We start from the raw sequence: 113,892 nt of genomic DNA, 5'->3' as shown, positions 1-113,892 counted from the left end.
AGCCGCTCGCGCTCTGCCGGCGGAATGGTCTGGATTGTCGCGAGGTGGCGATTGACCTGCTTTTTTAACTCGAAGTCGAGCACGACTCGTTTCGGTGTGCCGCCCCCCTTTGAGATTTTGTTGGCCTCTTTTTGATACACGTCATAGATAGCAGCATCGTGGCGGAGTTCCCGTTTCTTCACAATTCCCGAGTAGACGGCTTGGTCTCGTTTGGAGAGGGCCGACTGCGTAAGTTCCTTCCCGGCTCTTGTCAAAGAGATGTATTCGCCATTTGCCCTCGAACCGGAGTGGACGGTAAGAAGGCGTTGCTCACGAAGACTTCGTAGGTCTTTGCGGAAGCGTTCATCCTTGTTGTCGTAAAGATGTTTCCGCAGAGAGTTCGCGGTGATTGTTCTGAAGCCTCCCAGGTCCTGAAGCATTCTTGACTGGTCGGAGTTCAACCGATACCTTTGGCCGCGACTTTGGTAGATGCTTTTGGAGTCGTGCTCTCGGTTCTCGTGAGAAATCTGGCGTGGGGACTGGTCGGTAGATGTGGCCCGGTCTTGACTGGGTCTTAGGGAATCGTCATTCAGGGAGCGGCCCATCTCTACTCCTCGGACCGCTCGCGAATCTCAGTTGAGAGGTCGTCCTCTCCGATCCTGAGCTGCTTGTCCACGTACACGAGCTTCTGGCCGGTGTGCTTGAGAAAGAACCGTCTGGCGAGCAGGAAGAACGCGGCGAACAAATTGGCAAAAAGCAAGACGGCATAAAGGCCAATCGCCCATCCGTAGTCACGAAAGATAACCTGACGGTAAGGAATCAGGAATTTCAGCCGATCCATCAGCAGGAATGCAAACGCCATGAAAAGCGTCAGGGCCAAAAGGAGTGCGTTGCCGATCATTGAGTACCTCTGCGCACTCAGACGCAGGAACTTAGTGTTTCGACTCGGGCTTGTTGAAAGGAGACAACACTATTGAAATTGTTTGATTGTTTCCGAATTGCGGTTATCCGACAACAATCGGGAGAAGCTGCTGTAGGAGGTTGGACGCACGAGCTGAGCCTTAGTGTCCTTCACCAGGTGATCTCCACTGCAGTGTGCGCCAATGTTAACGTGCTTTGCATGCACAATGGCGCGTTTTGCATAGCGCGGGGCCCCCTGGGGCGTCTAAAATTCAAGTGCATGTTCGAAGCAAGGGCTTATTCAACTGCGAGTGCTGTTTCGCCGTTGGTCTTTACCAAGGTCCCACGACGCGAAAGCATCGTTGATTTCTGCGGCAAGCACAACATCCCCGCTGACGTCGAGATTATCCCCATTCAGAAGGTCAATGAGGCTTGCGAGCGGTTGTTGAAGTCGGATGTGAAGTACCGCTTCTCGATCGACATGGCGTCGTTGAACAATTGGGTAAGAAGATGAGCAAGCACCTTCGTTTCTCTGGAAGCAACTTCACGAAGATGGAAGAGCTTGGGCTTTCTGCGTCAACTGTGCTGCGCAGAGCGGGACTTCCACAGGCCCTTCGCGATCAGCCACTCTCTCTTCTGAAGACTGACGAGTATTTCGCACTATGGCGAGCCATTGGGGAAGTCACCCCAAATCCGGCGATCGGTCTCCAGCTCGGAACTGAGAATAGGACTGAACGGTTCCACCCGATCGGTCTTGCTTCCCTCTCTTCAGAGAACTTCGGTGATGGCATCGACCGGATGGCCCGCTATAAGCAACTCACTTGCCCGGAGGAGATCCTGCAAAAGAAGGGTGATGTGGAGTGGAGCATCCAATTCCACTGGCTTCTTGCAAAAGAGGTCGAACCACCAGTACTGATCGAATGTGCCTTTGCCTGGGTGCTCTCAATCGCCCGGCACGGCACGGGTAGTCGCCTCTCCCCCCTTCGTGTCGAGTTCATTCAACCACGCAAGCATGTGAAGACCATCGAGCGCCACTTCGGATGTCCCGTGGTCTTCGGTGCTCCCCGGAACGCAATCATCTTCCGTGCGTCGGATGCGATGAAGCCCTTCGTTACGCGCAATGCCGAACTTCTCGGTATGCTCGCGCCGCAGTTCGAACAAGAACTGAAGCAAGCCGATCTGAACGAGAGCTTCCTGGATCGCGTCCGAATAGCGATTCAAGAAAAGCTCACAGGCAAGCGACCCACCATCGACGATATTGCCGATGCTCTGCATATGAGCCCACGCACACTGCAGCGGCGATTGCAGGACGAAGGCTGTAGCTTCCAGCGCGTCCTGGAAGATGCCCGGCATCATTTAGCACGCAACTATCTGGTTAATCCAATCCTCGAACTGAATGAAGCTGCATACTTACTCGGGTACGAAGACGCTAATTCGTTCGTGCGAGCCTTCCGGATGTGGGAAGGCATTCCGCCAGCCCGTTGGCGCGAACAGCGGTTGAAGGTAGCCTCATGAGCGGAACGAGACCTTACATCATTTGCCACATGGCTTCGACAATCGATGGGAAGATCGACGGCTCTGCGCTGCGGGACATCATGCGTCACGGCGAATACGAGGCGCTGCATGCAAAGCTAGGCGGGACTGCATGGATCTGCGGGCGCACGACCATGCAGCAGCACTTCGCAGAAGCCGAGCCATTCGTTTCCAGAACCAACACGCCTGCCGGCCCTCAGCCGGTGCATATCGCCCGCCGCGCAGACTCGTACGCGATCTCTGTCGATACCGTTGGTAAGCTTCGGTGGTCTCGCATGGAAATTGACGGCGATCACCTCATTTGTGTACTGAGCGAGCAAGCTCCGACTGATTACCTGGCAATACTTCGCGAGATGAACATTTCCTACGTGGTTGCAGGCAACTCTTCTGTCGATCTCTTAAGAGCAGTTCAGTTGCTGCGAGAACATTTCGGCATAGGCACGCTGTTACTGGAAGGCGGAGGTCACATCAACGGCGCTTTTCTCCAAGCTGAGCTGGTGGATGAAGTCAGCTTGCTGCTGCTCCCTGGTTTAGACGGTCGTCACGAAATTCCTGCAGTGTTCGACGGCGTCACCGACTCGAACCACAAAGCGGTGCCTCTCAATCTCAAATCCGTCGAACAACGCGAAGCTGGTGCTCTGTGGGTCCGTTACGACGTTCCTAGAAGCTAAGCTACGCCAGGTTGCGCCACCCAAATAAAAGCGATCTCGATTGGCGTCTTCTGCATGCACTTTGGCGGCCTGTGCATATCACAGGAGCCGTCAGAAGCTTAAGGTAATCATCAGGGCGAACCGAAAAACGAACACGTTTTTCTAAATGGGCAGAGCGCGCAAGTTGTGGTTCTGAAATTCTCGGATCCCCATGATTGCCCTCATCTTTCAACCGGCATCGAAGTAGCGAAGCAAGTGGGTACCAGAAGGCTTCACCGGATACAGAAGGAGTTCTTATGAAGAAGCACAAACTTGGAAAAGGTAACTTGGAGGTCGCGGCTCTCGGCTTCGGCTGCATGGGAATGAGCTTCGGCTACGGTCCCGAGACCGACAAGCAGCAATCGATCTCTGTGATCCGTGCGGCATTCGAACGCGGCGTCAGGCTCTTCGACACCGCCGAAGCCTAGGGGTAAACAAACCATGCAAAAGGAGAATCTATGAAATATACCAAATTAGGAAATACGGGCATCGACGTTTCAAAGATCTGTCTTGGCATGATGAGCTTTGGCAAGCCAGGAAAGGAACACGGACTTTTCCCCTGGGCTCGTGATTTCGAAGAAGCAAAACCCATCTTTAAAAAAGCGATTGATTTCGGCATTAACTATTTTGACACGGCAAACGTCTATCAACTCGGCACCAGCGAAGAGGTGACGGGCAAGCTGATTCGAGAGTTCAGTCTAAATCGAGATGAGATTGTTGTTGCGACGAAAGTTCGAATGGAGATGCGCCCCGGAAAGCCAAATGGCGGCGGTCTTTCGCGTAAAGAAATTCTCAGCGAGATCGACAAAAGCCTGAAACGGTTGGGCGTGGACTACGTCGATCTCTACACCATCCATCGACTTGACCCCTTGACTCCCAAGGAAGAAATCATGGAAGCACTTCACGACGTCGTGAAGGCCGGAAAGGTGCGATACCTGGGTGCCTCGACCATGTATGCGTGGGAGTTTGAACGTTTGCAGAATATCGCGGAAACAAATGGCTGGACGAAATTCGTATCGATGCAAAATCACTACAACCTGATCTATCGCGAAGAGGAACGGGAGATGATTCCACTATGCCGGGAACGAAAAATAGCCCTGACTCCGTGGAGTCCGCTTGCCGGTGGTCGCTTGGCTCATCCGTGGGGAACAGTTACCCCGCGTGTAAAGATCGACGAAGTTTCTAAGTGGGTTTGGGATGGCACCAATGACCTTGATAAAGTCGTCATTAACAATGTAGAAAAAATGGCACTGGCGCGCGGCATTTCGATGGCTCAGATGTCACTTGCGTGGATGCTAAGTAAGCCGTACGTGACTTCTCCCATTGTGGGAACTACGGCAGTCTCGCATGTTGAAGAAGCGGTCACGGCATTAGAGATTCGTCTTTCTGATGAAGAAGTGCAGGCTCTTGAGAAGCCGTACGTCACCCATCCGGTCTTGGGGATGATGTAAGCGTCCACGACAAGAAGGAATCTGGTCCAGTGGAAAGGCCGCCCGGAACTATGGTTGGTAGAGGTATCGAATGCAATGTAACAGTTCTAATCGGAATTCAACTCACAACATAAAGAGTGATCTATGCAAAAACGTAAATTAGGAAGAGCCGGTCCTGAAGTTTCTGCTTTGGGGTTTGGTTGCATGGGCATGAGCACGAACTATGGCCCGACCGACGACAAACAGAAGATGATCGGCGTTCTTCGAGCTGCAGTCGATCGCGGAGTCACGTTCTTCGACACGGCCGAAGTGTATGGCCCTTTCACTAACGAGGAGCTCGTCGGCGAAGCACTGCAGCCGGTTCGCGACCGCGTGATAATCGCGACGAAATTCGGCTTCGACATCGATCCGAAGACAGGGGAGCGCTCCGGGAGGTTCGACAGCCGACCGGAGCATATCCGGAAAGTGACCGAGGCTTCGCTCAAGCGCCTGCGAACCGATCACATCGACCTGCTCTACCAGCACCGCGTTGATCCGAACGTGCCGATCGAGGACGTGGCCGGGACCGTTAAGGATCTGATCTCCCAAGGCAAGGTCAGATACTTTGGTCTCTCCGAAGCCTCGGCGCAGACGTTGCGGCGGGCGCACGCCGTTCTGCCGGTGGCCGCCATGCAGAGCGAATATTCGTTGTGGACGCGGGACCCGGAGGCCGAGGTGCTGCCTACGTGCGAAGAGCTTGGCGTTGGCTTCGTCCCCTGGAGTCCGCTCGGGCAAGGGTTTCTGACCGGAACCGTGAAGAGCGAAACTACGTTCGACAAGTCTGACGTCCGCAGTTGGTTCCCCCGCTTCACAGCGGAGGCAATGAAGGCCAACCAGCCGCTGATCGATCTGCTCGGAGTCATTGCGCGTCGCAAGAAGGCGACCCCTGCACAGATCGCCATCGCGTGGCTGCTGGCCCAGAACCCCTTCATCGTGCCAATCCCTGGCACGCGAAAGCTGGCGCGCTTGCTGGAAAATATTGGCGCAGTTGATATCGAGCTTACGCCCGAGGATCTTCACGAGATCGATGCGGCCGCCGCGAATTTCGTCGTGCAAGGAGCGCGGGGAACCGGCCGCGAAGTCTATGGTTGAGCCACTTCGACCCGCAGCACCATTAAGAGGAGGCATTGCAGAGATGAACAGGAACATGGAGGGAAAAGTCGCTCTCGTCACCGGGGCAAGCGGCGGAATCTGGTTGGCGACCGCGCGAAAGTTCGCGAAGGCGGGTGCGAGCATTGCACTCTGCGCACGGCGCACGGAAGTGATCAACAAAGAGGTGACGCAGTTGATCGCTGAAGGTTTCAAAGCGCTCGCGGTTTCCGCTGACGTGACCCATGCGAGCCAGGCGAGCGCGATGGTTGCGCGCACGGTCGAGCACTTCGGTCGACTCGACTACGCCGTTAATAACGCCGGTGTGATCAACGAGCGTGTCGCGACTCACGAGCATTCCGAGCAGGAATGGGATCGGGTGATCTCGATTAACTTGACCGCCGTCTGGCTCTGCATGAAGTACGAACTCGCTCAGATGGTGCGGCAGGGTTTCGGAGCGATAGTGAACATATCCTCTGTTGCCGGCTTGCGCGCGACACCTCGTCTTGCGGCCTACACCGCGAGCAAGCATGGTGTCGTGGGTCTCAGCAAGGGCGCCGGCGTCGAATACGCATCCCAAGGCATCCGCGTCAATGCTATCTGCCCCGGCTGGGTCGAAACACCCATGACCGCTGACTATGGCAGCAACCCCGAACACCGCCAGCAGATGGTCGCATCCGCGCCGATCGGTCGTACTGCACAACCCGACGAAATCGCCGAGGCTGTGGTGTGGCTCTGCTCCGATGCTGCTAGTTTCATCACGGCCGACGCCATCGCAGTTGATGGCGGCACGACCGCCTGACAAAGACTGCCAACGCAAACATCGCAGGACGGCGCTGTTTTTTCGCGGCTGCTCCTAGCAGGAGATTTGACATGCAAAAGCGCACACTAGGACGAAGTGATTTAGAAGTTTCTGCTCTTGGATATGGCTGTATGGGCCTCACCGGAATGTACGGCCTGCCGCTTCCCCGTGAGGAGGGCATTCGCATAATTCGCTCGGCGCACGAACGAGGCGTCACTTTTTTCGACACCGCCGAAGCGTATGGGCCGTTTGCAAACGAAGAGCTTGTCGGAGAGGCTCTCGCGCCAGTCCGCGATCAGGTGGTAGTCGCAACGAAGTTCGGGTGGGACATTGACCAGAAAACCGGGGAACGCAGAGGCGGTCTTAACAGTCGGCCCGAGCACATCCGACTGGTAGTGGAAGCAATGCTTCGGCGCTTAAAGGTCGAAACCATCGACCTGTTGTACCAGCACCGTGTCGATCCGGATGTCCCGATCGAAGATGTCGCGGGCACGGTGAAGGAACTGATCGCGCAGGGGAAGGTGAAGCACTACGGCCTCTCGGAGGCGAGCGCGACCACGATTCGACGCGCACATTCAGTTCAGCCGGTAACGGCCGTTCAGAGCGAGTACTCGTTATGGACGCGCGATGTCGAGCACAACGGGGTGCTCGCTATCTGCGAGGAGTTGGGCATCGGCTTCGTTCCATGGAGTCCGCTTGGTGCCGGGTTCCTGACCGGAAAGATCGATGCGTCAACGACGTTCGATCCGGCGGACTCGCGGAACGCCTCTCCACGCTTTGCAGCAGATGCTCGCTCCGCTAACGTGGCCGTCGTTGACCTGCTGAAGAGAGTCGGCGAGCGGAAGCGCGCGACACCGGCGCAGATCGCACTCGCTTGGCTGCTCGCGCAAAAGCCGTGGATCGTCCCGATTCCGGGCACTACGAAATTGCACCGCCTGGAAGAAAACATCGGCGCGGCGGAGGTCGAACTGACCTCAGACGATCTTCGCGAAATTGATGAAGCGGCGTCGAGAATTGAAGTCAAGGGCGCACGACTTCCTGAGGCAGTGCTGAAGTTTTCGAATCGTTGAATCGGGACGAATGCGCGGTTAACCAAAAGATCTTCACGTTATAGGAGTTTCGAATGCAAAAACGCAAACTTGGAAAGAGCAGCTTGGAAGTCTCGGCCATTGGCCTCGGCTGTATGGGCATGAGCTTCGGCTATGGACCGGCAGTAAATAAGCAGGAGGGCATTTCGTTGATTCGTGCCGCGGTAGAACGCGGCGTAACATTCTTCGACACTGCCGAGGTTTATGGACCTTTCGCAAACGAGGAACTGGTGGGTGAGGCGCTATTACCGTTTCGCGACCAGGTGGTGATCGCCACGAAGTTCGGCTTCAACATCGTCGAGGGTAAACAGTCTGGGCTTAATAGTCGGCCAGAACACATCAAAGAAGTCGCCGAAGCATCTCTGCGACGTCTCAACACTGATCGGATCGATCTCTTCTACCAGCACCGGGTAGACCCCGACGTTCCAATGGAAGATGTCGCGGGTGCGGTGAAGGAACTGATTCACCAAGGTAAGGTTAAACACTTCGGCCTGTCTGAAGCAGGCGTCGAATCGATTCGTCGCGCGCACGCGGTGCAGCCCGTCACCGCCCTGCAGAGCGAATATTCCTTGTTCTGGAGAGAACCTGAGCAGGAAGTAATTCCCGCGCTCGAAGAGCTCGGCATCGGTTTCGTGCCCTTCAGTCCGCTTGGAAAGGGCTTCCTCACCGGCGCGATCAGCAAGGATACCCAGTTCGACAAGAACGACTTTCGTAACGTCGTTCCTCGTTTCTCGCCAGAGAATCGGGAAGCGAATCAAGCGTTAGTAGATCTCATTGGGGAGTTTGCAAACCAAAAGAAAGCATCGCCAGCCCAGATCGCGCTCGCTTGGCTGCTTGCCCAGAAGCCTTGGATTGTCCCGATCCCCGGCACGACGAAGTTGCACCGGCTTGAGGAAAATATCGGTGCGGCGATCGTCACCCTGACGGATGCTGATGTTCGGCAGTTGGATGAGGCGACGTCGAAGCTCGAATTACGAGGCGCTCGGTACCCTGAACATCTTCAGAAACTGGTGGGCCGCTAATCGACTACAGGGAGAATCAGAGCAGAAAGGAAAGACAATGAAAGGAACTGTTCTTTACGGTGCGCGGGACGTTCGCTTCGAAGAGCGTCCCGAACCAAAGATCCTCAAGCGTACAGACGCCGTTATTCGCCTCGCTGTTAGCTGCGTGTGCGGCTCTGACTTGTGGCCCTATCGAGGCATTCAGCCCGTCGCTGGGCCCCAGGCGATGGGACATGAGTATTGCGGCTACGTCGAGGAAGTAGGCAGCGCGGTGAAGACGGTGAAGCCCGGCCAATTTGTCATCGGATCGTTCTGTATCTCCGACAATACCTGTCCAAACTGTCGCGCCGGATACCAGTCCGGATGCCAGCAGCTCGAATTCATGACGGGAGCGCAAGCGCCGTATGCTCGAGTACCGCTCGCCGACGGCACGCTCATCGCCACGCGTGAAAAACCAACGGATGATCTCCTTCCGAGCCTTCTTGCCGTGTCTGATGTGCTCGGAACAGGCTGGTTTGCGGCAGATGCAGCGAATGTAAAGTCCGGCTCGACCGTCGTGGTCGTTGGAGATGGTGCCGTCGGTCTGCTCGGCGTCCTTTCGGCAAAGCAGATGGGAGCCGAGCGCATCATCGCCATGAGCCGCCACGCGTCGCGGCAGAAGCTGGCGAAGGAGTTCGGAGCCACCGATATCGTCACGGAACGCGGAGATGACGGCGTAGCTCGCATCAAGGAAATGTCCAAAGGCATCGGCGCGGACTGTGTACTCGAATGCGTTGGCACCTTGGAATCGATGATGCAGGCGATCCGGTCCACCCGGCCGGGTGGTTCCATCGGCTACGTCGGCGTTCCCCATGACGCGCACCTCGACCTCCAACAGGTGTTCTTCACACTCGTCCGTTTCCACGGCGGCCCTGCTCCCGTGCGGCGTTACTTGCCAGACTTGATCAAACTCGTTCTCGAAGGAAAGATCAACCCCGGAAAAGTATTCGACCTCACGCTGCCTCTCGACCAGGTAGCAGAGGGATACCGAGCCATGGACGAGCGGCGCGCGATCAAGGCGCTGCTGCGCCCGTAGGCAGGGAAAAGGAAAACGATGATGGCTCCAAGCGAACGAGCGGTTAAGAACCACGAACAGCTATTTCCGAATCATGTTTCGACGCTGGCCGTTACGGACCCCGAGCTAATCGAGACGTTCGACAACTTTGCGTTTGATGAGGTACTTCGCGAGAGCAAGCTGGACATCAAAACGCGACTGATGGTCCAGCTTGCGGCAATCATCGCATGCCAAGCATTGACGGAGTACAAAGCAATGGCTGGAGCCGCGCTGAACATCGGCGTCACTCCAGTTGAAATCAAGGAGATCGTGTATCAGGCGGTTCCGTACGTAGGTATCGCTAAAGTGATCGACTTTCTGCACGCAACCAATGACCTGCTGCGGGAGCGAGGTGTCGAGCTACCGCTGCCGCCTCAGTCCACGACCACGCCCGAGAATCGTATGGAGAAAGGCCTCGCGGTCCAGAAGCAGATCATCGGCAGCGACGTTGTCGAGAAGTTGTACGCGAAGTCGGCTCAGGATCAGATGCACATCCAGCGCTTCCTCTCGGCCAACTGCTTCGGCGACAACTACACACGCGTTGGGCTCGACATCCGCACTCGCGAATTGCTCACCCTCAGCATGCTGGTTGCCCTAGGTGGATGTGACCCACAGGTTAAGGGACATGTCGGCGCGAACCTGCGTGTCGGCAATGACCGAGCTCGACAGATCGATGTTGTGACGCAGTTACTACCGTTCATCGGGTATCCGCGGACGTTGAACGGTCTCAGTGCGATTAACGAAGTGGCTCCCGCGGCCGAGCAAAAGGAGACGCGATGAACGTACTGGTAATCGGCGCAACCGGCAGTATCGGAAACCTCGTCGTTGAAGAAGCCCTTCGGCAGAAACACAGAGTCCGCGCGCTTGTCCGCAACTCATCCAAAGCGCGACAGTTCCCTCGTGAAGCCGACACTGTGATCGGCGATCTCACGCGCCCGGAGACGCTTGCAGCCGCAGTGGACGGTGTTGATGCGATTGTCTTCACGCATGGTTCGAATGGCGGAAGCAAGGCAGCTTCTGAATCGGTAGACTACGGCGGTGTTCGCAATGTTCTCGCCGCACTCGGGACACGGAAGGTGCGAATTGCGCTCATGACTTCGATTGGAGTCACGAATCGTGAAAGCTCCTACAACCGCTCCGCGGAGGTGCATGACTGGAAGCGACGGTCGGAACGGCTGGTGCGCGCCAGCGGCATGTCGTACACGATCGTACGACCGGGGTGGTTCGACTACAACGCCGCCGCCGAGCATAGACTCGTGCTCCTACAAGGCGATAAACGGCATTCGGGCACGCCAAAAGATGGAGCCATTGCCCGCCGGCAGCTTGCCGAAGTGCTGGTGCGTAGCCTGAGCTCGGATGCGGCGGTGCGCAAGACCTTCGAACTCGTCTCGACAAAAGGTGCGTCGCAAGAGGATTTCGACGCCCTGTTCGGCAGTTTAGAACCTGATCCCCCGGGCGCGCTCAACGGCGTGCATGACATGGCAAACATGCCGCTGGAGGAAGAACCCAAGCGAGTACGGGACGATTTGGAAGCGATGCAGACGCAGTCATCCGACGCAGCTTAAGGCAGCGCAGAGCCCAGTCTCACCATCAACGCAAGACGAAAGGGAAGAAAGTTATGGAAGTGATCATTGTCATTGGAGCCGGCCAGATCGGTCAGGCCATCGCGCGTCGCGTTGCTGTCGGTAAGCACGTCATCTTGGCAGACATGCGCCCGGAAAACGCGAAGGCAGCAGCCGATGTAATGTCAAATGCCGGCTACGACGTGAGCGTTGCGACCGTGGACGTGTCGTCTCGCGATGCAGTGCGAGCGCTCGTTGCAAACGCCACCGGTCGCGGTGACATCACTGGGCTGATCCATGCTGCTGGGGTATCGCCGAGCCAGGCTTCCGTCGCAACCATCCTCAAAGTGGATCTGTACGGCACTGCGCTCATGCTGGAAGAGATTGGCAATGTCATTGCTCGCGGTGGATCTGGCGTCGTGATCGCATCGCAGTCTGGGCATCGACTTCCGCCGCTCACCGTCGAACAGAATAAAGCGCTGGCTACAACACCCGTAGAGGAGTTGCTCAAGCTACCTTTCCTTCAGCTCGACAAAGTGACGGACTCTCTTCACGCCTACCAACTCTCGAAGCGCGGCAACTCGCTGCGCGTAATGGCCGAGGCGGTTCGTTGGGGAAAGCGCGGTGCGCGGATCAACACAATCAGTCCCGGAATTATAATTACCCCGCTCGCAAAGGACGAACTTACTGGGCCGCGCGGCGCTGGCTATCGGCGAATGATCGAGCTGGCTCCTGCCAAACGTGCCGGCACTCCAGACGAGGTCGGAACGGTAGGTGCGCTTCTCATGGGCCCTGATGGCGGGTTCATCACAGGCAGCGACTTTCTGATGGATGGCGGGGTGACAGCTTCCTATTGGTTTGGCGAACTCGCACCACAGCAGTAGATAGGAGAACGAAATGGAGATTACGCGAGTAGGTTCTCAGCCATCGGGGAAAGGCCCCTCCGATTGGTTCACCGGCACCGTCCGAATTGACTCGATGTTTCAACGAAAAGAACCAGCACGAATAGGAGGAGCGGAGGTGACTTTTGAGCCTGGTGCTCGCACTGCCTGGCACACGCATCCACTCGGTCAGACGTTGATCGTCACGTCAGGTTGCGGATGGGTGCAGCGCGAAGGTGGACCGGTTGAGGAGATTCGTCCAGGAGATGTCGTCTGGTTCGAGCCGGGGGAAAGACATTGGCACGGTGCAACCCCGTCAACTGCAATGACGCACATCGCCATTGCTGAGGCGCTCAATGGTAAATCCGTGGAGTGGATGGAGAAAGTCAGCGATCAGCAGTATCAGCGCGCTAATACATGACTCAACTCGAGACCATCATTGTCCTGGTCGTGGCCGCTGTGATCCTGTCGGCATTAGCTCGTCGGATTGGCGCTCCATATCCTGTATTTTTGGCTGTGGGCGGGGCACTCCTCGCGTTTGTGCCTGGCACTCCCTCGTTCGCAATACCCCCTGACCTGGCACTCGCACTATTCCTGGCACCCGTGCTTCTCGATGCTGCGTACGATTCATCGCTTCGAGATCTAAGGGACAACTGGATCCCCGTCACGAGCTTAGTCGTCTTTGCCGTCGGAATAACGACCGCCGTCGTCGCAATCGCCGTGCGCCTCTTGTTGCCTGAGATTTCGTGGTCGGCTGCAGTTACGCTCGGGGCAGTAGTCGCTCCCCCCGACGCTGCTGCGGCAACAGCCGTCCTCAGACCGCTCCGTGTGCCCCATCGGATCTTGACGGTTCTCGAGGGCGAAAGCTTGCTGAACGACGCGAGCTCACTGCTGATTTATAGAGTTGCTGTTGCAGCTGTCGCGGTGCACAGCTTCTCAATTCACACCCTTGCGCCGACCTTCTTCGTCGCAGTAGTAGCCAGTGTTGTCGTTGGGCCAGCCTTGGGATGGATTTTCGTCCGGCTATTTCACAGAGTGAAACACATTCCGAGCGCAATCGTTCTCCAATTTGTCACTGTCTTCGGGGTTTGGATTCTTGCCGATCGTGTAGGGCTCTCAGGCGTGTTGACGATGGTGTGTTTCGCCATCACGATTGCCCAATCCGCGCCTCAGCGAATTCCCGCCAGAATTCGCATACCAACCAACGCAGTATGGGAAACAGCTGTGTTCGTGCTGAACATCCTGGCATTCATCTTTATCGGGCTTCAGATTCGCCCCATTCTCGAACACTTGGATGCGAGCAATCGAGATCGATATTTTGTCATTGCGACTGTAGTCCTCGCGGTCGTCATCGCCGTGCGTTTGGTTTGGACGATGTTTTTCAACGCCGTGGTCAGGTGGCGAGATAGAACGCGTGGATTCCATCCTCCACGGCCAATGTTGCAAGCGTCCGTTGGCAGCGGATTAGTGGTCTCATGGGCAGGCATGCGCGGCATCGTTACTCTCGCTGCAGCCCTGGCCCTTCCTCCCGCCTTTCCGTATCGCGGTCTGATCATTCTAACGGCGTTTTGGGTTGTGCTTGGCACTTTGGCGATCCAAGGTCTGACTCTCAAGCCCCTGTTGCGGGCACTTGATCTACACGATGATGATCCCGTTGGCCGGGAAGTGCTTGCAGCTCGCGACTGCGCATTGCGCGCAGCGCTTGCAACCTTGGACGGTGTTTCATCGCCTGTTGCGGAAGCGCTTCGGGAAGAGTTCAAAGTCCGCGTAGCGACAAAAGAAGATGAAGAAGGCAGTGATCGCCGTTCTGAACACTCTTTACGGCAACGCGCGGCGCTTGATGCAGCACGTCAGGCGATTTTCGCGATGCGGGCAAATGACGAAATCGGCGATAGCGCTTTTCATCAGATCGAAGAAGAACTTGACTGGCACCAAATGACCTTGGATAACCAGTCGGAGTAAGTCGCGCTATGCACGACTACTCACGCTCAATTCTCAAAGAGCTTCTACTACAATCAAGATTCGGCAACCGCATCCAACATGGGTGCAAATACTCTCCATGTCGACTCCTTTAAATCCCGATCAGGTTCTATCTGTCCGCTCCCTGAGAAAGACATATGGCGACAAGATCGCCGTGGAAGATATTTCGTTCGGCGTGGCGCCGACAGAGATCGTCGGGCTTCTGGGCCCAAACGGTGCAGGTAAGACAACCACCATCAGCATGATCCTCGGAGTGCTCGAGCCGAGTGCAGGCGAGATAGCCATCGCCGGCGTGGACCTGGCGCGGCAACGATCGAAGGCCCTTGCTTGCACAAACTTCGCCGCGGTCTACGCTCAGCTTCCCGGCAATCTCACGGTCTATCAGAATCTGCGGGTATTCGGACTCATGTATGAAGTGAAGCATCTTACCGCACGCATCGACGAGGTGATTCAGGAATTCGATCTCACAGATTTTCGAAACACGAAATGCGGCGTGCTGTCCTCAGGAGAGCAGACGAGTGTTTCACTAGCGAAAGCGATGTTGAATAGACCGCGCCTTCTGCTGCTCGACGAACCCACCGCTTCTCTCGATCCTTCCAGCGCATTAGGCATTCGTGCTCGCATTCGCGACTTCGCCGCCCGCGGCTCGGGAGCCGTTCTCTGGACGACACACAACATGTATGAAGTGGAGGAAGTCTGCGATCGAGTGCTCTTTCTCTCTCGGGGCAAGATCCTGTTAGAGGGAGATCCTAAGCGGCTCCCGGCTGAACACGGCAAAGATTCTCTCGAGGAGCTATTTATCGCAGTGGCGCGGGAACCGTTAAGCTTGGAGGTCGGCTAGTCATGAACCTCAAGCGGTCCGCAGCAATAGCGCTTCGCCAGTTCTACCTGATGCGTGGGAGTCTTGCACGGGTGCTACCGCTGTTCGCCTGGGTCGGCATTGACATGGTGCTATGGGGCTTCATGAGCCGCTATCTCAACGCGGTGACGGCGAGCAAGTTGAACTTTGTCCCCACCTTGCTCGGAGCGGTGCTGCTCTGGGATTTCTTTACGCGCGTCATGCAGGGCGTCACGATGACATTCTTTGAAGACGTTTGGTCACGAAACTTTCTGAACCTCTTCGCTTCACCTCTGCGCATTTCCGAGTACCTGATGGGACTCGTGATTTCGAGCATCGTAACGAGCTTCTTCGGACTCGTATTTATGTTGGTAGTCGCGAGCGGCGCCTTCGGCCTGTCATTTTTCAGCTACGGGGTTGTGCTTATTCCCGCTCTCCTGGTGCTCTTCTTATTCGGTATCGCTCTCGGAATTGCCGCTACTGGAATGGTGCTGCGACTCGGTCCAGCATCGGAATGGTTCGTCTGGCCGATTCCGGCGCTGATCGCCCCGTTCGCCTCCGTGTATTACCCACTCAGCACCCTTCCTCGATGGATGCAGTACGTGGGGCGCATCATACCTCCGTCATACGTCTTCCAGAACATTCGCACCGTGGTTGCTGGTGGAACGATCGCATGGGGCGCGCTCGCGTTCGGGGCTTTTCTGTGTTTCTTCTACCTGCTCCTTGCGACGTGGTTTTTCTCGCGCATGTATCGCCACGGTGTGCGGACTGGCCTTATCGCGCGGTACAGTTCAGAGACACTCAGTTAGAGAATATATGAGGTCCAATGTATCGCGTTGACGAAAAGAGCAGCACCATGGAATTCGGCGGCTATGACGAACCGATTTCGTCGAGTTTCGAGTACGCTGCCGCAAAAGCTCCAAGAATTGGGCCTTTTGCCGGAAAACAGAACGGTCTGGCAAGCTGCCAGCCCGTTGTATCCAAGCTAAATTGTTGTGCGATTTCATGTCCCGTACTGCATACCGTTGCCCCCACTCGACCCGTTGCGTTTCCGGTTCGCCTGTTCGATTTCCTGTTTGATCCATTCTGCAAGCTCTGCGGGGCAAAAGCGGACTGCACCCTTGACGTGGAAGCAAGGGATAAGTCCGGCCTTGGCCATTTTGTAAATGTGCTGGGGAGTAACTCCCAGCATTTTCGCCACCTCAGCAACTTTCAGCGCCTCTTTGCGGTTTTCGAGTATTTCGATGAGTCTCATCGCCGTTGAACTTTTGAGTAACCCGTACGGTCATCAAAAGCACCTCCCATTTAATCCCCAGATTTTCCTTGCCTGAAAGAGACACGAACACAATAACTGCCAACCCGTTTGCGAGACGAGAGTTGCTGAATGTTTGTGGGATTTGCCAGGACAGACGCAGTGCGGGCAATGGACAAACCAATAATAACCCAGCAGCACGCGAAGAGTTGCAGTGGCGCACGTCATAACTTCTAGGCTGACGCGATTTGTGCTCGATAGCGCCTCAACAAGGCGCTATTCACTTAGACACTTGGTAAGTACGATGCGTTCCTGGCACTTCAAGTAAGACTTTAATGTCTCCGAATTGTCAAAACATCGATTATTCGGAGACGGGTTGCCCTGAATGCCGCACCCCGCGCGGTGTTCAACGGAATCAATTTTCTTAAACTGCGTGCACCAAAGCCGCATTTGCCCCGTGCTATCAGAACTTTCGGCATCATTCCCGCGTCTGAGTGTTTATACGTGCAGCAAGAATGCACGTTTCAGGATGTGACTTATGAACCTGACGCTTACGCTGATCCTTCTGCAATCCGGTAACAGTCCATGGGAAAACGCTGTGCAGCAGCTTCAAACGGCCTTCACTGGCCCGATTGCGAAGGGCCTGAGCCTTGTCGCAATCGTGGTTGGCGGTTTGATGTTTGCTTTCGGCGAAGGCGGAAACAAGCGGATGTTTGCTGGGATTGTCTTCGGCATTGGAATGGCAATCGCAGCGGTGAACTTTCTGTCCTGGCTCTTTCCGGGATCGTAGGAGATAGCAATGCCAACGGAACGCCGTATCAACGCTACTCACAAGGCGATCAACAAACCGCTCACGATTCTGGGCGCGGAACGAAAGCTGTTCTTCGTTGCGCTCATCATGGGGGCGGCGGCTTTCAACCTTTTCGGCAGTTTGTTCGGCGGCATATTGCTCTTCGGCTGCCTTTTCCTTCTGGCGCAGTGGGCGACGCGGACGGACCCGCAAATCCTGCGAATCCTGCTCAACTCGGGTAAGTTCCGCCCTGAGTATGACCCCGCGAAGTTCTTCGAGCCGAATCTTCGGGTGATTGAACATGCTTAGGCTTTCAAAGATCGTCAAGAGCTACAAGGAGACCGGCGCTCTCAATGAGCATGTGGCGATCTTTGGCTTTCTGGATGAGCAGGTCTTTTTGACCAAAGGCGGTGACGTTGGCGTTGTACTCAGAGTCGAGGGCGTCGATTACGAGTGTTTGGATCACAAGCAGACTGACAGTTTGACCAAGCGCCTGGAATCGGCTCTCCGGCTCCTGGGGCCACAGTACCGCGTCTATCAGATCCTCTTCAAGTCCAGTGGCGAGACGATCCCGCATGGCGAATACGACAACCCGGTCGTGAGACAAGCGGTTGATGACCGGACAGCCTACTTTGAGAGGAAAGCCGGCGAACTGTACTCCCTCCAGATTTACTACGTCATCCTCTACGAAGGCATGGCGCATCATCGCAGCGTCACGGGTGCGATTGCGAGGCTCGTGTCGGAGCCGAAGGAAGGGCTCGAAGAGCTGAGGGGCTTGCTCAGCAGTAAGAAGCAAACCCTATTGATCGGCAGTGCGATTGACAGGCAACACCGCACGTTGCGGCATCAAGTTCGCAGCCTCATTCTTCAGCTCGGCGATTTTGTCGCGATTGAAACGTGCGGCAAGCAGGAAGCCTTCAAGGCTCTGAAAAGACTCCTGAACTTTTCCCCGGCCAAGATTGCACATGCGCGGCTGAAATATGACACGCATGTGGATTACTTCCTGGCCGATTCGGCGCTTGAGTGTTATCCGGGTCATCTCCTGATCGACGACTGCTATGTGAAAGCCCTCTCCATAAAAGAGCCCCCAGCGCAGAGCTGGCCCCTGATTCTCCGGCAATTGCTGGAAGTCGGGGCCAGCTACCACATCGTTACGGAGTGGAAGGCCCAGGACAATACGGCCGCCCGCAAGCGGATTCAGTCCATGCGGCGTCACTTCCACAACAGCAAGACCTCGCTCTTTAGCCAGCTCAAGGCCGACGGCTCAACGAATCCGGGCGAACTGCTGGTGGACGACTCCAAGGAATCGCTCGTCCGCAGCCTGGGTGAATGCCTGAAGGAAATTGAGCTTAATGGGAACTACTTCGGGGAGTTCTCGCTCACGGTCGTTGTTTACGACAAGGACTTATCTGCCGTCGAAAAGGCGTGCGCCGAGTTCTACAAAGTGTTTTCCATGCACGACGGCTTGCTGTTCGAGGAACGCTACAACCTGCTGAATGCGTTTTTCGCGACAGTTCCGGGAAACCGCCATTTCAATCTTCGGTATCTCTGGTTGCTGAACGCAAACTACGCGGATTATTCGTTCCTGTTCACGTTGCACACCGGGGAGCGACAGAACAAGCACCTAAAAGCCGAATACTTGGCGGTGCTTGAGACGAATCACGGAACGCCTTACTTCCTGAACTTGCACTATCAGGACACGGCTCACACCGTTGTCCTGGGCCGAACCGGATCAGGCAAGTCGTTTTTCCTAAATTTCCTCATCACGAATCTACAGAAGTATGATCCCTACACTTTCATCTTCGACTTGGGCGGAAGTTTCCGCAGTATCACGCAGCTCTTCGGCGGCGCTTATCTAAAGGTCAGCGCGGAGCATTCGGAATTCACGATCAATCCGTTTTCACTGGAGCCAACGCCTGAGAACCTAAACTTCCTTTTCTCATTCGTTAAGGTGCTCGCCGAAGGCCGTGGCGTGATTCCTCTGACACAGGCGGAAGAAAAAGATCTCTTCGGACAGATCCAGAACCTATACATCCTGCCCGCGAACTTGCGGACCCTGAGCGTCTTGGCAAACACGTTACAGAAATCGTTGGCCAATCGGCTGGAGAAGTGGGTGCGGGGCGGGCAATACGAGCACGTCTTCGACAACGAGAAAGATACGCTGACGCTTTCGCACTTTCAGTGTTTCGATTTCGAGGGGATGGACCGCTACCCCGGACTGATTGAGCCTCTGCTCTTCTACATCCTGCATCGGGCGAATGCATTCATCTACAGCTCGGAGGCTGTCACGAAGTTCAAGGCGTTCTTCATTGATGAGGCTTGGCGGTTCTTCGGGCATCCCGCAATTCGCAACTACATCGTGGAAGCCCTGAAGACCTGGCGCAAGAAAAATGCCGCCATGATCCTGTCCACGCAATCGCTCGATGAGTTAGACAAGTCGGAGATTGTGAACGTCGTGATTGAAAGCTGCGCAACAAAGATTTTTCTGGCGAACCCGGACATGGATCGCGAACTGTACCGGAACACCTTTCACTTGAATGACAACGAGATTGAAATGATTTCGACCCTGATTCCCAAGCGGCAGGCTTTGGTAAAGCGGCCCGATCTGGCGAAGGTCGTCAACCTTGAGGTTGATGAAAAGAGCTACTGGCTGTACACGAGCGACCCAAATGAGAGTTTCAGGCGCGAGCAGGCTTTTCGCGAACATGGCTTTGAGAAAGGTTTGGAGGTTTTGGCAAGGAGTTCCCTATGAAACGAGTAATCACAATCACTTTCCTAGCGGTCCTCGCTCTTTCGGCTGCGGCCCAGGATCGCGAGGCACGAACAGTCAAGTACGCAGCCAAGGACATCGTTCTGATCAAGGCCAAGCTCCGCTATACGACGCTGATTGTCCTCCCCCAGAACGAGAAAATCCTCGACTTCGTTACCGGAGACAAGGACTTCTGGGTGGTCGAAGGGACGCAGAATTTCTGCTACATCAAACCGGCGAAGCAAGGAACGAGCACGGACGTGACGCTGATTACGGCGTCGGGCAACGTGTATTCGTTCCTCGTGAAGGAAGTCGGGGAAAGCGACGATCCCGACATGAAGGTCTTCATTGAACCCAAAGACCAATCCATTGTCCAGGCTATGAATGCTCCTCCTAAGTTCGTGCCATCGAGTGACGTGGAAGCGACGCGTGTGCAGGCTGCAATTGCTGCCACTCGGGCGGAACGGGATAAGGAAACCTTCCGAGCCGACTATCCAGTCAACAAACTGAAGTTTGACTACTCGTTCGACAAAGACAAGAAACCGTTCCTCGTGTCTGCGATCTATCACGATGACAGGTTCACCTACATCCGCTCTGCAGCACAGGAAAAACCCACGCTGTATGAGGTGAAGGACGGCTCACCGAATCTCATCAACTTTGATCTGCGGAACGGCGTTTATGTCGTACCGAAGATCCTTGACTCCGGTTATCTCGTGATCGGCAAGCACCGCATGGATTTCAAGAGGCAGGAGTAGTGCCATGTCTCAGGTCAACGAAACTCAGAATCTGGCGCCCAATGTCCAGGACAAGCGAAAGCCTGCTCCGGGCGTCCTGCCCAAGAATGCTCAGACCTGGGTCGTGATGGGTCTGACCGCAGTCATCATGATCATGCTTTGGGTCTCGGGGCCGGCGAAAGGCGCGAAATCATCGCAAAAACCGGAGACAGCAAAAGCCGAAACGGTCGTTGGACTGAGCCCTACAGAAATCGCGTCCCGGCTTGAGCAGGTAAGGCGTGACCAGCAGACGCCCCTTACCCCGGCACAGCGTCTCTTCGGCCAACAGCCTGGACGTGTGGATGACCCGAGCACGGCTTTGGCGAATCAAGGCTCCGCTCCGCCCACGGAGCAAGATCCGATCAAACAAGATTTGCGTCGTCGGGAGTACATGGCGCGTTTCGCGTCCAGTGTGTCGCTGAGCTATCGCGGGCCACAGGCTAGCGACCCAACCAAAACGGCTGCGGACCCGACAGCGCAATTGGCGATGGATTTGTCAGCCCTTGAGATGCCGAGCCCTCCCCCTGCCAATGGCGTGCCGCAGGCATCGCAACTGTCCGCCAATTCTGAAGAGCCGTCGAAGAAGAGGAGCAATCCGAATTTCAATCAGTCGAGCGGCAAAGACTACTTGGTCTTTGAAGGGACGGTCCTTGAAACCACGCTGGTCACGAGATTGAACGGTGACTTCAGCGGTCCTGTCATTTGCATGATGACCAATAGCATCTACTCCCACGACGGACAGCGCCTGCTCATCCCTGCCGGCTCAAAAGTCATGGGACAAACGAAGCGGGTCGAGGGCTTCGGACAGACGCGCCTGGCTGTGGTCTTTCATCGGCTCATCATGCCGGACGGCTACTCCGTTGACCTCGATCAATTCCAGGGCTTGAACCAGATTGGCGAAACTGGTCTCAGGGACAAAGTTAATCATCACTACCTGCAAATATTTGGCGCATCCATCGCAGTTGGCGCGATCGGGGGGCTGGCCCAAGTCGGCACCAACACAACGAGTCTCGGACTAGCCGAGACTCCGGCAGATGCCTACCGACAGGGCGTCGCCACAAGCCTTTCGCAATCGTCAATGCACATTCTGGACAGGTTCCTGAACCTGCTCCCAACGATCACCATTCGAGAAGGGCACCGCGTGAAGGTGTACCTCATGCAAGACCTTCTCGTTCCCGACTACGCACAACACGAAATGCCCTCGGACATTTAAGGAGTACATATGAAATACAAAATCGCGTTGATATCGCTCGTGCTGGCTTTCGGAGTCAGCCCCGTCTTCGCTCAACTTGGCAGCGGAATTGTGTACGACCCAACGAACTACCACAACGCCGTGCTGCGCTATCTGCAATTGCAGAAACAATTGCAGCAGCTTCAGCAGTCGTACAACGTGCACATGCAGCAATTCATGTTTATCCAGTCTCAGGCTCGCCAACTCCAGAACATGGTGGCCCGTTATCGCGCCATTCCTACGCTCTGGACGAACCTGAGCGCGGCCAACACGCTCGGCAACACGTCCCGCTGGGTCAATGGCATCAACTCGGGAACTTACAGCATTGCGCAGCAGGGGTACGGGCAGATCAATAGGTCTCTGAGCGATCCAACCGGAGTGAACACCTTCGACGGCCTCAAGCGTTCGTATGGGCTGGAAGAGTTATCAGATGGCTCCACGGTTAACAGCATGGCCACAATAGGCGAGATGCGGAACCATGCTCAGCAACTTGAGACGCACATCAAGCAACTCGAAGACGACTCGCTGTCGTCCGACTCTGATCTCAACACACAGGTCGCGGTTCTGAACAAGATCAATTCCGCCAGCATGTTGCTTGTTCGCACCATGCAGGACACAAACAAACTCTTGGCATCGCTCCTGGAACAGCAACTTGTGACGACCGAACGCAACCGCACGACGGGCGTTGGCACCATCAACACAGAACTGTATCGGCAACAGCACTTCTCGGACACCATGAGTTTCACCGGCTCCATCCCGACACAGCTTCAAACGCCTACGGGCCGGTAACGCGGGAGTATGAAATGTTTGCTCCCGTTCAAGATCCGCTCACCTCCCTCGAAGACATCATTCGAGGCCTGATGACCTCGAAGCTCGACCTGTTCGTTGGAATGGGCCAGAACCTCTTCCGCGGCTTTGCGACGATCCTTATTGCGTGGTTTGGAGTGCAGTCGGCTTTCTCAAGCGCTGAAGGTGGCGAAGGTTTCAACTTCGCCCGCTTCAGCCGCTTGTTGCTTGTGATCGCGTTTGGGTTTGCGATGGTCAAGTATTACAGCACGCCAATTCCCGGCTTTGGCATGAGCTTCCCGGACTTGGTGATGCAAGAGGCCTCCTCTCTCTCCAACAGCATTGGCATGGACCAGGCGCGTCTGATCGAAACCAAAGTGACTGAGGTTGAGCAAGGAATGGAACAGCCGAGCGCCATCAATTTTCACGAGACTCTGACATTCGTTGTGCTGTACGTGATTCTGGCTACCGTGCAGGCCGTCGTGCTCATGATCATAGGATTCGGCTTAATTGCCCAAGCCGTGTTGTTGCTGGTCGGGCCTGTATTCATACCGTTCTTCGTTGTCCCCAAGATGGACTGGCTCTTCTGGGGATGGTTCAAGGCTTTTCTTCAGTACTCGTTCTATCAGGTCGTTGCCAGTGCCTTCGTTTACATCTTCGGGAAGCTTCTGTTGGCGTTTTTTGCCATTGATACGGGCGGAATGACAGTGGAGCAATGGATGACGGCGTTTCCAGCGATGTTTATCTTCTTGCTGATTGCGATTTACGGACTCCTGAAGATTCCGGCTTTGACGAATCACCTGTTCAGCGGAGCGGCGGGAGCGGATTCGGGACTGGCAGCGGCAATGGTCGCGTACATCAGTCGAGGGTGATCATGAGTACAGAAACCAAACCGGACGCCACTTTCAACGCTGCCAAGCAGTTGTATGCAGAGCAATTTGGTGACGCCATTGTCACAAATACGTATTTAAAGATCGCGCTGCTCGCGATGGCCCTGGTGTCGGCTGGCTTGATCTATGCGAACGTCCGAACCGTTCGCATGGTCGAGAATTTCAAGCCTCTGGTGATCCGCATCAACGACATTGGCCGTGCGGAAGCCGTCAAGTACGACACGCTCGGTTACAAGCCTCAAGACGCGGAGATCAAATATTTCCTGAGCGATTTCTGCCGGCTCTACTACAGCCGCAATCGTTACACGATGCGCGACAACTTTAAGAAGTCGTTGCTCTTCATGGAAGCACAGCTTGCGAACAGCGTAGCTGAGGCATATCGCAAGAATCACACAGTCGAGGGCTATCTCCAAGACTCCAGTGCCCCAGACATCGACATTGACGTGGGGAAGGTGTCGATTGAAGACCTTCGCTCGGCTCCGTACAAGGCCACGGTCGATTTTTACGAGATCGCTTACTCTCCGGGCGAGCATGTTGAGATCAAACGAACGCTCTACACAGCACACTTCGTTTTTCTCTTCCGTGACTCGGTGCCGAACGATTTGATTCAGGCAAACCCTCTTGGGCTAGCGATCACATATTTTCGAGAGGACCAGGCGTTTCAGTAAAGGACCAGACTATGCACGGAAAGGACACTCACAAACACTCAGGCTCGTTTCCATCGGAGCCGGAATCTGCGGCTCTCCAGGCAAACGGCAACGGCGTCGCGGACGACCAAATCCTCCTTACGGTCGATGAGTTGGCTGAGATTCTTCGCGTCCCTAAGAGTTGGATTTACAGCCATCAGGATCAGCTCCCAACCGTGCGGCTGGGGCGGTACGTGCGCTTTAAACGCTCTGAAATTGAGTCGTTTTTAGATCAGCAAAAGGCTTGCTAATGAAACCGTTTGATGTTACTGATAAGCCACGGTTGAAGCACCACGGAAGGAGAATCGTGGTGCGAGAAAGACATCAGAGGCCCCGAGTATCGGACTTGGGGACCAAGTGGAAAATATTCTACTGGGACTACAGTTCCGGCAACCGTCGCGGTCGTACAAAGAGCTGGGGAAAAGACCTGGTTCCTACCAAAACCGAAGCGCAGCGTGAGGCGGATCGGTTTATGGACACCGTAAACGGTCGGAACAACGAACCTCAACTTTTTCCCTCCGGGGAAGAAACAATGGCAGGACTCGTGGCAATTTGTCGTGAAAAAATGTGGCCGCTGCTGAAAAACTCAACGAGGATCAGCTACGACTTCTATCTGGACACGCACCTGTTGCCTAAATGGGGTTCAATGAGACTCACGAAAATGAGGACCATTGAACTTCAGGATTTCTTTAACTCATTTTCTCCTCGTCTGGCTCCAAAGACGATTCGCAACATGCACGGATGTATGAGGACTGTTTTCAGTCAGGGCAAAGCGTGGGGCTTAGTAATGGAAAATCCAACGCAAGGCGTCCGGCTACCTCGCAAGAAGGCCCGGAAGCCTCCTGTCGTGCTTGCAAAGCAGGACATTCGACGTGTAGTCGAAGCCTTGCCGGAACCAACAAAATCCATCGTCACGCTGGTGGTTGTCGGTTCATTGCGGATCGGAGAGGTTACCGCGCTGCGGTGGGGAAGAATTCATTCCGACCGTATCGAAGTCGTAGAACGCTTTTACGAAGGCGAATTCGACGACACCAAGACTGACGCTGGGCGTCGGAGCATTCCGCTCGATTCTTTCGGAATCCTGCGGGCGGTTCTCGATGCGGCATGGCAGAGGTCGAAATATCGCAAACCGGAAGACCTGGTTTTTGCGAATAAGCGCGGGGGAGCTGTGGATCGTCGTAATCTGCTGCGGCGGCATCTCAAGCCAGCTATCAAGAAGCTTGGGTTGCCGGCTACGGTGGACTTCAGGAGTTTCCGAACCATGCACTCAAGCCTGATGAGCAGTGTGGGAGTTCGGCCTGAAGTGACGCGAGACAACATGGGACACGCCAACATTGACGTGACCCAGAATGTCTACAACAAGACGTGGTGGGAAGAACGAGTTGAAGCCGTGAGCATGGCTGCCGCGACTGTTTGGCGGGAGTTTATGCCCACGACGCAAGCGTCTGGGCCAATGTAAACCTTTTTGTAAACCCTCTGCCTCTCGGCAAATCCAAGAATGCTTGTAAGTTCTTGAAAAAGATTGGTCGGGGAGAGAGGATTTGAACCTCCGACCCCCTGGTCCCGAACCAGGTGCTCTACCAGGCTGAGCCACTCCCCGACATGGACCATCCAAGCGGACGGTCATGGTAGGCCTCGATTATAGCAGAGTATCTCGGCCCAAAACTGGGAAACCGCAGTCCTCTTGCAGCAGAACCACGCCGATTCCGACACCTGATTTCCAACACCTGATCTCCTGAGAGCTGATTTCCTAACAACCGATTAGCGACACCGATTTGCGGTTCTAGACTACTGAATTTTTGAATACCGTCATCTGATTACGGGCCGCAGATTTCCGATTATCACAGTTGCTTTGCGAGCGACTTGGTTGCCATAGATAATCTCCAAACCCCTGACAGGCGTGCACTCCTGTTCAGGCATCAGCCTGGGTTCCAACTCTGATTTCCATTTCTGGTGCCCAACTCCTTATCTCCACTCTGATCCCACTTTGGTTCCAATTTCTGATTCCCACCTCCTGGTCTCAAGTCCTGAGCTCCAACCCTGATTACCAACTGAAATTCCCGAAGCTAATTTTTTGATCCTGCTTGCCGACACCTGAAAATCAATACCTGATTTGACCAAGAGCTTGCCCAGAAAAGGGATGTTGCAGACTTCGTTCCGGGAAAACTCCACAAGTCCATGGCCAATTGTTCGCCAACCGCAGGTGTTCACCTGATTGTGGCTCAGTAATTTACAGCCAAGAATAAAGATTCCCCCTTTGCGTGCCTATGCTTTCACTTGAACTCTGCGATCGAGCTGCCGCGCCGGAAACTCCGGCCACAATAGGACATGAACTGGCCACCCCGGCGATCGGCTGTCTTGCCAATGGCTCACACGTCGCGACCGATGGTTCGCGCGTCTCGACCGGCGGTTCACACATCGCGGCGCCCCCCGATGCCTCACGCGCTGAGTCAAATTCAGGCCGCACCAGCGGCATTCGCCAGCGACTGCGTCTTTCCACACGGCGTTTGATTGTTCTGGCGGCGATCGTTCTGGGAATGCGCATCTTTGTGGGTGAAGCTTCAGTGGTGCCAACGGCGTCCATGGAAGGCACCATCCTGGTGGGCGATCATCTTTTTATGGACAAGCTGCTTTATGGGCCAGAGATTCCACTTCTCCATTGGCGCCTGCCTGTCCTCAAGACCATCCATCGTGGTGACATTATCGTTTTCCGCTACCCTAAAGATGTTACGGAAACCTTTCTCAAGCGTGTTACGGCTCTCGGCGGCGATCGGTTGGAAATTAAGAATGGCGTGCTGTACGTGAACTCTCAGCCGGTAAAGGAGCCATACGCGGTGCATCACGCGCCAGTACACAATCCCCTGGAAAGCTGGGGGCCAACCGTGGTGCCGCAAGGCAAGCTGTTTGTAATGGGTGACAATCGCGACAACTCGAGTGACAGCCGCGATTGGGGCTTTGTGCCGATGGGCAATGTCATCGGTGAGCCACTGTTTGTCTACTGGTCGTATGACGCGCCGACTGCGCGCTGGCTGGATGAAAATCCCGGACACAGAATTTCTTTCTATGCTTCCATCGCGGAGAACTTCTTTTCTAATACCCGCTGGAACCGGACCGGAATGTTGCTTTAAGTAGGCCGGTTGATTACGTGGGGACCTGGCGCGTTAGGAGCGAAGCGGTTAAAGAAGTACGCTGCTGACTTCAATCACGCGCTTTTGAGTTGATCAAATCCATAGCGTGCTTCTGCGCTGCCGGTGCGGATCCAAACTCTACAATCCAGTGGACCTCCGGCTCACGGCGAAACCATGTCATCTGTCGCTTGGCATAGTTTCTGTGTCCCTGCTGCGCCGCAGCAATCGCCTGCTCCAGTAAAATTTCTCCGCGCAGGTGCTGCATGGCCTGCTTATAACCCAGAGAGTTCAGCGGCCACACCGATGAACCGTATCGATCTACCAATTCGCGGGTTTCTTCCAGCAATCCGGCAGAAAACATATCACGTGCCCGCTGATTAATGCGCGCGTATAGAGCCTCGCGGTCAGGGTTAAGGCCGATTCGGAGAATTCTGTAGCCCTGCAACGCATCGCGCCCCTGTTGCCATAGGCCGGTCATGGGCGCTCGCGCGCTGATGCTTACTTCCAGCGCACGCACCACCTTGGGAACATCGTTGGCGTGGATTGTTTGCGCCGCCGCTGGATCAATGCGGTGCAGCAGCTTATGCAGATAATCACTTCCCCGCTCCGCCGCGCGCTCTCGCAGCCGCGTGCGGAGTTCTTCTGAACGTGGCGGCCCGGAAAACAATCCTTCCAGGAGCGCACGTAGATATAGTCCGGAACCGCCTACGACAATGGGCAAGTGCCCGCGCGCGGCGATCTCGCCGATGGCCTGCCTGGCCAGCCGCGAGTAATCGCCTGCGGTGACCAGCTCTTCCGGACCAGCGACGTCGATCAGATGATGCGGAACGCGGCGGCGCTCTTCCATTGAAGGTTTTGCCGTGCCGATCTCAAGCTCGCGATAGACCGCCACGGAGTCGCAACTAACAATCTCGCCGTGCATCCGCTCCGCCACATGGAGTGAAAGCGCGGTCTTGCCGCTGGCCGTGGGGCCAAGGATTACGAGGAGCAAAGGCAGGCTCATGCGCCGCTCCACATGCGTCGCAGGAATACAAACAGGAGTATGAGCAGCGCTAACAAGGCCAGGCCCAGCGCCTGCTGTCGTCGGGAATCCATCGCAATCACATTGTAGCTAGACTGACCACCAATGGCGGTTTGCCATCAATAATCAGCAAATGGAAAATGCTAAACTCTAGCGCGGAGTCTCACTCCCGCAGCTATCAAGTGCTTATGGCAACGGTGATCAAGTATAAATTTGACGAATTTGAAGCCGACCTTCGCGCGGCGGAGTTGCGCAAAAATGGCAACCGGCTGAAGCTGCAAATGCAGCCATTCCAGGTATTGGTGGCGCTTCTTGAGCGTCCCAAGGAAGTTGTTACCCGTGAGGAGTTGCGGCAGCGCTTGTGGCAGCAGGATACATTCGTCGACTTTGATCACGGTCTCAACACGGCCATGGTCAAACTGCGCGACGTGCTGGGTGATTCCGCCAGCAAGCCAAAATTCATTGAGACCATTGCCAAGCGCGGCTATCGCTTTCTGGACGATGCTGAAGTTATTTCAGAGCAGCCTGCACTAGCCGAGACGAAAGCTTCCGCGCCTGCCGAAATCGGCGCAACAACTATCGGCAATCCAAACCTACCCCCTGCAAGTCTTCCAATAACAGATTCAGCGCTTCCCCGCACCAGCAGAAACACCGCGCGCCTTTTGTTCATCCTGATTCAGATCATGTACCTGATCTTTTATCTCTCGGCGCTTTTCAGCTGGGAAAACACGTACAAGGCTTCCTTCAATACGTGGGGACGCGCCGGCGCAACTGCATTCGCAATTTATATGGCAACATCCATGGTCGGCATTGTTGTGCGTTTGTACCTGATCTCTGCCACCGCAATGGATTACCATCTGCTCGGCAGCAAATATCGCCTGCTTACGCCTGCGCTTTTTGTCCTGGATATGATCTGGGCTTTGTCTCCGCTCCTCATCGCTGACCGGATTGGTCTGGGCTTTGCCCTCGGAGCATGCGCCGCGCTGGTCTACATGCCGTTTGCGCAACGCACATTAATAAAGATGATACAGAGCGGGCGGTAGGATGGTGTTCGCTATTCCAGATCGTTCTTGTCTGGGTTGTAGTAGAAGCGTGCCCGGATCAAAAGATAATCTCCGGCAAACTGGGTAGGAAGATTGGGCAGCGGAATCGCGTCAGTGATGGCGCCCCATGCGGCACGGTCCAACGCAACGTCGCCCGACGAGCCAACCAGTTTCATGCCCATGACTTTGCCTTCTTTCGTAATGGCAAATTCAATGATCACCACGCCTTTTTTCATCACCGGCGGCATGGCAGATTCAGGGATCAGCGGGTCCCAATGGGTCTGCACGGTGTAGCGCAGGCGCTTCATGTATGGGCCAAAATCCACGCCCATAGTGTCACTCAGGATTTCCAACCCGCCTTTTGTCGCGACATTGGGTTTTACGCCGCTGCCATATTCTCCGCCGCCAAAGTTTACAGGTGCATTGCCGTGTCCCGCGGCCGCGGAACGAATCGCATCATTCACTGAAGCGCCGGGTGAGGAAATGGCGAACGGCGATTTCTTTGGGGCAGCAGGGGCAGGTGATTCAAGCTGGGCTGTGGCCGGGGGCGTGGGCTGCACCGCAGGAACTGGGGCCATTGATTGTGCCGTTGTTGGATTTTGCTGCTGTGCCTGCTGGCCTGAAGGCGGTGGCGGAGAAGCTTTCGGCGGACCCGCCTTCCGCGCATCAAGCAGCTTACGCAACGTCTCTTTATCTACCGTCGGAGTTTTCGTTTGCGCGATGCGGTTCTTGTCAGAAGTTATGTTGGTCTTGGGAGGCTTTACTTTGAGCGCATCATCCGGCAGCGAGATAAAAGTCGTTTCCTGCTTTTGCTGGGACGGAACAATAACGGGCCGGTTGAAATTCCACTTCGGTATAAAGATCAGCAACGCAATGATAATGGCGTGCGTGATCAGGGAGATCCAGGCTGCTTCGCGCCGTCGATACGTAGAGACGACGTCATCTTCTTCCGGCAGATCAGCCGTGAGAAGATGCAAACGCATCTCCGCTTCCGTGATCTTCAGCGGCACTTCCGCTCGCGACTGTTCCTCAGCCGGACGCCCTTTTTCTTCCATTACAGGAATAAACCACCACCAGCCTGCTTGCAGGCGCTATTGCGTTGTTAGTAACTATTCTCTCATTAGAACGGCAGTTGTGAGATGCTCTTGCGGGCACTAACGATGAAAAAACACGATTTCTAGTGGAAACCACTCATTACCAAGGGACGAACTGCTGCACCTTAATATATGTTTACAAACAATTTACAGAGAATGTAGCCGCGCCCGCTTTGTGTGTTCGTCTATGGCGGAAAGCATGCTCAGCGCAACCGCCAGCGCGCGGCGTCCGTCTTCCAACGTGACCACCGGTTTTTCGCGGTGGCGCACGGCATGCAGAAATGATTTCAGCTCCGCACGCAGCGGTTCTTCCGATTCTACTTTGGGCTTGTTTAGGGTTACGCCCGGAATCGGAAGGGTGGAGGGTGTTTCCGCAAATGACATTAAATTGTGCAGAGAAAATTTCTCTTCCTGCGTCACGCGAATCTGGAAAACATCCTGCCGTCCGTAATCGATGGAGACATATTCCTTGGGCTGAAAGAAGCGCAGCTTGCGCACGCGCTCCGTGCTGATGCGGCTGGCCGTCAGGTTGGCCACGCAGCCGGACTCAAACTCCATGCGCACGTTGGCGATGTCCACTTTTTCCGTGACCACGGGCAGCCCCACCGCTCGTATTTCCTTTATCGGCGATTTCACAAAAGAGAGCACGACATCAATGTCATGGATCATCAAATCCAGCACAACGTCCACATCGAGGCTGCGCGGGCTGAAAACACTGAGGCGATGCACCTCAAAAAACATCGGCTGGGTAATCAGCGGGATCGTAGCTCTCACCGCGGGATTGAAACGTTCCAGATGTCCCACCTGGACCACGCGCTGGTTAGCATTTGCCAGGCTGATCAGTTCGTCGGCTTCAGCCAGAGTTGAGGCCAGCGGCTTTTCGATCAGCACATCGATCCCCGCAGCCATTAGGGCCGCTGCCACTTCTCGATGATAGACAGTTGGCACGGCCACGGAAGCGGCTTCCACGCGTCCGAAAAGCTCTTCTACCGTGGCCAGCGCGGAACATCCAAACTGGCTGGCTACAGCCTGGGCCTGGGCAGCATCGCTATCCACTACAGCAACCAGTTCCACGCCGCCGCCCTGCTTTTGCAGATCATGGTAAACGCGTGCATGATTGCGGCCAAAAGAGCCTACACCAACGACCGCCACTCGAATTGGACTTTCGTGAGCCAACCGTTGATTTTCTCAGACGTTGGCAAAAGCGGCAAAGGTTATCATGTGGACGTTCGGAGGAATATTGCATGGGACGCGCTTTTGGGTTTATAAGCTTGATCATTGTGGTTGGTATTGGGGCTTATATCTATATGCGGCAGACACAGGGAGTAACGTCCGCCGGCAGCAGCAATCCCACCGCAACGGTGGACCTGATTGGCGTAAGAAATGACTTACTGGCGATTGCCCAGGCGGAACGCAGCCACCAGGCAACCCAGGGTAGTTATGTTTCGATTGAAGCGCTGAGATCGCAGGGCGACCTCACCATGACGCGCGATAACCGCGGGCCGTACAACTATTCTGCCGAGGTCAGCGATTCTTCCTTCCGCATTGTGGCCACCTATTCCGGTCCTGAAAGCTCTGGAATGCCCAAAACTCTGAGCGTTGACCAGACCATGCAGGTCAACCAGCAATAGGCTATGACGCTTTGGCAAGCGCTTTCTTTGCGGTTGACTGCTCATAAATCTCAACAGTCTTCTCCGCAATCACATCCCAGCTTAGCGACTCTTTAGCGCGCTTCAGCAACTTCGCTCCGACCTGCTGCCGCAACTCATCATTCGTTAGCAATTCAATGATTCGTTCCGCCAATTGCTCCGGGTTATTCTCTTCCACCCAGACTCCGCTATCACCCAGATGGTCAGGCAAGCCCGCTTTGCGGGTGCACACTACAGGCAACTTGCAGGCAGCAGCCAGTGAAGCGGGCAGTCCGGCAAAACTCCCGGTGTAAGGAAGCAGGCAGACCCTGGACGTCTGGTACAGACGTACCATGTCTTCCTCTGAAATCTGATTCAGCCACACAACTTTGTCGTCAACTCCATTGTCGAGCGCCAGTTGAGCGCCTTCTTTTGGCGTGACCGGGCCGTAGTGTCCATGAATTTTTAGCGTTGGCGTGGCCTCGCCCATGCGGGCCTTGATGATGGCCATTGCCTTGAAAACCGTTTCAACGCCTTTGCCGGACATCAACTTGTGCCCGCCATAAAAAACTATTCCTGACCGTTCACTGTCCGGCAGCACTTCAGGCAGTCCGGTCCCGTGCAGAACAACGTGGACTTTGTTTTCCTGCACCTTCAACCGCACAAGCTGCTGCTTCATGTCTTCGCAATGGACGATAATGGCGTCTGCCAGGTTGTAAGTGGTGTTGGTTTCGGGAAATTCCTGTTGATCGCCATCAAGTTCATGGACCGTGATTACCCTGACTGCACTGGAAGGCTGATGCAGCCAGTGGAAAACGGCCTTGGACCCGTAAGCATTCAGGATCTGCTGGAAATGCACCACCTCGGCATTTTTCGATAAGGCGGCATACTTTTTAGCGCGCGCATAAGTAATTACACTGCGGGCGACTCCCCGCAAGCGGCGCTTCCATGCTTTTTTCGACCGGAACTCGACCGGCATCGGCATATCAAAGTAATCGCACTGCTTCGCCTGGAATTGCCTGCCGACTTCAATGGGATCTCCGCAGCCGCAGTTTGAAGCCACCCACTGCATGGTTGTGCCGGTCCTTCTTTCAATTTCAGCCTTCAGAGAGCTGGCATAAAAACCAAATGACGTCTTAAATGGACAGCAAATCATGCTCATTTGCATGGGTATTCTCCTTCTTACGGTCTAAGGATCCGGGCTTTGATAATGATATCCCGCCTGGCGGTGGGTGGTTCTTGTCCGTCGACTCTGCCGCACTTCGGTCAAAGCCCTGGCTCTTCACTGTTCGCCACTTTTCAAGTATCCCCCGCCGATACTTTCCCAGAGGCGAGAGTAACTTCGTTCGCACTTGAAATGCCATCTGTGCGCGAAGAGTCGTGTTAAACACAAATCCATTGAAATGGGGCAGCGTTTCAGGCGTCCATGAAGTTTTGTAAGAGTCCTTACCGCCGCCAAAAAAGAGTTGCCCTACGCCATTTTCCGCGCATTCCTGCATGATCCCGTTTAGCAGTAGCAGTCCGGGAGCGCCGCGCCGCAAGGACTCATCATAGGTAATCTTCATGGGAAAGAAGCAATCATCGGTGACTACGCTGAAAGCGCCTGCTGTCATTCTTCCGTTGACTTCCAGTGCGTGCAGCCGAAAGTAACCGCCGCTGGTCGCCTCGCGCGCAATGGAATCATAAAATGACCGCGTCGCCTTGTCACAGTTGATCGCGGAGCCCTCAGCGCCTTTCCAACCTGCCGCTTCCATCTCATAAAACTTGTGCAGCGTCTCCGCATGAGGCTCATCATGGCAAATCAGTTTAGTCTTGTCGCCTGTTTCTTTCTCCAGCAGCCGCTCCAGTCGCCGCAGTTCATGGCGAAAATGACGGCTCGTGTCAGCCAGCCACGTCAGGTGGCCATTCCCATCACGTTGCATGTGCAAGATCGGGCTGTCCTGCGCCAGAAACGTGACCGTGTTAAAACCATCAAGACCGGCAAGCGCCATGAGTTTTTCGCAGGCGCCGTGTTGCGGAAACACCGGCAACTCAAGAACGTCCCAACCTGACATGGACTTCAACAGCTGCCAGATCAACGGCACAGCAGCTTCACCCGCAATGCCTTTCTTGTGTACGATCTCAAATCGAACTGAATGTACGTTGGCTGCCCCCGCCATTTTGACCACCGGGATACCGGCGTACCAGCTTCGTTTGCGTAACAGAGGCAAAACCGCGACCAATCCCTTAGCTGAATGAACCGTGAACAGGACCAGTTGGTTACCTGGCTCAAAAATGCGAAGGTACGTCTGGACCCATTCCGGACGGTGAAACGGAGCGCTTGCAGTCTCGTCGCACAGTCTCCGCCATTGATCTGCAATGTGATGAATTACTTCTTCCCCGCCGACCCGAATACTTGCGGTCAACTGGGGGACACGTTTTTGTATCGGAAACTTTAACCCTTGGGTCGCCATGGTGTAACAGCCACTTTTCTTTCATCGGGGGTGATATTAGGCCGATACTGGCCCTCCTTTGCCGGTTAGCAGAAGACAGGCCAGTATCAGCTCTGCAAGATGTTCTACGATACTTCTGTCGCAGAGCGGCTGCCGTGACCGCGGTCACAGATGAAGGATGTGTCCTTAACTCCGATCCAGAACTTCTTCATGTCTGCTCCGGTGAGACTAGCGGGGGTCGGCTGGAGAGTACCTTCGGCGGCGCTGGCGCATAGACGCCCTACGGAGACTAGGCCTCAGTGTTCAGGTGCGGAGTTGATGATCGACGACAGGTGTTCTGAGACGGTGCCCAAGACGTCCGCCGTCGTCAAACTCGCCTCTTTCTAAGAACGGGCGACAGGGGAAGCCGTAATGCTCAGGCCCTGTCATCTTGAGCACCCCACCCGCGTGCCGCGGGATAAAGCGGGAATAACAAAGAAAAAATTGTATTGATTCCACTGTACTTACAACTTTGTCACTGGGAGCGCAGGCCGAACACCGAAAGAAGTGAGGGCGAAGTTCGGAAGATCCCGGCAAACTGCGCCTTGCCATGCAGATTCAGCGAATTCTCACCAAAACGGTGGCTCGAAATCTCAAGTCAGCCAAAACTTCTCAAGCAAGAATTACTCCTTCACCGCTATCCCCAGCGTCTTCATCTTGCGATACAGATGGCTCCGCTCAAGCCCCAGCACTTCTGCGGCGCGGGTCACGTTGCCGTGGTTCTCGTCCAGCTTTTTCAGGATGTAATCGCGCTCGTATGCAGCACGGGCCTGGTGCAGCGTGGAAAAGCCCGCCGTAGAAGAGCGACCGCCTTCCCGATGGATCAGCGGCGGCAGATGCTTGCGTTCAATCTTGTGCGCCGTGGGATTCATAATCACCAGTCGCTCAATTACATTACGCAGTTCGCGCACGTTTCCCGGCCAGGAATAGCGTGTGAGGGTCTCAATCGCCTCATCGGTGATTTCGCGCGACCGCCGGCTGTAAGCGGCGGAGAACTCTTTGAGAAAATGCTTTGACAGCAGCGGAATATCTTCTTTCCGCTCGCGTAGCGGCGGAACGTAAAACGGAATTACATTCAGCCGATAAAACAGGTCTTCACGAAAATTGCCGCGAGAAATTTCCTCGTCCAGGTCTTTGTTCGTCGCGGCGATCACGCGCACGTCCACCTTTACCGGATCGTCGTCGCCTACAGGCGTAAATTTCTGTTCATCGAGCGTGCGCAGCACCTTGGATTGCGTCTTCAGGCTCATGTCGCCCACTTCGTCCAGAAACAGCGTGCCTTCATTCGCTTTTTCAAACTTGCCTTCTTTATCGCTGGCTGCGCCGGGCAGCGCGCCCTTGCGATGGCCAAAGAGCTCGCTTTCAATCCAGTCTTCCGGGATGGCCGCGCAGTTTACCTCGACAAACAGTTTGTCCTTGCGCAGGCTGTGCGCGTGGATGGCGTGCGCCACCAGTTCTTTGCCTGTCCCTGACTCGCCATAAATCAGCACACGCCCGTTCGTCGGGGCCATTACTTCAATTTCATGCCGCAGCGCCTTGATGGGAATGCTCTCGCCTACGATGACGCTTTTCGCCTGGAACTGTTTTTTGAACTCCGCATTCTCCAGCCGCAGGCGGTGCGCTTCCACGGCGTTCTTCAAAACAATGAGTGTCTTATCCAGTGAAAGCGGCTTTTCCAGAAAGTCGAACGCGCCCAGCTTGGTGGCGCGGACCGCGGTCTCAATCGTCCCGTGGCCGGAGATGATGACTACCTCCGGCGGATCTTCCAGTTGCCTGATTTTTTCCAGAGTCTCCAACCCGTCAATGCCGGGCAGCCATATATCCAGCAGCACCACTTCGCAGGAGCGTTTCTTCAATTGCTCTAAGCAGGCTTCGCCGCTTTCCGCCAGCAGCACCTTGTACCCTTCATCCTCAAGGACGCCACGCAGCGACTCGCGGATATCGCGTTCATCATCCACCACCAGGACGCTATGCACTCTGCGACTCCCCTGCTGCCATCTCACCCGCCAGCGGCAGCTCTACCAGGAACTTTGCGCCCGCCGGCTTGTTTTCTTCCACGCGAATGGAGCCATGATGATCGTCAATGATGCGACGCACGATTGCCAGCCCCAGTCCGGTGCCGCGCTTCTTGGTGGAAAAATATGGCAGAAACAATTTTTCTTTTACCTCGCGATCGATGCCATGGCCGGTATCCGCAATCACGATCTCCAGCCCGTCGCGCCCATCAAGCAAGGACGTGGTGATATGGATTTCGCGCACGCGCGAATCCTGCATGGCTTCAGCGGCGTTATCGATCAGGTTGGCCAGCGCGCGCTTGATGGCCTCAGGATCGGCCATAGCCAGCGGCAGGTTGGCATCGAGCTGTTTTTCCACGCGTATCCCGTCCAGCCTGCCGTTGAACATTGCCAGCGTGCCTTCCACAATTTCATTGATGTCCGCCGGACGCGGCTGGGCTGCGGGAAACCGCGCCAGCGATGAGAACTCATCCACCAGCGAACGGACTGTCTGCACAGCCTCCGTGATCGTCTCCGCGCAGCCATGGATCACGTTCAACGAAGCCTGGTCTGGAACCAGCCCGCGCTCCAGATGGCGCCGAATGCGCTCGGCGGAAAGCGCGATCGGCGTGAGCGGGTTCTTGATTTCATGGGCCACGCGCCGCGCTACCTCGCGCCATGCAGCTTCACGCTGCGCCTTCAGTAGTTCGCTATAGTCCTCAAAGACGATCACGTATCCCAGCCGCTGTTTGCCATGCTGCACGGAAGAAACGGTCACGCTCACATTGAGCTTGTCTTTGTCCAGGGGAATCTCAAATTGCGCAGCCGTCACTGACATGCGGTCAGCGCGGCGCAATAGATGCTCCAGGTCGGAAGCCGTTTCATCATCGAAGACCTGGCGCAGTGTCGATCCGATCACCGGCGCACCGCCGTTCGGCCAGAACATCCGCCCGAAAGCCACGTTGCTGTGCGTGACACGCCTTTGAGGGTCCAAGGAAAGCACGCCGGTGGGGATGCTTTCCAGAATTGTTTCGATGTGCCGGCGGCGCTGCTCCAGCTCAGTGTTTGTCTCCGTTAGCGCGCGGGCAGACTCGTCAATCTTGGTGCGGCTGGATTCCAGCTCTCCAGCCATGTTGTTGAATGAAGAAACCAGTTCGCCCAGTTCGTCCGCGGCGGAAACCTCAACGCGGTGTCCCAGGTGCCCCAGGGATATCTCGCGCGTTGCCACAGCCAGCGCTTCCACCGGACGCGTGACCAGCTTGGCGACGAACAATGAAGACCATGTAGCCACAAACAGAACCAGTACGGTCAACATGGTCAACAGCAGCATGTACAAACCACGAATGCGCTTGGCCTCGTGTCCCAGCGTTTCATAGTCATGCTGGTCCTGGTTGATCTGCTCCAGCGTTGGAGAAAAATCCTTGGGAAGCGGCAGCCCAATCAAGATCGTCCCGGACTTTCCCGCCGGCGCCATGGCTACAAGATATTCCGCGTTCTGATAGACCCACTTCTCCGGAGACTGTTGAAGGCTCTTTAAGTCAGGAAGGGATTGGCGAAGCGCAGGCCACGGACGCGGCAGGTTCCAGCTTGCCACGGCCGTGTCATCTCGAATGGCCATGGCAAAGCCGTTTTGCAGCGTGTTCTGGTGACGCCGAAATTCGTGCAGCACGCCAGAGTAATTGGCAGTCTCAAACGCACGTTGAATTTCCGGAGACTCCGCAATGTCCATGGCAGTGTGGCGTGCACTGTCTCCAGTTGAGGCGGTCAACAGCGCCGCCACGCGTCCCGAGCCCTGGTGCAACGCGTTTACCGGACTCGAAAACCATTTGTCGATCGACCGGTTCATCAGTCCGTAAGAGAACATAAACATCACAATCGCAGGCGCAAACGACAGGACCAAAGCGCCGACCATCATGCGCGTGCGGAAGCGTGAACCCAGCACGCCAAGCCGCCGCTCGGCATAAAGCTTGAGCAGGTTGCGAAACAGGACGAAGGTGAGCACCACCAGCAGCAGAAAAACCAGGGCTGAAAGCGCCACCAAACCCAACGTCTGTCCGGCGGAATCTGGCCGGAGCTGCTTCAGGTTAAAAGCTTGTTGAGAAAAAACGACGCCGAAAAGTAAGACAATGCCCAGCGCCAGCGGAATCAGCAGGGCGCGCCGCTGCGTCAGGGGGAGTGAACGATTGCTTTTATCCGGTTTCTGATCGGGCACAAAACAGCTCTCGCGCCAATTGGCAAGAAGCCGCGGGAGTCCTGCGAGTCATTATAAGCTGGATGCCATCACGGTGCGGAGTAGACACTTCTCGACACGAGAGGCTGGCTCTAACGCACGATTTTTAGAACTTTCGATTTAACGGCGATCTAATCCACCTGCAGTTGTGTCAACGGCACCGGCAGTCATGTTTGTCAAAAAGTGCTTCTCAAGCAGAGCTTTGAGTTGCTGGATTGCCGCGGGCGCGAAGCGAATTGTCTGGCTCACCGTGGCGGACTCTCTCGCGTCGAGGAGCCGTATGTGTCGATCTGAAGATATTCGTTATTCACAATGGAATATGTGCACTCCACTCGGTATGAGTCCCGCTCTTCTCAAGTTTCTTGGGTGTCAATCGCCGCACGAGTGCCATCTCCGGTCCTTCCTGCAAGAATTTATTTGTGCCCAGTTTGGGTACAGGATATTATTAATAATATACGATAGTGACGTGAGAGTGATTGCGCGTCGAACTTTGAATGATTTTTCTGAATCTTTGCGCGCCTCCAAAGACTACAAGGCTGTAAAAACAGCTCTGGATGCGTGGTTTCACGAAACGCAAGCAGCAAATTGGAACTCACCGGCCGAGGTCAAAAAGAGTTATGGGAATGCAAGCATCGCTGGCAAAGACCGCGTTGTCTTCAACATTAAAGGAAATGACTATCGACTTGTAACCGCCATTGATTATCAGAGAAAGGTTGTTTTTATCAAATGGCTCGGAACGCACAAGGAATACGACCGGATTGATGTTAGGACGGTGCAATATGCGCATAAGACCGATCAGAAGTGAAGCAGATTATGACGCGGCGCTCCATCGAGTAGAAGCGCTGTGGGGCTCGGCTTCCGCGACTCCGGAAGGCGATGAACTCGATGTCCTTGTCCCCTTGATTGAGGCATACGAGCGGGAGCATCATCCGATCGATTTGCCGACCCCCATTGACGCCATTAAGTTTCGATTGGAGCAGCAAGGCAAGGACTATCGGTCTTTAATCGGAGTCATTGGGCAGCGGACTCGAGTCTATGAAGTAATGAGAGGTGCTCGGCCGCTTTCGCTGAATATGATCCGTAAGCTGCACCGCGAACTGGGAATTCCCGCGGACATATTGATACAGTCCCCTCTGCCACCTAGAATGCGCGCGAAGAGAGTATCTGGTGGGCGCAATAAAAGCCCGCGAGCGACCCGACGAGCAATCTGAACTACTCGTGGTGTTGATGGAGATCGTTGCGAACGGTTTCCGTTGCGAGCGGGACGGATCGGCAGCCGAAACCATTCGCCTATTCTCCTGTATCGATCTGTGCCCTCTGCAGTCGGTCAGAAAAATCGATATAGCACGACTTCCATTGGGTATAGAAATCGATTGCTCCCAGGCCGCCTTCGCGATGTCCATTACCGGTTGCCTTGGTCCCGCCGAAGGGCAGATGCACTTCAGCTCCAATCGTCGGAGCATTCACGTATGTAATGCCGGCGTAAATATCGCGCATGGCGCGGAAAGCCTTGTTGACGTCTCGCGTGTATACCGATGAAGACAGGCCATAAGGCACGCCATTGGCGATCTCGATTGCTTTGTCAAAGTTATCTACCGGGATCAGGCTGAGCACTGGCCCAAAGATCTCTTCCTGGGCCACGCGCATTTTTTCATTCACGTCAGTGAAGATAGTCGGCTCAAAGAACCATCCATAAGCATGGTCAGTGGTGTTCAGGGCCTTGCCCCCCGCTTCCAGCTTTGCGCCTTCATTTTTGCCAATCTGAACGTATTTTTCCGTGGTGGCCACTTGCTGCTCGTTGATTTGCGGGCCCATCTCCACGCTTTCATCCTGGCCGTTGCCCACTTTGAGCCGTTGCGCGCGATAAATCAAGCGGTCCGCGAACTGGCGATACACGCCTTTCTGTACGATCACGCGGCTGGCAGCGGTGCAACGCTGTCCAGTCGTGCCGAACGCGCCCCAGAGAACCCCCTCAAGCGCCAGATCGAGATTTGCGTCGTCCAGAATGATGATGGCGTTCTTGCCGCCCATTTCCAGCGAGCATGGCTTGAAACTCCGTGCAGCGGTTTCGCCCACAATGCGCCCCACCTCGCTCGATCCAGTAAATGAAATTGCCTGAACGCTGGCGTGCTCGGCAATCGGCGCGCCGACTTCAGGCCCAAATCCTGTCACAACATTGACCACGCCTTTAGGCAAGCCTGCGTCCGTGAGTGCCTTCAGCAGGTTGAGCGTTGAAAGCGGAGTGTCTTCCGCCGGCTTGATGACGCATGTATTGCCACAGACCAGAGCAGGCAGCAGCTTCCATGACGGAATCGCCATGGGAAAATTCCAGGGCGCAATCATGCCGCAAACGCCAAGAGGCATGCGTACGGCCATGGCAAACTTGTTGGGCAATTCTGACGGCACGGTTACGCCGAACTGCCGCCGTCCTTCGCCGGCCATGTAGTAGGCCGTATCCACGGCTTCCTGCACGTCACCGCGTGTTTCTTTCAAAACTTTGCCCATTTCACGCGTCATCAGGCGGGCGTACTCTTCCTTGCGTTCCAGCAGGATTTCCCCGGCACGGTAGATGATCTCAGCGCGCTTGGGCGCGGGAACCAGCCGCCAGCGCTCAAAAGCCTGTTTGGCTGCGGAAACCGCATCGTCCACGTCACGCTTGTCTGAGCGTTGGAATACACCAATCACGTCACGCGTGTCCGCCGGGTTCAGGTTTTCATAGGTCTGGCCGCTGCGCGATTCGACCCACTCGCCGCCGATAAAATTCTTGAAGATTTTGGCTGCCATTGATACAGAAGTTGCCTTTCGCTGGAATCAAACCCTCTATCGTACCAAGATTTCGCTCATTCGCGCACCAGTGGGCAGTTAGTGTGCCAGAACAGATATCATGAAAAATCGCAAGCAACGATTGGCCTAGCATGCTTGTGGACAAAGGGAAATCGGGAAAACGCCGGGAAACCAAGACATTCCTGGGAGGAATCCCACGTCAGATTCAGCCAAGGCAAAGTAGAATTTAGCGTGTGGAAAACAATCACTAGCCGTATTCGCTTAGGACCCTGCTGGCCGACGGGGGTTTGCGACCTCACATCCATCGAGCAGAGAAGCCAATCCCTTTGGCTTTCGCTCCGAAATCTCTTTTAGCCCTCAGCGACATTGAGCTCAGTGGGGGTGGCATCCCCCCGGAGGAGAGATGCGCCATCCCGTGATTACCCAGATTCAGGCCAAGTCCCAAAAATCCAATCAGTCATGAATGCCGACGCATTCCAATATGGGGAAGTTGCCCGAATTTAATATACCGCCAACACTTTGCAGCCTGACATTGATGCCACTTGTAGACTTGGCAGTGATCCCTACAATCAGCCCGAGGGTATCGCTTGTGCAAACAGCAGTGTAGTTCGTGTCTACGAAAGAAGATCCTGACCAAGGAACCGAGCAAGTGGCAATAGATGTATTGTTGAAAGTACAGAAACCTCCATTGGCTGTAATTCTGTTATGCAGAATGACAGACGTAGACTGCATGAAGCCGGCGGGAGGGGTCGGGCTATTTGCATTCGCGAGCACGACCTGTCCTAAAAAAATGGCGATAATCGTCAGCGCAAGCTTCAGACCGCGTCCGGTAGATTGAATCATTTCACGTCTCCTTTTCTGTTCGTACGCTTCTTCTCAAAAGCAGAAATCAATCTGTCACTTGGAGCAGAAAACGGAACGCCAGTTCCGGAGCAGTTCGAGTTTTCGAAAACCCAAGAACGGCAACTTAGAGCGTTCTTATGTTTGGGGACGAAAGGCAGAATACGACGGGTGGCAATTTTTTCATTGCGACGAACACATCGAGGAGTCGAGAAGCAGCCGCAATATACGCGCGAAATGCATGATAACAAGCGGGTTGATCTCATTTTACCCCGTCGACAACGCTCTAAATAGAAAATGCAGGCGATGCAATAATGTTGGGGAATTCATAAAATTACATTTTCATAAAATTGCATTAATGTCGCGCCGAGAGTTTTTTAATGTTCTAGAATCGTGCCGTCTAACTCTTATGTGTATAGTTTGTAAGCACCTTAAGAGCTATTAGAATCCGGATTCTATATTCTTCAAGATATAGCCACCCACGCGGACATGGTGAAAGGTAGATTGTTATGTCCATACTTCTCGCTGATGACGATCTTCACCTGGCAACTTTCCTCTCAAAATCGCTTGAATCAGAAGGTTATTCCGTCCATACCGCGCTGGATGAAGATAGTGTCATTTCCGAGCTACAGCGCCAGAACTACAAACTCATTATTCTTGATTTGAACTTCGGCCAGACGGACGGGCTGAAGCTGCTGGAAAGGCTGCGCGGCGAGGGATTGGAAACTCCTGTCATGGTGTTGAGCGCGCGCAACCGCGTCTCTGACAGAATCCAGTCGCTGAACCTGGGCGCGGACGATTACATCACCAAGCCATTTTCCTTCCAGGAACTGGCCGCGCGGACAAATGCGTTGCTGCGCCGCAAGGCCGATCCAGCGCTGAACGTGCTGCGCGTGGAAGATCTGGAACTTGATCCGGGATCGCGCAAAGTCCATCGTGGGAAACACGAAATCAAGCTTAGTCCCAAGGAATTCGATCTTCTGCTTCTGTTGATGCGCCATGCCGGCGAAACCGTGACGCGGCATGACTTATTGCATGAGTCCTGGGGACTGGAGCCGGAAACCGACAGCAATCTTGTGGACGTTTATGTGAACTACTTGCGCAAGAAGGTCGATTTTACTGATGAACCTAAGCTGATTCACACAGTCAGAGGTGAAGGTTATAGGATTGGAAGGCCCGCCCCATCACAGACTGTGGATCCGGCTTCAGAACCCAGTTCGGACGCCGCCCATGCAGAACTGCATCATAATCATCAGCCCAGTGCTTTTATCGGCATGGATGATGCTGTGGGCGTGCAGCAAACTCCTATGCGGGCATTGATTCACTCAGTCGCACATGATTTGGCGCAGCCGCTTACCAGCATACGTTGCTTTCTGGAAGTCATGGGCATGCATGCGGATGGTCCTCGAACGTTTCCGGCGGACCTGAAAATTATTGAGCAGCAGGCGGACCGCGCTATCTCTCTGGCCAAGGGAGTATCAGCGCTGGTGCGGGACGTCCCAGTGCCCAGCGGGCCATGGATATCACTGGATGCGCTGTTCAATGAGCTGTTTAACGATTTTATTGTGTTGCTTCACTCTGGTTTGTTAACGCTGGAGCGCGAGTGGGACTCTTCCATCCAGGTCACCAGCAGTCCGGTGCTGCGCCATCTGATGGTGTTGTTCCTGAGCAAGCTGGTGGGCAGGAATACCAGGCCGCTGGTGCTTACAATTTCAGCGCAGGCCAATGAGGGCCGTTGCCTGCTTAAAATGAAGTGGGAGGCGGCAGATGATTCTCTGCCACCGCTGGTGGACGCGAAGGGAATTATGGCCAAGGAACTCGCCTACATCCAGGAGCTGGTTTATTCCATTGGCGGTGAAATGTCGCTTATAGACGGGCGTACTAAAATTCTGCTGAAACTGCCCGCCGCAACGCAGGGTAGCAGGCAGAATATGGTGCACTAAATCGCCGGCAAATTTTGCGGATTGATTATTCTCCCATCACGACGACCACCACTCGTTTAGAGCGCTGGCCGTCGAATTCCGCGTAGAAAACCCGCTGCCACGTCCCTAACAGCAATCTGCCGTTGGTCACCGGAAGAATTACCTGGTGGTGTATGAGCAGCGCCTTCAGGTGTGAGTCGCCATTGTCCTCCCCGGTTTCATGGTGCAGGTACGCTTCATTGAATGGCGCAAGCTGCTCCAGCCATTTGTCGATGTCATGGATCAATCCTCGTTCGTCGTCATTCACATAAACGCCGGCTGTAATATGCATGGCGGAAACCAAAGCCATGCCGTTCGTCACGCCGCTGGCATGCACAATTTTTTCTACCTGCGGCGTAATGTGGATGTATTCGCGATGCTTCTTGGTGTTAAAGGTGAGATATTCTGTATGAAATTTCATGCCGCCTGCCTTGGCTCGAGTCTCGCTGATCAGTTTATATGACGGCTAAGAAACGAACGAAGCCGCCCAGCGTTGCCGTGAACGCATCAAAATTAACATGACCAAACGTTCAAATCGCGTCTCTGCCGCACCCATCCCGGAGAAGCACACTCTGCCTGCTCTGCGCATCGCTGCAGCGGGCTGCAAAGCGTGCGACCTGTGGAAGATGGGCACGCAGACTGTCTTTGGCGAAGGACGCGCAAACGCCCGGGTGATGATGGTGGGAGAACAGCCCGGCGACAAAGAAGATTTGCAGGGTAAGCCATTTGTGGGGCCAGCGGGCATTGTTCTGGACAAGGCGTTGGCCGCCTCCGGAATCGAACGCAAGGACGTTTACGTAACCAACATCGTAAAGCATTTCAAATGGGAACCGCGCGGCAAACGCCGCTTGCACAAGAAGCCCAATGCTCTGGAGATAAGCGCATGCCGTCCCTGGCTGCAAGCCGAAATCAATGTGGTTAAGCCTGAAGTGGTGGTGCTGCTGGGCGCCACTGCCGCACAAGGCGTGCTGGGAAACCAGTTTCGCGTAACCAGGCAGCGTGGGCAGTGGGTGCAATCGAACATTGCGCCGCTGGTGATGGCGACCGTTCATCCTTCATCAATTCTGCGTGCTCCCGACGACGACTCCCGGCATGAAGAAATGCGTAAGTTTGTGGCCGATCTGAAGACAGTCGCAAATCAAATTCAAAAAAGACGCGCCGCATAGGCTTGGCAATAGACCTCACCTGGGCGTGAGACTCCACTCTTGATAGGCGCGCTGATCTCAGCCGCTCAGGCGGATTTCAGGTTCCAAGGTTCTTTGGCAAAAAGAGCTGTTGAAAGCAAGGCCAATACCCCCGAACTGAAGCGGCAGAGCTGTTAATCAAAGAGTAAAATCGGCAATCGGGACGATGAAAAAAGTTGATACGGGTTTGGGGCCGATTGAACGCGAAAAAACGACTTCAACAGCCTTTTGACAGTCCTTTCGAATTGCACTTTTATCTTTTGTTTGCAACAAAAGTGCCTTAGGGGGTGGGGGCATGAAAAAAATTTACTAAAGCGTAAAATCTATAGCACTCGATTTGAACGTACGTTGGGTACGGCTGGAAACGAAAAAGAAAGTGGTGCATCTTGATAAGCATGGGACGAACTTTGGCAGTGGCAATTCTGGTGACTGCAGCAGTCTGTGTCTCAATTGTCGTCGCTAAGACGACGGAGCCCGGCGTGCCACGCAGGGCTGTGGTGGTGGAGCTATTCACTTCAGAAGGATGTTCCAGTTGTCCGCCGGCGGATGAGTTGCTGGGGCGTTTGCGCCAGGACCTTTCCGCCAAAAACATCCAGGTGATCCCACTGGGGTTCCATGTGGATTACTGGAATTCACTGGGATGGAAAGACCGGTTCTCCTCGGCGGAGTTTACGCAGCGGCAGGAGCAGTACACCCGATCGCTGAAAGTGGACGGCCCATACACGCCTGAGATGGTGGTGGATGGCGGAGTGGAATTTGTGGGCAATGATGCCGGACAGGCGCAACGCACGATCCGGCAGCAGGCCAGCCAACTGGAAACTGCACAGGTAAAAATCGCTCCAGCCGGAGCGGACCAATTGACCATTCAGGTCAAAGGTCCTGCATCATCGGGCAACGCTTTGGTTATGCTGGCGATCACTGAGGACAACCTTACGACTCGAGTAGGCGCGGGCGAGAACGGTGGACGCACACTGCATCATGCGGCTGTCGTCCGCGAGTTGAAAGAGGTGGGCATGCTGCACAACGGCACGATGGAAACCACGGTGCCGCTCAAGCTGGAAAAAGACTGGAAGCGAAACGACCTGCATGCGGTGGTGTTTGTGCAGCAAGGGCCCAGCGGAAAGATTGAAGGAGCGGCTTCAGTTGCCTTGGCGGACCAGTTGCGCTGACGTGCGGCCCAGTTTCTCAAGCTCATCCTGAAAAAGATGATTGTTGGGGAACTGCTGATGCAGCGCTTCCAGCTTGCGGCGCGCGTCATCAGTGTTCTTGAAGCGCACGTCCTCAAACACCACCAGCAGGCGGGCAAACGGAGCAAGATAGTGGGCGTGGTCTGCGGCCAGCGTTAGTTCCTTTACGCCTTCGCCTTCATCGCCCTTGAGTCCTCCCAGACGAAGCACCCAGCGCACCGGAGCGGATTTACGCGCCACAATCACTTTGCCCATTCCAGTGGCGACATAAGCGTCATAGGAATCCGGGGACTGGGCCAGCAGTTTCTCAGCATACGTTGTGGCGGTCTTTATATAGGAGATAGCCTTGAGGTCTTTCTTGGTAAAGATCCCAAAATCATCGCCATGAAGGCCGTTGATGAGTGAAAGCGCCAGCAGCGCGCGGGCATCATTCTGGTTGCGGTTCAACCTGTCCTGGGCCAGCTTTTCCGCCTGGTCAAGGCTGCTATCGAAAATTTTCTTGTTGCCGGCGTCCCATGAGTAGGCATCGCGGGAGTTGTAGCTATCGTCGGTGGCAAAGAGCTCACTGCGGAGAATGTGCAGCCGGTCGAGCTCGCGGAAGAACGCTACCCAGGCCTGCGCCACATAAGGCAAGGGATCGTCCTGAGCAACGGCTTTGGCTTCATCGGCAGCCTTGAAGGCGTCCTGAAATTTCAGATCATACATGGCGTGGTAAGACTGGGCCAGCTTTTCTTCAACGGTCGGTGATTTAGAGGCCACTTGCTGAAGTTGCGCCGATGCACCGGCCACAAGGGCCAGCATGACAAGGATCAGGAAAGCAGCAGTTTGCAAGGGTTTTCTGGGTTCCAAAGATACTCTCCAAAGGTCCTTCAGCCTATCGGCATGCTAACAGGTCGCGTGGGCTTTGCCGATGTACGAAAGGATATGTCCCCGCAGATGCACCAACAAATGCACCTTTCAGGGGGCAATGTTCGGGGCAGGTTGTTCAATCTGGGATGTTTTTATTGTAAATGAGAATTGCCGATTAGTTCTGGCCGGGGCCGGCGGCAGGATGGTCCAATTTGGCAATTTCCTGCAAAAAGAGCGGGTTATTGGGAAAGTGTTCGCGGAGCCACTCAAGCTTTTTGCGGGCGGCAGCGGTGTTCTTATGGCGAAGATCGTCGAATGCAAGCAGGATGCGGGCAAAAGGCATGAGAAAACGGCCATGATCTGCCACGAGCGTCAGTTCCTTTACGCCCTCTTCCTGATCACCTTTGAGCCCGCCCAGGCGCAGCATCCACCGGACCGGAGCGGCCTTGCCTCCGATGATGTATTTGCCCATGCCAGTGGCGATGTAAGCGTCGTAATAGTCAGGCGAGATAGCCAGCAGTCGCTCAGCATAGCCGTTTGCGGATTTGGTGTAAGAAAGCGCGCTGAATTTTTTCTTGGCGATGAGAGCGGCATCGTCGGCGCGCAATCCTGTGGCGAGCGTTAAAGCGAACAAAGCTCTCGGATCGTCTTTGCTCTCCTTCAGGCGCTCCTGGGCCAGCTTTTCTGCTCCGGCCAGCGCAGTGTCAAAGTCCTTGCGGCGTTGCGGGTCCCAGGTGAATGGCGGCCCGTCGGCGAATTTGTCATCGGCGGCAAAGAGTTCGCTGCGCAGAATATGCAGATGATCGAATTCACGGAAGAGCGCAGCGCAAGCCTGCGCCACCCATGGAACAGGATCGTCATTGGCCATGCGTTTTGCGGATTCAGCCAGGCGCATCGCTTCATCGAAACGCAAGTTGTACATGGCGTTATAACTTTGATCCAGAAGCGCATCTAGATTTTGCGTTTGCGCGCTGATGGTCGGCTTCACGGCGGTTTGGGCAACGGCGCTGGCTTGCCAGGACAATGCGATGATCGCAATTGCCACCAATCTATTCCTGGCTTGGCTGCCGACTGACAATAGGTCCCTCCCTGCGGCATTCCGCAGCATAACAGGTTGGATGCATTTCACTGCAGACGATCACTGCTTAGAAGCGATTTGCCTTTAATTAGATAAAACACATAAATGGAAGCGCAAAGGGTTAAGAATTGTTTTCTTGCTTGCCGGGAATATTTCCTTCCCTACTCAGTTTGAATGAGTGAGATAAGCGCGACAGCCAAGAGCGGCGCGAAACTCCAACAGGAGGAAGCAATGGCGGACAAAACGAAAGACGAAATTCTGCATGACCACAACCATGACGGCATTGATCGCCGCGGCTTTTTAAAGTGCATGGCATGGGCCGGCACTGGGGCCTTTTGCGTGATGCAAGGCGGCGTGCTCAAGTCTTACAGCCTGAGCGGGCTCGCCGGGCGCAGCGCCAAGGAGATGAAAGGCGAACTGAGCTTTGTCCAGATCAGTGACAGCCACATGGGGTTCAACAAGCCTGCCAACACTGATGTTGCAGGAACTTTGAAAGCGGCGATCGACAAGATCAACGCATTGCCGACGCAACCGAGCTTCATTCTTCACACCGGCGACATCACGCATCTTTCCAAGCCGGAAGAATTTGATGGCGTTGACCAACTGCTGAAAAGCGCCAGCGCCAAAGATGTCTTTTATGTGCCCGGCGAGCACGACGTCATCGGCGACGATGGCAAACAATATCTTGAGCGCTACGGCAAGAACGCCAAGGGAGCGGGCTGGTACAGCTTTGACCAGAAGGGCGTTCATTTCATCGGGCTGGTGAACGTGATGAACCTGAAAGCCGGAGGACTGGGCAGCCTGGGCACTGAGCAACTGGAATGGATGGAAAGCGAAGTAAAACATCTTTCCAAGAGCACGCCGATTGTTGTGTTCGCGCACATCCCGCTGTGGAGCGTTTATCCGGAGTGGGGCTGGGGAACCGACGACAGCGCGCAGGCGCTGGGCTATCTCAAGAAATTTGGATCGGTCACGGTGCTGAACGGCCACATCCACCAGACCATGCAAAAGGTGGAAGGCAACGTGACATTTCATACCGCGGCGTCCACGGCGTTTCCTCAACCCAAACCGGGAGAAGCGCCTTCACCAGGGCCAATGAAAGTTCCGGCGGAACAACTGCGCAGTTTGCTGGGCATCCGCGATGTGAACTATGTCCAGGGCAAGCACGCGCTGGGCGTGACCGATTCGACCTTGGAATAAATTTCCCGACACACAAAAACGGAGAGTAGCAAGTCATGAAAAGAACAGTTTTAACATTGGGTTTTGCGACGCTCGCCATCTTGATCATCATGATGGCGGGCCGGTCCACGACTTTTGGCGCGACGATGGAAGACAAGGCCGCGACACAGGTTAAAATCGACAACTTTGTTTTTTCACCAAATCCTGTGACGGTGCCGGTGGGCAGCACGATCCGCTGGACCAATCAGGATGACATTCCTCACAACGTTGTGAGCGATGACAAAAGCTTCAAATCCAAGGCGCTGGATACGGATGAGACTTTTACCTACACATTTACCCAGCCAGGCACTTATACATACTTTTGCTCGATCCATCCCAAGATGACCGGCAAGATTGTGGTGCAGTAAATGAACCCCTTTGACCTGAAATCGGCCCTGCTGGCCCGCCACGCTCAGCACGTTGTGCTGATTCACTTCCCTATCGCGTTGTTCCTGGTGAGCGTCGCTTTTGATATCGCGGCGCAGTGGTGTAGCAAGGCTGCATTCGCGGCAGTGGCTTATTACAACCTGACGGTGGCCGCCGTTTCGTCCGTTCTGGCGGTTGCCACGGGTTTAATGGCGTGGCACTGGCAGCTTGAGGGTCAAAAACTGAAAGGCACTCTGCTGCTGCACTTGCTGCTGGGATTGGGATCGACTCTATTCATCTGGCTGGTATGGTGGGTACATTTTCGCGGCCGCAAACCGGAACGCACGCTGCCCATGTATCGGTTCCCTTTGGAGATGGCGGCGGCTGGCGTAGTGGCCCTCACTGCTCATCTCGGCGGATTCCTGAGCGGCGTTAATGCTGGGGTGTGAAGGAACTCGAATGACGCAGCAAGGGGCTTGCCGTCTCGATAAGCACAGAAGCATTTCAGACAGGAAACGTTCACGAAGGAGAGTAAAATCATGGCCGCCACCGTTGTTGCGCGAGGGAATGTGAGCGGCCTGGAAAATAAGGACTTCGAAAAACTGGCGATTCCGCTGCTGGACGGGCTGTATAACTTTGCCCGATGGCTATGCGGTGACCCCGACGAAGCCCGCGACCTGGTGCAGGAAACGTTCTTGAAGTCCTTGAAAGGCTTCTCGTCGTTCCGCGAAGGCACAAATTTTCGGGCATGGATGTTTCGGATCCTGCGCAATACGTTCCTGACCAGCAGGACAGGGCTGGAGCGGCGCAACACGCAGCAGGAAGATGAAGAAGGCGTGGCCGAGATTTCCATCAGCCAGGAAACTCCGGAGATCGCGCTGATACGGCGCGCGAATACCGAGCTGGTACAGTCCGCAATTGCACAGCTGGCTCCCGCATTTCAGGAAGTGATTCTGCTGGCCGATCTGGAAGAAATGAAGTATCAGGAAATCGCGGAAGCGCTGGACATACCGATTGGCACGGTGATGTCTCGGTTGGCGCGGGCAAGAAAACAGGTGCGCGAGCACATTGTGCTGACGTTGGGCGGCAGCAGGACTGTAGGTGTAAAGTGACAAACTGCGAATGGCGGGAAAAAATCGGGCTATATGTGGATGGCGAGCTGGAGCCACGCGAAGAGCAGGCCATCGGCGACCATCTGCAAAGCTGTGCCGATTGCTCCGCGGCAGTGGTGGAACAGCAGGCGCTGAAGAAAGCTGTCCGCCTGGCCGGCAAACGCTTCACAGCGCCGCCGGAACTTTATGCCAGCATACATCGGCAAATGCGGCCGAAGAAAAGTACAGGCTTGTGGCTGAAAGCCAGCGCACTAGCAGCGTCTGCGGTCTTGTTGGCCATTGTTGCATTCGCCTGGATCTCGCGTCCCTCGGCATCCAACGCCACACTTGCGCAATTAATTGATCAGCATGTGATCATGCTGGCCAGCGTTAATCCGGTGGATGTGGTTTCCAGCGACAAGCACATGGTGAAGCCATGGTTTCAGGGAAAGCTTCCGTTCACGTTCAATCCGCCAGAGCTTGCCAAAGACTCGCCGTTCACTTTAATCGGCGGCAAATTGATCTACGCGCAACACGCTCCCGGCGCGGAGCTGGTGTATCAGGTGCGGCAACACAAAATGTCCGTCTTTATCTTCCAGGCACGCGATGTACACGGCGATCCCTCTCCCGCCAATCAGACCTTTGTAGTAAATGGCTGGCAACAGGGCGGACTGCAATATTACATTGTGACGGATGCACCGCGCGAAGACGCCGACCGGCTGCGCGAATTGCTGCAAGACGCGAACCGGTAGAGGAGCTACCCTACTGCCGGTTCGATGTCTGTTGTCTTACTTCTTCCCTGTTGGCTTCACGTCGGCTTTGGGCATGTACGGGACAGAGCTTACTTTGGAAACATAGCGACTGGCCAGCTTCCAATTTTCTCCATCTTTCTTCCATACATCTACCACAAAAAATTCGCCGCTATCGGCCTTGCCCTTTGACACCGCCTGCTGGAGACGGTCAAATTTCACCACGACGGCATTGCCCAGATCAATGGCGGACATCTGGCGGACCACGAATGACTTGAGCGTGTAGTCCTTCGCCATCACTGAATCCAGCCAATCATCGCCGGGCATGGGGTCCGCGTCCGGCATCTCGATGTACAGATCGTCGGTCAACATGGCTTGCGCGGCAGCTTTATCTTTTTTCTGTACGGCCTGAAGCAGTTGATTTTCCAGCTTGGTGAATATTGAGACTTGTCTAGTTGCAGTGATGATGCGGGGACTAAGCGCAGGCTTCACCGGCTCCTGCGTGGCGGAAAAGATACTTGTGGCAATCAGCACTGACAACAAACTCACAAAAAAACGAGGCCGCATCTTGAGCAATCTCCCTTGTGTTGGCAATCAAGATCATTCTAATAAAGAAATGCTGCTTGCAAACCCGCGTTTGTATTCCATTCCTGTCCCCGGAACAGTGCCCATGGTCGGCGGAAGAAGGCCTGGAACATAGCAGTTGCGGTTCTGTTCCATTGGCGTCGATCCTGGTTATCCTAATTTTGTAGAAGGTGTTGAATCGCTATGTCCGTAAAAAAAGCCGTCCGGCGAACCGGACGGCTTCTGGTGGAATACAACAAAAGTTTTACTGGAACGTTCCACCCAGGGTCTGGTCGCAACCACCTCCCCGGCTATTCTCCCAGTTCATCTGAATCATCCAGTTCTTTCCCCCAAGGGTTTGATTGAACTTGGCTCCGTTTGAAGCGGTTTGAGTTGTGCCAAAGCGGAAGTTGCACTTGTCGGCGTTTTCATTTCCGGCCGAGTCAAACCAGGCATTCAGGTCGGGATCGGAAATGGCTTCTTCCGTCTCATGGCCAATCACGTTGGCCATACCATCAGCGCCTCCGCCACTTCCGGTGGTGCTGTTCGGCCCGGTGGACTGAATTTCGCAGCCTGATGGGCATTGGTCAACATTGCCGATGAAAGCCCATTTTATATCGGCGCCGTTAAGAGTCTGGTGAGTGTGGAATCCGCAGAACTGGGTGCAGAATCCGCTCTCTTTGACGTTCGACGAACTCAGGAAGAGGTACACGCCGTTAGGATCTGTAGGCAAACCGCCGCTGGTGAGCTGGGCGGAAATAGCCGCTGAGATTCTGCTGTTTCGCAGCCTTGTACCTTGTGATCCGGTATCAAAGACCTGCTTGACCAGGGTCATGGCGCCGCTGACATTGCCCGCATTGTCGCCATATGTGGAATTGATTTTCTCGTAGCCACTGTTGCTCAACCCTCCGATGAAGGTGTCAATCAGGCTCACGGTGGTCTGAGTGTTCGAGCCGGTACCGTTCCAGTTTCCGTACCAGATGATGTAAATAGGAACGGTGTTGTGCAGGACCGGTCCGCCGTTATAGTTCATGCCGTTGCCAGTAACCACGGCCTGTCCAGTTGGACCGGCAGGGACGGTAATGGCATGACCGTCACCTGTAGGGGCCATTTTCTCGCCCGGGCCAGCTTGCTGTTCTCGTACTTTTTGCGCCATCAGGAAACTGGCGGACAAGATCACACAAAGAAAAACCAGAAATCTTACCTTTCCAAGGGGAGCTACCATGCTGACCTCACTAGTAAGGGATTTGCGATCTGTTGGACGAACGAACAGAAGAAGCCGGAAATTATATGAATGGGCATTGGAAACCGCACTCCACGAGCCCATCAGCCGGTTGGCTGGTGTTTCAGAAGTGTACTCCCTTGGTTATGGAGCGGCAACTCAGCCAGGAATCATGGCGATCTCTGGCTCCGGAATAAAAAAGCCGTCCGGCGAACCGGACGGCCCTTCCGTAAAGATAGAACTAGCTGGTAAAGAATGCTCCGCCAAGAACCTGATCGCAACCGCCGCCGCGGCTGTTTTCCCATTCCATCTGGATCATCCAATTGTGGCCGCCAAAGGTCTGGTTGAACTTAGAGCCGTTGGGCGCAATTTGCGTAGGACCGAACTTGAAGTTGCACTTGTCCGCATCTTCATTACCGCTGGAATCAAACCAGGCATTGAGATCGGGATCAGTGATGGCTTCTTCTGTTTCGTGTGTCATCACATTGGCCATTCCGTCCGCGCCGCCTACGCCAGTTGCCGGGCTGTTGGGGCCGGTGGCCTGGATTTCGCAGCCGCTGGGGCACTGGTCAGTGTTGCCGATGAACGCCCACTTGATATCGGCGCCGTTGATCGTCTGATGGGTGTGGAAACCGCAGAACTGGGTGCAGAATCCGCTTTCCTTGACGTTCGAGGAGGTTGCAAAGATATAGATGCCGTTAGGATCGGTCGGCAGATGGCCAGCAGTTAACTGGGCGGAAATGGCCGCGGTGATGTTGCTGTTCCTGAGCCGTGTTCCCTGCGAGCCAGTGTCAGAGACCGCCTGGACGAAATTCAGATGGCCGCTCACGTTTCCAGTGGTATCGCCGTACGTGGTATTGATCGCCTCATAGTTGGAGCCGCCCAGAGACGTGCTCGAGAGGAACCCCTGGAGAAGGGTTTGAGTGGCTGCAGTGTTCGATCCTGTGCCGCTCCAGTTTCCGTACCAGATGATGTAGATCGGGACCGGACTGCCCTTCAGTACCGGGCCGCCGTTGTAGTTGATGCCGTTGCCTGTGACTACAGCCTGGCCAATAGGACCAGCCGCAACTGCGGCAGCAGTACCGTCACCATTTGGAACCATCCTGTCGCCGGAAGGAACTGATGGGTGAAGTACCGACTGCGCCATCACGAAGTTCGCGGCCAACAGGATGAAGAGAAGAGCTAACGCGTATCTAAATTTTCCAAGAGGAGCTTTCATTTGTGAATGACCTCGATGTCAAAGAGTTGCTGCGTCTGTTGAATATGAAATGAACAGAAGAAGCCGGAATAAATTATTCGGACGATTCTCATGAAATAAATTGAATTGACTGATACTGATTTCTGATTCGCGGCCCCCCGGAATCGAGCAGAACAGAATGTCCGGAATCGTACCACGAGATTCAGCTGAGCACAATCACAATTAAGCCGCTTTTATGCGCCAAATATGCGGCTTTCAAAGCATCGGCAGGCCGGCAATCCAGCCATGTTTTGTTTTCCCATTACAAGCAACTTCCCGCATAATTCGCCAGCAGTGGCGCTTTCTAAAGTGGAATAAGGGGCCGCCAGGAGCGGGCGGCCCACAAATTTAAGTTTGTTTTACAGGTGCTGCGCGCAAGCGCCGCCACCGGAATTTCTCCAGTTTTGTTGCAGCAGCCAGTCGTTGTTGCCAAAGGTCTGGTTGAACCTTGAGCCGGCAGCTTTTGCGGCAGCGCTGCAAATGCTGGTGGATGTACAGGTGGAAAGAGCGCCGAAATTGAAATTGCATTTGTCGGCGTTTTCCTGTCCGCTCGAATCAAACCAGGCGTTCAAGTCAGGATCGGAAATTGCCTCTTCCAATTCATGCGACATCACGTTTGCCATGCCGTCCGCGCCGCCAACGCCCGTTGCAGGGCTGTTGGGGCCGGTCGTCTGGGCTTCGCAGCCGCTGGGGCAACGATCAGGATTGCCGACGAACGAATATTTAATATCGACGCCGCCCAAGGAGGCGCGGGTATGAAAACCGCAGTATTGCGTGCAGAAGCCTGAGGTCTCATTAATGTTTGAAGAGGTTAGTACAAAATATACGCCATTGGAGTCGCGGGGCAAGGCTCCGCTGTTCAGCGCATTGCTGACTGTAGTCTGCAAGCTCGAATCGGTTAAATTCGTTGAACTGCTGACGATTGTGCTGCCGGCAAAGGAAACATTGCCGCTCACGTTGCCGGTGGTATCGCCATAGGTGGTGTTGACTTTTTCTATATTCGATCCGCCGATGCTGCCGAGAAAATGCTCGATCAGACTTCTGGTCGCAGCCGTATTCGATCCCGTGCCGCTCCAGTTGCCATACCAGATAATGTAAGCATGGACAGGATTGCCTTTCATGACCGGACCGTTGTGATAATTGATGCCATTGCCGGTCACCACGGCCTGACCAATGGGGCCGGGTTTAGCAGGCTCTATGGTTGTTGGAAGAACGTTGGGAACGTGGCCGGTGGGAGCCTTGTCGGCTGTCTGTCCCGGATTGTCAACATGCTGGTTGAGCTGCTGCGCGGCCATAAAGCTCACAGCCAAAATCAAAAAGAAAAAAATAGATACAACTTTAATTTTTCCCTGGGGAAACGTCATTTCTGTGACCTCATCTTTGTTGGGTTGTGCTGCGTCTGTCGAATCCAGATGAACAGAGGAAGCCGGTATGAAAAGGAGCAATTTTCGCCACACTGAAAGTCCAGCGTTATGATGATCGTTCGTCTTTCTGGCGGAGAGAACAAGCCAGGAAGTCGGCTAAGCGTGCTGGAGCTTAGCATCCGTAACATGAGGGCGGAGAATAAATCCCAAAAAATCCGGAATGCGGAAATGGGAAAGCGGCGCAAAAGAAAGATAGGATTTCTGTAACTTTTTCGGTTTTCAGTGAAAGTCACTCGGATTCAAGCCATGTGAAGGACTGCGGTAAACGGCACTTTGTCCTGGCGATAAAAGATCTCGCGCAATGGCTTGTCAGGCGGGGAAAATCATGCCTGCTGTTACGAAATCACGATTTTCTGTTCCCATGGGTCCTCACCATCAGGAACAGAAGCGGCAGCCTGAGGGATGGAAGCAGCGGCGGCTTGCGGCGACGCGGGTGTTGGCAAACCTGGTTCCACCATCGGCTGGTCGAGTGGCGGAGCGATAGGGCGAGGATCGACCGGCAACAAGCTTGAGTTCTGCGCGGCCCATTTTGCCGCCAGCCCATTTAATGGGCTCTTGGTGTTGTACTCCTGATACGAAATCATTCGGCCAATGCGAATAATAAGATCGTCCAGAGACTCTGAAGCGGCCCAGAAATCGCCGATGCAGACCGAACTGTCATCAAAATTTGGATGGAAGACCGGCGTGAGCATGCGGCATTGTGGCGCACGCCGCGGATATCCCAGAGAAAGATTTACTTCCAGCAAATGATCGTTGCGCTCCAGGATGGCGCCATCAGGGGCCACATATAAACCGCGCACCAGATACTGAAAGCGATACAGTTCCGGCGGCATTCCGGCGGTGCCCACAATGCGGATCAACGGCCATCCGGAGAAGCGCTTGAACAAAGAATCGTGATCGAGTTTTAGCCGGCGGATTCTGGGTGACAACATGAAGATCAACTCAAGAAAGAAAATGCGCCATTTCTGGCAACGGCGAAAAACAAAACAATGAGATACAAACAAACGGCTATCGGACGTGAAATTCGGAGATCAGGTGCATGGCCGCGAAATATCACCGAGGTATACCAGAAAATAAACCAAGTCAAAACCATCGGTATAAGTACGGTCACCAACGCGTTATATCGTATGGCCCCACTGAAGTCGAAATGGAGCAGATGATAGAGCGCCCTCGTGCCTCCGCATCCGGGGCACTGCAAACCAGTAAGAGCATAAAACAAACATCGAGGATAAAAAGAATGTTCAGTGGGAGGGAAGGTGTATAGCACACCGAACCCGGCCAACAGTCCTACGGCGGAAATATGCGCCCGAAATTTGGCATTCATTTTCATTGTGTCGGTAAATACCCCGTTTTCTTCCAGTTGGCGATACGTGTGAAATGGTACTGAAAGTAATACACCGCGAAAAAGAATGTCATCACTCCGCTCAGCCGCAGATTGATTGGTTCCGTAGTGTTGTAATAATTTTCAATCGAACTACGCATCTGAAAAATTCCGATCAGGTGCAACACGGCTCCTGCGAGAGCGATAAGAAGAAACGAGACGAGGGCCAATGTCGGGGGTTCCTGGCGATTGGCGCTCGCAGCCGTGAAGAAAACGATAAAAGCTACTATTGAAGTAACTATGCCGCCAATCAGGAAGGCCAGCGACTTGCCTTCCCGATCAAGCTTTTTCACAAAGCCGGCTTCGACGAATAGCCACACGATTTGAAAGAAACCACAAAAGAAAGAGATCAGCAGGACCAGCGCCCAATGAAAATCTGGCGGTACGGGACCTGTGGTCACCGCAGGCATAGCGCCTTGCGCACCGTAAGCATTGCCGCCACCCGCGTAAACGGTCCCTTCACCGTAAGCCGGTGTGCCAGCCGCGTACCCAGGCTGGATGGGTGCAGGAATGGGAATGTTGCCGATGACTTGCGATACGGGCGTCCACTCCGTCATGCCCTCGCTGCGCGTCAGGTCAGTTGGCAAAATGCTTCCCTGCGCGACGTAGCGCTGGAGATCGGCCAGAGTATAAGGGCCATACTCATTGAGTTCGCGCTGAATGTAATATTTCATTCTTCACCCAGTCACTCAGCTAAAACGCAGGCCGGTGCTGTCCTTTTCCACGATGCAGATTTCAATGATGGCCCATATCCACGAAACAATACCGAGATAACCAAGCGTCAAAACCGTAAGGCAGAGTTGTCCGACCGCGCGGCCGGTGTATCCGGCATAAAAATTGTGAACTCCAAGTCCGCCGAGAAAAATGCCAAGAACAATGTAGCTTGTCCGGCTCTTGTGTGTGGGGCCATAGGCCGGCGCAGCAGAAGAATTTACCGGCGCAGCATACGAGTATGCCGCAGGACTTGGCGTGGCGACTGGAGCCTGTGCGGGCGCTGTAGCGGACGCCTGCGATAAGCCGAGCGGCCCGCTGTAGCGCGATGGTTGATAGCCTTGTACCGGAGCCGGCTGCTGCATCACAGGGGCATATTGCTGCGCAACAGGAGCATACTGCTGGGTCGGTACCGAGACGGCGCTTAAATCGCTGAGCGCAACCTGCACCTTAGGTTCGTCGGCGGGGGCGCGCTTGCAGCCGAAGACGGTGCAGCCGCCATTTTCCTGGTAGCAATCTTCATGATGCGGCATACCGCAGGCGGTGCAGAAAATCCGCGGCGGAGAAGCCTCGTCAAACGGCATGCGGCAATAGGGGCAGACAGGCTCGGCCATTAATTCCTCTGCCTTTCGCGAAAGTGAAACGCATACCGCCCGATCTGGATAAGATCTCCGCTTTGCAATGCGCGATTGCGCGCTGGCGCTCCGGAAACAAATACCGGCGCATCAGAACGGATGAACGTCTGCGCGCCACGCAATTCGATGATGCCATGCTGAGGAAGAATGCTGGTGTCCTTGAAGAGATAAATGTCGGACGACTGGCTGCTGCCGATGGTGGTGATCGGCTTATAAAGGATGAATTGCTTACCCGCCAGCGGTCCCGAAGCCACATAAAGCCAGCGGTCTTTAAGGGCGCTTTCAACAATGCCGATGGCAACGCCCGTGGCAAGCCCGAGCAGCGCAAAGCCAACGCCGCGGCTCACTCCGCCGGTTTTAGTGGCAAAGCTGATGGGGTCGAAGACCATGCCGCCCAACGCAGCGCCAATCAGTCCGCCGAAAATTCCGTACTTCGTCTTGGTCATGGAGCGGTCCACCAAGCCGTAGATAATTCCTCCGGCAACGCCGAAAACGGCCCATGCGAGGCCGCGGACGATCCAGAAAGCGGGATTCTTTGCCGTCTGGACGCCTAGCGAAAAGAGAATCGCCGTACCGACGGCAAAAAATATGTTCGCAATCCAGTCAAAGATGAAACCGCCCACCAGTCCAAGCGCCAGGCCAAGCAAACCACGAACCATGGCTTTTTTTGCAGAGCGTTCAACGATGCTTTCCGCCACTCCAAGGCCCAGACAAGTAAACATGACGACTAAGGGGAGAATGACGATGTTTCCCCAGCGGATCCCGGCACGTGAATCAATGAAAAAAGGCTCACAGATGCCCCAGCCGGCAAGTGCGCCAAGCATCCCAGCAATGCCAAGATAGAACCACCCCTGTAAAAAGATGCTGCCTTTCTCTTCCGTTACCATTGCAGGACCATCGGCAGGGGCCGCGATGTTGCCATACTGTTTGGTTCCGGCTGCAACAGGCGCCATGTTTCCGGCGGGGGTGGCTGCCGGCATTTCTACGCTGGCCAGGTCTTCCAGCGTAATCTTTAGCGTCGGTTTGTCGTCAGTGCTTGCCATTGTTTCCTTTTGCCTCAGGAGCTTTCTGCCGCGGAGCTTGCTGTTGTGGCGATTGCTGAGGCTGGGTTTGCTGAGGTGAATCCTGCTGCGGAACTTGTGGGGCCGCCACTATTCCATTTCGCTCCGGATCCATTGTGAGCAGGATGCGGCACGCTTCAAGTGGGTGATTCATGATCTGCTGGTAAGAATCCAGCACGGGCGATACCTGCCAGTTCCGCAGCATGTACCCGGACACCAGTCCCAAAAGCATGATTGCCAGATAGCCCAGAACCCGCGTCGTCCACTTCATCCATGCCGGTTCCGCGGATCTTTGATCTTGATCGGTACGAACCATGGAGTCCAAAGACCCGCCATTATCGTCTTCTTCATATTCCCGGGCCGCTGTGCCGGTAATCTCAACATCCTGAGAGTAGCCCACGCGAATGGCGGAAAGCTTTTCAATGTTGCCGCCGATCCAGCCGAAGCAGCCTTCTTCGTCCGTGTGCGGATCGTAAACCCATGCCACCTGCTGAGGATTGGAAAAGAAATTCTGCTGGATAAACAGATCGTGCTCGGAGAGAAACACGCCGAAGCCAGGATGCGAATGATACCAACCGACAATCTTGTCGTCCGGATATTCCTTGTCCTTGATCTTATATATATGTTCCCAGGTGTCCTGGGTGAAGGTGACGTGAGCGCCGCCCTGCGCGGCATTGATGCCGGCGATGCAGGCTTCCACCGTCATGCGCTCATGCTCAGTATTGCCGATCAGCACGCCGCAAACCTCTGCCTTCATTGACGTACGGGCGTGCTGGCGGATTTTGCGCGCGACTTCCGCCTCCATCACCACTACAGGCTGGGTGGAGACCCTGACCTTGACTTTGGCCGGCTTAGGCATCAGCGTGCCGCTCCCATCGCGCTCTGTCCTAGCACCTGTTTTTCATCACCGCCGATCAAGTAGGCAATCTCGCGTTCGGGCGAACGGGCCGTAACCACGTCAAAGAGCGGAAGACCGAGCTGATCCAGAGTGCGGTTGCCGAAAGGTTCGTGGCCGGAATATCCGTGCGCGGTGATCACGGCGCGCATCTGGCCATCGGCGGCGCATTTGCCTTTTGCATAAGGTACGGTGCCCACAGCGGCAAACAATTCTTCTTCCGCGCCGCAGCCCGGACACGCAAGTTTGTGAATCACGTCGCGGCTGAACTCAAGCGCAACGTCTTTTGATCCAAGATCGAGCCGGGCGCGGTCAAGCATTTGGGCCAGAGAGAGATCGCGCGAAGTTTCCTGAAGCCGGATCACTTCAGAAAAGGTGTAATGGCTCATGCAATCACGGTTCTCAGTGTATTCAACCTTATAAGAGGTGTGGTTGAGACCTTCAAAAATGAAGCCCTTCCCTGCCAGAACCGGCAGCCCATGCAGCAACTTCACCGCTTCCTGCACCTGCAATCCGGCAATAATGGAAGAGATGGTGGGCGTGGTGGCGACTTTGCCTTCAGTATCGTTTTCCAATGCCAACAGATTGCATGACATGCGTTTGTTCAGGATGGCCCAATCCGTTTCACCGAGCGTGCATTCATAACAAGGCGGCTGTCCGGCTTTGAAAACGCGGGCCACGCCGTTGATGCCTTCAATAGCGCCGTCTATCCACGGCTTGTTCATCTTCCAGCAGGCACGATTGATCCATAGCCGCGCTTCACGGTTATCGAGTCCTGCAATCACAATGTCGGCCCAGGCGAACAGTCCCAGCCCAAGACCGTGGACCACGTTAGCGGTAATTGCGTGAACGCGGGCTTCAGGAAAAATATTTCTGACGGCATCGGCGGCAACATCAGCTTTGCGGCGGCCTACGTCTGACGCACGATAAAGAATGCTGCGGGAGAGATTGGAAGCTTCAATGGAATCGAGATCGACCACCACAATGTTGGCGAAGCCGAGCAGCGCCATGTTCTTAAGAATCTCATTGCCGAGCGCGCCCGCACCGATCACGAGCACGCGTGCCGAACGAAGCTTTTCCTGGTCCCACCAGCCGATGAGACGAAAGCGGCTGAACCTGTCTTCACCCGCGGAAGCCGTTCCGCCGCCGTTCAGCGATGCCACAGACTTGCTCATCGTGCTCCTGCGGTGATTTCCGGCTGCAGGCGAAGAATGTCGCCTTCTTTTACGGCAGCGTCAGAAAGGGTTTGCGAATCCTGTATCTGGCGGCCTGAATTTTTGTGATGGAACTTATAGCTGAGCGGAGCGCCGTCTGGGCCGTTTTGCGGCAACTGCAGCTTGTCCACCAGCACGGCGATGATGCGATTGGCCGGAGCGTCATCCGGCAGCTCCACCGGCACGCGCTTGTTTTCCGTTGAATCGTAAACAGTAACAGTTATGTTAGCCATGTTTGAGATTTTCCTATCGGGCAGCCGAGGTCATGGGCACTTTGCGCACTTTGGCCTGGTGAACAAAATCCGCGAGCAGGTTCCGTGGCGCGCTTCCGCCGGCCACAAAGTCCCAGTCAGATTCGTGCAGCAGAGCGTCCGTGCTCACCGCGAAGTTCAGGTTCTCGGCTTCCGGCTCCATGGAGCGCGCTACCTTGGAGGTAACGATGCCGAGCAGGTTGCCAAATTCGTCATAGACCGGGCCGCCGCTGTTGCCGGGGCTAATGGGCGCGGAAACCTGCAACACGTCATTGCCCGGCGTGCGCGAAACAATTCCGTTGCTCACGGAAAAATTCAGGCCTTCTGGATGGCCGATGACAAAAATCTTCTCGCCCATCTGCACGCTGCCGTAAGTCGCAACGGGCTGGGTGAATTCCGCATCGCCATAGTGGCGCTCCAGCCAGAGCAGGGCGACATCAAGATGTTTGTGGCGGCCAACCACCTGCGCTGAGGCCCAGCCGTTCATGCCCACGGAGACCATTACTTTCTGCGGACCTGTGCGGGTGCGCCAGTTTTCACCATCGGCCACGTGACGCGCTGTCGCCAGCAGGTAGCCATGCGAATCAGAATGCAGGATCATGGCCGCGCCCAGAAGGCCGGAAACTCCGGCGGTCGGCTGGAACCAGCGCTTGGCAGAAGGCGAAGCCAGAAGCACCAGAGGCTTCAACGTCGAACTTAACTCCACGCTGGACATTTCTTTTCCCGCAGGCAGTGACGGGAAATTGCCACGCTCGTCCAGATCAGAGAGAGACGAACTGATGGCATCTGGCACCGGAACGCTATCGAGTGAAATGGTAAAGACCGCCGCAACCGTGGACAAGATGCCGCTAATGATAAGCAACGTAAGAAGATACGAAGCCCATGTCTGCCGGATACGCGGCGCCTGGCCGCGCGTGGCGATGCGCATGATCAGAGCAGCAAGGCACAGCAGCGGCAACACGAGAACCAGCGGAACAAATAGCAGGCGCGTCCACAAAGGGACTGGGTTCGGCACTTTGGGGCGGACTTCCTGCGCACCCTGAATTGGAATCTGCGCCTTAGCAACTTCTTGGTTAGTGATGACTATAGGATCCATGGAAAAATAACTAGCTCACGCCTGGGGGAGTGAATGCGGCGAGCGGTATCAAATCAATTGAGTAGATCATTTTTATATTGGTTATAGGCCCAAAGCAAGGAAAACCATCTCGGCATCGGTACATTAGTGTACATCGGCGGGTGCATACAGCGATTCAGCGGAATGCCTTAACAACCACGCCCTTCCATAGCTAGAAGGGGCTGCGCTGAGCATTCCAATACTTAGGAAAGCAGCCAAGCTTCCGCGACTTCAGAAAACCGGGACGCAGGATTTTGGAATGTGCTTTCGCAAAGGGGCGACGTTTCAGTTCATTCAGGAGGTTTCTACTCGGGCGAAGCTGAAGTTAAGAGCGCTGACGCCGGGGAATGGCGGATCTCCAGCCAAACAACTTTTTATTAGGCAGAAATTGCATTTTCGTGTTAAATAAAAGGCCATCGAAACAAGATTAGAAATCACTAATCTTTCGATGAACCGGATCCTATTTGCTCAATTCCCAAAATAAGGCCAAAAAAAAGAAAATCTGTCTTATAATGTCAGGCAAAACATGGAAACAAATTTAAGAACAGACAAGTTGCTTGACCAGATTGGCTGGAAGCTGCTGCAAGAACTGCAAATCAACGGGCGGCTCTCTTACGCTGAACTGGGACGGCGGGTTGGTCTCACAACGCCGGCCGTGGTGGAGCGCGTAAAGCGCATGGAAGAAGCAGGAATCATTGTCGGCTATCACGCCGATGTTGATCCAATGAAAGTCGGAATGCCAATCACGGCTTTCATACGCATGTCTGTTGTGGGCGATGTTTTTACGCGGATCACGGCGGTGGTGAAGAATTCGCCGGAAGTAGTGGAATGCCATCGCGGCACGGGAGCGGATTCTTTCATTATGAAAGTCCATGTGCGTTCGGTAGAGCACCTGGAATCGCTCATAGACAGGCTGACGCCATTTGGCACAACGTCGACTTCCATAGTTTTGTCGTCGCCGGTGGAAAAGCGCGCCATTGATCGCATGGAAGAAACGCATCCCGCCGCTCAGACTGCGCAGGCATCGCCGCGAAAATAGCGAACACCTTACCACTGATGAACACGCATAACGCTGATTTGGATTGATCAGTGCGGATGACTGTTTGCGATTCCGCCATCTTTGAATCTCGCCCGACTTTTATCCGCCCACGTACGCAACCCTAATCAATTGGAAATCCGTGCAGATCAGTATTCATCCGTGGTAAGGGTTTTTGTCGATTTCATTTCTTTTTGGCGCGGTCATACTGTAAAGGCCATTGGATCTCCTGCCCCAGAGCGTGTGCCGCCAGAAGCGGCCAGTAGGGATCGCGCAGGAACTGACGCGCCATGATTACCACGTCCGCCTGGCCGGAGCGGATGATCTGATCGGCCTGGGCCGGATCGGTGATCATGCCAACGGCGCCGGTTGGAATTCCGGCTTCACGGCGGATCTTTTCAGCGAATGCCGCCTGATAACCAGGTCCTACGGGGATTTTTGCCTGGGCCACGTTGCCGCCGGAGGAGCAATCGATCAAGTCAACGCCGAGCGGCTTAAGGGTCTTTGCCAGCTCAACCGATTCTTCGGGCGTCCAGCCGCCCTCGGTCCAGTCCGTGGCAGAGATGCGCACCCATAGAGGATATTGTTCCGGCCAGACTTTTCTTACGGCTGTAACTACTTCACAGACGATCCGAATGCGATTGGCGAACGAGCCACCATATTGGTCAGTACGCTGGTTGCTCAATGGCGAGAGAAACGAATGCAGCAAGTATCCGTGCGCGGAGTGTAATTCGATCAGCTTTGCGCCTGCGGCAAGAGCGCGTCGGGCGGCGGCGGCAAAAGCTTCAATGATCGACGCAATCTCTGCCATCGTGAGAGCTTGCGGAACCTGGTATCCGTCGGCAAAAGCTAACGCGCTGGGCGCGAAAATGGGCGTCCAGCCTCCCTCGGACGGAGTGATCGGCTTGCCGCCGTTCCATGGCTGGTTGGTGCTTGCCTTTCTGCCGGCGTGAGCCAGTTGGATACCCGGAACGGAGCCCTGGTCGGCAATAAAGGAAAACACTCTGCGCAGCGGCTCAATGTGCGCGTCCGACCAGATTCCGAGGTCCTGCGGGCTGATACGGCTGTCGGCGGTGATGGCCGTAGCTTCCGCAATTACGGCGGCGGCTCGTCCCACGGCTCGGCTGCCTAAGTGGACGAAGTGCCAGTCGTTGGCCAGGCCGTCCGTGCAGGAATACTGGCACATGGGTGAGACCACAATGCGGTTGGCAAATTCCACGCCGCGCAGGTTAAGCAGATCAAATAAATGGGCCATGAGTGAATCGTTTATTGTAATTGCACAGGCGGTAACGGGGCTTTGCAAACCGTTTCATACAGGTGCAGCCGCGTGGTCTTTACAAGCGTGGGGCTTTAAAACAGTGGTTCTAGGAAGTTTTGCTTGTTGTATTTTTGCGGGACTTGAGTCAAATTTGGCGCATGGCTCAGAAACGTTTTCAGGATGAATGGGGCACAGGCGCGCGTGAAGGCTATGAAGATCGCGGGGCTTTCCGTCCGCCGCGCGCTCCACAGAAGGAACCCGGCAGCCCGATTCTACGAATTCTTGGCGCAATCGCCATCGTGGGCGGTATTTGCTGGGGAACATATCTGGTGACAGTAAACGGTAACTCAGCAGCCGCGTTGCAGCAGAACCACGGGCCAATTGCCATCGTCGGCCTGGGAGTAGTCGCTTCAGTGCTGGGTAAGTATTTGAAGGGATAGCCAATCACCAGGCCGCACTATCTTTATCTGATCGCTCTCTAATTTCATCCCTGCCACCGCTCCGGATCGCAACCGAACCTATATCGGTTTGCTTTCACGTGATCGATCATCTGAAGCTTCACCGGGCGATCAATCTTCTACCTTCACGAGACGCCACCCTGAGCCGAGCCGGCATTGCTCCTGTTTGCCTTCGATGCTTAGAGTGCAAAGGCGAAGGGTCTGCTCCGCTGCTCTTCAGGGCAGCCGATCATCAAAGCAAGTCTTGGGATAGCCCTACGGTGCAGCGGAGCCGATCCTTCGGTTCGCGAAAACCTTGTCGAAAACTTTGCAGTTCGCGTGGCTCACCTCAGGATAGCGCGTCGCGGGGTGAGATGGATCGCTGACCACGACGTGTGTAGTGGGATACAGCAACTCAGAAAGCGCTCTAACCAATTGTTTTCAGTAACATGAACATGTTCAAAATTTCTCTTGACGGCGCCTCACATCAGGGCTACGCTGTATTTGAACACGTTCAAATACATTCGGAGGAGCAGAGATATGTACAACAACGATACGACCATCGTGGTGAGTTATCTGGTTTACCTTTTGATCAGCGTCGCCCTGACCGTCTGGGTGGCACGCACACTGCATAAGCGAGGCGCCATTTTCCTGGTGGATGCATTCCAGGGCAATGCTGAGCTGGCTGCATCCGTGAACCACCTGCTGGTGGTGGGCTTCTACCTGATCAATATCGGATTTGTAACGCTTGCCCTGAAGAGCAATGCCACGGTCACCAGCTCGCGCGCCGCCATTGAGATGTTGAGCGATAAGCTCGGCTTTATCCTGCTGGTCCTGGGCGGAATGCACTTCTTCAACCTGTTTGTGTTTTCCCGCATACGCGCGCATGGACAGCACAATGGCCCGCGGCGTCCTCCGGTGGCGCCGGACGCAGTGCTTAAAGTGGCGGTGCCGCGGTAGTAAGTGGTTCAGTTTAAAAACTGAACCACTTCTGGTATCAGCGTCTAGCGATTCGCTCGCGAATCGCGGGCCTTTAGGCAGACGTCATCGCGAAGCGATGAATCACTGAACAGTCCGTACGACTACCGAAACGCGAGGTGAGTGATGGAAAAGCTCTACGTACTATATGATCCGAAATGCGAACTGTGCGAGCGGCTGAAAGACTGGCTGCTGGTGCAGCGTACATGGCTGGGACTGTGCATGGTCCCGGCTGGCTCTGAAAAAGCCCGCGCGATGTTTCCTGAACTGGAGAAGATAGCGTCAGGCAACGACTTGGCGGTGATCAGCGATTCAGGCGAGGTTTACCTGAATAATTCCGCGTGGATCATGGCGCTGTATGCGCTGGAGGACTATCGCGAGTGGGCTTGCCGGCTGGCGCATCCGATGATTGCGCCATTTGCGCGGCAGGCCTTTGAGATGATTTCCAAAAACCGCCACGCTATTTCCCGCTGGCTGAGCAATGATCGGCCAGAGGAGGAGATAGCGGGCGAACTTAAAAAAGTTCCGCTGACGCCGTGTGCCGTGCCAGATGGAACAGTATCGGATTATCTAAGATGAATGTGCCCGCCATGAAAACACGACCTACGCCGCGCGCGGAAGACACTCGCCGGCGGATTTATGAAGCCGCGATGGACCTTTTCCGCGAAAAAGGTTTTGAACAGACCACCATGCGTGACATCGCGGCCAAAGCCGGAGTGGCGCTGGGTGGCGCTTATTATTACTTCTCGTCCAAGGAAGCCATTGTGCTGGCTTTTTATCAGGAGATGCAGGAAGGCAGCCATGAGGAAATCCTGCAGGCCCTTGCCGGGGAGAAGAAATTGAAAGAGCGGCTCCGCCGCGTGATGGAGAAACGCTTTGAGCTGCTGGCCCCGAATCGCAAGTTTTGCGATGCGCTTTTCCGCCACGCGCCGGACAGCCAGGACCCGCTCTCACCTTTCAGCAATGAGACGGAGCCGATCCGGCAACGCGCCATTGAGCACCTGCGAATTGCGCTGGAGGGCAGCGAGGTAAAGGTCCCCGCCGACCTGAAGCCGCAACTTCCCTACTTGCTGTGGCTCTACCAGATGGGGCTGATCCTGTTCTGGCTGTATGACCGTTCAGAAAGCCAGCAACGCACGCAAAAACTCATGGAAAAGAGTTTGGGACTGCTGGTGACTTTGCTGCGGCTCTCCGGGTTGCCGCTGATGAAGCCGGTGCGAAAGACGGTTCTGGAGCTGGTGGAAACAATTGCGCCGTAAGAGTGGCCGCATTAAGGAACTCCGAGGGAAAAAATTATGAGCTCGATCTACTTCATAATCTGGTTATCGCTGATAGGCACACCGCTATCTGCTGGTTTGGCCTGGTGGCTTTGGTCACGCAGGAACCGTTCGCTGGCCAACGGTTGGCGCAGAGGCTTCGCGATGACTGGGCTTGTGGCCGCCTCCGCGAACGCAGCTATGTACTACGTTTGGCTTTCATGCCGAGTCGTCGCTGGGGGAACCCCGCTCATTTGGAGATCCAAAGACATTCTAGGAGATTTTGCAGGCTATCTGGTTTTGCTGGCCCTGGCTGGAGCGATCGCTGGAAAGGGCGCGGCACGAACTCCGATTGTCGTATGCGCCCTGCTGGGCTTCATGAATTGGGTCCCAATTGCGATTCTTTGAAACACAAGTGTTTCCCCGATTGGAAGCGGCAGCAGTTAAGCTAGGATTGAAACACGGCCTATGATTTACAGATTTTTCTTTACATGTGGTTTGCTGGTCTGCCTGGCCATCGCGGGCGTGGCACAGGACGAAGCGAAAGCTGCCGCCCGCAACGAAGTAGATGAAGGCGTGCAGGCATTTCGGCAGGCGCACTACGAAGATGCGATCGCGCACTTTGAGCAGGCGGTAGCGAATGATCCGGACCTTGCAGTGGCGAGGATGTATCTGGCAGCAACCTATTTACAGGTGTTTCAGCCCGGAGTGGATACCCCGGAAAATGTTGTCCTGGCGACAAAGGCGCTGGAACAGTATTCCGAAATATTGCGCAGCAATCCTTCTGACGTTGAGTCCCTTAAAGGCGTGGCCTACCTGAAACTGCAGTTGAACCTCTTTGACGAAGCAAGAGAAACCTATGCCAAGGCCATCGCGCTGAATCCCGCTGATCCTGACTTGTTATATGCGGCGGCAGTGGCGAACTGGTCAATGGCCAACAGCGAGATTACGGCGGAAAAGGCAAAACTGGACGCTGAATCAGACTATTCGCTGATATTGTCCGACTACTGCCCGGATGTGCGGACGAAAGCGCTGGCCGTGGTGGATATCGGAATATCGATGCTGAACAAGGCCATTTCCCTACGCAAAGATTACCTCGATGCCATGACGTATATGAACCAGTTCTATCGTTTGCGCGCGGACCTGGAGTGCGGAAGCAAAAAGAACTTCAAAGCGGACATCAAGCAATCCGATGAATGGGCCGCCCGGGCAGCCGAGGTAAGAAAAAAGAAAGCTGAAGCGGCGGAAAAAGAAGATCAAGAAAAAGCCCCGGATAAACACTGACTGTAACCACCCCAAACCACCGCTCCCATTACTATTCCGGCACATTGTAAGGAAACACCTTATTTACATCTGCTGAAGCCGGGATACGATTGCCACAAGCTCAGGAAAATTGCCCAAACGCACGTGTTTTTGCCCGGTTCCCGATGGTGACTGAAGTACCGTTTGCCAATTTTCGGGTTCCGCTTACACTTCTGCCAACACGAAAGACCAATGTACCCAGGCAGGAGGTCGAATGTACTTCCGGTAAAGACCCTCCTGCCAGAACGCTTCGACTGACTAACGTTTTTGACTAACTGACGATGAGCTGCAACTTCAAATTCGGCGGAATGAAAGCCCTGCTCATGATGGGCGGCCTGCTATGCCTGCTAGCTTCAAGTGCGGCGGCGCAAACCAGCTCCGGACAGCTCACCATTACCATGAGCGTGCAATCGTCAATCACTCTGGTTTTCCAAAATAATCCGTCTGTAGGAACAACGGGCTTCTGTCCACTGACCAATGCAGGAACGAACAATGTTGGCCTGGATCTGGGTACGGCAGCTTTCCCGGGAAATTTTCATACGTCGGCCTGCGTGAATTACACGCATTTGACCGCCGCGGATTATCAGGTGAGCAGCGCGTTTGACGTGATCGTGACCAAGGCAAATTCCAGCAGCCCGAATTACCGGCTGGCGGCGGAGATTTCCACGCCTCCGCCGGCGAACGTGAAGTGGCTGCTGAATAACGTGACGTTGACTAATACAGGATTTACCGCGCTCGATGCCGCCGACGCCTTTGGCGCACGGATCACCAAGACTTTGCAGGTGCAGGTAAAGAACACGGTGGCGGCGCAGGTATTGCAGGAAACAATTACGTTTCTGGCTACGGCGAACTAGGTTTTGACCATGCTAAAGAAATACATTTCGATCATGCGCGGCGCGGCTCTGGCGGCCCTGCTGATGTGCGGCGCTTCACTGGCGGCGCAGACAACGGCCACAGGCGTGATCAATGGCACGCTGGTCAACAAGAATGGCATCTCGATCCAGTTTGATACTGATCCGGCGGGCGTTACGCTGGGCGCGGCCGGCACCAGTGCCGCCACAGCGAACTTCGGCACAGTCTCAGCGTTTGGTCCGCTTGCCGCGGGCGTAACCCGGCCCAGCGTTACAGCAGCGAACTTTACCGTACGGACGATTTTTGATGTTCAGGTGATCCAGGGCGGCTTGACCAGCACCACATATACACTCACGGCGAACCTTGCCGCAGCCGCGCCCACCGGGCTCAATTACAAAGTGGATGCCATCACGCTGACAACGGCATTGCAGACGATCCAGGTGAATGGCGCTTACAACACTGACATCGCGCACAACCTGGATTTGGTGATTTTGACTGCAGCGCCGGGAGCAGGCGGTCCGGCGGTGAATACGCCGATTACGACGACGATTAATTTTACGGCTACAGCTAACTGAGTTTTTCACAGTATGACTTTTTTGAAGTAACGAACTTTTTGAATTCGAAATGAGGAGAGGAACGACAATGAAAAAAGTAACGCTCTTAACCATCTTTGCGGCGCTGATGATGATTTCTTCAGCGGCCGTTGCACAAACAACCGCCAGTGGCACACTCACTGTGACTGCCACTGTAACGGGCAGCATCAACCTGGTTTTCAACTCTGACGCTTCAGGCCTGGCCCTTTCCAGCGGCGCGGGAACAAACGCCGCGACCCTGGCATTTGGCAACGTGTCAGCCTTTGGCGCAATTTCAGCAGGCATCGTCCGCAGCACCACAGCGACCAACTTCACCGTAAGCTCCGCGGTTGACGTGCTGGTAACAAAAACCAATTCCACCAGCGCGAACTATAGCCTGACGGCGCAACTGGGTTCGGCTGACGCAGTTAACACCTGGACGGTTGGCGGAATCGGAGTAACGAATGCTGCCGCCGCCCCAATCACCGCGACCGGCACTTATGGCTCGAACAGCAATTTCCCGGTGGCCATCACTGTACCTTTCACCACGGCCAGCGGAACCCTAATCAGCAACACCATTAATTACGTTGCAACCGCCAATTAAGGGTTTAATGGGATTTGCTGTGCGGAAAGACTGGGATAGACAGATGGATTAGAGCTGGGCGGGAGGTGCGAAATCGGGCTGCGTTATGTCCTGCCGTTATTGCTGTTCGGTTCCTCCCTCATGACCGACGGGTGGGCACAACACAAGAGCACGGTTAAACGCACCTCCAGCGCCGTTTCCATGAAGTCTGCAAGTGAAGGGGCAATCTCAGTGAGTTTTGTAAGCGCGCCGGATGGCGCCGCCTTGACCGGCGGGACCTCCGGCCAGCGCAATTTAAATCTGGGCACAGTCTCACTTGCCAGCGGCGCCCAGACCGCCAACGTCCAGATGCAGAAATTGCCTGGACGCTTTGTTGTTTCTACGCGGTTCGGCATCAGTATCCAGGCCGGATCACAAACCGCAACCACCGCGGCCGTGCTGGCCGCGCTTACTATCCCCGATCCGGCATACACATTCCGGCTTGACGGGATCACGCTGCAAACCGTTCCCCAATTGCTGCAGGGCCAGGCAAGAATGGGGACCACCATGATGCATCGCCTGGAGATCGAAGTGCCCACATCTCTGACCGAGAAGAATTCTCAACTGAACAATGCAATTATTTTCCAGGTCATTCCGAATTAGATTTTCTCGAACTTCTATGTCACAGATATCACGTATCGAGCCGAATGTTTTAAAGAATTGTGGACCGCAGGCGCCCTCGCCTGCGTGCCTTTTCCTCTCGATGGCTTTACTCTGTTTCTCGGTCTCCCTGCTGACCGCACAGACCGCCCCTGCCACTTCTTCGCAAAATCCTGCTGCGCCGACGGCGCCTGTCCAGCCAACAGACAAGCCTTCCATCTCACTCACTCCCGCCGTGGTGATGGCCAAAGGCAGTTTCAGCCAGACGCTCTCCCAGACGCTCACGCTCACCAATCAAACCGCGCGCGACTTTGCTTTTGAAATGGTGGCGGAAGACGTTGTGGTGAAAGACGGCAAGCGAGTTTTTGTTACTGCGGGTGAAACGCCGAACAGCATTGCCGCCTCCGCGGTGTTCACGCAAAAAACTGTGCTGGTAAAACCTTTTTCTTCCGCGTCAGTGGATGTGCGCGTTACATTGCCGGCAGAGACGAATATTCGCGCCGTGGTGGCAATGTTTCGCGGCACGGACAAGCTACCGACTTCTTCGGGAGCCGTAGGCATGACGGCGTCCTTGGGCGCGCTGATCACCTTCAATCTCACGGACAACGTAAAGCTAAGGCCTGAGCCGGTGCGCGTGATCCCGGCGAGCGAAACGGCAAACATGAAGATCGCGCAGTGGATGACCAATTCAGGCACCGAGCCGGTGTTGCCGGAAGGCGCGGCAGCGGTGTTGAACTCCAGCGGCGCGCTGGTGGGCAAGGCGATTTTTGATCCGCAACGTCTGCTGCCGGGCGAGCGCCTGGAATTTTCCGCCGAGTATCCGGGAGAGCTGCCTCCAGGAAATTATCGCGCGCTGTGCTCGTTCCAGTTTGAAGGCAAGACGCAAACTACGGAAGCGGCCTTCGAAATACCTAAGAAATGAGACGCTGCTGGAGCCTTGTCCTGTTGGCGATCGCCTGCTGTCTGGCGGCACAGGGACAAACTCCGCTTTCTGTGGCCTACCAGAAGACCTTGCAGCTTTCCGTGGCCGGCGCAACTGCAGCTTACTCGCTGGATCCAAGCATTGCAGACGCCATGGCTTCAAACGGTGTGCTCGAAATTGTGGGCAAAGCGCCGGGTTCCACCAACATTGTTGTCGTGACTTCTGCCGGAGCGCAGACATTGGCGGTGACCGTGCCTGTTCCGCTTCCCATACTGCCTCCGGGATTTGAACCGCCGGAGCGCCAGGGCACCGGCGAGAGCGGCACGTATGAGTTTCGCTACAACTCAGATCCCAGCCAGATTACAAACTCGATTGAGATGAAGCGGACGCAGGGAAAATCTTTCACGCGAATGCAGGTCATCAACGCCAACCTGTTTTCGTCTTCGGGATCGACCTCGGCCATTGGCTTCCCTTTTTTGGCTTACCAGATCAGCCGGCCTGACAGGGACATAACTTTTATTGACAAGAACGTGCTGAATTCTCCGCTCACGCTCGATGGCTTTCTGGTGCGCGGCTTTCACATGCGCCAAGGGCCGTGGGAATTTCACGGCGGCTTTACCTCCATCGCCACGTTTCAAGGGCTTTTTCTCTCGACCGATCGCGAATACACAGCGGGCGTGACCAGGGTGTTTCATATTGATGACGTCAATTCGCTGGAGGCCAACGCTTACTATTTTCAAAATCCTGAAAGTCAGCGCGACTTTGCCAGCAATGGCGCGGTTGGCTCCGTGGTTTACCGGCGCAAGCTCAGCGACAAGGGAAATTTTCTGGCTGAACTGGGCATGAGCCACGGGATCGGATTTGCTACGCGGGCCACCTATGACGATAAGCGCAACCATCTGCTGGGAAACTTTCACATACAGTCGCGCAATTTCGCTTCACTGGCGGTGAACAATCAGCACGGAACGTTTGCCGATTTAAATGCCAGCCGCAAGCTGACGGAACGACTCTACGCCAGCCTTGACCTGAACCAATCGAATTACAACCTGCTCACGCTCAGCCAGAATACGTTCACCAGCAGCGGCTTGCTGAACTACAAGCTGAACCAGCATTTCTCCGTCAATGGGGGCGGCGGATACGCAACGTTTCAATCCAAGATTCCCATTGGGCCAGCCGTAACCACGGTGAACCTCCCCGCGGGCGTGGATTATTCAACGCGGCATTTTGGAACGGGCTTTGAGTACCAGCGAACGGTAAATATCGAGGGTGGAGGTGGAGGCAATGATTATGCGGTGAATGCGCGCGCTTCTGCCGGGCAATTCCAGATGAGCGGCTTTTACCGGCATGACGTTCAGGTGCCCACGCTGGCCGCCATCTTTTCAGAAGTGCCGGGGCTGCAGGACGCTCTGGACCGCGCGGGAATTGTTGCGTCCACGCCAGAGCAGCTTGCCAGCCTGCTGCAGAATACCGCGATCCTGCAATTGCTGGGGTTCACCAATGCTTTTGTCGTAAATTTGGCGCCGTCACGCAATGACCTGAACGCGGCGGTGAGCTGGATGTCACACAGCCAGAACCGCCGCAAGATTGACTTGAGTTATTTCGACAGCGATACGGAGCTGTTGCAGGGACACTTCATCCTGAAGACCGCGACGCTCAGTTACTCGCAGCGGCTGAAGTCGACGAATGACATTGTGGGTTCCGCCGCCATGGTGCAAACCACGAACAACGGCGTGACGTCGACGCATCCGCTGTTCAGCATATCTCTCCAGCACAGATTTTTCACGGTGCCCACGCTTCTGCTGCCGGGACGCCACGGAATGATCCAGGGACATATCTTCCGCGATGATGATTCAGCCGGAATCTATAACGCGCAGATGCCCGCAATCGGCGGCGTGGAGGTGCGTCTGGATGAAGACCGCGTTACGCGCACCGATCCCAGCGGCTATTACGCGTTTCATCATGTGCCGTTCGGCGTGCATCGGGTGGAGGCGAAGCTGCAAAGCGACGAGCCGTTCTTTTACACCACGGATTCACCGGCCACCGTGGACATGAACGCCACGGCGGACTTCGGAATTAACTTTGCCAAAGGACAGATCTTCGGCTTTCTGCTTAACGATGCCGGAACGGGCATTAACGGAATCACGGTGGAGCTAAAAGGCGAGAAATTCACGCGGCGCGTGCAGACCGGCGTAAACGGCAAATTCGCATTCACCGGACTGGTTCCCGGAAATTATTCGGTGGCAACACTGGCGGATTCTTATCCTCCGGGATATGCGCTGCAGGACCTGGCGGCGCAGAGCGTCGCCGTGGAATCCGGCAAGCCCGCGAGCACGCAATTTACGGTGAAGGCGCTGCGGTCGATTGCAGGGCGCGTGCTGATCTATGACAAGACGACGCTGCAAACGGTTCCACTGGCCGGCGCAGTGGTTCGGCTGAAAGAAGTTTCACTGGAAACAAAGACCGGAGCGACCGGGGCATATATCTTCCGCAATCTGGCGGCGGGAACTTATACGGTTGCGATTGAAAGCGATGGCAAAGAGATCACGCGGACAGTGGTGGTTCCGGCTGATCCGGCGAGTATCCGCGATGTGGATTTGAATGCGGGGACAAAGGAAGCGCCTGCGCAAAAGTAGGAACCAAAACCAGTTTAGCCGCGAATTCACGCGAACAAACGCGAATGGATCTATTTCCTGTTGGGGCCTGGCCCATTCGTGTTTTGCAACAATTCATGGCGGGATTTGTTGATCCGTGGGTTTCCTAAAGTAATATCGACCGGGCTAAATGCTTTACGAACGTCGGCCGCAATGTGATATTCCTTTGGTTCAAAATGACACTTCCTGAGATCGAATGGCAACCGGTTTCCCGCATACAGCTTGTCTGCTGGATGGCGTTCTACGGATTGCTGCTTTTCTATCTTGGGCTGAACTGGGGCCAGTTGACGCTGATCGATAACGTGCATCTGCCGATCCATGAAGGCGGGCATCTGCTTTTTGGCTGGCTGGGAGAAACGCTTGGACTGTGGGGAGGAACGCTGCTTCAGCTACTGGTTCCGGCGCTGCTGGCGGTAAGTTTTGCCGTGCGCCGCGAACTACCGGGGACGACGTTCTGCGCGTTTGCGTTCTTTCACAGTCTTACGGGCGTCGCCACTTATATGGCGGACGCGTTGCGGCTGGAGCTGCCGTTAGTGACCGTCGGCGGGGCCGGCGACGGAGTGGAGCATGATTGGGTGCGGATCTTTTCCAGCCTGGGAGTTCTGCCGTACGCGATCCAGATCGGGAATTTCACGCGGCTGGTGGCGTGGGCAGGAATGTTAGGGACGGTTGCGTGGTTTGCGTGGCGAGGTTATCGTGGTAGCGGCACGTCGATTAAACCCTGACCGCTCTTGATTACAGCCTCAACTTTCCTTCTTCTCGCTGCCGTGGCCATATCGATCCACTCATCGGCCTGTTTCATGTCTGCCGCATGCGCATCTTTATTGCCGCAGCCCAGGTCGGCCCGCAGGCGGTAGAGCTGGGTCAGGTAGCCCATGGCGGCTTCATAGTCTTGCCGCAGAGACACTGCCTTGGTGAACATGGCCAGGCCGTCATCCAAATTGGCCAGCGCCGCTGTTCTCGCGTCGGCACATCTCGCCGACAAAAAAAAGGAGCCCTCTAATTTCTCCGGCACCGTTGGCTTCCCCAAGGCAACGGCGCGACGTGATTCCTCCGGCAGCTTTTCCTTCTCCACCGCAACGGCGTCATACGCCATGTACCAGTCCACCACCCCGACGGAGTAAAACAATTCCGGATCGCGGGGGTCGACTGCGATGGCTTTTTGATAGGTTTCTTTCGCCTGTTTTAAATTTTTCAACTGGAGTTCCAGAGATGCGATGCTCTTGAAAGAATAAATATCGGAAGGGTTACGCCTTAGGACTTCCCGATATTGATTCAATGCTTTTGTAGCCCGGCCAACGTTCGCCGGCGTATCAATTCCCGGCACAAACGTTTGCGCGCACGCTGTGGCCAGATACAGGTGCGCAGTGACGAAATCAGGATCGAGAGCGGCTGCCTGTTCAAAATGCACTATCGCCCCTTCATAGTCTGCATACTCGAATGCCTGGACTCCGGCGATCATCGCTGTGTGCGCGGCTGCTTTAGGATCGTCTTGCGTCGCACCCGCGGACAGAAAAGAAGCAAGCATGAACGAAAACAGGATAAGTCTGGGCATCATAAGAACTGCTCCGTGGGGTTTCATCCAGCTCGGAAAGCATACACTATGGCACAAACAGTTAGTCCGGGCCGCGGTGGGGCTGATGGACGTCTTGCTGGTCTTACCGTAGGCTCGGCCTCGGAGTTCGGGATGGCAGCCAGTGGGCTGGAGCGGCGGACAAGGCAAATCTCAATTAAGATATTAAAGATGAAATCCGCACTGGGCACAGCGTCGCGCCCGGATATTTTTTTGATTGTTGAGTGATTGCGCATGGAAAAAGCCAAGATTGCAAAATTTGAGGAGCTCCTCAACAAGAGGCGCGAGGAGCTACGCCGCAGCCTGAGTCGCACACAGGAAGAGCACAATGAGGCGCAGGATTTTGGTCGCGATGAAGGCGACAGGGCGACCGCGTCGCTCTCAAAGGAAATGACGTTCCGCCAAAAGGCGCAGGAGCGCGGGCTGCTGCAATTGGTGGAAGCGGCCATTGGCCGGATCAATGGCGGCACGTTTGGCGAATGCCTGCATTGCGGCCAGGACATCAGCGTGAATCGATTGACGGCGGTGCCGTGGAGCCGTTATTGCATCACCTGCCAGGAGCTGATCGTCGAGCAGCAATGAAGATCTGGTGATCGCGCGTGATCGGATGATCTGGTGATCGGAAAGCCAAATTCTTTTCACCGCGAAGGGCGCAGAGGAAATCGGGAAAGCAAAAGCTTACCGCGGATTAACAAGGATAAACGCGGATCAGAACCGGATTGGTTGAGCTAGCGAATCGCAGACATCGCTCGTCATCGCGGTCGAACGTTATCGTTAGAGGTCGGACCCAAGATGAGGAGATGCACGAAAATGAGAGAAAGCGCGCGACGGAATCGGTAACCAAAAAATCGGCAGTCGCAATAAAAAACCCCTCCTGCCACATGGGCAAGAGGGGTGCGTTTGGTTAGAGAAAGTTACAAAACTTACTGTTGCGGCGGCTTCTGGGCCGGCTGGTCAGTGGTGCTGGGCTGAGAAGCGGGCTGAGTTGCCGGAGCAGATTGCGGAGCAGGAGTTGCGGTGACGCCGCTGCCGGTGGTGGGGGCTGAGCTGTTGCTGGCGTTCAGGTCAGCCAGGCCATTCTTCAACAGGCTGATCTCAACTTTGCCGCCCTTCTGGCGATGAATCTTGCCGTCTTCCGTCTGGATGGGAGCATTGCCCATGCCGACCGTGTAGATGCGATAGACCGGAATCTCATGGTTCAGCACGAGGTAACGGACGACCATCTGCGCCATTTCACGGGAGTTCTCAATGGCCGTGGTGCCGCTGCCGGGCGAGAAGCCCTGCACTTCAACAATGTAGCCCTTCTGGTTTTTCAGCGAGGTGGCCATCTGGTCAAGAGCGTCTTTCGCGTTCTTGCTGAGGGCGCCCTGTCCGGGACGGAAGCGGATTTCAGCCTGCGTGATGGGCTGGTATTGATCGATCTTGCTGACAGTGTCTTCAACAGTGGCAATGCGCGTGTGCGCCTGCTGCGCCGTCTGCTGGGCCTGGTTGGCGCGATTGCCCGCGTCGAGCGCGTGCGTATCGGCTTCATTGGCCTTGCTCATGGCGTTGCGAATGCCTTCAGTCGCGCGAGCGTCAACGTCAGCGATCATCTTGGCGTTCTTCGCGGTGAGTTCGTCGAGCTCATTCACGCGGCCGCGAACAGGATCAAGCTGCCGGTTAACATATTTCTTGCGGGCAAAGGGATTCAAATGTCCCCAAAAGCCCTCTTTGCGCGTGTAGGTCAACGGATCTTTGCCGGTCGCGGTCTGATCGTTGCTCTGGGCTTGGGTCTGGCTCTGCTGCGCCTGCGGTTGATCTGATGTGGTCTGTTGATTCTGCTGTGCGACCGCTGGAATTGCCATGGCGGCGACAAGCGATAACGACAATAGATAATTCTTCATTGGGGTAAAATCCTCCGAACCGGGGTCGTTCGAGCATCGGGGCCACGCTTTGTGACAGGGTTTGCCAGCTCACCCCCGATTGCGCATAACGTCACGCTTTTGACTATTGCATTGCAATTGCCAAACTCCTGAAAGGAAACGGAGTTTCCAGATCATTTGTTTTCAGTAGTTTACAGTAAACACCTTAGACCGGGCCATACACCATAAGATGGCGATCGGGTAAATTTTGCCCAGGGGCATCAGCAATCTTTCCGACGCCGTGGAAATCTCTGTCGCGTACTCCGGCGCGCCGCCCGCAAGGACAGCGCGCCAGTCATTCCGCGTTTACCGGCTTGGTTTGCACGGCCTGCGGATTCTCTCGGGATGTTTCTGCCATTCAGGACCGCCACAAGTCGGTAGTTGTACGCCCTGGTTTGGTTGCGCAAGCTTGCTGGGAGCGATCTTCTGTCCGTCATCCGGCTGTGGTTCGGCCAGGAAGCTATGGACGGCGCCATCAGCATCCGTGTATATGCCCACGATCCGCCCCGGCGCATTGATCCCCAGCGGTATCGTACTGCCACTCCCGGGGAACTCCACTGTCGCAAAGCTTCCGCTGTTCTCCACGTAGCCGTGAATAACAAAGTCACTATCTGTATATGTTCCTACGTTGTCTCCAATATTGCTCATTCCCTCCGGGAAGGTATCTCCCTGGCCGGGAACATCAAAATCAGTGAAGACGCCCTGGAAGAACTTGAATCCCCTCATCGTGTCCGGATCAAAGAACGATCCCACCACCTCTCCACGATTGCTAATGCCAATTGCCTGCGTCAGCTTTGGCCTGCCGGGTGTGTCCGGGCTATGGTCCAGCAGGGTAAATGTGCCGTTGGCAAGAATGTAGCCGAAGACTTGGTGGTCCTTCAGGAACAGCCCAGCCACTTCTCCCTGGTTATTGATCCCGATTGCGGAGTTGAATACAGCTCCCGGAAAATCGATATTGCTGAAGGTCCCGTCCTGCAGCAGGAACGCGTGGATCTTGCCAGCATCATCTATATAAGTTCCTACAATGTCCCCATGCTCGTTCAGGCCCTGTGGAAATGTCGCGGCAGCGCCGGGAAAATCGAACGTGCTAACGCCGTCGTTGCCGCCGGTGACAAAGCCATGGAAGACCCCGTTTGCATCCAGCACGCTTCCCACGAGCCTGCCTGCGTTGTTGATGCTAGAAACATCCGTCTCAGCAGCGCCGGGTAGGTCGATGTTGGAATACCGCAGATGGGCCAACGCCGGAGGCGCAGCTTGCGGATCCACCGTGTAAAGGAAGGTTGCTGAAGTAAGCCTCGCCGTGGCCGGCCCGGTAGCTATGCTCTGGACAGTAGTTGTGGTCACACCCGGAAAACATGCCACGGCTTGCAGTGAAGGCACTTCCAGAAGAATGCTCTGCGCAGGATCATTGATCGCAGTCCCCGGCTGGCTGAACAGTTGCGGAAATAGCGGCTCAAAGATTCCATTTGAATAGCATTGATTATCGGCGGCGAGCACGCGCGCCAGTTGCGACCCAGGGTTCTGGATGGCCGCGTCCAGTGCGAGGCTTTCTCCACGGATCGCCGCCCCTGGATTAGCCTGCGGCAGATAAGAAAAGTTGAAGTTGTGCGTGCTCAGAAAGAAAGGATCGCCCGGGCCCTCAATCACGTTCATCACCAACTGGAACCCAAACTGGTTCCCATTTTGAATTGGAATGAAGCCCACCGTTGCCGGGCTGAGGACATGGAAGTCAATCACGTTGTTCTGAATGACCGTAACGTTGAAATCAAAATCATTTTGAAAATTGAAAGTTATGTTGCCGATCGAACAGCTCGTTCCTTCCACATTTGCCATGGTGCCCGCAGTGCAGGCCGGTGATTGGGCCATACCGTTTTCCAAGGCAGTGAAGATGATGAAAAGAAATAGAAGACTGCGCAGCATCCAATACCTGAGCATAGCGACTCCATTAAATAATGAGATAACAACGATCCGGAATAAAGCTTTCTAGAGGGGGGCCTGTTTGCGGGTAGATACTACTATATTTTTTGATTTTTTACCCAGCAGAATAGTTAATGAAAGTTATTTTTTAATAATAGGTTCTACCCACCAACCTATCTCTGATCCATTTTTCCTGACGAGCCAACTACCTTTGTCTCCTTAATGGCAGCAGCTACAGCGGGGACCGAATCCGATGGATGCTTCCGCATTAGGTCTGGGGTAAAATGAAGCGCCTTTAAGCAATCAGGAGATCACCATGGCCGAATTTTGCACCAATTGCGGCGCGCCGCTTTCCGGCCCGTTCTGCGGACGTTGCGGTCATCGCGCTCAATCCGCCATCGCGCCAGCGCCCGTCGCTGCTCCGACTCCTCAGCCCGTCGTCACGCCGACTCCTCAGCCCGTCGCCAGCGCCCAGCCGACAGCAGCGCAACCAGCACCACAGCAGCCATCTTTCCAGCCGCCGATCTCACAGCAACCCATCGCACAGCAATCCGCCGCACAAGCACCATCTCAGCCCGCCGCGCAGCCGCCAAAATCTTCCGGCGGCGGCAAAGCCTTGCTGATCGTCGGCGGAATCGTTCTGGTGATGGTCCTCGGAGCGTTTGGCGCGGTGCTCTATGGCGTCCACTGGGTCAAGCACAAGGTATCTTCTATTACCGGCGGTGCTATTGGTGGCGGATCGTTTGGCTCTGAAGTTTCGCAGGGCAACATGTGCAAGCTGCTTTCAACGGCAGACTTGCAGCAGATGATTGGCGTGACCGTGGAGCGCAGCGCCGAAATCATGGACAACGGCGATCCCGGATGCGCTTATTACACCAACCCGGCGGCCTTCGCTGAGCTGCAAAAGCTTGCCGTTGCCCAGGCGAAGCGGGATTCTGAAAAGGCTTCGCAGGAACCCGACGTCAAAAATTCCAAAGGCGACAATCCTCTTGAGCTGCTGAAACACACGAAAGAAATGGAAGGTATTGTAAAAGGCTTTGGCCTGAGCGCGCCCGACCCCAGCGGCCGCGTCTTCTCCTTCAGCGTGAACAACAAATTCGGCAGTGAGAATTGGGGGCCGCTGCGTACTACGCTCTCCGTTGTCCCAGGATTCGATGAAGTCAACGGCGTGGGCGACCACGCCATGATCGGCTCTTTTGGCCACGCGTTTTACGTGCTGAAAGGCGACAGCGTTTTCAAACTGGACACCATGTATCTGCCGGAAGCTCGCTCACGCGGCACAGAGATTGCGAACAAAATCATTTCGCATATGTGAGCGCAGCCAGTTTGGCTTCACGGCTTCGATTAAGGTTTTTTCAGCAGCGGCACCACAAACTCGCTCAGATACTGCTCCAGCTTTTCGCGGTTTTTCTGGCGATAGCCGGGATAATCCTGCGCGATGCCATCATCTGCCGCGTTCAGCAGCACATAGGGCTCAATCATCTTTGCCTGGTATAGCTTGAGCAACAGAATCAGGTTTGGGTCCTTCGGGGGTGAAGATGCTTTCTTCTTTTTCTTCTCGGATTCGTTCACCTCAGTCCACACCGTGGCCGCCATCGTAAGCGCTTCCGCCTCTTCGGCCAGGCTGTGGCGATATTGCTTTTCCGCGGGAAATTGCTTTTTGAATTCGTCGCCGCGCCATTTCACCTTGGCTAGTCCGTAACTGAGCCACAAAGTGGAAGTCTCGTCCGATGCTTTAGGGTCCACGGTGATCGTGATGTTCTTCTCATCTGTCTGGCTCACGTTATTCGGTGTGTCCACGTGCACCCGCTTGAGTTGCAGCTTGTTGCTGGTTGCCCATGCTTGCAGCGCTCGCCATGTGATGGGATTGTAGGGCTCGGCCACTACGCCCTGGATGAACTGCATCCGCGACTTTTCAATCTCTCCGTTTTTCAGCAGCATATCTGCGTAATACCGATGCGCTGTTTCTTTGTTGGGATCCAGATCAATGGCTTTTTGGTACCACTCGCCGGCCTTAGCCCAGTTCTTTTCCGCAAAATATGTATCGCCAATGAACAGCACAGCGCTGTAGTTTTTAGGATCGGATTCCAGTACCTTGCTGTAGTTCTTGATTGCTTCTTCAAAATCGTGCCGCGCAAACGCGGCCTCAGCGGCGCGCATGGCCTGATCGGCAGGCGTGTTTGCGTACTTCACCACGCCATCTTCCGGAAGCATTTGCAGCAGGTTCTCAAGAAGCGGCGCTGTACTACCCAGCTTTTTAGCTTTCAGAAGCACCTGTCGCGCCCGCATGCGTTCTTTGCTGGCGGCATCCTGATCGTCGAGCGTTGCTGCTTCTGATACCAGGCACGCGCCCAACCCCACCAAAACGTCGCGATCGTCTGGGCTCTTGAGCGCCAGTTCTTCAAACAGCGGCAAGGCCTCAAGATGTTTATCCTGTTTAAAAAGCTCAAATGCCAGCTTGCGATTGTCATCCACGCCGGCGCTTTGAGCATATCCGCCGGAGCGCAGGAGAAAACCGCAAACAGTAACCAGCAGGAAAAGTAGACGGCCGGCGCGGCGCATATTCCCCTCCAATCGCAAAACATTGCCTCGGGAGAAGAACGATCTTACTCCAGGATCTTGCAATGACCGACAGGCATTCCCCATGTCCTCAACAGGTGAAAGTTTTGCTCGCGTTGCCGCACGCTACTTTTGTCCCAGCACAAATTAAAAAGACGTGTTTCCGCCCTGGCTCCTCAGGCCTTTGCGCCTGCCTGAGCATTGCCCAATCCGGTTACCGGATAAACGCGCGGCGCGTCTGTGGGCACACCCAGATTGACCGCCTTCGTGTAGTTATCAGGCCCGATCAGGGCATGGTTGCCGGCTACGTTGCCTGACTGGTTCAGGAATGACCACTCCTGGCCCACATGGCCATACTGCAAGTGGATAATCTGGCTCGGTGGCAGCATTGGAATCAGGTCGGCCAGATTTACCACGCGATAGCTTTGCGGCACCCAGAAGTTGTAAGCGTCCACAAATGCCGGATCGCCTACGCGAGGCCCGGCGTAGTTGTACATCTGTACCGTTGGCAACAACGAAAGAATACGCAGCATCGGTGAAGCCAGCACTGCCAGCGCGCCCCCCAGACTGTGGCCGGTTACAAGGCATGGCAGGGCAGGGTTGAACTGTTTGGCCGCCGCCAGAATCTGGTCCGCTAGCATGACAAAGAAGATGAGGAAACCCAGGTGGACCTTGGCGAACTGAAACTTCCCATCGCTGTACCAGACCAGCGGCACCGGGAACTGAGGGATCGTGGCATCCAGGGCCCACTCGAAATCCGACTGCGTCCCGCGCAGCGCGATGACGTTGCATGTAGATGATGTAAGCGCAAACCCGAAATAAACGTCTTGCAGGCTGGGAAAGAGCGCGTGAACGCTTGCGCGGACTTCCGCGCTGTTCTGTACGTTCTGCAAGAGCAGCGGGGCCAGAGGCCCGGCTTGAGCGGACAAACTCAACAGCTTGAGCTTTGACAGGTCGATCTCCGGCGCCATGAAGGAGGCGATCTGCTTGTATCCGGCTGGAGGTTTGATCTCCCCGTGCTTTTCCGGTGGAAGGCCGTACTGGACGTACGTGAGTTCGCACGCTTCCACCAGCAGATTGGAAAGGTTCGGGTCGTAACCGGAGACTGGCATGGTTTGAATCCTCCAATGAGTGAGTTGCGGGAATGTCCAGCCACAGCCTTTGAAGAATGGAATGCGGCAAAGAACTTGCAGCTGGATGTGCGTTCGTATTGTAGTCCCGCTGGCTGATCGCTGGCCCGGCGGGCTAACAATTTTACAAAACAGAAAATGTTCGCATTACCAACGCCGTAACATTCTCCCGGCTGCCACCCGAACCGCCGATGCAAACCTTGGCAAGCCGCAGGCGTGTGAGGGACCTGCTCCGCCGCTTCTGGGCGGAAGCCACAAGTGCATTTGAGTGCCAACTCTTCAAACAATAGAGACTGGCTTCCGGTTTTCTCTTGGCATCTCCCCGGCGGAAGAGATTCCCGGCCAATTTAATTTTTCAGGTTCACGTCTCCCGCCGTTACATGGGCGTGCAATCTGTACTTGCCCGGGCCTTTCCATTTGATTGAGCGGAACAATCCTCCTGCGGCGGCCTTGAATGCGGGTGCGTGTACATCGCCGGCGGTCACGGAGGCGTCCACATCGCCCCAATCACTGGAATTGCCTACGGAGATATTCAGGTTCCCCGCGTTGGCCTCAACATCTTTATCGCCCGTGATTCCCCCTATTTCAAGGTTTCCCGCGGTCAGGCGGACGCGCACATCAGCAAGCGCCGGCACTTCAATGATCGCGTGAAAATTATCATGCGGCGTATTCTCCACGCGCACGTCTGCCGATTTGCCATTGGTCGTCAGCTTCACACGCACGCCCTTGGCGCTAGCTTCATTCCAGTGCACATGTATGCGATTGTCAGAGCTCGCGCGAATCTTGTAATCGCCGGACTCCAGCGTCATCTCGATTTTCCCGCCGGAAACAAAATCCTTTTCCACCGGACTGCCTGTGCTCTGCGCTCCAAGCGGCGTCACCCAGAGAACTGCCAGAAACAGTGCCGCCGCGATCGCGGTTTTCATCGTCCTGCCCTCCTTGTACACACCACAACCTGGCTTGTGATACGCAAAGGCAGGGCATCCGGTTCCAGCGATTTTGGTAGCAATCTCACCGCGGATGAACGCGGATTTACGGTCTAAAATGGCTCTGTTGAACCTTTTGATCCGTGTAAATCCGTCTTATCAGTGTTATCAGTGGTGAGGTTTTGATTTTAGGCTTCTATCTTGGCAGCTCCAGCTTCTGCCGCTTTGCTCCATCCGGACTGCTCACGGCCAGCTCCGCCGCGCTGTATTTTGGCGCGCTGATATAGCCATGGATATGGTCATGGCGGATACTATTGATCACCAGCTCAACCGGGCGGCCCTGCTCCGTGTAGAACAGAACGGGCTGGAACAGGTTCACATGCTTCTGTGAGACCTCTGCGTCTTCCACCCTGATTTCCAGGTCGGCATACATATGTTTGGTGTTGGCCTTGCGCAGGCTGAGAGCGATGGGGCCGGTGCGCTGGAACTGCTTGGTCTTATCCAGATCAAACTCAAAGTAGTTGCGCTCGCCTTTTTTCTGCAGCGTCACAAGCTCTTCATGCGTCCGTGCGATGCCGCCCTCCAGGTCAGTCCGCGTAGAAACCAACTCTTGGCGCGTGGAATCAATCGCCCTGCCCTGGGCGTCAACTTGCGTCTGCAGATGTCTAATGCGAACGTCGTTTGCGTTGTACCGGGCAGCGGGCCTGGTATGAGGCCTCGTCGTCGACGGCGCTTTCACCGGCGCGGGTTGCGCGGCTGGAGGAGTATTGAGCGAGTCAATCTTCGCGGCAAGGGCGGCCATCTGTGCGCGCGTATCGTTCAGGCTCGCGATCACCTGATCGTTCTGGGCGGAAATCTGCTTGACCTGGTAGTGCTGGTGGACTGTATAGCCAAGCAGCCCGGTGATGGTGAGAAGCACGACCGCCAGGCCTCCGCGAACATGCGGGGTAAAAATTGGATTAGACATGGGGAAAGCCTCCCTGGGGAATTTAGGAGGCGAAGTGGCGCTACATATTAGATCAGCCAACCAGAGCTGCTGTTGCAATGCTGAAGAAAGAAAGTTGCAGGATCGACGCGAGCAGGTCAGCTAGGCTTTATTGCTTTGGAACCACACTCAGGCAGTCGCGCAGCCGCGCTTCTCCGCCCCACTTCTCAAAGGCTTGTTTTGCGTCGGCGGCAAGCTTGCTCTCATTGGTATGGTCATACTTGGCCGGCTGGCCGCCAAAAAACACCCAAAGGACATCCGGGGTATCAACCTGCCCAACGCTGCTGGTCTTGCGCGTGAGTTGATCGGTAACCGGCTTACCTGCGACCAGACGGGCCAATGCGGCGCTGCCCTCGCCAATGCGCGGGCCTCCGTCACCAACCACGAAAGGAACGGCGATGTTCTTACGCCTATCTATTGCTACACCGAAAGAACCAAAAGCGACTCCTCGCGAAACCAGCCCTTGGGGAACAACGGCTGAAGGAACGCGCAGCGGATTGACGTATCGGCTCTGGTCTTTGAGGTCGGTAACATTGCTGTCTACCAGCGATGTGGGCGAGACGTAAAAGCCCGAGCCGTCTTTCTGCAGCACCGGTTTGACGGACGTGACTTTCTTGCCGTGGATTGTGGCCGTACCTTCACCAAGAATGCCATACCAATTGATTGCGCCGACCGCCGGATCTTGCCAGCCTGAGTCGCCTATGCGTTTGAAGTCCTGCATAAAGCGCCCTGTGCAGGTCGCATTGCTCTCTGAACCCTGATAGCTTTTGCCATCAGGCAGGTAAACCTTTCCGGCGTTGCACAGGTGAAGCAGCGCGCCTCCTGCGAAGTTTGTGGGACTGTAGGCGTGGCCGTAACCATCCAGGTTGACGTTCATCTTGGCAAAGGCGGCGATACCGCCTCCATCCATGGCCCATGCGTTCCTGGCTCCTCCAACCTCAGTCAGCGGCTTGCCGGCGCAGCTTTGGGCGGCTGCGCTCTGCAGAAACATCAGAGCGATCACTGATACGGTGAATACCAATTTCATTTTCACCCCTCCGTGCACTCCTTTAATAAGCGCGCGACTGAGAACTTGCGTTCTCTATACTCCAATCCGCTTCTTTGGCGCGCAAAACCGCCGATGCTGCTCAAAGATATAACTGTCCGTCATTCCCGCAACGTAATCGCAGACGATTCTGTGCAGCGGCTCGGTGCGTGTTTTCTCCTGGTAGCTGGCGGGCAGCTCGCGCGGAAATTTCATAAAGAAGGCAAACATTTCTGCTATCACCTTCTCCGCCTGCTGCTTGTCACGCTGCTGCGCCGGACTGTAATAAACGTTCGCGTAAAGAAAGTCTTTGATCTGCTTGCGCTCTTCGTCCACTTGCGGGCTGAAAGCAATCAGCCGCTCCGGATACTTCCGTACTGCCTCAACTGATTTAACGCCTGCTTCGCCAATCAGCTTCCGACTATTGATGATCAAGTCGCTCACAAGGCGGTCCAGCACGCGCTTGAGCGTCTCATTAAATAGCAGCTTCTCTGCGGCGGCGGGATAGCGCTGCTCAACTTCCGCATGCAGCCGCGCAAATAGCGGCACGTTCTGCCGCACCTGCTCGCGCGTGAGGATCTTTGCTTCAACGCCATCATCCAGATCGGCAGTTGAGTACGCAATCTCATCGGTAAAGTCGATCAACTGCGCTTCCAGCGGCGGACGCTCGTCCAGCAAATATTCCGCCAGCTCAGGAAAATCCGCAGCATCATAATCGCGAGAGTGCTTCACGATTCCCTCGCGCACCTCAAACGTCAGGTTCAGCCCGGGAAATTCCGCATAGCGATGCTCGAACTGCTCCACCGTGCGCAGCGCGTGCAGGTTGTGGTCAAACTGGTCGCCATATTCCTGCATGGCCGCATTCAACACGCGCTCGCCCGCATGGCCAAACGGGGGATGGCCCACGTCATGCACAAGGGCCAGCGCCTCGACAAGGTCTTCATTCAGTTGCAGCTCGGCGGCAATGGTGCGGGAAATCTGCGCGACCTCAATGGTGTGCGTGAGCCGGTTGCGAAAATGGTCAGAACGGCGGCCGGTAAAAACCTGCGTCTTGTTTTCCAGCCGGCGGAAAGCCCGCGAATGCACCACGCGGTCGCGGTCGCGCTGGAAGACGTTGCGGTAAGCATGGGCTTCTTCCGGATAGCGCCGTCCGCGGCTCTCTTCCGCCCGCAACGCGTAAGGGGCAAGCATAGAAAGAGTGTATCGCAGGCGAACCCATCTTTTGTCGCTCCGCCTCCGCCTCCGCGACGGCCTGCGGCACAAGAAACCTGTCATTGCTCCGCTTTACGGCACGACTAAAGTCATGCCCTGACACTTGCCCTTTTCGTGGATGCGCACTGGGGAGTGCCACCATAATTGTGTTTGTGTTTGCATAATCCGTGTGCGCCAACGGCAAATTTGTTAGACTGCCATCTCATATGACGCCAACAACTGATCTACCGCAACCATCGGCGCGCTAACGCAACTGGGTGCCATGGATCGCATTGCTGCTTGCCCTGGCTGCCCTGCTTTCCAATGCCGGATACTTCATGGGACTTCCCGGGCAGCGTGCCCTGCCGTGGCTGAGTGTGGCCCTGGCGATTGCCGCACTTATTTGCGCCGCCGTGGGAATGATGCGCGCTTTCCGCCAACCGCAGATTTATGGCGGCAAGGTTTCCAGTCCGATCCTCGGCGTGTTGTCACTGCTGATCTGCGGCCTGGTTGCGATTGCGTCTGTCACGTCGCGCGCTCTGCCATCATCGGCGGCAGCGCCGCAAGTGGGACAGAAAGTTCCCGACTTCACGCTGGCCGATACCAGCGGCAACAAAGTGTCGCTCGATCAGTTGCTGGGCAAGGCCGACGCCGCAACTTCGGCTTCTGCAAATTCGGCATCCGCAAGCAGAACAGTGGGGCAAGCTACTCCAGTTGCTCTGAGCACGTCAACGCCGCCCAAGGCGGTGCTGCTGGTCTTCTATCGTGGATACTGGTGACCATTCTGCAACCTCGAGTTACGAGGCATACAGAAAAACCTGAAAGAGTTTGAAGCTGCCGGTGTGCGTCCCGTGGCCATCAGCGTGGACACGCCGGAAGTATCGCGCAACCTGGCCGGCAAGGCCGGTTATACCTTCCCTATCCTGTCCGATCCCACGACTGAAACCATCCGCCGCTATAACCTGCTGCACAAAGGCGGCGGGCCTGAACACAGTGACATTGCGCGACCTGCAGAGTTCCTGGTGGATTCCTCCGGCACCGTGCGCTGGACGAACTTCACTGAAGATATCCGGGTCCGCGCCAAGGCTGACGAGATGCTGGCCGCGGCGAGGGGGATGAAGTAAAGGTGTTCCTTGTATGCCTGCGGCATTTCGCTAGTTCCAGATCGGGTCGCCGGCGTGAACTACATTGTTGCAATGATTGCATTTGTCATTTTTTTTGCCGGCCCACAGCTGCATTTCACCCGTGACGCCGTTATACACATAATATCTAGATCCGCTTGTTCCGCGGCGCCAACCAAGAAGCAATTGGAGAACCTCGGTTGCGGCATGTCCCGCTAGCAGCCCGTTGAAGGATGAAACGTAGGCATTTCGACTTCCGTGCTCGGATTGAGATTTCAAGTTGAGGTACGAACGATCAGCGCCACCGGCTTCCTTCTCCAATTTGCTTTTCGTAAGAAAGCCCGTGCACCAAAGACAGAAGTCGCCAGGAACGATGGTGAAAGCATTTCCCGGCAACGAGCTCAGCTCGGAAACACCAAGCATAGTGCCGAGAACGATCTTAAAGCCAATATCAATATATGGAATACCAAACCTTCCGCCAATTTCCAGCAAATCTGCGCGGGCTTGAAGGTTGTTAACGCATCCGACAATGACATCTGCTGTCTTAAGTGCGCAGACCGCGGTCGGCGATGTAATTTCGGCTGGAATCGCTTGAAATCTAGTAGATCGGTTCACCAAGAAACATTGACGCTTTGCAACTGACGTCTTCCTTGCGCCCCAAGTCAGATCAATAAACCACGGGCAATCGGTAGTGAGTCGGTTCTCAAAATCATAGGTTTGTGGATCTATACCGATGATGTTTCCTATTCCCCATGATGCAAGCTGCGTAACAATCTGGCTTCCCCCGCCGCTAAGACCAACAACGGCTACTTTCGCCTTACGCATAATTTTTCGATTTATGCGATTCTCTGCTAGAGGAACCCGCTGGAATTCCTCCCACTCCTCCCGCTTATAGGAATTACTCGCGAGAGTTTCAATATGCGACCCCAAAAAGCGCACTTCCACCTCTTCAATCGGGTGATTGAAGCCGGGACACCATACCAGACCAACTGCTGAATGGTCGCCGATTACTATTGAGCCGTGGTAGCGGCCCGGAACGAATGATTGAAAATATGGCAGCAGTTGAGATGCACTTTCGCGATCATCATTCGAGAGCGCGACGTGAGTACCGCCATGCCGGTGGAAAATAACCAAACCAAGTGAAGATTCGGCGCAAAGGTTCATCAGTTCGATGTTCCATCGTGCCGACCACCTAGCACCATGTCCAAGACTTGGTATGAATGCCGATTCCGGCGCATGCACTAACCGCTTCACCTGAATCAAAGCATATTGATTTGTACGATTCGCGCTCGCCAACGCAAAGACAACAGGCTCGTGATGAAGCCACGGGTCGTTGAGAATTTGGCGAATTCGTTGGGCCAAGTCGTACGGAATTCTCACTTGAGCTTTATTGGGCAAGGGCAAATCTCCTAAGTTTGGCCTGTACGAACTGCACAGCAGTGCTTCTGATCTGGTCCCAGTTCTGGATCGCGTAGGAATAAGTATTCCAAATCTCGCCACCAACCATTACTTGGCCCGTTGCTGGTTGATTGCCGGAGGCCAATCTTGGAACCTGCGCTAAGTAAAACTCGGGTTTGTCGGCGGCCGGATCAAGAACGACTAATGCCGCCGATCTCTGAGGAATGCAGCCGTCAGGAAAGTCCACGGTCGCGAGTCTTATCAGTTTGCGGTTCGCATCGTTGGCCACAACAGAGCCGTCAAATGCCTGCCGCAACTCGTCTTCGAAGCGTTGCATCGTGTCGGGGTTCAAAATGATTTTCTCCTTACGAAACGGTTCCGTTGGGGACGGCGATAAAATGTTCTCCGTTTTTGATCTCAATGACTTCGTCATCCCTCAGAGGAAGCGGCCGACCTTCACGCTTGATGGCCAAGGCAAAATCTGACTGTACGCCTGCCGCAAGCTTGATTTGAGCAACAGTCACTGTTTCGGAGGTGAACTCCACTTCGATCTCTTTTTGGTTTTCAATCTGCACAAAGATATGAATCGTTCGCAGTTTGGCTTCGCTGGACATAGCTTCAATGCTCCTGTTGTTATTATTAAATCCGCTTGCAAGACTAATCAGCTTGCAAGCGTAGTATTACTCCAAAAAAATATCATGTCAACAAGTATTTTTGCCGGTCGTCAGCGTTCAAAAAACCAAGCTTGGCCAGCCGGACCTTTGCAGCTAGTGTTGATACCTCAAACTTACGTGACACCACGGTGATCAGATCCTGCCCATGGTTCGAGTTCGTGGGCACTCCAGTAACACTCAGGCCTGCCGCCTTCAAGAATTCTGTGACCGAAAGCCGCAACGCCCCGATAGGCATTAGCAGTGCTCCTGAACAATACCCTGCTTGCCATTCCGCCCAGTCGTATTCGGCTGGGCTTTCCACCTGCTCTCGTTTGCACTGTTGCCTGACGACTTCCGCGCCCTCGAACAACCCAGGCGAACTAGCCTTGAGTTCAAACAGAGGTCCATGTAATTTGACATGCGCGAACTCGTGGGTCAGCGTGGTGCGGAATGGATTTGTAAAGCGTTCAGCAGATGATAACTTGGCACTAATTTTCACAAGCGGAGAGGTTCCCGGCTCGAATTCTGTCACACCCCACAATTCATTTCCGCTCTCGTCTTTCAAGTCAGCGTATTGATCAACCACCGCCACCTGTTCCAACAAATGAATCAAGTCATCAGTTGCGACGGGATATACAATCCTGCGATGACGAGAAAGCAGGAAGCTGGAAATAACTTGCTCACACTCGGCGTCAAGCTCGCCTTGTGAATAGTGGGGTCGTCGCTGAAATCTACCCGTCTTGTCAGGGACCGAATACATACTATTTTTTCCTGAATAGACTCATCGCCTTCTTCACATTCTCCTCGGTGAGTTTTTCCCGTACGTCCTCAGGGACAAATCCGGTGAGCACCACGATGTAGTCGGGATCGAGATCGAGGGCCTTCGCGAGACCTCTTGCCACGTGTTCGGAAGGTGTTCGTCGGTCAAATTCGATGTCATTAAAATACTGTGGCGTAATAGCCGTTCCATCTTCCTTCTTGACCTTGTCTGCCAGTTCACGCTGAGTGAACCCCTTACTTTTTCGCGCTTCTCGAATAATCTGTCCGAGGCTTTGAGCCATTCAGTTCACTCCATCCGCTAATCAGCTAATGTGCGTATTATATTACACCTTCTATTCGCCAATACAAAGCCGAATTTGCCGCCCCTACCGTTGCCGGGGCTCAATTTCTTTTTCACCATACCCCGCGCTTCGCCCGGGGCTACCATTGTTCGCGCTTTGCAGGCGCTTCGGGACATCGAGGTTCCGAGCTTGGTGAATCAGGTCGATGAGTTTGGGAAAACCTTCATGAAGTCAGGCAGAGGATCGCAGATTTTTCTGTTACAGCGGCCGGAAAGAATGCTAAAGTAAATTCGTCTTTTGTTTGTAGCGACTGATAACGATACTGTAAGGTAAAAACTCACAGCCGAGGGCGGCTGTGCCACATGTGCATCGTAGGCGCAGGCGAGGGTGCCCTTCGGTAGACTCTGCGGGCTAAAAAAAACACAGGCAAGAGTGCCTGTGCCACATGAAAAGACGAGGAGTCGCAGGCGAGGGCGCCTGCGGTCCACAAGTAGTCATAGGAGAGGGTGCCCCTTCGATAGGCTCAGGGCAGGCTCTGCGGTCCAGGAAAAGTCACAGGCGAGAGAGTGCCTGGCCACATAAGAGATTTGAAACAAAGGCACAGCCGAGGGCTTCTCTACCCAATCAAGCCAGAACCGGGCTTGATTGGAGCCCAGGCTGTGGTCCACAAGTTTAGTTTTTTGTTTTTCACCCGGCTTTGAGGCCGGGTTTTTGCATTTTGGGGTTGCGACCCTCTGCCTGATGTCTCAGCCGAAAGTGGGGACGAAATGGGGAGGAATAAGGTAAGCACATTTGTTTGCAACAAGGGCAAGTGGGGACACCTGGGGAGGAATGGCGTAAGTCCTTTAGAAATGGGGATGAGGGGAGGGGTAGGGGTATCCCGGCCATCCCCACTTTACGAAGAAGACCTGAAAATCGGCTGGACAGCGCAAGACTAAGGACGATGGCGACGGCAGCAGTGCAAAAGGGTAAAGACCCAACTTCAAGACGAGGTAAAACGATGAGCATGAGCCTGGACGCACTATTTAAGTTGGCAAAGGAGAGAGCAGCCGAAGAGGAAGCCAAGCCATTGGAGCAGAGGCGGAGAGAATACCGGGAAAAGCACGGTGTGCAATGGGAAAGCAGCGAAGAGGGCAAACTATGCGTGGAATTTTACCGCGCCTATACGGCTTACAAGGAATATCTGGAAGAGAATTTGCGCGATTGGCGGGAGGGCAATGACACTCCGCTGGAATTTGAAGAGCACCAGGCATTTGAAGTGATGGCGCGGACGATGGCCGAATATCAGAAGCATCGCAAGGAGAGGGACAAGAGAAACCTGGAAAAGGCCAAATTGGCAGCACGATGCACGCATCGGCGAGCGGGCGGGGAATACTGCGGGTCTCCGCGCATGAATGGCAGCAAGTACTGCTACGGGCATGACAGATTGCTGGCAGCGCGGACTCAAGACCTGGAACTGCCGCCGCTGGAAGACGCCAACGCGATTGTGCTGAGCCTGACCAAGGGGTTAAATGCAATGATGAAGGGCCAGATGGACCTGAAGTCGGCAGGAATGTTTTTTTACGGTATGCAGATTGTAGCCAGCGTGATGGGACGGGTGAGATTTGGCGAGCCGGAGCAACCGGAGGAGCCAGAGGAAGAAGACCCAGAGGAAGAGGACCCAGAAGAGGAAGAGGAAGAGGAAGAAGAGGATGAGCCGTGAGACCTGGTGGGAAGCGGGAAAAACCTTATCACTGAATAACACGGATGACACTGATCAGGAAAAGCAAAACCTTTTACCACAAAGGACACGAAGGAATACAAAGGAAGAGAAGATCGGGCGATCTGGTGATCGGAAAAAGTCAAAACCTTAACCGCAAAGGACACGAAGGAACGCAAAGGAAGACAGAGGAAAAGGCAGGGAGGTCGGGGAAACCCGGAAGGCACCGCAAACGATGTAAAATATAAGGTTCTGTCACATCATCCGCTCCCGCTATGGTGAGCGCAAAAAAGGAAATCATTTATGGCGACCCTGCTTGAGATCTCAAACCGCACGCTGCGCGTACCCACTACTCCGTTTAAAAACGAGCCGCTCACCGACTTTGGCAACGCGGAAAATGCCCGCAAGATGAAGGCCGCGATAACCAAGGTCCGCGCGGAGCTGGGACGCGAATATGACATGGTGATTGGCGAGAAGCTGATCAGGACCACGGAGAAGATCAAGAGCGTGAATCCGGCAAAGCCGAGTGAGATTGTTGGCGTCTTCCAGAGCGCGGGACGCGAGCATGTGGAGCCGGCGATCCAGGCTGCGCAGCAGGCGTTTGAGACGTGGAAACGCACGAGCGTGGAACAGCGCGCGTCATTGCTGCACACGGTGGCGGGCATACTGCGCGAGCGCAAATTTGAGTTTGCCGCGTGGATGGTGTTTGAAGTGGGCAAGAACTGGGCGGAAGCCGACGCCGACATTGCCGAGACAATTGACTTTGCGGAGTTCTACGCGCGCGAAGCGCTGCGGCTGGCCCAGGCCAAAACGCCCACGCAGTTGCCGGGCGAAGCTGACCGGCTGATCTACATTCCGCTGGGCGTGGCCGCGGTGATTCCGCCGTGGAATTTCCCGTGCGCGATTATGGCCGGCATGACCATGGCCGCGATTGTGACCGGAAACACCGTGGTGATGAAGCCCTCGCACGATTCTCCGGCGATTGCCGCGAAGTTCTTTGAAGTTTTGCAGGAAGCGGGCATGCCGGACGGCGTGGTGAATTTCTGTCCTGGATCAGGTTCCACGTTTGGCGCGGGGCTGGTGGAGCATCCGCTCACGCGCTTTGTGGCGTTTACCGGATCGAAAGAAGTGGGCCTCGACATTAACCAGCGCGCGGCCAAACCGCAGCCGGGACAGAAGTGGATCAAGCGCACCATCCTGGAAATGGGAGGCAAAGACTCAATCATTGTTGACGCCGATGCCAACCTGGACGCGGCCGTGGAAGGCGTGGCCCAGGCGGCCTTCGGCTTCCAGGGACAGAAATGCTCAGCCTGCTCGCGCGCCATCGTCGACGAAAAAATTTATGACGTGTTTCTGGAGCGCCTGAAAGACCGCGTTGCAAAAATCACAGTCGGCGATCCTACGGAGAACAAGCCGATGGGCCCCGTGGTGAGCGAGAAGGCGATGAAGAGCATTCTCAACTACATTGAAATTGGCAAAAAGGAAGGCCGTCTGATTCACGGCGGCGGCCGCGCGACGGACGCGGGCGATGGTTACTTTATCCAGCCCACGGTGATTGCCGATATCCCGCCGATGGCGCGCATTTCCCAGGAAGAAATTTTTGGGCCCGTGCTGGCCGTGATCAAGGCGCGCAATTTTGAAGACGCGCTGGCCATTGCCAATAACACTGAGTTCGGGCTCACGGGCGCGGTGTATAGCACGTCACGCGACAAGCTGGAGAAGGCGCGCACGGACTTCCACGTTGGCAACTTGTATTTCAACCGTAAATGCACCGGAGCCATGGTGGGCGCGCATCCGTTTGGCGGCTTCAACATGTCCGGCACGGACTCAAAGGCCGGCGGCCCGGATTATCTGTTGCTCTTTACCCAGGCAAAATCCGTGGCGGAAAAAATCGGCGATGCCGGACCGATCACGGACGACATGAATAAGAAGGGCGAGGAATCGCGCTAGTTTTGTCGGATCGAATAGACAGGCAAACCTCACCACGGATTTCACGGATCAGACGGGATAAAGCGTTTTGATCCGCGTCATCCGTGTTTATCTGTGGTAGGGTTTCCGTTTCCCGATCTTTGCGCTTCCTGCTTAGTTCTAAAGTGCTACTGCTCATCGCGTTAAGAATATTTAAGTTCGCTGCTTGCGCGAACCTCCGCGGTTCAACTGTGCGTCTTATCTAAAACAGAGCACAAAATTTCTGCAAGGAGAGTTAATACGCGATGAGGAGTAAGTCTGTCTTATCCCCAGTAGTATTCGCCGCATTCATCTTTTTGTTTATAGCGTCTGGCTTTGCCCAGGACTTTAAGTCTGAATTCAGCGTTCAGGGCACGGCGAACCTGCCCAAAAACTCCACCAACATTGATATCCCGCATGACGCAACCAAGAGCGGCGGCTTTCTTATTGGCTACCGCTACCACCTGAACTCATGGTTCGCCCTGCAGGGCGATTACGGTTACACCCGCGACACACAAAAGTATTTTGATCCGTTCTTTGGCGAGACAGATATTCAGACCAACATCCATCAGCTTACGGGCGAAGCCGTGATTAGCGCGCCTGCCAGCAGCAGAGTGCGGCCTTATGGGCTGGCCGGAATCGGCGGACTTTTCTTCCGTCCTACCGACTCTCTGAATAATAACTTCATCGGCATTGGCAATAGCAGCGGCAACAACCAGACCAAAGCGGCATTCGTATACGGCGGCGGAGTTGATTTCGATATCAGCAAATACCTGGCGCTGCGGGCGGAATATCGCGGCTACCTGTACAAGATCCCCGACTTCCAGCTCCCCGGCCTGGCCAGTGACAATTTCACCCACCTGGCCCAGCCGTCGGTCGGGCTGGTTTGGAGATTCTAAAGCCTGGAGGTTTAGGCTTAAGGTTCTAAGGGTCCGCGCGTCCGATTTCCGGCCAGAGTTCCTGCTTTAGGGCACTGGCCGGAAGTCCAGCTTCCTCGCCCCGAATAAGGAACTAAGGTTCCGGCGAAAGGCATGTTAAAAAGGACGACCCACGCAAGGGATTATTTGACTTAAGCAGCATCGCTGCTTGAGAATAGGGCCAGCTTTAGCTGCTATGTGCCGCAGCTATCATTTTTCCGAAGACGCGCCCGAATTCACCAAGCGCGTCAGCGTTAGGGATGTTTCCAAAATGGCCAGGATCCTTTGCGTCGACGATGAACCGCACGTAGTCACATTGAAGTGCGCCATCCTTGAATCTGCCGGACACACAGTCACCGCTTCCACATCGGCCCGCGACGCCATGGAAAAACTCCAGAGCAACACCTATGACGCCGTGGTAACAGACTGGCGTCTGGGCGATGCCAACGGTCGCGCCGTAGTGCAAGCCGCCAAAAATAACAGCAGCATGCCTGTGGTAGTTGTCTCGGGTTATGTGGCTGAAGCGTTTCAGGCCGCCGAGCCGCTGGCCGATTTGTATCTGGAAAAGCCGGTCAATCCTGAAGAGCTGGTGACGATCGTGAATGAGCTGCTCAAGAGCAGCGAACGCGCGACGTCGCACTAGTTCTGTCGCTTCGCTCCACACCGCTCGTGATCTTTTCCTTCGATCAAAATTGTATTGCTCCTGTTGCTAGCGGCTCGGGCGAATCGGCCCTCGCCGCTCATTCCGCGAATCAAAGCGAAACACGCAACTGGGCAAATCAGGCAATTGAAAGAAACATCCATCTTCGGGCCAGTGCGAATGTACTGTTTGCAACCCGCAAAATCAGGTTTTCAATTACCCAATTACAAAATTACTCAATTACCAAATCTTTTTTTTGATTCGTGTTCATTCGCGTGAATTCGCGGCTTAACTTCTATACGATTTCAGCAGCTCGTCCACGTCGTCGTAACCACATGGAAAATCCACTCCGCTGATCGAAGCTCCAGCCTTCAGCAGCGCCTCCACTGATTCAGGTGATCTCCTGTTCGTCCAGTAGGAGTCCACACAGGCTTTCACGGCAAGCATCAGCGGAGTTCGGCCTTTTGCATCTTGTGCGTTTACGTTTGCGCCGCGCTCAATCAGCAGTTTCACGGTTTTAGGCCATGCTTTCCATGCCGCAACATGCAGCGCCGTGCTGTTCTTCGCGATATCGAAATAAGGATCGCCGTCATAGAGCGCGTCCACTGTCACGCCAATATCGAGCAGGTTTTGAACGCCCTTGGTGTTTCCGTTTCCGGCAAACTCCGCCAGGAGCGCGCTGCCTTCAGCCAGAAGTTCGCGGATGGCCCCCAGTTCGCTGTACTTGGTAAATCTTGCAACGTTGGCCAGTTGTTGAAATTGTTCACGAAAGGCGCGCGCCCCCGCCATACCGCCTCTTGCCGCGCAGGCTCTTACAATCAGACTTTCCACGCCGTCATACGGCATTGGCATGGGAAACTCGCGGCGTGCGAATGTCCAGAGCACGTCGCTCCTGCCTCTTCGCGCTGCCATCGCAATACCTGTCTTTCCGTCTACTTCATTCTTCTGTGTTAGATCGGCTCCGTGGTCAAGCATCAAATCAATCAGCTCAATCCGGTTATCGCGCCGCAGCGCCTGATGCAGCGCCGTGTAATGCCAGCGCGTCATCCGGTTCGGATCGGCTCCGTGCTCCAGAAGATATTTCATTCCGTCGTAATCGTGCATGTCGGCTTTGCGCAGCAGCATGGTCGTTAAGCTGTCGGCGGTGAGCTTGCCACTTTCTACCAGCACATGCAACGCGGAGTTGTCATAGCTTTCCGGAGAGTGATAGGGCGTTTCCACGTCGTTGGGATCAGCGCCGCGCTCCAGCAGCAAGCGTGTAAGCCCCGCATGAACAGTTACTGCTGCCGCGCCATAAATCGCGCTTTCAAAGTCATGATATTCGTCCTTGCTCCAGAAGCCGCTATTCGGATCAGCCCCGGCATCGAGCAGCGCAGTGGCCGCACGCAGAAACGACTCTGACCGTGTTTTATCCAGCCGCAAATACTTTGAGAGACACAAATAGACCAGCGCGTCGCCGTCGTAAGGCGCTTCCTTCCTGGTGACGTTTCGCGGATCAGCGGCGATGAACCGCCTCACCGCCGCATCATCGCCCAGGATCGCTGCCACATGAATACTGCTATGCGCAATCTCCGGATGCGCTGCCAGGATCGCGTCCGCCGCATCCAGCGTTCCGTGCCAGATTGCCGCCTCGATAAAAGCGGCTACGGGATTCTTCAGCGCGGCAATCTCGCTGTTGATCACTTCAATGCGCTTGGCAAATTTTGGCCAGCTCTCAAACCCATGTTCGCGCGCGATCACCAATTGCGCGTCGGCCAATGCAAATTTGCTGATGTCAAATCCCGATTCTGCAAGCTTTTCAAAACGTGGATGATTTCTTTTAACCCGGCGAATCGTCTCCACATCCGCGGAGCGATAAGCTTTCAACAACTCTTTAGCTTGTTTTTTATACTGCTCCAGGCTGGGACGGGCGGGTAGCGGCTTAGGGTCCATCAACGACCTTCCTTTCATGGTTGCGCCTGTTGAATCCGCATGAATCAGGCTGAAAGAAAGTTCGCACTCTCAATTTTTGTTCAAGGTGGGCACGGCCCTTTCCGCGGACTGGATGCGCCCTCTAGCGCTGAAAGCCAGCGTAATGCGGAAAGACGCCTGAAGTCAATCTGATGTGCGATGTGTCGCATCCAAAGCGAGGCATCAAGTCTGTTTTTGCAGTAGAACGTGCATCGCATGCTCGGTGGAAACGTGTTTCGTGCATGCGTAGCCGAGCACCGCCAGGTCCATGCCGGTAAATAAGTTCTCGCCAGAGCCCATCAGAATCGGACAAAACGCGAGATGCAGTTCATCGATGAGCTTCGCCCGAAGATACTGCTGAATCGTCGCCACTCCGCCGCCGATCCGTATATCTTTGTCCTTTGCCGCATCCTTTGCGCGTTGCAGGGCGGCGTGGATTCCGTCGGTAACAAAGTGGAACGTTGTTCCGCCTTTCATCTCCAGTGCCTTCCTTGGATGGTGCGTCAGCACAAACGTGGGCACGTGATAAGGGGGCTCGTCGCCCCACCATCCTTTCCACGACTCGTCCGGCCAGGGGCCGCGCACAGGTCCAAACATGTTCCGTCCCAGAATCCACGCGCCGACGTTCTCCATGCCGCGCCGCGCCCACTCATCATCAACGCCAGTTGAGCCTCCTTCCAGCCCGTGCATCTGCTTAAACGTGCGCGTAGAGAAAAACCACTCAAACAACTCAGGACCGCGGATTCCCAGGGGATTCTCAAGACTCTGGTTCGCACCGGCGGAGTAACCATCAAGCGACACAGAAAATGCGCTGACCCGAACTTTTGACATGTATTTCACTATAAGTGCGAACAGTACAGGCGTCAAAAATCAGAGGGTAGTGTCTCAGTTTGACCAGGTGTTAGACGATTGTGGACCGCAGCCGCCCCCGGCTGCGCTGAAGAACGTTTGGGAACGCAGGCGAGAGCGCCTGCGATCTACATTGTTTTTATACGATCAAAGACCGAGTGTTTCCTTCACTGCGACACTACCAAATCAGAGGGATCTGTCCGGCAACAGCTTCTTTCCGCCTGGATACAATCGGAGAACCCTATTCACAAAAGAAAAACGGCCGAGTAGCTTCTCGGCCGCTTCAGTTTTCTTGGATTATGGAACTTATCGCGCCGCGGGTGTCGCCGTTGCCGCCACTGACGTCGCTGCCGCTTCCGCCAATATACGATGGTGAATCGTAAACAGCGCAAGCTCCAGCCGGTCAGAAACGCCGATCTTGTCATAGACGTTGCGCAGATAATTCTTGATCACTTGCTCGGTCGTTCCAAGTTGCGTGGCGATTTCCTTGTTCTTGTATCCCTGCACAATCAGCGCAACAATCTTCAGCTCTTTTGCTGTCAGCCGGTCGCGGACGCGCGCGCCCACCAGGTCATTCTCGGCGGTCTCTTTGCTTTCCTGCGTGTCCTGCACCCAGGTTTCGCCTTTGCTCACCTTGCGCACGCACTGGACGAGCGATTCGCCGCTCACGTTGCGGTAGATCACGCCGTGGACGCCGTTGGTCAGGTAGTGCCGTGAATCCTGTCCGGTTTCGGCAATCGCCACCAGCTTGGTCTTGAATTTTCTTGCCATCTCCACCACGGTGGGCAGGCTGGGATGTGTGTCAACGCCAAAGATCATGACCGTTGCATGAAACTTCTCCAGCGCCATCATCATTTTTTCGGTGTTTTCCGCCTGCGCCACAATGCGCAAATCGTCTTCCACGGCCAATACCTTGGCCGCGCCCGTGCGGAAGATTGCCTGGTTGTCAGCCAAAATGATCTTCAGCATTTACTTGGCCCCTTTGCTCTTGCGGATAAATTTGTACTGGTCAATCACGCAAGCAACGCCGCTCTTGGATTTCTTTTTCTTGGTGGTGGAATTTGAATTCGCGCCGGCTGCGGCGGCCGCGCTCGCGTCCTTGCGCACCACGCGCCCCGTGCAGTGGACTTCCACGTCCCCGGGCGTTCCCAGCACATTGGCCGGCAAGGTTATGTCAAACTCAATGTTGGAGCCAATGGCCAGATCGAGATCGGCCATAATATAGACGCCTGCGGCGCTCATGTTTCCGGTGGTGGCGCCTTCATCGCCGCCCTTGCCGTGGATCTTGATCGGCAGTTCCAGCGGAAATCGTTTCCCTGTTCTAGCCTCTTCTGACATTCACTACACTCCTCAGCAAACGCCCCTTGCCTGGGGAATCAGGGCATTTTTAAACGATGGAAAGTTGACGAATCAGGTTTATACCACGAAAAAGCAAAGCAGAGTAGATGGTGTTCAACTTAGATGGCCAGAAAAGCCCAATAAAGACGCTATAAAGTAAACGGCTGCCGGACGTGAGTCGCCCTGCAGCCATCAAATCGAGCAAAAACCTTAACGCCGCGTCTGGAAAGGGCCAGACAGCGGCCAAAGCCTAGTCGCGGGTAAAAACGCCCGTCACGGTATAGCCCACGGCCAACCCAATCACCGCCATTGCGCCACAAATGGTCCCCAAGTGGTTTCTTACGTTGCGTTTAACGTCCAGCCGCTCATGCACGCTTTCTCGCAGCTCCTGCACAGAGTTGTGCAGCTGGCGGCGTTCGTCGGCCGCGCGTTTCTCCAGTACTTCTACGGGAATTCCTTCAGTCATGCTGTCCTCGCTTCATTCTGGATCCAGACCTGGTCCTGTTGCAGCACCTTCAGCGTGCGGGTTGGGGCCAGTTTGGTGGCCTTAATTTCGGAATAGGCAAACCAGCCCGCTATTGCGCCCACTATCGCATAAACCAGCGCCACAATCAGGCTGGCCCAAAGCCACGCGTACGCGCTGGGGGCAAAAAACGCTTGCAGCAGCGCGACCAAAGCAAAGGTAAAGACCCCCCACGCGGAAATCAGGAATAACGCGGCCACTATCGCCAGCGGAATAACAGCCTTTAACCGGCTGATCTTTTCATCCATCTCCGCCTTCAGCATGTTCACGCGCGTGGCGACAAACTGCTTCAGCTCTTCCTTGGTCTCAGACAGGATGGTTGCAATTGATTTCTCAGTATGCACGTCTCGCCCTCCCAATTCTCAGTGCTATTCCGACCAATAAGCCTGCTGCTCCAGCCGCCAGCGCCGTTTGCACCGGATACTCCCGCACCGTCTGGTTGGCTCTCAGCCGCGCGCGATAGTAGTTCGTCCTCGCCTGCCGTCCCAATTCCACTGACTTATCTCGAGCCTGGATGCCGAGTTCCGTCGCTTTGTCCTGCGCCGCATGTGCAATTTCCTGCACACGGGCGGCAGCCGTCCGGCGCATTTCTTCCGTCCGGACCTTGGCGTTCTCTGCCAGATTCGTCACGCGATCATAAATCCCATGCTGCGCCAGGTTTTCCACGTTTTCTTTGGTTTGCCGCAGAATCAGGGCAATCCTTCCGGCGGCGGCGCCCAGTTCGGCGGCGCGCTCTTCCAGAGAAGATCTCTCAACGCTCTTGGTGTCAAGCAGTCGATCTGGAGGCGTTGAGGGATAGGTGTCAAAATTGGGGATGTCTGAGCTGTTGTGCATGCTCTCGGCCATAGTAGTTCCTCTGGGTTACTAGGATGTCGGATTTGGCCCGCGTGTTTGCAGGGGATTGCAAGGATTCGAGAGCTGCCGGAGCCACTCTGCAGCCCCCGACCGTAGGATAAAAAGACGAAATTCCCCGCTCGCGGCGGTACTTGCGGTGACAGGAAAAAAAAGCCAATGCCGCTATCGGTCTCTTGTATAGAAGTCTTTTATGATGATGAAATGAAAGGCTTGGCGGCAGGATGCTAAATCAAGATCAGATACTCGTTCCTCGCAATCCCGTCCCCCGGGTGTCTGTCTTTTCGCTGTCGGTTCTGGCGCATTGTATGGTCTTGGCGGTTCTTGTTGTACGGCACGCAACAGCGCCCCACATCGTGCCAAATAAATACGAAATGGTCCAAACCGTCTCCGGAGCAGCTCAGGTGGCGTATGCGCCTCCACCAAAAGGTGCACCACGTCCTAGCCCATTTCACCAGCCACACAGCAAAAAGAAGCAGCGCGTGCAGCAGACTGACGTTGCGGGAGATGCTGCGGGTGTGGAGATTATCCGGGCCCACGCCAAACAGGCAACTGCCGGGTTGATGATGGGTATCAAGCAGCGTCTTACCTTTGGGTTCTCTACCATTAACTATCAACTTGCAGTTCAGACTTCGGGAGTGATTCCAACCATTTCGGCTGACGATCTTCCGCCGCGTTTTGAACAATATTTGATCGTGGAAGTCACCATCAATATCGATGGCCGTGTGGCTGATGCGCGGCTCACTTCTGGAATGGCGCCGCCAAAAATTCAGCAAACCCTGCTCTCGGCCATTCGCGAATTCAAGTACATCCCCGCCAAGCGCGATGGCTCACCCATACCATGCCAGATTGATCTGGTCATCCACATCCCGAGCTGACGTGGCTTTAAGGCACCCAACACGATAACGGCATTTTCGCATTGAGTGCCTGGTTTGCTCGTTCATGTTCTCCCCCCTCGATACGCCCATCCTGAGGACGAGCCTCTGTTTGCTACAAGCTTCCATGAAGTTTCCGCGAGGACGAAGGATTCGGCTCCGCTAGATCTGGGGTATCGAATCTGCTGATACCGCGAGCATGGAGTCAGTATGGCCCTGAAGAGCAGCGGAGCAGACCCTTCGCCTGCGCCCTTCAAGAATTGAAGGCAGACGAAGCAATGTCGGCTCGGCTCAGGGTGGCATCTCGTGAAGGGTAGATTGATCGCCCCGGTGAAGCCTTCAGAGCCAGCACGGTAAAGCTAACCGATATAACGGCGTTGTTGAATAAGCTCGCCAGATCAGAGCCACGCGCTAACGATATTCGCCGAGCGGCCCAGAAGGTTCAATCCATCTGTACGATTGGCGAAATAACGGGCATTCAATTCCCTGGCATCCAGATTTTCCACGCGCTTAAATTGCGCCAGCTCTATCTTGATCTCTTCCGGCGTAAAGAACAGTTGAAAGGGCTCTCCTATGCTTTGAACGCGAGCAGAGAGCGCATCGCGAGCTTCCAATTCATGCGGCGCCAGCGCCTGCCGAGGCAAGGCATAGTCGAAAATCACGCCGCTGCCCTCAGGGAAACGTGCAATGACATCAAGAGTCGTTCGAAAAGCTGGATGAGTAAGATACGGCACCACCCCAAGCCATGCGAAGACAGTAGGAGCCGCAAAATCCAGACCACAGGTTATCAGTTGCTGAGCGAGGCCCTGACGCTCGAAATCCACAGGTACATAGTGCAGGCAGGAGGGCTCCTGCAATCCACTTGACAGTGCTAGCTCGCGCTTCCACTGTTGTGTGGCAGGGTGGTCAACCTCAAAGACTTGAAGACCCGGATGTAGATTTCGATAGGCGAATGTGTCTAGACCTGCTCCCAGCAGAACATATTGGCGAACGCCATGGTGGACGGCCTGCGCGAGACTATCTTCAGCCAATCGGTTGCGCGCGACCAACCAAGCGCGCATTGACACTGAAAAGGTCTCATGGATGGACGCAGCTGCCTCTTCCAGTGCGGGACGGTAGCGTTCACCCAGAATCGGGACAGCGATTGGATCGTCCAATACGAGCGGACGGGCATCATAAAGTTGATGCGACGCTCTGCGAATGGCAACACCGAGAGCAGTACGGGATGGTTTGGCGAGTCCTTGAACACTCATCATCGCGATAGACTCTCCCCAATGTCAGCGGCTGCCTTAAAACGCTCCGCCACCACCGCCGCCAAACCCGCCGCCGGAAAAGCCGCCTCCACCACCACCGCCACTCCAGCCTGAGCCGCTGGAACTGGCGCGCGGAGCAGAGACAAATGTCGAACTGGCAGTAGTCGCCATGGAGCCCAGGCTGTTGACGAAGTAGTAGGTGCTGAAGCTCGGGCTGGGACCATATCCCTGATACCACGTCGGCGGGTTCTGGATGATGCCTTCAAAAGCCTTGGCCCAGCGATGTTCCACGCCCAGCGCCATGGCATAGGGCAGAAATTTTTCAAACGTGTCCGGCGGCATGCGCTTCAGCCGGTCAGAATCCACGCGATTCATAAATTCCTGGAAGCCCTTGATCTGTACTTGCGTCCGCGCCCCCTTCAGGCTCGTCGCCGTAAGCTGTTTGCCGATAATAAGGATGATCCCCACGGCAATCAGGCCGCAGCCAATGGCCATCGGCACGGAATTCAGAAAATCGGCGCCGCCCATGACTTGGAGCGCGGCATATGGCAGCGCCACCAGCAGGAATCCAAGCCCCAGATAGCCTGCGGCTGAGTTCGGATCAACCGTGTACATGCCCTTGGCTTTCAGCGCGCTCATGATTTCGCCCTTGATCATGGGCAGGGCGGTATAGAAATGATTGCGCAGGCTGGAAAGCAGCGTGACCTCGCCGCCGGTAAAAACCTGCTGCAGCATCGCCCGCTCGTAGTCCGTTAGGCCTTTCCATTCGCCGGGCCCCTTCAGCAGGTGGAACTCGTAATCTTTGGTCGTCGAGAGAAAGCCTTTGTGCTGCGTCTCCACGATCTTCACGTAACCGCGCACGGCCATATCCACCAAGACAGAAGTTATGTCGCGTGGGTCCACGCTGCCGTCAATCAGCGTGCCTACTTCTGCGGGCCCCATCTGTTCCGGCGGCTCATACATGGGCGCCACGGACATTCCCGGATCAGGATCGCGGCCTTTCATCCACCACATGGGAAACATCACGGCAAACGCCCAGAGCGGCAAAGTAAGCACCGGATTGCTGCGCACAAACCTGAAGAACCGCGCGACCGCGCTGGGCTGGTGCAACACGCCTTTTTCAATGTAGATATCGGCCGTCAGTCCGCCACGCATGGGCAGAGGATCTCTGGCTTCAACCGTTGCGCTGGATGCCATGATGGAAGCAGAAGCATGCTCTGAAGATCCGTAAATGCCCTCAAAGGCCTGCGCCCGCAGCTTGCCGCTTGCCTCGGCCGGAAAGTAAATCGTCGCCGAAGCCTGTTGAATCGGCACCGGCCAGTCATTGCCGGTCACGTTCCAGTAAAACTCGTCGTGGTCTTCAAAAAATCTCGTCCCGTTGGCCACGGAATACTCGATGTTCACCGTGCGCGTCGCGTCCACTGCTCCCGGCACAAAAACCTTTAAGTGGAGAAAGCCATTGCTGGTCTTCTTCTCGACTTTTAGTTTGTCGCCGTTGTCATCCGTGACCGACAACACCTTCACGAATAGCGTGTAATTCGAGCCGCCAGGGCCGGGATAGTCCACGGGAAGGTCGCGATAAATTCCCTGGTAAATGCCGGAGAAGACGAAAGTGATCTGCTCTTCCACGCGCGCCGATCCATCTTCCTCGACGTGAATTGTGCTGTTGAATTTTGCAATGTGATAGTTGCGCGCCCACGCCGGCAGGCTGAAAGCCAGCAACAGCACAGCCAGGACTTGTGCAGCAGAGAAAACCCGTCTTCCGGAATGACCAGTGAATTTCACTTGGCTTAAAACTTTACGGCCACATTTTCGCGATCGGCGGGCGTTTCCATTTCAAAGAACTGCCGCGCATGGAAGCCGAACATCCCCGCGATGATATTGGTCGGAAACGATTGCACGCGGGTGTTGAAGTCGCGCACCACTGCGTTGTAGTAGCGCCGCGCGTTCTGGATGTTGTCTTCAATTGAATTAAGCGAACTTTGCAACCCCGTGAACTGTTCAGAAGCTTTCAGCTCAGGATAATTTTCTGCCACGGCAAATAGGCTCTTAAGCGCGCCGGAAAGCTGGCCTTCCGCCTGCGCCTTGTCCGCCGGCGTTGTGGCTTGCATGGCCTGGGAACGAAATTTGGCTATGTTCTCGAATGTCCCTTTTTCATGCGCGGCGTAGCCTTTTACGGTCTCCACCAGGTTTGGGATCAGGTCATGGCGGCGCTTCAGTTGCACGTCAATATCTGACCATGCTGAATCCGCGCGAACGCGCAGCTGAACCAGGCTGTTGTACATTCCGGCCAGAATGAAGATCGCGCCCAGCACCAGTATCCCGATCACAATCAGTGGCATCATTGTTTGCTCCTGGTAATAAGTCCTCTGTAAAGAATTGTTGAAGCGGAAGTTATCACACCGAATCATCGCTGCGCAAATCGCTGGCTGGTAATAAACCGGAGCTCCGGATTATGGGATTTCGTAGGATTCCGGAGCTCTGGCTATGAGTTTCGATATCTTGATAAGATGTTTTCCGTCCTGGGGGCGGCGTTCGTCCCTTGTTTCTTTGCGGTTACGAGTTTTTGAATATGGCATCGCTCATGCTTTGCAGAACGCGTACATGATTGTTGAAGACCATTATCCCTTTGATCGTTTCGCATGTACTCCCTGCGCTTCGTTATCCCCCTGGCCCGTCACAGTTCGAGCCATAACAGTGAAGGAGGAAAGAATGAGAAGTTCAAGGTTCTGGTTTGCTTTTATCCTATGTATTAGTTTGACAACTTTTGCGCCGCTGCCTGCGGGCGCACAATCCACCGTAGCCACCGGAAGCATTCAGGGCACGGTCACAGATCCAAACGGCGCCGTTGTTCCCGGCGCGTCTGTCACCATCACCAACAAAGGGACAGGCCAATCCAGCAAATTCACCAGTTCGTCCAGCGGCACATATGCCTCGGGCGCGCTGATACCCGGTCAATATGAAGTTAAGATCGAAGCCAAGGGGTTCCAGACACAGGCCATCAGTGTGCCGGTGCAGGTTGGCAACATAACTCCCGGCAACGCCAAATTGACACTGGGGCAATCAACCGAAGTGGTGGAAGTAACTGGCTCCGCTGTTGCCGTGAACACGGAACAGGCGACTGTTCAGGGCGTACTTACCACTGAGCAGATTGAGAATCTCCCCATCAATGGCCGCAACTTCCTTGATCTGGCGCAGCTCGAACCGGGCGTGCAGATTCAGGATGGCGGCAGCTTTGATCCCACCAAGAACGGATTTTCTTCCATCTCTTTCGGAGGCCGTTTTGGCCGCACGGCCCGCATTGAAGTGGACGGCATCGATATTTCGGATGAAACTGTCGGCACCACAACCCAGAATTTGCCTGCAGGCGCGATCCAGGAGTTTCAAGTCAGCCAGTCATCTCTTGATCTCTCCACCGAGCTGACGTCTTCAGGCGCAGTCAATGTTGTGACTCGTTCTGGTTCGAATAAGTGGCACGGGCAGGCCTTCTACCTGTTTCGCGATGATAGTATTGCCGCCCGCATAGCTCCCACCCAGATTCCGTTTCAACGCAACAATTTCGGAGGAGAACTGGGCGGCCCCATCTTGAAAGACAGGCTGTTCTTCTTTGTGGACGCCGAGCGGTTGAAACAGGACCAGACCCAGCCTGTGACGAATGGGGCGCCTTTTGGCGTGAATGACGGCGGTTTTGCCGGGCCGTTCCGTGACACCAACGGCGTGGCCAAACTCGATTGGCGCATAGGAGACAACATCCACGCCTTTTACAGATTCTCTTACGAACAGAACCACGACATCACGGGCTTCATCCCGAACAGTTTTTCGCCGTTTGATAACGTCAACAATACTCCCGTCCACGCGGCCGGACTGGATTTCAATACCGGAGCCTTTACCCACTCAATTCGTTTTGGCTATACCAAGTTCCGCAACGGCATCACGGACGCAACTGCGGGCGTATTCAATCCCGCTCCGGCGGTCGCCATTTCGATTGGATCAGACGCGACCTGTTTGAATGGCGGAGACGCTTTCTGTTCCGGATCCAACCCGCTTGCCCCGCAAAAGACCTATCAACAGAACATTCAAACCAAGTACGACGGAAGCAGAACGGTACGTTCGCATGTGCTGCGCTACGGATTTGGCTATAACCACATTCAGGGCGGCGGCTTTGCCAGTTTCTTCGGTCTGGCGCCCACGGTGAACTCCGATCCCACTGCATTCAATCCCGGAGCAGCTCCGTTTGGCGGGGGTGCCAGCAACCCCCTGAATTACCCGGCCCTGCTCGTAATTATGGGCAACGGCCTGGGGTTCTCGTCGGAAAAGCCGGCATTTGGCTTGCCCGGAGGCGGATTAGGACCGGACAACCGGATCCAGTTGTACGGCGGCGATTCGTGGAAGATCAAGCCAAACCTGACCGTTAACTTCGGCCTGCGCTATGTACATGACACCGGTCGTACTGACAGCGATCTTGCGCCGATACCTTGTTCCCAACTTGATCCCGCCCTGGCCGCTCCTTTGGCGGCTGCCGGTACACCTTGCAATGGCAACATCCTGGATCTGTATGGTCCCGGGTTAGGTAACAGAATCCGCACTCCTGGACACAATTTCAGTCCCACGGCCGGCTTTGTGTGGGACCCGACCGGCAGCGGCAAGACAGTCATCCGCGCCGGAGCCGGTATTTATTTTGAAAACTCCATCTTCAACAACAACCTGTTTAACCGGCCCCCGCATCTGGCGCAAGGACTCTTCTTCGGTACGGCGGTTCCGTGCGCTGGTGGGGCACCGACTGGCTTCACCCTGCCGGGCGGAGGGGTGATCCCGGCTAACCTTGATCCTGCCATTCTCTGCGGTCAGCCGATTGGGAGCGTGGCAGCACAACTCGGTCAATTACAGGCGCTCTACCAGACGGCAAGCAAAGCTGTAGGAGCATCCAGCAACCCGTCATTCATCGGCAATACGCTGGCGGAGGGTGTCAACATAACCGGCAACAACATGTTCGCCCCAAATTATCAAACGCCGCGCTCCCTTCAAATGAACTTCGGTTTTGAGCGGCAACTCGGCAAAGGTGTGGTATGGAATGCCGACTATATCCGAAACGTAGGGACCCACAGCCTGCTCGCGATTGACGTAAACCATGTGGGCGACGTACGGTTCTTCAATAAGAACATCGCAAATTCGGCAATTTCAGCTACTAATGCTTCTTTCGGTTGCGGTGCTTCAACGTCTGCTGTTGCAACAAACTGTGCCATAGCAGCCGGGGCCACCATCGCCGATTATGCCGGCAATGGGCTGACCTCCGGCGCCGACCTGTGCAGTGGCGGTCCTTGCCCGGGAGCGGCGTTTGCTGGCCAAAACCCGAATCTCGGCGTGAACCAGATGCTGTTCCCTGGTGGCCGTTCGGTTTACAACGCGTTTCAGACTTCTCTTCGCGCCAACGTCCGTAATCCTTTTACCGGCGTTAAGGGACTGAACTGGATCGTTTCTTACGCCTTGTCCCGCTATCTGGGCTCCGCGTTGGACTCGGACTTTATCAATCCCGCGATTGACAACAACCATCCAACCCAGTCCCTTGGCCCGAATGGGCTGGACCGTACTCACCAGTTCTCGTTCGGTGGCACAGTTGATCTGCCGGGTTCGTTCCGGTTCGGCAGCGTCGGCCATATCTATAGTCCACTGGCAACCAACCTGTTCCTGCCGGGTGCCGGAGCGGGTGGTATTTTCATCAGCGACGTCACCGGCGATGGCTCGGGCGACGGCAGCGGCGTTTACGGTCCCACGGGTGATCTTGTACCCGGCACCAAGCTGGGCGCGTATGGCCGCAGTATCAAGGGCAAGGACTTGACCAGCTTTATCCAGAACTTCAACAGCAACGTGGCCGGCTCGGCTACTCCCGCTGGGCAAGTACTCATCCAGAATGGCCTGTTCTCACTGGCGCAGCTTCAACAGTTGGGCGGCGTTATTCAGCCACTCGATGTTCCCACTGGCCCCGTGCAAAGCCTGGGCTGGCTCAAGACCATCGATCTTAGCCTGGCTTATCCTCGCAAAATCGGTGAAAACTTCACCATTGAACCCAGCGTCGCTGTGTTCAATGCCTTCAACATATCCAACTTCGATGGCTCGGCGAAAAATAGCCTGAATGGCTTCCTGAACACCGGCGCCGGTTCAGTCAATGATTCCACCCAAGCTGATCACAACCGGTTCCGCACTCTGCCGGGCACCGGAGTGTTCAACTTAGGTTCGCCGCGTGTCATTGAATTTGGCATGAAGCTGAAGTTCTAGCTTCAGTCCCGGTTTTGTTCATTTTCCGCCGCTGTGTTCGCAAGAGCACAGCGGTTTTTCGTTCTACCCTCAGATAGACCGGGCACATGGAATCTGGAACCACGATGCACATACAATCGTAAGCAATGCGGAACACACGTTTATTGGCTCTCATACTCTTGGTGGCGACTTCAGGTTCCGTCCTGTTCGCCCAGGAAAGCTCCAGCACCACCACACGCGCCATGCAGCCAGCTCAAGCCGCGCAGCCCAGTCCCACACCTGAAGTCCACAAGCGGCGCGCCATCCCTGAAGTCGAAGACGCCATGGCCAAAGGCGAAGACCTGCTTTTTAAAAAGCACGACGCCCGCGCCAGCCTCGACGAATTTAAGCGCGCCGCCAAGCTCGATCCCTGGTATGGACAGGCTTACATGCTGCAGGGCTTGGCGCAAATGCAGCTGCAGCAGTGGAGTGACGCGCAGTGGGCTTTTGAAGAAGCAGCAAAAGTCGAGCCCGGAAATGCCAAGGCCTACCTGGGCGCGGGCTCCGCATTAAACGAGCAGAAAAATTATCTGGAAGCCCAGAAGGCGTTGCAGCATAGCCTGGAAATCCGTCCGGACTCAGCCGAAGCGCATTATGAGCTGGCGCGCAGCTTGTGGGGACTGGGCAAATGGCAGGCTGCGGAACCGCACGTGCGCCAGGCCATCGCGCTGAACAAAGACTACGCCGGGCCGCACGCGCTGATGGGCAATATCTATCTGCAACAAGAAGATGCAGAAGCGGCGCTGGCGGAATTTCAGGAATATCTGCGGCTTGATCCTGATGGAAGCCTTGCGCCTTCAGTCAAAGAAATTATTGCCCAAATCAAAAAAGCCCTTGGCAGAGGATGACTGATCTCCCCTCCGCCAATTTTTCATCTTCTGTCTCAAGAACCTTCGCATTAGCGCAGCGTATAAATGTTCCCGGAGAAATCATCGCTATAGCATCTCCTGAGTTACTGTATCCACTACGCACGTCGCGGTAAGCGATCCTCTCATCTCCGCGACGCGTCATCCTGTCTATAACAACGACGGCGATGTCAAGGGCAAACGAAGGCGTCGACGCCCTCGGGTTAGGAGAAGCGCCATTTCGCTCTCGATGAAATTCTTCCAACTATTCACGAAACCAAGACCCGTACTCTTTCATAATC

Annotated in this window: 115 protein-coding genes and 1 tRNA gene (1 of these 116 only partly in view); 62 read left to right on the top strand and 54 right to left on the bottom strand. The window is 55.0% G+C overall.

Annotated elements, in window-relative coordinates:
• Together LAO76_22960 and LAO76_22955 are read right to left on the bottom strand one after the other, a co-directional pair.
• A protein-coding gene (locus LAO76_22960; protein MBZ5493790.1) for a hypothetical protein crosses the window boundary here: on the bottom strand, positions 1-419 show its 5' portion. Its footprint begins 253 nt before the window's first position; 419 of the gene's 672 nt are visible here — the first part of the coding sequence; its start codon is at positions 417-419; its stop codon lies beyond the left edge, outside the window.
• A gap of 167 nt (positions 420-586) precedes the next feature.
• Positions 587-880, bottom strand: coding sequence for a hypothetical protein (locus LAO76_22955; protein ID MBZ5493789.1), 294 nt, complete (start codon positions 878-880; stop codon positions 587-589).
• A 509-nt stretch (positions 881-1,389) separates the two neighbouring features.
• Here LAO76_22955 and LAO76_22950 point away from each other — a divergent pair.
• The 16 genes from LAO76_22950 to LAO76_22875 all read left to right on the top strand — a co-directional run bounded on the left by LAO76_22950 (position 1,390) and on the right by LAO76_22875 (position 15,713).
• A complete protein-coding gene (locus LAO76_22950; protein ID MBZ5493788.1) occupies positions 1,390-2,394 on the top strand; it encodes an AraC family transcriptional regulator in 1,005 nt (334 codons plus the stop codon).
• Positions 2,395-2,423: 29 nt separating this feature from the next.
• Positions 2,424-3,083: a dihydrofolate reductase family protein gene (locus LAO76_22945; protein MBZ5493787.1), complete on the top strand. Its 660-nt coding sequence runs from the start codon at positions 2,424-2,426 to the stop codon at positions 3,081-3,083.
• A gap of 275 nt (positions 3,084-3,358) precedes the next feature.
• Positions 3,359-3,529 (top strand): aldo/keto reductase, encoded by a 171-nt coding sequence (locus tag LAO76_22940; GenBank protein MBZ5493786.1) that lies wholly within the window; start codon positions 3,359-3,361, stop codon positions 3,527-3,529.
• 30 nt (positions 3,530-3,559) lie between these two features.
• Complete coding sequence (locus tag LAO76_22935; protein MBZ5493785.1) at positions 3,560-4,552, top strand: aldo/keto reductase; 993 nt, start codon at positions 3,560-3,562, stop codon at positions 4,550-4,552.
• 123 nt (positions 4,553-4,675) lie between these two features.
• Positions 4,676-5,662, top strand: coding sequence for an aldo/keto reductase (locus tag LAO76_22930; GenBank protein MBZ5493784.1), 987 nt, complete (start codon positions 4,676-4,678; stop codon positions 5,660-5,662).
• Between the two features lie 43 nt (positions 5,663-5,705).
• Entirely contained in the window at positions 5,706-6,461 is a 756-nt protein-coding gene (locus tag LAO76_22925) for a glucose 1-dehydrogenase (GenBank protein ID MBZ5493783.1), read from the top strand.
• Between the two features lie 71 nt (positions 6,462-6,532).
• The gene (locus LAO76_22920) at positions 6,533-7,531 is read left to right on the top strand and encodes an aldo/keto reductase (protein ID MBZ5493782.1); all 999 of its coding nucleotides are present in this window, start codon (positions 6,533-6,535) and stop codon (positions 7,529-7,531) included.
• Positions 7,532-7,584: 53 nt separating this feature from the next.
• Positions 7,585-8,571 (top strand): aldo/keto reductase, encoded by a 987-nt coding sequence (locus LAO76_22915; protein MBZ5493781.1) that lies wholly within the window; start codon positions 7,585-7,587, stop codon positions 8,569-8,571.
• A gap of 37 nt (positions 8,572-8,608) precedes the next feature.
• On the top strand, positions 8,609-9,625 hold the full coding sequence (locus LAO76_22910) for a zinc-dependent alcohol dehydrogenase family protein (protein MBZ5493780.1): 1,017 nt from the start codon (positions 8,609-8,611) through the stop codon (positions 9,623-9,625).
• Positions 9,626-9,646: 21 nt separating this feature from the next.
• Positions 9,647-10,423, top strand: coding sequence for a carboxymuconolactone decarboxylase family protein (locus LAO76_22905; protein MBZ5493779.1), 777 nt, complete (start codon positions 9,647-9,649; stop codon positions 10,421-10,423).
• Positions 10,420-11,208: an SDR family oxidoreductase gene (locus LAO76_22900; GenBank protein ID MBZ5493778.1), complete on the top strand. Its 789-nt coding sequence runs from the start codon at positions 10,420-10,422 to the stop codon at positions 11,206-11,208. The genes LAO76_22905 and LAO76_22900 overlap by 4 nt, the downstream gene beginning before the upstream one ends.
• A gap of 53 nt (positions 11,209-11,261) precedes the next feature.
• Positions 11,262-12,089 carry an SDR family oxidoreductase gene (locus LAO76_22895; protein MBZ5493777.1) on the top strand — a complete coding sequence of 276 codons (828 nt, stop codon included), beginning with the start codon at positions 11,262-11,264 and terminating at the stop codon, positions 12,087-12,089.
• Between the two features lie 13 nt (positions 12,090-12,102).
• Complete coding sequence (locus tag LAO76_22890) at positions 12,103-12,507, top strand: cupin domain-containing protein (GenBank protein ID MBZ5493776.1); 405 nt, start codon at positions 12,103-12,105, stop codon at positions 12,505-12,507.
• The gene (locus tag LAO76_22885) at positions 12,504-14,048 is read left to right on the top strand and encodes a sodium:proton antiporter (GenBank protein MBZ5493775.1); all 1,545 of its coding nucleotides are present in this window, start codon (positions 12,504-12,506) and stop codon (positions 14,046-14,048) included. The genes LAO76_22890 and LAO76_22885 overlap by 4 nt, the downstream gene beginning before the upstream one ends.
• Positions 14,049-14,145: 97 nt before the next feature.
• Positions 14,146-14,907: an ABC transporter ATP-binding protein gene (locus tag LAO76_22880; protein MBZ5493774.1), complete on the top strand. Its 762-nt coding sequence runs from the start codon at positions 14,146-14,148 to the stop codon at positions 14,905-14,907.
• A 2-nt stretch (positions 14,908-14,909) separates the two neighbouring features.
• Positions 14,910-15,713 carry an ABC transporter permease gene (locus LAO76_22875; protein MBZ5493773.1) on the top strand — a complete coding sequence of 268 codons (804 nt, stop codon included), beginning with the start codon at positions 14,910-14,912 and terminating at the stop codon, positions 15,711-15,713.
• 194 nt (positions 15,714-15,907) lie between these two features.
• Here LAO76_22875 and LAO76_22870 read toward each other — a convergent pair whose 3' ends face one another.
• Entirely contained in the window at positions 15,908-16,159 is a 252-nt protein-coding gene (locus LAO76_22870) for a helix-turn-helix domain-containing protein (protein ID MBZ5493772.1), read from the bottom strand.
• Positions 16,160-16,694: 535 nt separating this feature from the next.
• Here LAO76_22870 and LAO76_22865 point away from each other — a divergent pair.
• The 10 genes from LAO76_22865 to LAO76_22820 are packed head-to-tail and all read left to right on the top strand — an operon-like array spanning position 16,695 to position 25,520.
• Positions 16,695-16,946, top strand: coding sequence for a TrbC/VirB2 family protein (locus LAO76_22865; GenBank protein ID MBZ5493771.1), 252 nt, complete (start codon positions 16,695-16,697; stop codon positions 16,944-16,946).
• 9 nt (positions 16,947-16,955) lie between these two features.
• On the top strand, positions 16,956-17,255 hold the full coding sequence (locus tag LAO76_22860) for a VirB3 family type IV secretion system protein (protein MBZ5493770.1): 300 nt from the start codon (positions 16,956-16,958) through the stop codon (positions 17,253-17,255).
• Positions 17,248-19,698: a DUF87 domain-containing protein gene (locus LAO76_22855; protein ID MBZ5493769.1), complete on the top strand. Its 2,451-nt coding sequence runs from the start codon at positions 17,248-17,250 to the stop codon at positions 19,696-19,698. Before LAO76_22860 ends, LAO76_22855 begins: the two co-directional genes overlap by 8 nt.
• A complete protein-coding gene (locus tag LAO76_22850) occupies positions 19,695-20,450 on the top strand; it encodes a TrbG/VirB9 family P-type conjugative transfer protein (protein ID MBZ5493768.1) in 756 nt (251 codons plus the stop codon). The genes LAO76_22855 and LAO76_22850 overlap by 4 nt, the downstream gene beginning before the upstream one ends.
• Before the next feature lie 4 nt (positions 20,451-20,454).
• A complete protein-coding gene (locus tag LAO76_22845; GenBank protein MBZ5493767.1) occupies positions 20,455-21,681 on the top strand; it encodes a hypothetical protein in 1,227 nt (408 codons plus the stop codon).
• A 9-nt stretch (positions 21,682-21,690) separates the two neighbouring features.
• A complete protein-coding gene (locus LAO76_22840) occupies positions 21,691-22,488 on the top strand; it encodes a hypothetical protein (protein MBZ5493766.1) in 798 nt (265 codons plus the stop codon).
• Positions 22,489-22,502: 14 nt separating this feature from the next.
• On the top strand, positions 22,503-23,357 hold the full coding sequence (locus tag LAO76_22835; GenBank protein ID MBZ5493765.1) for a type IV secretion system protein: 855 nt from the start codon (positions 22,503-22,505) through the stop codon (positions 23,355-23,357).
• Between the two features lie 2 nt (positions 23,358-23,359).
• Positions 23,360-24,043 (top strand): type IV secretion system protein, encoded by a 684-nt coding sequence (locus LAO76_22830; protein ID MBZ5493764.1) that lies wholly within the window; start codon positions 23,360-23,362, stop codon positions 24,041-24,043.
• Between the two features lie 11 nt (positions 24,044-24,054).
• The gene (locus tag LAO76_22825) at positions 24,055-24,312 is read left to right on the top strand and encodes a helix-turn-helix domain-containing protein (GenBank protein ID MBZ5493763.1); all 258 of its coding nucleotides are present in this window, start codon (positions 24,055-24,057) and stop codon (positions 24,310-24,312) included.
• The gene (locus LAO76_22820) at positions 24,312-25,520 is read left to right on the top strand and encodes a site-specific integrase (GenBank protein ID MBZ5493762.1); all 1,209 of its coding nucleotides are present in this window, start codon (positions 24,312-24,314) and stop codon (positions 25,518-25,520) included. Before LAO76_22825 ends, LAO76_22820 begins: the two co-directional genes overlap by 1 nt.
• 64 nt (positions 25,521-25,584) lie before the next feature.
• On the opposite strand, the gene LAO76_22815 is transcribed toward LAO76_22820, so the two are convergent.
• Positions 25,585-25,661: transfer RNA gene (locus LAO76_22815), tRNA-Pro, on the bottom strand.
• A gap of 667 nt (positions 25,662-26,328) precedes the next feature.
• On the opposite strand from LAO76_22815, the gene lepB reads away from it, so the two are divergent.
• Complete coding sequence (gene lepB / locus LAO76_22810; GenBank protein ID MBZ5493761.1) at positions 26,329-27,189, top strand: signal peptidase I; 861 nt, start codon at positions 26,329-26,331, stop codon at positions 27,187-27,189.
• Positions 27,190-27,259: 70 nt separating this feature from the next.
• Here the strand turns inward: lepB and miaA are convergent, their stop codons facing one another.
• Entirely contained in the window at positions 27,260-28,192 is a 933-nt protein-coding gene (miaA, locus tag LAO76_22805; protein MBZ5493760.1) for a tRNA (adenosine(37)-N6)-dimethylallyltransferase MiaA, read from the bottom strand.
• 206 nt (positions 28,193-28,398) lie between these two features.
• Here miaA and LAO76_22800 point away from each other — a divergent pair, with 206 nt between their 5' ends.
• Entirely contained in the window at positions 28,399-29,253 is an 855-nt protein-coding gene (locus LAO76_22800; GenBank protein MBZ5493759.1) for a winged helix-turn-helix domain-containing protein, read from the top strand.
• Positions 29,254-29,264: 11 nt separating this feature from the next.
• On the opposite strand, the gene LAO76_22795 is transcribed toward LAO76_22800, so the two are convergent.
• Positions 29,265-30,308, bottom strand: a complete 1,044-nt coding sequence (locus LAO76_22795) for a TonB family protein (protein ID MBZ5493758.1) — start codon at positions 30,306-30,308, stop codon at positions 29,265-29,267.
• A gap of 186 nt (positions 30,309-30,494) precedes the next feature.
• A complete protein-coding gene (locus LAO76_22790; protein ID MBZ5493757.1) occupies positions 30,495-31,523 on the bottom strand; it encodes a Gfo/Idh/MocA family oxidoreductase in 1,029 nt (342 codons plus the stop codon).
• 68 nt (positions 31,524-31,591) lie between these two features.
• Here LAO76_22790 and LAO76_22785 point away from each other — a divergent pair, with 68 nt between their 5' ends.
• Positions 31,592-31,978 carry a hypothetical protein gene (locus LAO76_22785; protein ID MBZ5493756.1) on the top strand — a complete coding sequence of 129 codons (387 nt, stop codon included), beginning with the start codon at positions 31,592-31,594 and terminating at the stop codon, positions 31,976-31,978.
• Position 31,979: 1 nt separating this feature from the next.
• Here the strand turns inward: LAO76_22785 and LAO76_22780 are convergent, their stop codons facing one another.
• From LAO76_22780 to LAO76_22765, 4 genes are all read right to left on the bottom strand, one after another.
• Positions 31,980-33,137, bottom strand: a complete 1,158-nt coding sequence (locus LAO76_22780) for a glycosyltransferase family 4 protein (protein MBZ5493755.1) — start codon at positions 33,135-33,137, stop codon at positions 31,980-31,982.
• On the bottom strand, positions 33,112-34,428 hold the full coding sequence (locus tag LAO76_22775) for a GNAT family N-acetyltransferase (protein ID MBZ5493754.1): 1,317 nt from the start codon (positions 34,426-34,428) through the stop codon (positions 33,112-33,114). Before LAO76_22775 ends, LAO76_22780 begins: the two co-directional genes overlap by 26 nt.
• A 641-nt stretch (positions 34,429-35,069) precedes the next feature.
• A complete protein-coding gene (locus LAO76_22770) occupies positions 35,070-36,422 on the bottom strand; it encodes a sigma-54 dependent transcriptional regulator (protein MBZ5493753.1) in 1,353 nt (450 codons plus the stop codon).
• Complete coding sequence (locus LAO76_22765) at positions 36,415-38,652, bottom strand: HAMP domain-containing protein (GenBank protein MBZ5493752.1); 2,238 nt, start codon at positions 38,650-38,652, stop codon at positions 36,415-36,417. The genes LAO76_22770 and LAO76_22765 overlap by 8 nt, the downstream gene beginning before the upstream one ends.
• Before the next feature lie 484 nt (positions 38,653-39,136).
• On the opposite strand from LAO76_22765, the gene LAO76_22760 reads away from it, so the two are divergent.
• Positions 39,137-39,475, top strand: a complete 339-nt coding sequence (locus LAO76_22760) for a type II toxin-antitoxin system HigB family toxin (protein MBZ5493751.1) — start codon at positions 39,137-39,139, stop codon at positions 39,473-39,475.
• A gap of 485 nt (positions 39,476-39,960) precedes the next feature.
• On the opposite strand, the gene LAO76_22755 is transcribed toward LAO76_22760, so the two are convergent.
• Complete coding sequence (locus LAO76_22755) at positions 39,961-41,454, bottom strand: aldehyde dehydrogenase family protein (protein ID MBZ5493750.1); 1,494 nt, start codon at positions 41,452-41,454, stop codon at positions 39,961-39,963.
• A gap of 453 nt (positions 41,455-41,907) precedes the next feature.
• Positions 41,908-42,297 carry a hypothetical protein gene (locus tag LAO76_22750; GenBank protein ID MBZ5493749.1) on the bottom strand — a complete coding sequence of 130 codons (390 nt, stop codon included), beginning with the start codon at positions 42,295-42,297 and terminating at the stop codon, positions 41,908-41,910.
• A gap of 506 nt (positions 42,298-42,803) precedes the next feature.
• On the opposite strand from LAO76_22750, the gene LAO76_22745 reads away from it, so the two are divergent.
• Complete coding sequence (locus LAO76_22745; protein MBZ5493748.1) at positions 42,804-44,237, top strand: response regulator; 1,434 nt, start codon at positions 42,804-42,806, stop codon at positions 44,235-44,237.
• A 25-nt stretch (positions 44,238-44,262) separates the two neighbouring features.
• Here the strand turns inward: LAO76_22745 and LAO76_22740 are convergent, their stop codons facing one another.
• Positions 44,263-44,676, bottom strand: coding sequence for a secondary thiamine-phosphate synthase enzyme YjbQ (locus tag LAO76_22740; protein ID MBZ5493747.1), 414 nt, complete (start codon positions 44,674-44,676; stop codon positions 44,263-44,265).
• 97 nt (positions 44,677-44,773) lie between these two features.
• Between LAO76_22740 and LAO76_22735 the strand changes: the two genes are divergently transcribed.
• The gene (locus LAO76_22735; protein ID MBZ5493746.1) at positions 44,774-45,421 is read left to right on the top strand and encodes a UdgX family uracil-DNA binding protein; all 648 of its coding nucleotides are present in this window, start codon (positions 44,774-44,776) and stop codon (positions 45,419-45,421) included.
• A 413-nt stretch (positions 45,422-45,834) separates the two neighbouring features.
• Positions 45,835-46,608 carry a DUF1223 domain-containing protein gene (locus LAO76_22730; protein ID MBZ5493745.1) on the top strand — a complete coding sequence of 258 codons (774 nt, stop codon included), beginning with the start codon at positions 45,835-45,837 and terminating at the stop codon, positions 46,606-46,608.
• On the opposite strand, the gene LAO76_22725 is transcribed toward LAO76_22730, so the two are convergent.
• Together LAO76_22725 and LAO76_22720 are read right to left on the bottom strand one after the other, a co-directional pair.
• Positions 46,579-47,475 (bottom strand): hypothetical protein, encoded by an 897-nt coding sequence (locus tag LAO76_22725; protein MBZ5493744.1) that lies wholly within the window; start codon positions 47,473-47,475, stop codon positions 46,579-46,581. The two genes, LAO76_22730 and LAO76_22725, sit on opposite strands and share 30 nt — an antisense overlap.
• 175 nt (positions 47,476-47,650) lie before the next feature.
• Positions 47,651-48,520: a hypothetical protein gene (locus tag LAO76_22720; protein ID MBZ5493743.1), complete on the bottom strand. Its 870-nt coding sequence runs from the start codon at positions 48,518-48,520 to the stop codon at positions 47,651-47,653.
• 264 nt (positions 48,521-48,784) lie between these two features.
• On the opposite strand from LAO76_22720, the gene LAO76_22715 reads away from it, so the two are divergent.
• The 5 genes from LAO76_22715 (at position 48,785) to LAO76_22695 (ending at position 51,980) form a co-directional block, all read left to right on the top strand.
• Positions 48,785-49,753 (top strand): metallophosphoesterase, encoded by a 969-nt coding sequence (locus LAO76_22715; GenBank protein ID MBZ5493742.1) that lies wholly within the window; start codon positions 48,785-48,787, stop codon positions 49,751-49,753.
• 35 nt (positions 49,754-49,788) lie between these two features.
• Positions 49,789-50,139, top strand: coding sequence for a cupredoxin family copper-binding protein (locus LAO76_22710; protein MBZ5493741.1), 351 nt, complete (start codon positions 49,789-49,791; stop codon positions 50,137-50,139).
• Positions 50,140-50,586: a DUF2231 domain-containing protein gene (locus LAO76_22705; protein ID MBZ5493740.1), complete on the top strand. Its 447-nt coding sequence runs from the start codon at positions 50,140-50,142 to the stop codon at positions 50,584-50,586.
• A gap of 90 nt (positions 50,587-50,676) precedes the next feature.
• A complete protein-coding gene (locus LAO76_22700) occupies positions 50,677-51,249 on the top strand; it encodes a sigma-70 family RNA polymerase sigma factor (GenBank protein ID MBZ5493739.1) in 573 nt (190 codons plus the stop codon).
• Positions 51,246-51,980, top strand: coding sequence for a zf-HC2 domain-containing protein (locus LAO76_22695; protein ID MBZ5493738.1), 735 nt, complete (start codon positions 51,246-51,248; stop codon positions 51,978-51,980). Before LAO76_22700 ends, LAO76_22695 begins: the two co-directional genes overlap by 4 nt.
• A 36-nt stretch (positions 51,981-52,016) precedes the next feature.
• Here the strand turns inward: LAO76_22695 and LAO76_22690 are convergent, their stop codons facing one another.
• The 13 genes from LAO76_22690 to LAO76_22630 form a co-directional block, all read right to left on the bottom strand.
• Positions 52,017-52,544 carry a nuclear transport factor 2 family protein gene (locus LAO76_22690; GenBank protein ID MBZ5493737.1) on the bottom strand — a complete coding sequence of 176 codons (528 nt, stop codon included), beginning with the start codon at positions 52,542-52,544 and terminating at the stop codon, positions 52,017-52,019.
• Between the two features lie 262 nt (positions 52,545-52,806).
• Positions 52,807-53,766, bottom strand: coding sequence for an EXORDIUM family protein (locus tag LAO76_22685; protein MBZ5493736.1), 960 nt, complete (start codon positions 53,764-53,766; stop codon positions 52,807-52,809).
• Between the two features lie 238 nt (positions 53,767-54,004).
• A complete protein-coding gene (locus LAO76_22680; GenBank protein MBZ5493735.1) occupies positions 54,005-54,982 on the bottom strand; it encodes an EXORDIUM family protein in 978 nt (325 codons plus the stop codon).
• 377 nt (positions 54,983-55,359) lie between these two features.
• A complete protein-coding gene (locus LAO76_22675) occupies positions 55,360-56,364 on the bottom strand; it encodes an EXORDIUM family protein (GenBank protein MBZ5493734.1) in 1,005 nt (334 codons plus the stop codon).
• A gap of 395 nt (positions 56,365-56,759) precedes the next feature.
• Positions 56,760-57,356, bottom strand: a complete 597-nt coding sequence (locus tag LAO76_22670) for a ubiquitin-conjugating enzyme E2 (protein ID MBZ5493733.1) — start codon at positions 57,354-57,356, stop codon at positions 56,760-56,762.
• 5 nt (positions 57,357-57,361) lie between these two features.
• Positions 57,362-57,754, bottom strand: coding sequence for a DUF2752 domain-containing protein (locus tag LAO76_22665; GenBank protein MBZ5493732.1), 393 nt, complete (start codon positions 57,752-57,754; stop codon positions 57,362-57,364).
• Positions 57,751-58,479, bottom strand: coding sequence for a DUF4339 domain-containing protein (locus LAO76_22660; protein ID MBZ5493731.1), 729 nt, complete (start codon positions 58,477-58,479; stop codon positions 57,751-57,753). Before LAO76_22660 ends, LAO76_22665 begins: the two co-directional genes overlap by 4 nt.
• Positions 58,480-58,494: 15 nt before the next feature.
• A complete protein-coding gene (locus LAO76_22655; GenBank protein ID MBZ5493730.1) occupies positions 58,495-59,049 on the bottom strand; it encodes an NINE protein in 555 nt (184 codons plus the stop codon).
• Positions 59,050-59,129: 80 nt separating this feature from the next.
• The gene (locus LAO76_22650) at positions 59,130-60,194 is read right to left on the bottom strand and encodes an FHA domain-containing protein (protein ID MBZ5493729.1); all 1,065 of its coding nucleotides are present in this window, start codon (positions 60,192-60,194) and stop codon (positions 59,130-59,132) included.
• The gene (locus LAO76_22645) at positions 60,181-61,071 is read right to left on the bottom strand and encodes a Mov34/MPN/PAD-1 family protein (GenBank protein ID MBZ5493728.1); all 891 of its coding nucleotides are present in this window, start codon (positions 61,069-61,071) and stop codon (positions 60,181-60,183) included. Before LAO76_22645 ends, LAO76_22650 begins: the two co-directional genes overlap by 14 nt.
• Complete coding sequence (locus tag LAO76_22640; protein MBZ5493727.1) at positions 61,071-62,282, bottom strand: ThiF family adenylyltransferase; 1,212 nt, start codon at positions 62,280-62,282, stop codon at positions 61,071-61,073. The genes LAO76_22645 and LAO76_22640 overlap by 1 nt, the downstream gene beginning before the upstream one ends.
• Positions 62,279-62,554 (bottom strand): EsaB/YukD family protein, encoded by a 276-nt coding sequence (locus LAO76_22635; protein MBZ5493726.1) that lies wholly within the window; start codon positions 62,552-62,554, stop codon positions 62,279-62,281. The genes LAO76_22640 and LAO76_22635 overlap by 4 nt, the downstream gene beginning before the upstream one ends.
• Before the next feature lie 13 nt (positions 62,555-62,567).
• Positions 62,568-63,668: a serine protease gene (locus LAO76_22630; GenBank protein MBZ5493725.1), complete on the bottom strand. Its 1,101-nt coding sequence runs from the start codon at positions 63,666-63,668 to the stop codon at positions 62,568-62,570.
• Positions 63,669-64,212: 544 nt separating this feature from the next.
• On the opposite strand from LAO76_22630, the gene LAO76_22625 reads away from it, so the two are divergent.
• Positions 64,213-64,725 carry an Lrp/AsnC family transcriptional regulator gene (locus tag LAO76_22625; protein MBZ5493724.1) on the top strand — a complete coding sequence of 171 codons (513 nt, stop codon included), beginning with the start codon at positions 64,213-64,215 and terminating at the stop codon, positions 64,723-64,725.
• 181 nt (positions 64,726-64,906) lie between these two features.
• Here the strand turns inward: LAO76_22625 and LAO76_22620 are convergent, their stop codons facing one another.
• The gene (locus tag LAO76_22620; GenBank protein MBZ5493723.1) at positions 64,907-65,977 is read right to left on the bottom strand and encodes an NADH:flavin oxidoreductase/NADH oxidase; all 1,071 of its coding nucleotides are present in this window, start codon (positions 65,975-65,977) and stop codon (positions 64,907-64,909) included.
• Positions 65,978-66,138: 161 nt separating this feature from the next.
• Between LAO76_22620 and LAO76_22615 the strand changes: the two genes are divergently transcribed.
• The 12 genes from LAO76_22615 (at position 66,139) to LAO76_22560 (ending at position 76,897) form a co-directional block, all read left to right on the top strand.
• On the top strand, positions 66,139-66,420 hold the full coding sequence (locus LAO76_22615; protein ID MBZ5493722.1) for a hypothetical protein: 282 nt from the start codon (positions 66,139-66,141) through the stop codon (positions 66,418-66,420).
• Between the two features lie 537 nt (positions 66,421-66,957).
• Entirely contained in the window at positions 66,958-67,377 is a 420-nt protein-coding gene (locus LAO76_22610) for a hypothetical protein (protein ID MBZ5493721.1), read from the top strand.
• A 144-nt stretch (positions 67,378-67,521) separates the two neighbouring features.
• Positions 67,522-67,974, top strand: coding sequence for a DCC1-like thiol-disulfide oxidoreductase family protein (locus LAO76_22605; protein ID MBZ5493720.1), 453 nt, complete (start codon positions 67,522-67,524; stop codon positions 67,972-67,974).
• Positions 67,971-68,654 carry a TetR/AcrR family transcriptional regulator gene (locus tag LAO76_22600; protein ID MBZ5493719.1) on the top strand — a complete coding sequence of 228 codons (684 nt, stop codon included), beginning with the start codon at positions 67,971-67,973 and terminating at the stop codon, positions 68,652-68,654. The genes LAO76_22605 and LAO76_22600 overlap by 4 nt, the downstream gene beginning before the upstream one ends.
• 465 nt (positions 68,655-69,119) lie before the next feature.
• On the top strand, positions 69,120-69,935 hold the full coding sequence (locus LAO76_22595; GenBank protein ID MBZ5493718.1) for a tetratricopeptide repeat protein: 816 nt from the start codon (positions 69,120-69,122) through the stop codon (positions 69,933-69,935).
• 326 nt (positions 69,936-70,261) lie between these two features.
• Complete coding sequence (locus tag LAO76_22590; GenBank protein MBZ5493717.1) at positions 70,262-70,807, top strand: hypothetical protein; 546 nt, start codon at positions 70,262-70,264, stop codon at positions 70,805-70,807.
• A gap of 9 nt (positions 70,808-70,816) precedes the next feature.
• Positions 70,817-71,380: a hypothetical protein gene (locus LAO76_22585; GenBank protein MBZ5493716.1), complete on the top strand. Its 564-nt coding sequence runs from the start codon at positions 70,817-70,819 to the stop codon at positions 71,378-71,380.
• Positions 71,381-71,447: 67 nt separating this feature from the next.
• On the top strand, positions 71,448-71,981 hold the full coding sequence (locus LAO76_22580; GenBank protein MBZ5493715.1) for a hypothetical protein: 534 nt from the start codon (positions 71,448-71,450) through the stop codon (positions 71,979-71,981).
• Positions 71,982-72,101: 120 nt separating this feature from the next.
• The gene (locus tag LAO76_22575) at positions 72,102-72,602 is read left to right on the top strand and encodes a hypothetical protein (protein ID MBZ5493714.1); all 501 of its coding nucleotides are present in this window, start codon (positions 72,102-72,104) and stop codon (positions 72,600-72,602) included.
• A 100-nt stretch (positions 72,603-72,702) separates the two neighbouring features.
• Positions 72,703-73,521 (top strand): hypothetical protein, encoded by an 819-nt coding sequence (locus LAO76_22570; protein ID MBZ5493713.1) that lies wholly within the window; start codon positions 72,703-72,705, stop codon positions 73,519-73,521.
• Positions 73,518-76,154, top strand: coding sequence for a carboxypeptidase regulatory-like domain-containing protein (locus LAO76_22565; protein ID MBZ5493712.1), 2,637 nt, complete (start codon positions 73,518-73,520; stop codon positions 76,152-76,154). Before LAO76_22570 ends, LAO76_22565 begins: the two co-directional genes overlap by 4 nt.
• 194 nt (positions 76,155-76,348) lie before the next feature.
• Positions 76,349-76,897, top strand: a complete 549-nt coding sequence (locus LAO76_22560) for a hypothetical protein (protein ID MBZ5493711.1) — start codon at positions 76,349-76,351, stop codon at positions 76,895-76,897.
• Here the strand turns inward: LAO76_22560 and LAO76_22555 are convergent.
• Positions 76,864-77,730: a hypothetical protein gene (locus LAO76_22555; protein ID MBZ5493710.1), complete on the bottom strand. Its 867-nt coding sequence runs from the start codon at positions 77,728-77,730 to the stop codon at positions 76,864-76,866. The genes LAO76_22560 and LAO76_22555 overlap by 34 nt on opposite strands.
• Before the next feature lie 249 nt (positions 77,731-77,979).
• Here LAO76_22555 and LAO76_22550 point away from each other — a divergent pair, with 249 nt between their 5' ends.
• A complete protein-coding gene (locus tag LAO76_22550) occupies positions 77,980-78,327 on the top strand; it encodes a TraR/DksA family transcriptional regulator (protein ID MBZ5493709.1) in 348 nt (115 codons plus the stop codon).
• Between the two features lie 341 nt (positions 78,328-78,668).
• Here LAO76_22550 and LAO76_22545 read toward each other — a convergent pair whose 3' ends face one another.
• Both LAO76_22545 and LAO76_22540 read right to left on the bottom strand, forming a co-directional pair.
• A complete protein-coding gene (locus tag LAO76_22545; protein MBZ5493708.1) occupies positions 78,669-79,628 on the bottom strand; it encodes an OmpA family protein in 960 nt (319 codons plus the stop codon).
• Positions 79,629-79,952: 324 nt separating this feature from the next.
• The gene (locus LAO76_22540; protein ID MBZ5493707.1) at positions 79,953-81,512 is read right to left on the bottom strand and encodes a hypothetical protein; all 1,560 of its coding nucleotides are present in this window, start codon (positions 81,510-81,512) and stop codon (positions 79,953-79,955) included.
• Between the two features lie 367 nt (positions 81,513-81,879).
• Here LAO76_22540 and LAO76_22535 point away from each other — a divergent pair, with 367 nt between their 5' ends.
• Entirely contained in the window at positions 81,880-82,878 is a 999-nt protein-coding gene (locus LAO76_22535) for a zinc ribbon domain-containing protein (GenBank protein ID MBZ5493706.1), read from the top strand.
• Positions 82,879-82,907: 29 nt separating this feature from the next.
• On the opposite strand, the gene LAO76_22530 is transcribed toward LAO76_22535, so the two are convergent.
• From LAO76_22530 to LAO76_22505, 6 genes are all read right to left on the bottom strand, one after another.
• Complete coding sequence (locus LAO76_22530; GenBank protein ID MBZ5493705.1) at positions 82,908-84,125, bottom strand: tetratricopeptide repeat protein; 1,218 nt, start codon at positions 84,123-84,125, stop codon at positions 82,908-82,910.
• Positions 84,126-84,298: 173 nt separating this feature from the next.
• Positions 84,299-85,234 (bottom strand): lipase family protein, encoded by a 936-nt coding sequence (locus LAO76_22525; GenBank protein MBZ5493704.1) that lies wholly within the window; start codon positions 85,232-85,234, stop codon positions 84,299-84,301.
• 365 nt (positions 85,235-85,599) lie between these two features.
• Positions 85,600-86,178 carry a DUF4097 domain-containing protein gene (locus LAO76_22520; GenBank protein ID MBZ5493703.1) on the bottom strand — a complete coding sequence of 193 codons (579 nt, stop codon included), beginning with the start codon at positions 86,176-86,178 and terminating at the stop codon, positions 85,600-85,602.
• Positions 86,179-86,374: 196 nt separating this feature from the next.
• Positions 86,375-87,145: a hypothetical protein gene (locus LAO76_22515; protein ID MBZ5493702.1), complete on the bottom strand. Its 771-nt coding sequence runs from the start codon at positions 87,143-87,145 to the stop codon at positions 86,375-86,377.
• A gap of 127 nt (positions 87,146-87,272) precedes the next feature.
• Positions 87,273-88,190, bottom strand: a complete 918-nt coding sequence (locus LAO76_22510; protein MBZ5493701.1) for a hypothetical protein — start codon at positions 88,188-88,190, stop codon at positions 87,273-87,275.
• A gap of 54 nt (positions 88,191-88,244) precedes the next feature.
• A complete protein-coding gene (locus LAO76_22505; protein MBZ5493700.1) occupies positions 88,245-89,378 on the bottom strand; it encodes a deoxyguanosinetriphosphate triphosphohydrolase in 1,134 nt (377 codons plus the stop codon).
• Between the two features lie 278 nt (positions 89,379-89,656).
• Here LAO76_22505 and LAO76_22500 point away from each other — a divergent pair, with 278 nt between their 5' ends.
• Together LAO76_22500 and LAO76_22495 are read left to right on the top strand one after the other, a co-directional pair.
• On the top strand, positions 89,657-90,157 hold the full coding sequence (locus LAO76_22500; protein MBZ5493699.1) for a hypothetical protein: 501 nt from the start codon (positions 89,657-89,659) through the stop codon (positions 90,155-90,157).
• Positions 90,158-90,184: 27 nt separating this feature from the next.
• The gene (locus LAO76_22495) at positions 90,185-90,502 is read left to right on the top strand and encodes a peroxiredoxin family protein (GenBank protein MBZ5493698.1); all 318 of its coding nucleotides are present in this window, start codon (positions 90,185-90,187) and stop codon (positions 90,500-90,502) included.
• Between the two features lie 30 nt (positions 90,503-90,532).
• On the opposite strand, the gene LAO76_22490 is transcribed toward LAO76_22495, so the two are convergent.
• The 5 genes from LAO76_22490 to LAO76_22470 form a co-directional block, all read right to left on the bottom strand.
• Entirely contained in the window at positions 90,533-91,897 is a 1,365-nt protein-coding gene (locus tag LAO76_22490) for a ThiF family adenylyltransferase (protein ID MBZ5493697.1), read from the bottom strand.
• Positions 91,887-92,249 (bottom strand): hypothetical protein, encoded by a 363-nt coding sequence (locus tag LAO76_22485; protein MBZ5493696.1) that lies wholly within the window; start codon positions 92,247-92,249, stop codon positions 91,887-91,889. The genes LAO76_22490 and LAO76_22485 overlap by 11 nt, the downstream gene beginning before the upstream one ends.
• Before the next feature lie 13 nt (positions 92,250-92,262).
• Positions 92,263-92,511 (bottom strand): hypothetical protein, encoded by a 249-nt coding sequence (locus LAO76_22480; protein ID MBZ5493695.1) that lies wholly within the window; start codon positions 92,509-92,511, stop codon positions 92,263-92,265.
• 82 nt (positions 92,512-92,593) lie between these two features.
• Complete coding sequence (locus LAO76_22475; GenBank protein MBZ5493694.1) at positions 92,594-93,310, bottom strand: ImmA/IrrE family metallo-endopeptidase; 717 nt, start codon at positions 93,308-93,310, stop codon at positions 92,594-92,596.
• Between the two features lies 1 nt (position 93,311).
• The gene (locus LAO76_22470) at positions 93,312-93,611 is read right to left on the bottom strand and encodes a helix-turn-helix domain-containing protein (GenBank protein ID MBZ5493693.1); all 300 of its coding nucleotides are present in this window, start codon (positions 93,609-93,611) and stop codon (positions 93,312-93,314) included.
• A gap of 1,000 nt (positions 93,612-94,611) precedes the next feature.
• Here LAO76_22470 and LAO76_22465 point away from each other — a divergent pair.
• The 4 genes from LAO76_22465 (at position 94,612) to LAO76_22450 (ending at position 98,817) form a co-directional block, all read left to right on the top strand.
• Positions 94,612-95,313, top strand: coding sequence for a hypothetical protein (locus tag LAO76_22465; GenBank protein MBZ5493692.1), 702 nt, complete (start codon positions 94,612-94,614; stop codon positions 95,311-95,313).
• Between the two features lie 300 nt (positions 95,314-95,613).
• The gene (pruA, locus tag LAO76_22460) at positions 95,614-97,260 is read left to right on the top strand and encodes an L-glutamate gamma-semialdehyde dehydrogenase (GenBank protein ID MBZ5493691.1); all 1,647 of its coding nucleotides are present in this window, start codon (positions 95,614-95,616) and stop codon (positions 97,258-97,260) included.
• Positions 97,261-97,523: 263 nt separating this feature from the next.
• Entirely contained in the window at positions 97,524-98,156 is a 633-nt protein-coding gene (locus tag LAO76_22455) for a porin family protein (protein ID MBZ5493690.1), read from the top strand.
• Positions 98,157-98,445: 289 nt separating this feature from the next.
• The gene (locus tag LAO76_22450) at positions 98,446-98,817 is read left to right on the top strand and encodes a response regulator (GenBank protein ID MBZ5493689.1); all 372 of its coding nucleotides are present in this window, start codon (positions 98,446-98,448) and stop codon (positions 98,815-98,817) included.
• 285 nt (positions 98,818-99,102) lie between these two features.
• On the opposite strand, the gene LAO76_22445 is transcribed toward LAO76_22450, so the two are convergent.
• The 7 genes from LAO76_22445 to LAO76_22415 all read right to left on the bottom strand — a co-directional run bounded on the left by LAO76_22445 (position 99,103) and on the right by LAO76_22415 (position 104,320).
• Entirely contained in the window at positions 99,103-100,746 is a 1,644-nt protein-coding gene (locus tag LAO76_22445) for an ankyrin repeat domain-containing protein (GenBank protein ID MBZ5493688.1), read from the bottom strand.
• A 201-nt stretch (positions 100,747-100,947) separates the two neighbouring features.
• Entirely contained in the window at positions 100,948-101,595 is a 648-nt protein-coding gene (locus LAO76_22440; protein MBZ5493687.1) for a dihydrofolate reductase family protein, read from the bottom strand.
• Positions 101,596-101,919: 324 nt separating this feature from the next.
• A complete protein-coding gene (locus LAO76_22435) occupies positions 101,920-102,582 on the bottom strand; it encodes a response regulator transcription factor (GenBank protein ID MBZ5493686.1) in 663 nt (220 codons plus the stop codon).
• Positions 102,583-102,951, bottom strand: coding sequence for a PilZ domain-containing protein (locus LAO76_22430; protein ID MBZ5493685.1), 369 nt, complete (start codon positions 102,949-102,951; stop codon positions 102,583-102,585).
• A gap of 250 nt (positions 102,952-103,201) precedes the next feature.
• Entirely contained in the window at positions 103,202-103,417 is a 216-nt protein-coding gene (locus LAO76_22425) for a hypothetical protein (GenBank protein ID MBZ5493684.1), read from the bottom strand.
• Complete coding sequence (locus LAO76_22420) at positions 103,414-103,818, bottom strand: phage holin family protein (GenBank protein MBZ5493683.1); 405 nt, start codon at positions 103,816-103,818, stop codon at positions 103,414-103,416. Before LAO76_22420 ends, LAO76_22425 begins: the two co-directional genes overlap by 4 nt.
• Complete coding sequence (locus tag LAO76_22415) at positions 103,808-104,320, bottom strand: hypothetical protein (GenBank protein MBZ5493682.1); 513 nt, start codon at positions 104,318-104,320, stop codon at positions 103,808-103,810. Before LAO76_22415 ends, LAO76_22420 begins: the two co-directional genes overlap by 11 nt.
• A 380-nt stretch (positions 104,321-104,700) precedes the next feature.
• Between LAO76_22415 and LAO76_22410 the strand changes: the two genes are divergently transcribed.
• Complete coding sequence (locus LAO76_22410) at positions 104,701-105,204, top strand: energy transducer TonB (protein ID MBZ5493681.1); 504 nt, start codon at positions 104,701-104,703, stop codon at positions 105,202-105,204.
• Between the two features lie 395 nt (positions 105,205-105,599).
• On the opposite strand, the gene LAO76_22405 is transcribed toward LAO76_22410, so the two are convergent.
• From LAO76_22405 to LAO76_22395, 3 genes are read right to left on the bottom strand one after another with little or no spacing between them, the layout of a single operon-like run.
• A complete protein-coding gene (locus tag LAO76_22405) occupies positions 105,600-106,454 on the bottom strand; it encodes a class I SAM-dependent methyltransferase (protein MBZ5493680.1) in 855 nt (284 codons plus the stop codon).
• Positions 106,455-106,490: 36 nt separating this feature from the next.
• Positions 106,491-108,239, bottom strand: coding sequence for a DUF2207 domain-containing protein (locus LAO76_22400; protein ID MBZ5493679.1), 1,749 nt, complete (start codon positions 108,237-108,239; stop codon positions 106,491-106,493).
• Between the two features lie 5 nt (positions 108,240-108,244).
• Entirely contained in the window at positions 108,245-108,799 is a 555-nt protein-coding gene (locus LAO76_22395; protein MBZ5493678.1) for a LemA family protein, read from the bottom strand.
• Between the two features lie 367 nt (positions 108,800-109,166).
• On the opposite strand from LAO76_22395, the gene LAO76_22390 reads away from it, so the two are divergent.
• Entirely contained in the window at positions 109,167-112,727 is a 3,561-nt protein-coding gene (locus LAO76_22390) for a TonB-dependent receptor (protein ID MBZ5493677.1), read from the top strand.
• Between the two features lie 143 nt (positions 112,728-112,870).
• Positions 112,871-113,593 (top strand): tetratricopeptide repeat protein, encoded by a 723-nt coding sequence (locus LAO76_22385; GenBank protein MBZ5493676.1) that lies wholly within the window; start codon positions 112,871-112,873, stop codon positions 113,591-113,593.
• Positions 113,594-113,892: the final 299 nt, after the last annotated feature.

It is taken from the genome of Terriglobia bacterium, from assembly GCA_020072645.1.
GTDB lineage: Bacteria > Acidobacteriota > Terriglobia > Terriglobales > Acidobacteriaceae > Angelobacter.
This window is presented reverse-complemented; position numbering and strand designations above follow the sequence as displayed.

Excerpts from the sequence above, each read along its gene's own strand:
- LAO76_22955 (MBZ5493789.1), bottom strand. The coding sequence starts at position 880 with ATGATCGGCAACGCACTCCTTTTGGCCCTGACGCTTTTCATGGCGTTT.
- LAO76_22950 (MBZ5493788.1), top strand. The coding sequence starts at position 1,390 with ATGAGCAAGCACCTTCGTTTCTCTGGAAGCAACTTCACGAAGATGGAA.
- LAO76_22945 (MBZ5493787.1), top strand. The coding sequence starts at position 2,424 with ATGGCTTCGACAATCGATGGGAAGATCGACGGCTCTGCGCTGCGGGAC.
- LAO76_22940 (MBZ5493786.1), top strand. The coding sequence starts at position 3,359 with ATGAAGAAGCACAAACTTGGAAAAGGTAACTTGGAGGTCGCGGCTCTC.
- LAO76_22935 (MBZ5493785.1), top strand. The coding sequence starts at position 3,560 with ATGAAATATACCAAATTAGGAAATACGGGCATCGACGTTTCAAAGATC.
- LAO76_22930 (MBZ5493784.1), top strand. The coding sequence starts at position 4,676 with ATGCAAAAACGTAAATTAGGAAGAGCCGGTCCTGAAGTTTCTGCTTTG.
- LAO76_22925 (MBZ5493783.1), top strand. The coding sequence starts at position 5,706 with ATGAACAGGAACATGGAGGGAAAAGTCGCTCTCGTCACCGGGGCAAGC.
- LAO76_22920 (MBZ5493782.1), top strand. The coding sequence starts at position 6,533 with ATGCAAAAGCGCACACTAGGACGAAGTGATTTAGAAGTTTCTGCTCTT.
- LAO76_22915 (MBZ5493781.1), top strand. The coding sequence starts at position 7,585 with ATGCAAAAACGCAAACTTGGAAAGAGCAGCTTGGAAGTCTCGGCCATT.
- LAO76_22910 (MBZ5493780.1), top strand. The coding sequence starts at position 8,609 with ATGAAAGGAACTGTTCTTTACGGTGCGCGGGACGTTCGCTTCGAAGAG.
- LAO76_22905 (MBZ5493779.1), top strand. The coding sequence starts at position 9,647 with ATGGCTCCAAGCGAACGAGCGGTTAAGAACCACGAACAGCTATTTCCG.
- LAO76_22900 (MBZ5493778.1), top strand. The coding sequence starts at position 10,420 with ATGAACGTACTGGTAATCGGCGCAACCGGCAGTATCGGAAACCTCGTC.
- LAO76_22895 (MBZ5493777.1), top strand. The coding sequence starts at position 11,262 with ATGGAAGTGATCATTGTCATTGGAGCCGGCCAGATCGGTCAGGCCATC.
- LAO76_22890 (MBZ5493776.1), top strand. The coding sequence starts at position 12,103 with ATGGAGATTACGCGAGTAGGTTCTCAGCCATCGGGGAAAGGCCCCTCC.
- LAO76_22885 (MBZ5493775.1), top strand. The coding sequence starts at position 12,504 with ATGACTCAACTCGAGACCATCATTGTCCTGGTCGTGGCCGCTGTGATC.
- LAO76_22880 (MBZ5493774.1), top strand. The coding sequence starts at position 14,146 with ATGTCGACTCCTTTAAATCCCGATCAGGTTCTATCTGTCCGCTCCCTG.
- LAO76_22875 (MBZ5493773.1), top strand. The coding sequence starts at position 14,910 with ATGAACCTCAAGCGGTCCGCAGCAATAGCGCTTCGCCAGTTCTACCTG.
- LAO76_22870 (MBZ5493772.1), bottom strand. The coding sequence starts at position 16,159 with ATGAGACTCATCGAAATACTCGAAAACCGCAAAGAGGCGCTGAAAGTT.
- LAO76_22865 (MBZ5493771.1), top strand. The coding sequence starts at position 16,695 with ATGAACCTGACGCTTACGCTGATCCTTCTGCAATCCGGTAACAGTCCA.
- LAO76_22860 (MBZ5493770.1), top strand. The coding sequence starts at position 16,956 with ATGCCAACGGAACGCCGTATCAACGCTACTCACAAGGCGATCAACAAA.
- LAO76_22855 (MBZ5493769.1), top strand. The coding sequence starts at position 17,248 with ATGCTTAGGCTTTCAAAGATCGTCAAGAGCTACAAGGAGACCGGCGCT.
- LAO76_22850 (MBZ5493768.1), top strand. The coding sequence starts at position 19,695 with ATGAAACGAGTAATCACAATCACTTTCCTAGCGGTCCTCGCTCTTTCG.
- LAO76_22845 (MBZ5493767.1), top strand. The coding sequence starts at position 20,455 with ATGTCTCAGGTCAACGAAACTCAGAATCTGGCGCCCAATGTCCAGGAC.
- LAO76_22840 (MBZ5493766.1), top strand. The coding sequence starts at position 21,691 with ATGAAATACAAAATCGCGTTGATATCGCTCGTGCTGGCTTTCGGAGTC.
- LAO76_22835 (MBZ5493765.1), top strand. The coding sequence starts at position 22,503 with ATGTTTGCTCCCGTTCAAGATCCGCTCACCTCCCTCGAAGACATCATT.
- LAO76_22830 (MBZ5493764.1), top strand. The coding sequence starts at position 23,360 with ATGAGTACAGAAACCAAACCGGACGCCACTTTCAACGCTGCCAAGCAG.
- LAO76_22825 (MBZ5493763.1), top strand. The coding sequence starts at position 24,055 with ATGCACGGAAAGGACACTCACAAACACTCAGGCTCGTTTCCATCGGAG.
- LAO76_22820 (MBZ5493762.1), top strand. The coding sequence starts at position 24,312 with ATGAAACCGTTTGATGTTACTGATAAGCCACGGTTGAAGCACCACGGA.
- lepB (MBZ5493761.1), top strand. The coding sequence starts at position 26,329 with ATGCTTTCACTTGAACTCTGCGATCGAGCTGCCGCGCCGGAAACTCCG.
- miaA (MBZ5493760.1), bottom strand. The coding sequence starts at position 28,192 with ATGAGCCTGCCTTTGCTCCTCGTAATCCTTGGCCCCACGGCCAGCGGC.
- LAO76_22800 (MBZ5493759.1), top strand. The coding sequence starts at position 28,399 with ATGGCAACGGTGATCAAGTATAAATTTGACGAATTTGAAGCCGACCTT.
- LAO76_22795 (MBZ5493758.1), bottom strand. The coding sequence starts at position 30,308 with ATGGAAGAAAAAGGGCGTCCGGCTGAGGAACAGTCGCGAGCGGAAGTG.
- LAO76_22785 (MBZ5493756.1), top strand. The coding sequence starts at position 31,592 with ATGGGACGCGCTTTTGGGTTTATAAGCTTGATCATTGTGGTTGGTATT.
- LAO76_22780 (MBZ5493755.1), bottom strand. The coding sequence starts at position 33,137 with ATGAGCATGATTTGCTGTCCATTTAAGACGTCATTTGGTTTTTATGCC.
- LAO76_22775 (MBZ5493754.1), bottom strand. The coding sequence starts at position 34,428 with ATGGCGACCCAAGGGTTAAAGTTTCCGATACAAAAACGTGTCCCCCAG.
- LAO76_22755 (MBZ5493750.1), bottom strand. The coding sequence starts at position 41,454 with ATGGCAGCCAAAATCTTCAAGAATTTTATCGGCGGCGAGTGGGTCGAA.
- LAO76_22750 (MBZ5493749.1), bottom strand. The coding sequence starts at position 42,297 with ATGATTCAATCTACCGGACGCGGTCTGAAGCTTGCGCTGACGATTATC.
- LAO76_22745 (MBZ5493748.1), top strand. The coding sequence starts at position 42,804 with ATGTCCATACTTCTCGCTGATGACGATCTTCACCTGGCAACTTTCCTC.
- LAO76_22740 (MBZ5493747.1), bottom strand. The coding sequence starts at position 44,676 with ATGAAATTTCATACAGAATATCTCACCTTTAACACCAAGAAGCATCGC.
- LAO76_22735 (MBZ5493746.1), top strand. The coding sequence starts at position 44,774 with ATGACCAAACGTTCAAATCGCGTCTCTGCCGCACCCATCCCGGAGAAG.
- LAO76_22730 (MBZ5493745.1), top strand. The coding sequence starts at position 45,835 with ATGGGACGAACTTTGGCAGTGGCAATTCTGGTGACTGCAGCAGTCTGT.
- LAO76_22715 (MBZ5493742.1), top strand. The coding sequence starts at position 48,785 with ATGGCGGACAAAACGAAAGACGAAATTCTGCATGACCACAACCATGAC.
- LAO76_22710 (MBZ5493741.1), top strand. The coding sequence starts at position 49,789 with ATGAAAAGAACAGTTTTAACATTGGGTTTTGCGACGCTCGCCATCTTG.
- LAO76_22705 (MBZ5493740.1), top strand. The coding sequence starts at position 50,140 with ATGAACCCCTTTGACCTGAAATCGGCCCTGCTGGCCCGCCACGCTCAG.
- LAO76_22700 (MBZ5493739.1), top strand. The coding sequence starts at position 50,677 with ATGGCCGCCACCGTTGTTGCGCGAGGGAATGTGAGCGGCCTGGAAAAT.
- LAO76_22690 (MBZ5493737.1), bottom strand. The coding sequence starts at position 52,544 with ATGCGGCCTCGTTTTTTTGTGAGTTTGTTGTCAGTGCTGATTGCCACA.
- LAO76_22685 (MBZ5493736.1), bottom strand. The coding sequence starts at position 53,766 with ATGGTAGCTCCCCTTGGAAAGGTAAGATTTCTGGTTTTTCTTTGTGTG.
- LAO76_22680 (MBZ5493735.1), bottom strand. The coding sequence starts at position 54,982 with ATGAAAGCTCCTCTTGGAAAATTTAGATACGCGTTAGCTCTTCTCTTC.
- LAO76_22675 (MBZ5493734.1), bottom strand. The coding sequence starts at position 56,364 with ATGACGTTTCCCCAGGGAAAAATTAAAGTTGTATCTATTTTTTTCTTT.
- LAO76_22670 (MBZ5493733.1), bottom strand. The coding sequence starts at position 57,356 with ATGTTGTCACCCAGAATCCGCCGGCTAAAACTCGATCACGATTCTTTG.
- LAO76_22665 (MBZ5493732.1), bottom strand. The coding sequence starts at position 57,754 with ATGAAAATGAATGCCAAATTTCGGGCGCATATTTCCGCCGTAGGACTG.
- LAO76_22660 (MBZ5493731.1), bottom strand. The coding sequence starts at position 58,479 with ATGAAATATTACATTCAGCGCGAACTCAATGAGTATGGCCCTTATACT.
- LAO76_22655 (MBZ5493730.1), bottom strand. The coding sequence starts at position 59,049 with ATGCCGCATCATGAAGATTGCTACCAGGAAAATGGCGGCTGCACCGTC.
- LAO76_22650 (MBZ5493729.1), bottom strand. The coding sequence starts at position 60,194 with ATGGCAAGCACTGACGACAAACCGACGCTAAAGATTACGCTGGAAGAC.
- LAO76_22645 (MBZ5493728.1), bottom strand. The coding sequence starts at position 61,071 with ATGCCTAAGCCGGCCAAAGTCAAGGTCAGGGTCTCCACCCAGCCTGTA.
- LAO76_22640 (MBZ5493727.1), bottom strand. The coding sequence starts at position 62,282 with ATGAGCAAGTCTGTGGCATCGCTGAACGGCGGCGGAACGGCTTCCGCG.
- LAO76_22635 (MBZ5493726.1), bottom strand. The coding sequence starts at position 62,554 with ATGGCTAACATAACTGTTACTGTTTACGATTCAACGGAAAACAAGCGC.
- LAO76_22630 (MBZ5493725.1), bottom strand. The coding sequence starts at position 63,668 with ATGGATCCTATAGTCATCACTAACCAAGAAGTTGCTAAGGCGCAGATT.
- LAO76_22625 (MBZ5493724.1), top strand. The coding sequence starts at position 64,213 with ATGGAAACAAATTTAAGAACAGACAAGTTGCTTGACCAGATTGGCTGG.
- LAO76_22620 (MBZ5493723.1), bottom strand. The coding sequence starts at position 65,977 with ATGGCCCATTTATTTGATCTGCTTAACCTGCGCGGCGTGGAATTTGCC.
- LAO76_22615 (MBZ5493722.1), top strand. The coding sequence starts at position 66,139 with ATGGCTCAGAAACGTTTTCAGGATGAATGGGGCACAGGCGCGCGTGAA.
- LAO76_22610 (MBZ5493721.1), top strand. The coding sequence starts at position 66,958 with ATGTACAACAACGATACGACCATCGTGGTGAGTTATCTGGTTTACCTT.
- LAO76_22605 (MBZ5493720.1), top strand. The coding sequence starts at position 67,522 with ATGGAAAAGCTCTACGTACTATATGATCCGAAATGCGAACTGTGCGAG.
- LAO76_22600 (MBZ5493719.1), top strand. The coding sequence starts at position 67,971 with ATGAATGTGCCCGCCATGAAAACACGACCTACGCCGCGCGCGGAAGAC.
- LAO76_22595 (MBZ5493718.1), top strand. The coding sequence starts at position 69,120 with ATGATTTACAGATTTTTCTTTACATGTGGTTTGCTGGTCTGCCTGGCC.
- LAO76_22590 (MBZ5493717.1), top strand. The coding sequence starts at position 70,262 with ATGAAAGCCCTGCTCATGATGGGCGGCCTGCTATGCCTGCTAGCTTCA.
- LAO76_22585 (MBZ5493716.1), top strand. The coding sequence starts at position 70,817 with ATGCTAAAGAAATACATTTCGATCATGCGCGGCGCGGCTCTGGCGGCC.
- LAO76_22580 (MBZ5493715.1), top strand. The coding sequence starts at position 71,448 with ATGAAAAAAGTAACGCTCTTAACCATCTTTGCGGCGCTGATGATGATT.
- LAO76_22575 (MBZ5493714.1), top strand. The coding sequence starts at position 72,102 with ATGACCGACGGGTGGGCACAACACAAGAGCACGGTTAAACGCACCTCC.
- LAO76_22570 (MBZ5493713.1), top strand. The coding sequence starts at position 72,703 with ATGGCTTTACTCTGTTTCTCGGTCTCCCTGCTGACCGCACAGACCGCC.
- LAO76_22565 (MBZ5493712.1), top strand. The coding sequence starts at position 73,518 with ATGAGACGCTGCTGGAGCCTTGTCCTGTTGGCGATCGCCTGCTGTCTG.
- LAO76_22560 (MBZ5493711.1), top strand. The coding sequence starts at position 76,349 with ATGACACTTCCTGAGATCGAATGGCAACCGGTTTCCCGCATACAGCTT.
- LAO76_22555 (MBZ5493710.1), bottom strand. The coding sequence starts at position 77,730 with ATGATGCCCAGACTTATCCTGTTTTCGTTCATGCTTGCTTCTTTTCTG.
- LAO76_22550 (MBZ5493709.1), top strand. The coding sequence starts at position 77,980 with ATGGAAAAAGCCAAGATTGCAAAATTTGAGGAGCTCCTCAACAAGAGG.
- LAO76_22545 (MBZ5493708.1), bottom strand. The coding sequence starts at position 79,628 with ATGAAGAATTATCTATTGTCGTTATCGCTTGTCGCCGCCATGGCAATT.
- LAO76_22540 (MBZ5493707.1), bottom strand. The coding sequence starts at position 81,512 with ATGGCCCAATCACCGGCCTGCACTGCGGGCACCATGGCAAATGTGGAA.
- LAO76_22535 (MBZ5493706.1), top strand. The coding sequence starts at position 81,880 with ATGGCCGAATTTTGCACCAATTGCGGCGCGCCGCTTTCCGGCCCGTTC.
- LAO76_22530 (MBZ5493705.1), bottom strand. The coding sequence starts at position 84,125 with ATGCGCCGCGCCGGCCGTCTACTTTTCCTGCTGGTTACTGTTTGCGGT.
- LAO76_22525 (MBZ5493704.1), bottom strand. The coding sequence starts at position 85,234 with ATGCCAGTCTCCGGTTACGACCCGAACCTTTCCAATCTGCTGGTGGAA.
- LAO76_22520 (MBZ5493703.1), bottom strand. The coding sequence starts at position 86,178 with ATGAAAACCGCGATCGCGGCGGCACTGTTTCTGGCAGTTCTCTGGGTG.
- LAO76_22515 (MBZ5493702.1), bottom strand. The coding sequence starts at position 87,145 with ATGTCTAATCCAATTTTTACCCCGCATGTTCGCGGAGGCCTGGCGGTC.
- LAO76_22510 (MBZ5493701.1), bottom strand. The coding sequence starts at position 88,190 with ATGAAATTGGTATTCACCGTATCAGTGATCGCTCTGATGTTTCTGCAG.
- LAO76_22505 (MBZ5493700.1), bottom strand. The coding sequence starts at position 89,378 with ATGCTTGCCCCTTACGCGTTGCGGGCGGAAGAGAGCCGCGGACGGCGC.
- LAO76_22480 (MBZ5493695.1), bottom strand. The coding sequence starts at position 92,511 with ATGTCCAGCGAAGCCAAACTGCGAACGATTCATATCTTTGTGCAGATT.
- LAO76_22475 (MBZ5493694.1), bottom strand. The coding sequence starts at position 93,310 with ATGTATTCGGTCCCTGACAAGACGGGTAGATTTCAGCGACGACCCCAC.
- LAO76_22470 (MBZ5493693.1), bottom strand. The coding sequence starts at position 93,611 with ATGGCTCAAAGCCTCGGACAGATTATTCGAGAAGCGCGAAAAAGTAAG.
- LAO76_22465 (MBZ5493692.1), top strand. The coding sequence starts at position 94,612 with ATGAGCATGAGCCTGGACGCACTATTTAAGTTGGCAAAGGAGAGAGCA.
- pruA (MBZ5493691.1), top strand. The coding sequence starts at position 95,614 with ATGGCGACCCTGCTTGAGATCTCAAACCGCACGCTGCGCGTACCCACT.
- LAO76_22455 (MBZ5493690.1), top strand. The coding sequence starts at position 97,524 with ATGAGGAGTAAGTCTGTCTTATCCCCAGTAGTATTCGCCGCATTCATC.
- LAO76_22450 (MBZ5493689.1), top strand. The coding sequence starts at position 98,446 with ATGGCCAGGATCCTTTGCGTCGACGATGAACCGCACGTAGTCACATTG.
- LAO76_22445 (MBZ5493688.1), bottom strand. The coding sequence starts at position 100,746 with ATGGACCCTAAGCCGCTACCCGCCCGTCCCAGCCTGGAGCAGTATAAA.
- LAO76_22440 (MBZ5493687.1), bottom strand. The coding sequence starts at position 101,595 with ATGTCAAAAGTTCGGGTCAGCGCATTTTCTGTGTCGCTTGATGGTTAC.
- LAO76_22435 (MBZ5493686.1), bottom strand. The coding sequence starts at position 102,582 with ATGCTGAAGATCATTTTGGCTGACAACCAGGCAATCTTCCGCACGGGC.
- LAO76_22430 (MBZ5493685.1), bottom strand. The coding sequence starts at position 102,951 with ATGTCAGAAGAGGCTAGAACAGGGAAACGATTTCCGCTGGAACTGCCG.
- LAO76_22425 (MBZ5493684.1), bottom strand. The coding sequence starts at position 103,417 with ATGACTGAAGGAATTCCCGTAGAAGTACTGGAGAAACGCGCGGCCGAC.
- LAO76_22415 (MBZ5493682.1), bottom strand. The coding sequence starts at position 104,320 with ATGGCCGAGAGCATGCACAACAGCTCAGACATCCCCAATTTTGACACC.
- LAO76_22410 (MBZ5493681.1), top strand. The coding sequence starts at position 104,701 with ATGGTCCAAACCGTCTCCGGAGCAGCTCAGGTGGCGTATGCGCCTCCA.
- LAO76_22405 (MBZ5493680.1), bottom strand. The coding sequence starts at position 106,454 with ATGAGTGTTCAAGGACTCGCCAAACCATCCCGTACTGCTCTCGGTGTT.
- LAO76_22395 (MBZ5493678.1), bottom strand. The coding sequence starts at position 108,799 with ATGATGCCACTGATTGTGATCGGGATACTGGTGCTGGGCGCGATCTTC.
- LAO76_22390 (MBZ5493677.1), top strand. The coding sequence starts at position 109,167 with ATGAGAAGTTCAAGGTTCTGGTTTGCTTTTATCCTATGTATTAGTTTG.